The organism is Bordetella trematum, assembly GCF_900078335.1.
Taxonomy (GTDB): domain Bacteria; phylum Pseudomonadota; class Gammaproteobacteria; order Burkholderiales; family Burkholderiaceae_B; genus Bordetella; species Bordetella trematum.
Genome location: NZ_FKBR01000012.1, coordinates 112,251 through 205,607 on the forward strand (window position 1 = coordinate 112,251; position 93,357 = coordinate 205,607).

Consider the following 93,357-nt stretch of genomic DNA (forward strand, 5'->3'; position numbering starts at 1 on the left):
CCGCGGCGTGATCCGTTCCTTCCAGATCTCGGCCGTATTCCCGCACCTGTCCGTGCTCGAGAACGTACGCCTGGGTCTGCAGCGCCGTACCGGCCTGTCCTATCACTTCTGGCGCAGCGAGAAAATCCTCAGCGAACTCGACGAGCCGGCGCGCGCGCTGCTCGAAGAGGTCGACCTGGGCGACTTTGCCGACGAGATCACGGTCAATCTGCCCTATGGCCGCAAGCGCGCCCTGGAGATCGCCACCACCCTGGCCATGGAGCCCGAGCTCATGCTGCTGGATGAACCCACGCAGGGCATGGGCCACGAAGACGTGGATCGGGTCACGCAACTCATCAAGCGCGTGAGCGCCGGCCGCACCATCCTCATGGTCGAACACAACATGAAGGTGATCTCCTCGATCGCCGACACCATCACGGTTCTGGCTCGCGGGGCGGTGCTGGCCGAAGGCACGTACGCCGAAGTGTCGCGGCACCCTGCCGTCATGCAAGCCTATATGGGAACAACCGAAGGCGAACTCGAAGGAGCCCATGCATGAGCACTCCCGCACTGGAGATCCGCGACCTGCAGGCCTGGTATGGCGAGTCACATATCCTGCATGGCGTGAACCTGAACATCAATCAGGGCGAAGTCGTCACCCTGCTGGGACGCAACGGCGCCGGGCGCACCACCACCCTGCGCGCCATCCTCGGCCTGACCGGCTCGCGCACAGGCTCGGTCCGCATCCACGGCACCGAAGCCATCGATCTGGCCACGCACAAGGTGGCCCACCTCGGCGTGGGTTACTGCCCCGAAGAGCGCGGCATCTTCGCCAGCCTGTCCTGCGAAGAAAACCTGCTGCTGCCGCCGCCGGTCGGCGGAGCGCTGGGTGGCGGCATGTCGCTGGCCGAGATCTACGACATGTTCCCCAACCTGCACGAGCGTCGCCACTCGCCGGGCACCCGACTGTCGGGCGGCGAACAGCAGATGCTCGCGGTCGCCCGGATCCTGCGCACCGGCGCCAACCTGCTGCTGCTGGACGAAATCTCGGAAGGCCTCGCTCCGGTGATCGTGCAGGCCCTCGGTCGCATGATCACCGCGCTCAAGGCGCGTGGCTACACCATCGTGATGGTCGAGCAGAACTTCCGGTTTGCCGCACCGCTGGCCGATCGCTTCTACGTCATGGAGCATGGCGAGATCGTCGAACAATTCAGCGCCGAACAATTGCCCGAGAAACAGGACTCGCTCAACGAATTGCTGGGCGTATGACCCCCTTGGCCGACCGGCCGCAACTCCTCTAGGAGTCACCCCATGAAGCTGCACATCCTTCCAGCTGCACTGGCCCTGGCGGGCCTGGGAACCCTTGGGCTATCCGCCCAGGCCCAATCCATCAGCGACGACGTTCTGCGCATCGGTTTCATCACCGACATGTCCGGCGTCTATTCGGATATTGACGGACGCGGCGGCGTCGAAGCCATTCGCATGGCCATCGAAGACGCCGGCGGCAACGTCAACGGGAAAAAGATCGAACTGATCACCGCCGATCACCAGAACAAGGCCGATATCGCCTCGGCCAAGGCGCGCGAGTGGTTCGATCAGCAGCACCTGGATGTCCTGATCGGCGGCACCAACTCGGCGGCCAGCCTGGCCATGGCGCAGGTCGCCACCGAGAAGAAAAAGCCCTTCATCGCCATTGGCGCCGGGGCTTCCGATCTCACCAATTCGCAGTGTTCGCCGTACACCGTTCACTATGCCTACGACACCGTGGCGCTGGCGCGCGGCACCGGCTCGGCCGTGGTCAAGGACGGCGGCAAGACCTGGTTCTTCCTGACCGCCGACTACGCCTTCGGCCATGCGCTGGAACGCGATACCGCCGCCGTGGTCAAGGCCGCCGGCGGCGAGGTCAAGGGCCAGGTTCGCGCGCCGCTGGGCGCCTCGGACTTCTCTTCCTTCATGCTACAGGCCCAGGCTTCCAAGGCCCAGATCCTGGGGCTGGCCAACGCCGGCGGCGACACGATCAACTCGATCAAGGCGGCCAACGAATTCGGCGTGACCAACACCATGAAGATGGCCGGTCTGCTGGTGTTCATCAATGACATCCACTCCCTTGGCCTGGAAGCCACCAAGGGCATGTATCTGACCGACGGCTGGTACTGGAACCAATCGGATGCCTCGCGTGCCTGGGCTCAGCGCTTCGAAGACAAGATCAAGCGCAAGCCCTCCATGCTGCAGGCTGCCGACTACTCTGCCGTCTCCTTCTACCTGAAGGGCGTCAAGGAAACCGGCACCGACGATGGCGACGCCATCATGAAGTGGATGAAGGGCAACAAGATCAACGACTTCTTCACGCAGGGTGGCTACATCCGCGATGACGGGCGCATGGTCTACAACATGTATCTCATGCAGGTGAAGACCCCGGAGCAATCCAAGGGTCCCTGGGATTACTACAACGTCATCGCCACGCTGCCGGGTGAGGAGATCTACACCAAGCCGTCCGAGTCGACCTGCAAGCTGATCAAGAAATAACCCCGCATGACCGTGGCCGGTACTGCCCGCGGGCGGCGCCGGCCACTGATCTTCAACCCCTTTTTTGCACGCGCAGGATGTTTTTACGATGACTGAAATTTTCGGCATCCCGATACAAGCATTGCTAGGGCAACTGCTGCTCGGTCTGGTCAACGGTTCGTTCTATGCCATGCTCTCCTTGGGACTGGCAGTCATTTTCGGTCTGCTCAACGTCATCAACTTCGCGCACGGCGCGTTGTACATGGTGGGCGCCTTCCTGACCTGGATGGGTCTGGCCTATCTGGGCCTGAACTACTGGGTCATGCTGGTCGTCGCGCCGCTGGTGGTGGGGCTGTTCGGCATCGTGATCGAACGCCTGCTGTTGCGCCACCTCTACAAGCTGGACCACCTCTATGGCCTGCTGCTCACCTTCGGCCTCACCTTGCTGATCGAAGGCCTGTTCCGCAGCGTCTATGGCGTGTCGGGCCAGCCCTATCCCACGCCGGAACTGCTGCGCGGCGCCACCAACCTGGGCTTCATGATCCTGCCCATCTATCGCGGCTGGGTCGTGGTGGCTTCGCTGGTGGTGTGCCTGGCCACCTGGTACGTGATCGAACGAACCCGCCTGGGCGCCCTGCTGCGCGCCGGCACCGAGAATCCGCGCCTGGTGGAGGCGTTCGGCGTGAACGTGCCGCGCATGATCACCCTCACCTACGGCTTCGGCGTGGCGCTGGCCGGGTTTGCCGGCGTGCTGGCCGCCCCGGTGCTGCAGATTTCGCCGCTGATGGGCTCCAACCTCATCATCGTGGTGTTCGCCGTGGTCGTGATCGGCGGCATGGGCTCGATCATGGGCGCCATCGTCACCGGCCTGGGGCTGGGCGTAATCGAAGGTCTGACCAAGGTGTTCTGGCCCGAAGCCTCCAGCACCGTCGTTTTCATCATCATGGCCATCGTGCTGCTGCTGCGTCCGGCCGGACTGTTCGGGAAGGAAAAATGAACCGTCAACTACTGGGCTATGCCGCCGCCATCATTGTCGTGGCCGCGCTGCCGATGCTGGGCGTGTATCCCATCTTCGCCATGAAGGTGATGTGCTACGCCCTGTTCGCCTGCGCCTTCAACCTGCTGCTGGGATACACCGGCCTGCTTTCCTTCGGACACGCCGCGTTTCTGGGCAGCGCCGCGTACGCCACCGGGCACGCCCTCAAGGTGTGGGGCTGGCCGACCGAGTTCGGCCTGCTGTTCGGCGTGCTGGTCGCCGCCCTGCTCGGCCTGGGCATGGGAATCCTGGCCATCCGGCGTAGCGGCATCTACTTCGCCATGATCACCCTGGCGCTGTCGCAGATGGTGTTTTTCTTCTTTCTGCAGGCGCATTTCACCGGCGGCGAAGACGGCCTGCAGGGCGTGCCGCGCGGTTCGCTGCTGGGCGGCGTCCTGGATCTCTCCAATGACCTGAACCTCTACTACGTGGTGATGGGCATCTTTGCGATCGGCTACTTCATCATCTGGCGCACCGTGCACTCGCCCTTCGGCCAGGTGCTCAAAGGGCTGCGCGAGAATGAGCCGCGTGCCATTTCGCTGGGCTATGACACCGACCGCTTCAAACTGCTGGCCTTCGTGCTGTCGGCCGGCATCGCCGGGCTGGCAGGCGCGGCCAAGACCCTGGTGTTCGTCTCGGCCACCCTGTCCGACGCCACCTGGCAGATGTCAGGCCTGGTCATCCTGATGACGCTCATCGGCGGGTTGGGCACCCTGACCGGCCCCATCATCGGCGCGCTGCTGGTGGTGCTGCTGGAAAACAAGGTGGGCGACTTCGGCATGTTCATGGCCAAACTGACCGGCGTAGACTGGTTCCTGCGCCTGGGCGAGTCGGTCACCATCGTGATCGGCCTGATCTTCGTGATCTGCGTCATGGCCTTCCGCCGCGGCCTGGTTGGCGAACTCGACGCCTGGCGCCAGCGCCGCCGCGCGGCACGCGCCTGACCCCCTCTCAGCCTGTCTCAAACCCGCCCACAAGGCGGGTTTGTTTTTCCTGCGGCGTCCCTGCCCAGACCCGGTCATCGGACGCGGTATGCTCTCTTTCTTGGCGCGCACAGCGCCTGATGAACAAGGATGAATCCACGATGGATGCGCTTTTCTGGCACGACGGTCAGTGGCTGACCGACAACCCCAAGCTGCTGGGTCCGGCCGACCATGCTTTCTGGATGGCAAGCATGGTATTTGACGGCGCGCGCGCCTTCGACGGGCTGCTGCCCGACCTCGATCTGCATTGCCAGCGGGTGATCCGGTCGGCCGAGCGCATGCTGATGAAACCGGCCATCGACGCCCGCGAGATCGAACGCCTGTGCCGCGAGGCCGTGGCGCGCTTTCCGGCCGGCAGCGCGCTGTACATCAAGCCGATGTTCTACTGCGCCGACGGCTTTCTGCTGCCGGATGCCGCCCGCACGCAGTTCGTGCTGCATGTCTTCAAGGTGCCCATGCCCGGGCCGCAAGCGGGCTTTTCCGCCGGGTTCTCGAGCTTCGCTCGCTCCTGGCCGAACATGGCCCCGACGGATGCCAAGGCGTCCTGCCTCTACCCCAACGGCCAGCGCGCCATCGCCGAGGCCAACGCACGCGGTTTCGACAACGCCATCATGTGCGACGGCGACGGCCATATCGCGGAATTCGCTTCAAGCAACCTCTGGATCGCCAAGGACGGCATCGTGGCCACGCCGGTGCACAACGGCACTTTCCTGAACGGCATCACGCGCCAGCGCGTACTGGCCCTGCTGCGTGCCGACGGCGTCGATGTCCAGGAGCGCAGCCTGACGCGCGCCGACATCGAGACCGCCGACGAAGTGTTCTCTACCGGCAACTACGCCAAGGTGATGCACGTCAACCGGGTCGAACAGCGCGAGCTGGCGCAGGGCCCGATGGCGCGTCGCGCCTATTCGCTTTACATGGATTATGCCCGCCAGGGCGTACGCGCCTGAATAAAAAAGCCGGGCCTGGCCCGGCTTTTTCATTCGCCTCGGGTCAGTGCTGCTTGCCCAGGCCCAGATAGCTTTCGATGACACGCGGATTGCCGGCCAGCTCGCGCGCCGGACCATGCAGCACGATCTCACCGGTTTCCAGCACATAGCCGTAGTCGGCCACTTGCAGGGCTGCGCGGGCATTCTGCTCGACCAGCAGAATCGCCACACCGGTTTCACGCAGCCGCGCAATGATGTGGAAGATCTCGCGCACGATACGCGGCGCCAGGCCCAGACTCGGCTCATCGAGCATGAGCAGTTGCGGCTTGGCCATGAGCGCACGACCCACCGCCAGCATCTGGCGCTCGCCGCCCGACAGAGTACCGGCCTGCTGCTGACGCCGCTCGCGCAGGCGCGGGAACAGCTCGAATACTTCATCCAGCGTATCGCGCCAGCCCGCCTCGCGGGCGCGATAGCGCCTGAAGCCGCCCAGCAACAGGTTGTCTTCGACCGACATGCTGCCGAACAGCTCCCGCCGTTCGGGAACCAGCGACATGCCTGCCGAGACCCGCCGCTCGACCGCCCAGCTGCCGACTTCCTGGCCGGCATACTGCACCTGGCCATTGGCATGCCCTGACTGCGGCAGCGAGCCCATGATCGCATTGAGCATGGTCGACTTGCCGGCGCCATTGGCGCCGATCACCGTGACGATACTGCCCGCCGGCACCTGCAGGGCGGCGTCATTCAAAGCGCCGACTTTGCCATAACGGGCCGACAGCCCGCGCACATCCAGCACCGCGCTCATTGCACGCCTCCCACTGCCGCCGGTTTGGCCTGATCGGCCTCGGGCAGATCGTCGTCGATCCCGCCCAGATAGGCCTCCAGCACCGCCGGATTCTGCTGCACCTCGGCCGGCACGCCTTCGGCCAGCTTGGTACCGAAATCCATGACGACCAGGTGATTGGTCAGGCGCATCACAAAATCCATATCGTGTTCCACCAGCAGGATGCTCAGGCCCTCGGCACGCAATTGCTCCAGCACCTGGGCAAGCTCCTGCTTTTCCTTGTAACGCAGGCCTGCGGCCGGCTCGTCCAGCAACAGCAGCACCGGATCGCAGGCCAACGCCCGCGCGATCTCCAGGATGCGCTGCTGGCCCAGGGCCAGGTTTCCTGCCTGCTCATAAAGATAATCGCCCAGGCCCACGCGGCGCAGCTGCACCGCCGCTTCATGCAGCAACTGGGCCTCACGGGCGCGATCCGTGTGCAGAGCGCCGGCGAGCACGCCGACCTCGGTGCGCATGTGCGCGCCGAGCGCCACGTTCTCCAGTACGGTCATGGTCGGCAGCAACTGCACATGCTGGAAGCTGCGGCCCACGCCGCGCTGCGCGATCGCACGCGCCGACAGCCCGTCGGTGCGCTCGCCCAGGAAACGCACTTCGCCACGGGTGACCGGCAGCACGCCGCTGATCAGGTTGAAGGTGGTGCTCTTGCCCGCGCCGTTCGGGCCGATCAGGCCGACGATCTCTCCTGCCTTGACCTGGAAGCTGATGTCATTGACTGCCACCAGCCCGCCGAACTCCTTGCGTATGGCGTCGACCTCGAGGACCAGTTCGCCTGCGCTCGGACGGGCGCGTTGCGGCAGCGGCGGCGCTTGCGGCGGCGGGGCCTGCAGACGCTGCGCAGCCGCCGCGCCGGTCAGGCGGGCCCACCAGCCAGACAGAATGGGCCACAAGCCATTGCTGGCGTATTGCAGCACCAGGATCATCAACACCCCGAACGCCACCAGCTCGATGTTGGTGTCGGTGTTCAGCAGCTTGGGCAACCAGTTCTGCAACTGGTCTTTCAGGCCAAGGATCACGGCCGAGCCCAGCACCGCGCCCCAGACATGGGCCGCCCCTCCGATCACCGCCATGAACAGGTACTCGATACCGTAGTTCAGGCCGAAGGGGCTGGGGCTCACGGCACGCTGCATGTGCGCGTAGATCCACCCGGACAGGCAGGCCAGCAGGGCTGCCCACACGAAGATGATGATCTTGTAGCTCTCGGTGTTCACCCCCATGGACTCGGCCATGCCGGCGCCATTCTTGAGCGCGCGGATGGCCCGCCCGGGGCGCGAGTCCAGCAGATTGCGGGTCGCCCAGAGCGCCAGCAGCAGCAGCGCCCAGATCAGGTAATAGATCTCCCGCCCCCCGGCCAGCGAGATGCCGAACAGCGACAACGGCTCGATGCCGGCGATGCCGTCATGCTTGCCCAGAAAATCCAGGTTGCCGAACAGATAGAAGAGCGACAGCCCCCAGGCAATGGTGCCCAGCGGCAGGAAGTGCCCCGACAGGCGCAGAGTGATCAGGCCCAGAAAGAAGGCCACGCCCGCGGTCAGCAACAAGCCCACGCCCAGGCTCAGCCAGGGCGACGTGCCGTACTGCGTGGTCAGATAGGCGGTGGTGTAGGCGCCCAGGCCCACAAAGGCGGCCTGGCCAAAGGAGGTCAGGCCGCCGACGCCGGTCAGCAGCACCAGGCCAAGAGCTACCAGGCTGGCCAGCCCGATGTAGTTAAGTTGAGTGATCCAGAACTCGGGCGTGGCCGAGACGGCCGGCAACGCCGCGATGATGATGACGAATACGGCAAGAAGAATACGGTTCATGGTTTATTCCTCATCATCCACGTGGCGGCTGCCGAACGAACGCCAGACAAGAACCGGAATGATCAGGGTAAAGACGATGACTTCCTTGTAGGCGCTGGCCCAGAACGAGGAGAAAGCTTCGAGAATCCCGACCATCAGCGACCCGGCCGCGGCGATCGGATAGCTTGCCAGGCCGCCGATGATGGCGCCGACGAAGCCTTTCAGGCCGATGATGAAGCCGGTGTCGTAGTAGACCGTGGTGATGGGCGCGATCAGCATTCCCGACATGGCGCCGATGCCTACCGCCAAGGTGAAGGTCAGGCTGCCCGACATAGTGGTGCTGATGCCCATCAGGCGGGCGCCGCGCCGGTTGACTGCGGTGGCGCGCAGCGCGCGGCCGTACAGCGTCTTGCCGAAGAACAGCCACAACGCCACGATCAGCACGGCGCAGGTGAGCACCACAAACAGGCTTTGCGCCGACCAGGTGGCAAAGCCCAGATCGATCTGCCCGCTGACGAAGGCCGGCGTGCGCCAGCCTTCGGCGCCGAAGAACACCAGCGCCAGGCCGGTCAGGGCAAAGTGCACCGCCACCGATGTGATCAGCAACACCAGCACGCTGGCCTCGGCCAGCGGCTGGTACACGATACGGTAAACCATGGGTCCCATGGGCACGACCAGGATCAGCGTCAGCAGCATGTTCAGCCACAGCGAGTTGCCCGCCCCGACATACGTGGTCGTAATCCACCACAGCAGCGCCGGCAGCACGAGGTAACCAGCGATGGTTTTGGGCATGCCCGACCACAAGCCGGTGCGCAGCGCGCGCAACAGCTCCATCAGGAAGGCCAGCCCGCCCAGCAGGCAAAGCAGGTACACCGTGCCGGGCACCCGGCCGTCGACCAGCATGGCCAGCGTGAGCGCGCCGAATGCCACGAACTCGCCCTGGGGAATGAAAATAACGCGCGTGACGGCAAACACCAGCACCAGCGCCATGCCGAGCAGGGCATAGATGGCGCCGTTGACGATGCCGTCTTGCAGCAGGATCAACGCAATTGAGGAATCCATCGAACTACAACCTTATTTACGACCTTTTATTGTCTCGCCAGGCGCTGCGGATACAGCGCACCGGCCCACAGGCCGGTGCGTCTGGCGGCAGAACAGCCGGAATACTACGCCTGGACGGCGGGCGCCGGCCTTCAAGGAGCCGCCGCGCGCCGCCCTGTCGGGGCGATTTACAGGTCAGGTTGGTAGAGCCACTTGCCGTCCTTGACCTTGACCATGACGCGCGAACGCTCGTCAAAGCCGGCATGATCGGTCGGGCTCATGTTGAAGACACCTTGCGAGACGGCCAGGTTCTGGACCTTTTCGAGGGCGTCGCGCATGGCGGCGCGAAACTCCGGGGTGCCCGGCTTGGCGCCGGATTTGATCGCCTCGGGAATGGCGGCCACCACCAGTTGGCCGGCATCCCACATATGGCCACCGAAGGTGTTGGTCGAGCCTTCGCCATGGGCCTTCTCGTAGGTGTCGCGATAGGCCAGGGCCGACTGCTTGACCGGGTTGCTGTCGGGCAGCTGGGCGGCGACCAGGAGCGGGCCGGCAGGCAGCAGCATGCCTTCGCAATCCTTGCCGCAGACGCGCAGCACGTCGTTGTTGGCGGCGCCGTGGGTCTGGAAGATCAGGCCGCCATAATTGCGCGCCTTCAGTTCCTTCTGCGGCAGCGCCGAAGGGGTTCCCGCCCCGGCGATGAGGATGGCGTCCGGCTTGGCGCCCAGCAGCTTGAGCACCTGCCCGGTAACGCTGGTGTCGGTGCGGCTGTATTTCTCCACGCCGACGACCTCGATGCCCTTGGCCTTGGCGGCCTCCTGCATCACCGCCAGCCAGCCATCGCCGTAGGCGTCGGCGAAGCCGATGAAGCCCAGCGTCTTGACCTTGGACTTGGCCATGGCGTCAGCCAGAGCGCTGGCCATCAGCGCGTCGTTCTGCGGCGTCTTGAAAACCCAGCGACGCTTGTCGTCGACCGGTTCGACGATCTTGGCGCTGGCGGCCACGCTGATCATCGGCACCTTGGATTCTGCGGCCACGTCCACCATGGCCAGCGAGCCCGGCGTCACCGACGTGCCGACCAGAACGTCGACCTTGTCTTCGGAGGCGAGCTTGCGCGAATTCTTGACCGCCTGGGTGGTGTCGGTGGCATCGTCCAGGACGATCCACTCGATCTTCTGGCCGGCGACTTCCTTGGGCAGCAGGGCAACGGTATTGCGCTCGGGGATGCCCAGCGAGGCGGCCGGCCCCGTGGACGACACCGTGACGCCGACCTTGACCTGGGCGGCAGCCGCCAGAGGCAGGGCCAGGGCGAGAGCGGCGGCCAGCGCCGACAAGCCGGATTGCTTGCGCATGATTTATGTCTCCTGTGGTGGCCCGGTGTGCCGCAAAGCGGATCGCCAAACCTGTTTAAAGTTATACAGAAAAAAATATTATAGGGTTAAAAGAGTATCAAATGGAGCAAGGCCATCGACCTCGGGATCAACCCTAGGGCCATCCAAAAAAACAACAAACGCATTTGTTATTGGCGAATTCTCGCGGGAACAGGGCTCGCCGTCTTTGCGGGAAATCCCGAACATCTCAGCGCCGCAACAAGGGCCACACCCGCTCGACCCGCCAGGCCGCCCAGGAAGCGATCAGAGCCTTGATCAGATCGCCCGGCACAAACACCGCCACCGCCATCGCAGCCTTGGACAGTTCCATCTGCGTCACGGCCGCCAGCCACGGCACCCCCACGGCATAGACCGCCAGAATGCCGCCCAGCAGGCAGGCAAGAAGATACGCGCCCAGCATCCGGGCCATTGCGCCATACGCCAGCGCGCGCGCCACCAGGCCCGTCACGACAACGCCCAGCAGCATGCCGACCAGGAAGCCGCCGGTCGGGCCGGCAAACACGCCCAGGCCGCCCCGCCCGCCCGGCAGCACGGGCAGGCCGATGGCCGCCAGCGCCAGATAAAGCAGGCAGGCGGCCAGGCCGCGCCACGGTCCCAGCATCACGCCGGCCAGCATCACGCCGAGCGTCTGCAAGGTGATCGGCACCGGGATACCCGGCAGCGGTATCGGCGGCATCAGGCTGAGCACGACGATGAGCGCGGCAAACAGCGCCGCCAGTACGAGGTTCTTGTTGGTCATGGAGCCCTCCCCGGGGCCTGGTTCAGAAAAACATGGATGACAGTCCGCATCAGCTGCGGGCATCGATGGCCTGGGCCACCTCTTCTGCGCGCTTGAGCGTGCGGACGATCAGCGGCACCAGCAGGGCCAGGGGGTGGTGCCCCAGCCCGCGCGCGGCCTGGGCCTCGCGGATTTCCTCGTAATTGCGCCATATTTCGGGAATGAAACGCAAACAAAGCGCCAGCGCCAGCGTCACACGCGCCGGATCGATCCAGCGCGACAGCGGCTGCAGCACGCGCTCGATCACCGCCAGCATGGCCGGCACCGGCGTGCTCAACGTGACTGCCAGCGCCAGGCCGATCAGGGTCCCCGCACGGGCCACCACTAGCAAGGCCTGGCGCGCATCCGCCATCCAGAAGGTGAACAGCCCGACCGCAAGCAGTATCCAGACCATGCCGCGCACCTGACGCCACAATGCGCCGGCCCGCACCCCGGTGATCGCCACCAGCAGCCACGCCACCAGGCAGGCCGCCCCCATGCCGGGCAGACTCTGCCAGGCGAACAGCACTATGCCGGCCGACACCAGCGCGGCCAGCTTGAGCGCGGCCGGCAGACGATGCAGCCAGCTCCTGCCCGGGACATACAGGGGCGCCATCATCCGCAATGCTCCCGATACCAGCGCAAGGCATGGGCAGGCGTATCGTCGACTGCGATGCGGCCCTCGCACACCACCAGTACGCGATCGAAATCTGCCAGCAGCTCCAGGTCGTGACTGACCACGCAGGCTGCCGGATCGAGCGCGGCGATGGCGTCGCGCACCCGGTTCCGGTTGCGCAGATCCAGCTGGGTGGTGGGTTCGTCAAAGACCACCAGCGCCGGCTCGCGCACCAGCACGGCGGCCAGGGCCACGAGCTGACGCTCCCCGCCCGACAGGACATAGCTGTTGCGATCGGCCAGATGCCCGATGCCCAGCCGCTGCAGATGCTCCGCCACCCTAGCCTGACGTTCGGCGGCGGCCAGGCGCAGCGGTTTGAGTCCGAAATCCAGATCCTCGCGCACGATCGGGAACACGATCTGGTTGTCCGGATTCTGAAAAACGAAACCTACCTGACGGCGGATAGCCTGGGCCTCGCGACGGGTATCCAGGCCGTTGACCCGCACCACCCCGCTGTCTGGCAGCACCAGGCCGTTGATCAGCCGCGCCAGCGTACTTTTGCCAGCGCCATTGGGGCCGACGATGCCGACCCGCCGCTGCGAGAGCGTCAGGCTGGGCACGCGCAATCGCGGCCCGTCCTCGCCCTGGACGACCGCCTGTTCAAACTCGATTAACATGGTGCGGATTATGCACGAACCAATTTGCTCCGCGCCTATCCAAGCCCTTATGGAAAAAGTACGCAAAACCGACGCCGAATGGCGCGCCCAGCTCACCCCCCAGGAATTTCACGTCACCCGTGAGAAAGGAACCGAACGCGCCTTCACCGGCCGTTATTGGGACACCTTCCAATATGGAATCTACCGTTGCGTGGGTTGCGGCACGGCACTGTTCGCCTCGGACACCAAGTTCGACGCCGGCTGCGGCTGGCCCAGCTATTTCGAGCCGATCGAAGCCGACCGCGTACGCGAAGAAACCGACACCAGCCATGGCATGGTGCGCACCGAAGTGCTGTGCAATGTCTGCGATGCGCACCTGGGCCACGTCTTCCCCGACGGTCCCCCGCCCACCGGATTGCGCTATTGCATCAACTCGCTGTCGCTGACCTTCGAACCGCTGGATGCCGAATGAAGAAGTTTCTGTTCGACCTTTTCCCGCTGATCCTGTTCTTCATCGCGTATCGCTATGCAGACATCTATGCGGCCACGGCGGTGGCGATCACCGCTGCGGTCGTCCAGTTGCTGTGGTTGCGCCTGACGCGCAAACCCATCGAAGGCATGCACTGGATCAACTTCGGCGTGATCGTGCTGTTTGGCGGGGCCACGCTGTGGCTGCAGAACGATGCCTTCATCAAATGGAAACCCACGGTGCTCTACTGGCTGTTCGGTGCCGCGCTGCTGGTCGGGCGCTATCTGTTCGGCCGCAACCTGATCCGCCGCCTGCTGCAGGCGCAGGTCTCCATGCCGCCGGCCCTCTGGGACAAGCTCAACCTGAGTTGGGCGCTGTTCTTCATCGCCTCGGGCGGCTTGAACCTGTTCGTGGCCTTTTCCGGCCGCTTCACCGAATCGCAGTGGGTCAACTTCAAGGTGTTCGGCCTGATGGGCCTGCTGGTCGTTTTCGTGATCGGTCAGTCCGTCTGGCTGAGCCGCCACCTGCAAGCCCCCGACGCCGATAAAAACAAGACTTCCGAGTAAATCATGAACCAGCCTGATCAAGACCGCATCGCCCTGATCCGCGAACGCCTCGCGGCGCTGGATCCCATCCAGCTAGACATCGAAGATGAGTCCTATTTGCACGCTGGCCATGCGGGTGCCGCCGGCGGCGCAGGGCATTATCGCGTCGTTATTGTGTCGGGAGCTTTCGACGGGTTGACGCGGGTTGCCCAACATCGCCTGGTGTATGATCAATTACAAGATCTCATTCCTTTCCCCATACACGCGCTTGCCCTGGATACACAGGCGCTGTAGTCAATTTCGCTGTCGTCGATTCAATACCCCACCTTCACCCTCCTCCCTGAAAGGACATTCATGAAACGCATCCTTACGCTGGTTGCCGCCTGCGCTATCGCGCTTCCCGTCTACGCCCAGAATGCGGCCACGGTCAACGGCAAGGCCATCTCCCAGAAAAGCCTGGATGATTTCGTCAAGCTGCTGGTCAGCCAAGGGGCCACCGACACGCCCCAGCTGCGTGAGCAAGTCAAGCAGGAGATGATCAACCGCCAGGTGTTCGTGCAAGCCGCAGAGAAGCAGGGCATTGCCAAGCAGCCGGACATCCAGACCGAGATCGATCTGGCCCGCCAGGGCATCCTGGTGCGCGCACTGATGGCCGACTATCTGCAGAAGAACCCGGTTTCCGAAGCCACCATCGAGGCCGAGTACAACAAGATCAAGAAAGAGCAGGCCGGCAAGCTGGAGTACCAGGTGCGCCACATCCTGGTCAAAGATGAAAAGACCGCCAAGGACCTGGAAGCCCAGATCAAGAGCGGCAAGCTGAAGTTCGAAGACGCCGCCAAGAAGTACTCCGAGGACAAGGGCAGTGCCACCCGCGGCGGTGAGCTGGGCTGGGCGCCCCCGAGCAACTACGTGGCCCCCTTTGCCGAAGCCGTCTCCAAGCTGAAGAAGGGCCAATTGGCCGACAAGCCCGTGCAGACCCAGTTCGGCTGGCACATCATCCAGGTCGAGGACACCCGTCCGGTCGAGTTCCCGCCGCTGGCCCAGGTTCGCCCGCAACTTGAGGAAATGATGCGCCAGCAGAAGCTGACCGACTACCAGAAGCAGTTGCGCGACCAGGCCAAGGTGCAATAAGTCACACGACCTGCCCCGGGCCCGGCCGCCAGGCCGACGCCCGAGCCGCAAGGGCCGCCGCTGTCCCCGGACAGCCGCGGCCCTTTCCTTTTGGCGGCTTGGCGGGGATGATAACGGCCTCGACCCGTCAGGCGCGGCCCGCTCCCGCTCTGGCCACACCCATCCCAGCAGGAGTGCACACATGGCAGCCGCATTGGTTCCCGTAGAACAGGGCATCGAGGCCGCAGGCGTCGGCCGCTTTCAGTATCGCCTGTTCATCATCTTCGGCCTGGTATGGATGGCCGACGCCATGCAGGTGCTGTCCATCGGTTTCAGCGCCCCCTCGATCGCCCGCACTTTCGACATCCCGGTGCCGCAGGCGCTGCAAACCGGCACGCTGTTCTTCGTGGGCATGCTGGTCGGGGCATTTGCCTTTGGACGCCTGGCCGATCGCATCGGCCGCCGCCCGGTGCTGATGATGGCCATCCTGATCGACGCCTGCGCCGGCGTGGCCTCGGCGTTCGCGCCGGACATGACCTGGCTGCTGCTGTTGCGCTTCCTGACCGGCCTGGGCGTAGGTGGCACCCTGCCGGTGGACTACACCATGATGGCCGAGTTTCTGCCGCGCGACCGGCGTGGCCGCTGGCTGGTGCTGCTGGAATCATTCTGGGCCCTGGGCACTATTTTCCTGGCCCTGCTGGCGCTGGCTGCCGCCAGCCGGGGCGACGATGCCTGGCGCATGATTTTCTTCGTGACCGGGCTGCCCGCCCTGATTGGCGTCGTGCTGCGCCTGTACATCCCCGAGTCGCCGCTGTACCTGAACCGCAGCGGCCAATCCGAGGCCGCACGCCAGGTGCTCGAACGCGTAGCCCGGATCAATGGCAGCCAGGCCGCCATCCCCCCTTTGCAACCCGAAAACGGCAGGCGGGCGTCGATCCTGGCGCTGTTCTCCAGCCGCTACCGCCGTCGCAGCATCGCGCTCTTGCTGGCCTGGGCGCTGATCTCCATCGCCTACTACGGCGTCTTCGTCTATCTGCCGGTCAAGCTCAGCAGCCAGGGCTTCGCCTATATGCGCGGCCAGGAATTCCTGGTGATCCTGGCGCTGGTGCAGCTGCCCGGTTTTGCCTTGTCGGCCTACGGCGTGGAGCGCTGGGGCAGAAAGCCGACCCTGATCGGATTTCTGCTGCTCAGCGCCGCGGGTTGCCTGCTCTACAGCCTGGGGACAGCCCCGGTGGTGGTGGTGGGCTCGACCTTGTTGATGAGCTTTGCGCTGCTGGGCACCTGGGGCGCGCTCTACGCCTTCACGCCCGAGGTCTATCCGACGGACCTGCGCGCCAGCGGCATGGGGACGGCCGGCGCGGTGGCACGTTTCGGCGGCTTGTTCGCGCCTGCCCTGATCGCCCCGCTCATGAGCAGCCACTTCACGATTTCGCTTGGCGTTCTGGCCAGCCTGCTGGCCGCCGGCGCCATCGCCATCTGGGCGGTAGATGTGGAGTCGCGTAACCGCGCCCTGGATTGACTCCAGAAACAGCTCCATTAACACCCTCAATCGTCTGGTTTTTCATCGACCAACACCGTCGACCAAGCCTGTTCCGGAACGAGCAGGCTTTATTTCTTTTAGTAATGTTTTCAGGTTTTTATATTCTTTGTTAGTCTGATGAGTGTGCCGCTAGAGTATCCGGACTCAACCCAATCCGGAGCCCGATGCCATGCACGCCCTCACCCGCAAACTCCTGGCCGTGGTTACCGCCGGCCTGCTTCCCCTGGGCCTGGCGCACGCCGACGACCTGGCCGACATCCAACGCGCCGGCGTTATCAAGATCGGCACCGAAGGCACCTATGCGCCCTTCTCCTTCCATGACGGCAATCGCGGACTGACCGGCTTTGACGTCGAAATCGGCCGGGCCATCGCCGACAAGCTCGGCGTGAAAGCCGAGTTCGTGGAAGGCAAATGGGACGGCCTCATCGCCGGGCTCGACGTCAAACGTTATGACGCCGTGATCAACCAGGTCGGCATCACCGATGCCCGCCGCCAGAAATACGATTTCTCCGACCCCTACATCGCCTCCGAAGCCGTGCTGATCGTGCGCGACAACGAGCCCGAGATCCGCAGTTTCGCCGACCTGAAGGGAAAGCGCTCGGCCAATACCCTGACCAGCAACTTCGGCAAGCTGGCCCAGAACCATGGCGCGCAGGTGGTGCCGGTGCAGGGATTCAACGAGGCCATCGACCTGCTGCTGTCCGGGCGGGTGCAGGCCACGGTCAATGACAAGCTGTCGTTCCTGGACTTCAAGCAGCACAAACCCAATGCGCCGGTGCATATCGTGGCCAGCGATCGCGGCAAGGAATTCAGCGAGTCCGGCGTGCTGCTGCGCAAAGGCAACCCCGAGCTGCTGGCCGCCGTGAACAAGGCCCTGGCCGACATCAAGGCCGACGGCACCTATCGCCGTATCAGCGAAAAGTACTTCGGCACCGATCTGAGCGCCGCTCACTGAGGCCAAGATGAACGACATGGCGACAACACCCGCCTGGTGGCAGCTGATGCTGGACGCCTTCTGGCCCTTGCTGAAGGCAGGCCTGCAGTTCACTGTCCCGCTGGCGCTGCTTTCCTTTGCCGCCGGGTTGGTGCTGGCTTTCGCCGTGGCGGTGCTGCGCCTGTTTGCGCCGCGCCCCATCGCCCTGCTGATGCGCTTCTATGTGTGGCTGATCCGGGGCACGCCCTTGCTGGTGCAGCTTTTCATCATTTTCTACGGCCTGCCCAACGTCGGCATCGTGCTGGACCCGATGCCGGCGGCGTTGATCGGCTTCACGCTCAACGTCGGCGCCTACAACTCCGAAGTGATACGCGCCGCCATCGAGGCCGTGCCGCGCGGCCAATGGGAGGCCGCCTATTCGCTCAACATGACGCGCGCCCAGGCGCTCGTGCGCAGCATCCTGCCCCAGGCGGCACGCGTGGCCGTCCCCCCCTTGTCGAATTCCTTCATTTCGCTGGTCAAGGACACCTCGCTGGCGGCGGTGCTCACCGTACCAGAGATATTCCAGGCGGCCCAGCGCATCGCAGCCGTCACCTACGAACCGCTGATCCTGTACATCGAGGCCGCCCTGATCTATCTGCTGTTCAGTTCGGTGCTTTCGGCGTTGCAGACCCGCCTGGAAAGGCATTTCGGCCAGCATGCCGTGTTTACCCAGGCACAACGATGATAGAACTGCGCGATATCGACAAAGCCTTTGATGGCCACCCCGTGCTGCGGGGCCTGAACCTGCGGGTCGAAGAGGGCAGCGTCACCGCCCTCATCGGCCCGTCCGGCAGCGGCAAGAGCACCTTGCTGCGCTGCGTGAATCTGCTGGAAGTCCCGGATCGCGGCGAGTTGCGCATCGCTGCGGCAAGCCATGTCTTCGATGGCGGCCCTGTACCGCGCCAGGCGCTGCGCGCGCTGCGCGGGCAGACCGGCATGGTGTTCCAGAACTTCCAGCTGTTTGCCCATCGCACGGCGCTGCAGAACGTGATGGAAGGCCTGGTGACGGTGCTCAAATGGCCCGTGCCCCGCGCACGCGAGCGCGCCATGGACCTGCTGGAGAAAGTCGGCATGGCCGCCAAGGCCGACGCCTGGCCGGGCACGCTGTCCGGCGGACAGCAGCAGCGCGTGGCCATTGCGCGCGCGCTCGCGCCGGCGCCGCGCGTGCTGCTTTGCGATGAGCCGACCTCGGCGCTGGACCCCTCTCTGGCGGTTGAGGTGCTGGCCGTATTGCGCGAACTGGCTGCCGAGGGCATGACGATGATCATGGCCACCCACGACCTGCGCCTGGCCGCCAGCGTCGCCCAACAGGTGGTGTTTCTGCAGGACGGCAAGATCGTCGAGTCCGGAACACCGCAGGCGCTCTTTACCGCGCCGCACGACCCGCGCACGCGCGACTTCGTGGCCACCCTCAACCAGGGCCTGCCTCGCGAATGGGGCAGCCCTTCCTGAGCCGCTACTGGCCGAGCAGCGCCTTGAGCCCGTCCTCGTCGAGAATCGTCACGCCCAGCTCCTGGGCCTTGACCAGCTTGCTGCCAGCTTCCTCGCCAGCCACCACATAGGCGGTTTTCTTGGACACAGAACCACTCACCTTGCCACCCGCGGCGAGGATATAGCGCGTGGCCTCGTCCCGGCTCCAGGTAGGCATGGTGCCGGTCAGCACGAAGGTCTTGCCGGTAAGATTGCCATCCTGGGTCTGCGCCTCGGCCTGGGGCTGCACGCCGCGCTGCTGCAATTGATGCACCACGTCGCGATTGTGCGCCTCCAGGAAGAAGCGATGGATGGACCCCGCCACCACCGGCCCGACATCGGGCACTTCAAGCAAGGCCGCCTCGTCGGCCTGCATGATGGCCTCGATATTGCCAAAATGGCGCGCCACATCGCGCGCCGTGGTTTCGCCCACATGGCGGATACCCAGGGCAAACAGCAAACGCCCCAGGGATGGCCGGCGCGCCTGTTCGATGGCGGCGACCAGATTCTCGGCCGACTTCTTGCCCATGCGCTCCAGCGCTGCCAGCTCAAAGGCATCCAGCGTGAAAACATCGGCCAGCGTTTTCAGGCGACCCTGGTCGACCAGCTGGTCGATCAGCTTCTCGCCCAGCCCTTCGATATCCAGCGCCTTGCGGCCCGCCGCATGCAGCAGGGTCTGTTTGCGCTGCGCCGGGCAGAACAGGCCGCCCGTGCAACGGGCGATGGTCTCGCCTTCCGGACGCTCGATGGCCGAACCGCAGACCGGACATTCGGTCGGCATGACAAAAAGGGGAAAGTCGGCCGCGCGGCGCTCAAGCACCGGCCCCACGACTTCGGGAATGACATCGCCGGCCCGCCTCACCACGACCACATCGCCCACCCTTACATCCTTGCGGCGGATCTCGTCCTCGTTGTGCAGCGTGGCGTTGGTGACGGTCACGCCACCGACGAAGACCGGCTTCAGACGGGCCACGGGCGTGATCGCGCCGGTGCGCCCGACCTGCACCTCGATGCCAAGCAGATCGGTGACCGCCTCTTCGGCGGGGAACTTGTGCGCCAGCGCCCAGCGCGGCGCGCGCGCCACGAAACCAAGCACGCGCTGCGCGGCCAGCGCATCGACCTTGTAGACCACCCCATCGATGTCGTAGGGCAGCCCGGAGCGCTCGGCCCCGATGCGCCGGTAGAACGCCAGCAGGCCCTCGGCGCCGATCGCTTCGTGGTTGAAACGCACATTGACCGGCAGCCCCAGCCCGGCCAGCCATTGCAGCATGCCGCCATGGGTGTCGCGCGGCAGCGATGAAGCTCGGACGGCACCGCCCGTTTCATCGAAGACCACCGGCGTGCCGGCCGGCAGACCGCGCACCTCGCCCCAGCTGTAGGCGAAGAAACGCAGGGGGCGCTGGGCCGTGACGCGCGGGTCGAGCTGACGCAGGCTGCCGGCGGCAGCGTTGCGCGGGTTGACGAACACTTTTTCGTCGCGCGCCGCCTGCTTCTGATTCAGGCGTTCGAAGTCGCTGCGATTCATCAGCACTTCGCCGCGCACTTCCAGCACCTCGGGCGCCGGACCCTTCAGGCGCAGCGGAATAGCCTTGATGGTACGGATATTGGCGGTGACGTCTTCTCCGGTCTGGCCATCGCCGCGCGTGGCGGCCTGCACCAGTTCACCGTCCTCATAGCGCAGGGTAATGGCCAGGCCGTCGAGTTTGAGCTCACAGAAATAGCGCGCCGCCTCGGCCGGCCCCAGCAGACCTGCACCGCGCAGCGTATCGCCGACGCGTTTGTCAAAAGCCAGGACGTCTTCATCGTCGAAGCCATTGCCCAACGACAGCATCGGCACGGCGTGCTGGACGCTGCCGAACTCGGCCAGGGGCGCGGCGCCCACCCGCTGGGTGGGGGAATCAGGCGTCACCAGCTCCGGATGCTCGGTCTCCAGGGCCGTCAACTCGCCCATCAGGCGGTCATATTCGGCATCCGGAATGCTGGGTTCGTCGTAGACGTAGTAACGGACGTTGTGCTGTTCGATCTCATGGCGCAGCGCGGCCACGCGCTGCGCCGCCTGCTCGCGGCCTGCCATCAAGAGAACACCCGCAACGCCCGCTCGCCGCCAGCGCTCAGGCCTGCCTGATCGAGACGCTCGAACAGGGTCTGCAGCTGCCCATCGATGACCTGCTCGGCGCCTTGCGCCAGCGGCCGGCCCTGATCGTCGACCAGTTCGGCCCGCAGACGTTGCGCAAGATGCCGACCGACATCGACCATGCGCCCGAAGGCGCGCTCATCGGGCGGGCTGCAAGGCACATCGAGCAACAACGAAAGCCGTTCGATGCCACCCATGCCGGCATCGAAGGCCGCGCCATCGCCACGCGCCAGGGTGAAGCGGACCTCGCCGCCATCGGCCAGCCAGGCCAGACGCGCCCCCTCGGCAGCAAAGCCCTGCTCGCGCGCCACGCTCAGCACTTCGGCAGCGGGTTGCGCGCTGCCCAGCAGCAGCGTCAGCCCGACCTGGGCATCCAACGCGGCACAGACGCCATCCAGACTGACCGCCTGCTCCAGCACCTGTTGCTGGTCCGGACCCTCCAGGCTGCCTTCAAAGCGGTCCGCCAGATCCTGGGCACGCGCCCAGGCCTGCGACCACTCGATGGCCGTCAGGGGACCGCTGCGATTGGCCAGCAGAATCGCCAGCTGCAAGGTGCTGTATGACTCTTCGGCGCGGATGCGGCTGCGATGGCGACCGCGATCGGTGGTGGCGAAAAAGCGCAGCGGCTTCTTGCCGACCTGACGTAAGGACTGGATATAGGGCAGCAGCTCCGCCCCGGTCTGCGGCTCGGCGAAATGGATTTCCAGCACGACCTCGACAGCCGGATCCGGCTCTTCGGGGTCATCGCTTTCCGGCGCCGGACTGGCCTGCGCTGCCTGTGCCGGGACGGCGGCATCGGGCTGCCCATCATGGCCCATGCCGGGCTCGCGGCGCGCCGCCCGCGCAGCCTCGCCGGCCCCCAGCAAAGGATCCTGCTCGCTGGCCGGGAAGTGCGCCTGCATGCGGCGGCGCACGCGCCGATCCTGCCACCAGTTGAACCCAAGTACCAGCAGTATCAGCAGTACGCCAAGGGCGATGAGCCCAATCTGCAATTCACTCATGTGTCAATCCCGCGCCGGTCAGGCGCCCTTCGAATCTGGTGGTTATGCGACGTCGGCGGCCATCTGTACCGCCGAATCTATATCTACAGCAACGATACGCGAAACCCCTTGTTCCTGCATGGTCACCCCGATCAACTGCTTGGCCATCTGCATGGCGATCTTGTTGTGGGAGATGAACAGGAACTGGGTCTGGTCGCTCATACTGCTGACCAGGTTGGCGTAGCGTTCGGTGTTGGCATCGTCCAGCGGCGCATCCACCTCGTCCAGCAGGCAGAACGGCGCCGGATTGAGCTTGAACAAGGCAAACACCAAGGCCGTGGCGGTCAGGGCTTTTTCGCCCCCCGACAGGAGGTGGATGGTGCTGTTGCGCTTGCCCGGCGGCTGGGCCATGACCTGCACGCCGGCATCCAGGATCTCGTCGCCGGTCATGCTGAGCCTGGCCTCGCCGCCGCCGAACAACTTGGGAAAGAGTTCCCCGAAGTGGCCGTTGACGGTATTGAACGTCTCCTGCAGCAGCTCGCGGGTTTCGCGGTCGATCTTGCGGATCGCGTCTTCGAGCGTCTCGATGGCGGTCAGGAGATCCTGCTGCTGCGAATCCAGGAACGTTTTGCGCTCACGCGCCGTGCCCAGCTCATCGAGCGCGGCCAGGTTGACCGAACCGAGGGCGTCGATCTGGCGGGAAATGCGACCGACCTCCGACTGCAACCAACTGGCGCGGCGCCACTCTTCGGGCATGGTCGCCAATTCGGCGGCCAGCGCCTCGCGGTCGACTTCCTGGGCATTGAGCTGCTCGGTGAACTGCTCTTCGGCCAGCCGGGCTGCCTGCTCCTGCAGCTGCAGTTCCGTGATCCGGGCTCGCAGGGGCTCAAGCATGCGCTCCTGCTGCTGGCGGTCGTCATCGGCGCCGCGCAACTGGGCGGCCAGGTTGTCCATCTCCTGGCGCGCACGCGTCAGCGCCTCTTCGCGCTCGACGCGCAGTTCCAGGGCATCCTGCAAGCCCGCCTGGGTGGCCGAGGCGTCCAGTTCCGCCAGGTCGCCTTCGAGTTGCTTGAGCTCCGTGGCGGCACGCTGGCTCTGGTCGGCGGCCAGCTGACGGTTGCGCTGCAGATCCGTGATGCGCACCTGGATGCTGCGCTCGGCAAACTCGGCCTCCTGGGCGGCGCGCTCCAGTTCACGCAAGCGGCTACGCGCCGCCTCGGCCTGGGCGGCCAGCGTTTCACCATCGATCTCGGCATCGGAGAAGCGGCCCTGATGCTCGGCCAGTTCCATGTCGAGCGTCTCGAAGCGGGCTTCGGCTTCCTCACGGGTGGCCAGCAGATCTTCTTCCTGGACCGCCAGTTCCTGCAGGTCTTCGCGCAGACGCGCGGCACGCTCTCCGGACTGCTCGGCCTGCTGCTGCAGACGGCTGTGCTCCAGTTGTACATCATGCAGGCGCCGGGTGACTTCGCTGACCCGCTGACGCGCGGGCCCAAGCGCCTGCGATACCTGCTGCCAGGCCGCCTCGGCGCGCGCCACGGCGCTGCGCGCCTGGTCGGCGATCAGTTGCTGGGCCTTGATTTCACGCTGCAGGTTTTCGATTTCCTGCTGCCGCGCCAGCATGCCGGACTGCTCGGAATCAGGGGCATAGAAGCGCACCCCGTGGGCATCGATCAGATGACCGGACTTGACCACATAGAGGCAGCCTGCCGCCAGAGATTGGCGAGCCGCCAGCGCCTGAGCGAAGTCGTCGGCCACATAGACACCCTGCAGCCATGACTCCAGCAAGGCCCGCAGGTCGGCATCATCGACGCGCAACAGGCTCGCCAGCGGCGTGTGCCCCGGCAGCACGGCAGCGGCCGCCAATGCCGCAGGCTTCTGATAGAAAGCCAGCCGCGCCGGCGGCGCGTCTTCGGCAAATGCGCGAGTCCAGTCCAGGTTGCGCACCTCCAGGGCGGCCAGGCGCTCGCGCAGCACCGCCTCGAGCGCGGCTTCCCAGCCCGGCTCGATATGGAGTTTCTGCCACAGACGGCCCAGCCCGGCCAGCTCATGCTTGGCCAGCCATGGCTCCAGCGCCCCTTGTTTCTGGACGTCTTCCTGGAGTTTGACCAGGGCGGCCAGGCGGGCCTCCAGGCGCGCCAGCGCCTGCGCCTGCTGCTGAGCGGCCTGCTGGGCCTGACTGCGTTCGGCGTCGGCCTGCGGCACCCGCCCCTCGAGTTCGGCCAGCTCGGCCTGGGCGGCTTCCAGGTTTTCCTGGGCGGCGTAACGGTCGCCCGCGAGCTGTTCCAGCTGGGCGGGGTCGGGGGAATGCAATTCGCGCAGATCCTGTTGCAGGCGCTCGCGGCGCTGCTCCAGGGTCTGCATCTGACGATCCGCGTCGCGCTGGGTCTGTGCCACCAGCGCCAGGTTCTGCTCGATGCGCGCCAGCACGCTGCGCATCTCGTCGCGCCCGCTGGCCGCCTCGCGCACCCGCGCCTCGATGGCCGGCAGGCCGGCCTGGGCCTCTTCGGCCACGGCGCGCGCCTCTTCCGTGCGTGCCGCGCCGGCGGCCAGGTCATCCTCGGCCTGCGCCAGCTGCTCGGTGCAATGCTCCTGCTGGACAGTCCATTCTTCGACCTGGGCCAGCAACTGATCGCGACGGGCCTGCAGCCGGTTGCGCGAGTCAACCACGTGGCGAATCTCGGCTTCCAGGCGGCTGACCTGGGCATTGGCCTCATAGAGCTGGCCCTGCGCCTGGTGCACCGCATCGCTGGCCGCATAGTGAGCCTGTCGCCGCGCCTCGAGCTCGGCTTCGCCGGCCCGCAGGGTGGCAATGGCGGATTCCAGGGCGTTCTGGGCCTGGGCCATTTCGCGGCCCTTGCGATCGCGCTCATCACGCGCGCCGGTTTCCTTCAGGAACCACAGCGCATACTGCTTCTTTTCGCCGTCGGCCTGCAGATCCCGGTACTGGCGCGCCACCTCGGCCTGGGCCTCGAGTTTTTCCAGCTGGCTGCCCAGCTCGCGCAGGATATCCTCGACCCGGGTGAGGTTCTCACGGGTGTCGGACAGGCGGTTTTCGGTCTCGCGGCGGCGCTCTTTGTAGCGCGACACCCCTGCAGCCTCTTCCAGAAAGACGCGCAGCTCTTCGGGGCGCGCCTCGATCAGGCGGTTGATCATGCCCTGGCCGATGATGGCGTAGCCCCGCGCGCCCAGGCCGGTTCCCAGGAAAATATCGTGGATATCGCGCCGGCGAACCTGCTGATTGTTGACGTAGTAGCTGCTGGTGCCGTCGCGCGTGAGCACACGGCGCACGGCAATCTCGGCGTAGGCGCTCCATTGACCTGCCGCGCGGCCCTCGGTGTTGTCAAACACCATTTCGACCGAGGCCCGGCCGGCCGGCTTGCGGTTGCCCGAGCCGTTGAAAATCACGTCCTGCATGGACTCGCCGCGCAACTCCGAAGCCTTGGCCTCGCCCAGCACCCAGCGCACCGCATCGATGATGTTTGATTTGCCGCAACCATTGGGGCCCACCACGCCCACCAGCTGGCTGGGCACGGGGATCACGGTCGGATCGACAAAGGACTTGAAGCCGGCGAGTTTGAGTTGGGTAAGGCGCACTATCGAGGACGGACCGCAGAGGTTGAACGAGGGCGTTGAACCGACCGGAAGACCGGCCATCACAGCCAGTCTGATACCGTCCGTATGATACCGCAGCCCACTATGGAACATGCCAGCAGCGGTAAATGCCAGCGCGCGCTTTAGAGGCGCGGACGCTATACTCGCTGACACTTTTTCACGTTGGCATTCAAATTTCCATGAATCCAGGCGGCTGCGGCCGCAAGCAGCGGGGACTTTCTTGAAACGCGGGTTTTATCTAGTGATGGCCGCACAGGCCCTCTCGTCCTTGGCGGACAATGCCTTGTTCATCGCGGCGATCGCCTTGATCATGGAACTGAGCGGGCCCGACTGGATGGCGCCCATGATGAAGTGGTCCTTCGCACTGGCCTACGTGGTGCTGGCCGCCTTCGTGGGCGCCTTCGCCGACTCCTTCCCCAAGGGCCGCGTGATGTTCGTCACCAATGCGCTCAAGGTCGCCGGCTGTCTGCTGATGTTCTCCTATGCCAGCCTGGGCATCCCCGCCAGCTACCAGACCTATCTGGTCTGCGCGGCCTATGGCCTGGTGGGCGTGGGCGCGGCCGCCTATTCGCCCGCCAAGTACGGCATCGTCACTGAAATGCTGCCGCCCAAGCTGCTGGTCAAGGGCAACAGCTGGATCGAAGGCCTGACCGTGCTGTCCATCATCGTGGGCACGGTGCTGGGCGGCGCCCTGATTTCGCCGGCCGTCTCCGACCTGCTGCTGCATCACCCTCACCTGAACAAACTGGTGCACACGCCGGCCGAGGCCGCCATTCTGGTGATTTCGGTGGTGTATGTACTGGCTGCCCTGTGCAATCTGCTGATCCCCAACACCCACGTGCGCTACCCGCCGCAACAGAAGAATCCCTTCAAACTGGTGGGGGTGTTTTCCGGCTACGTCCGCGTGCTCTGGCGCGACAAGCTGGGCCAGATCTCGCTGGCCGTCACCACGTTGTTCTGGGGCGCGGGCGCCACGCTGCAACTGATCGTCATCGAGTGGGGTCGCAGCCACCTGGGCTATCGCCTGGACCAGGCCTCCATCCTCATGGGCGTGGCCGCGCTGGGCACCGTGATCGGGTCGATCGCCGCCGGCCGCATCCCGCTGCAACGCGCCCTGAGCGTGCTGCCGGTAGGCGCTGCCATGGGCCTGGTGGTCTTGCTGATGCCCCTGGTCTACTCGCCCTGGAGCGTCTATCTGCTGCTGCTTGTCACGGGAGGCCTGGCCGGTTTCTTCGTGGTACCCATGAACGCCCTGCTCCAGCATCGCGGACACGTGCTGCTGTCGGCCGGCCACTCGATCGCCGTGCAGAACTTCAACGAGCAGCTCAACATCCTGCTGATGGTGGCGATGTACACCCTGATGCTCTGGCTGGAGATGTCGATCAACACCGTAATCGTGATCTTCGGGCTGCTGGTGACCGTCCTGATGGCGATCTTCATGCGCTGGAGCCGCCACAACCTGGCCAAGCACCCCGAACTGCGCGAGCAAATCGGGCAAGAGGGCCACGGCAAGGCCCTGGACCCGCACGAGCACTGAGCCTGCGCCACGGCAGGCCCCGGAGGCCGGAGACTGCCGTGCCGGCCGGGCCTCAGCCCTTTGCAGCCAGGCGCAGATCCTGCCAGGCACGCGCCTTTTCGCCCGGGCTGCGCAGCAGATAGGCCGGGTGATAGCTCACCACCACCGGGATCTCGCGCCCATCGTCCGCCTTGAGCTGATGCAGGCGGCCACGCAGATTGGCAATGCTGGCATCCACGCCCAGCAATGTCTGGGCTGCAAAACGCCCCAGCACCAGAATCCGCTCCGGACGCAGCAGGGTGATCTGGCGCATCAGATATGGTCCGCAAGCCGCGATTTCCTCGGGCTTGGGGTTGCGATTGCCCGGCGGACGGCACTTGATCACATTGGCGATGAAGACATCGCGCTCGCGGCTCATCCCCACCGCCGCCAGCATGGCGTCCAGCAGTCGGCCCGAGCGGCCGACGAAGGGCAGCCCGCTGCGATCCTCTTCCTGGCCAGGCGCCTCGCCCACCACCATCCAGCGCGCAGTCTGCGCCCCGTCACCGAAGACGGCATGCTTGCGTCCCTGGCACAACCCGCAGGCCGTGCATGCGAGCACCTGCTCGCGCAACTGGGCCAGGTCGGCATGGGCCACCCGCCGCGCCACTTCGGTGGCCGCGCTGGGCGTGACGGCCGGCGGCGCATCCGGAGCGGACGCCTGGCGCTCGGGCGCGGCAGGGGCCGCGACAGCCGCGGCCGGCGCCACCGTTTCCGGCGGCAAGCGATGCGCTACGGGCAGGTCGGCGCGAGCCGCTGCGGGAGCCGCCTCGGGCTGGCTGACCCGGGAGGCTGGCGCCGCAGGCGCCACGGATTCCGCGCGCTGCCAGGTTTTCTCGATGCCGATCTCGCGCAGCCACAGGCGCTGCAGGGGATTCGGACGTGGCGCGGGCATCATGATGCGCCGGCTCCGGCCGCCACCGGTTTCTGCAGCACCAGAGCGTCTTCGCGCAGCCCGCCAGGCGCGGGGTAGTAAGCCTTGCGCAGCCCCACCTGCTGGAATCCCTGCCGGCCATAGAATGCCAGCGCGCTCTGATTCGAAGGGCGCACCTCCAGCAGCAGCGCCGGCACCGATTGCGCCCGGGCGCGCGCTTCGCACCAGGCCAGCAGACGCTGCCCCAGCCCCTGGCGCTGGCGGTCCGGCCTCACGGCCACCACCAGCACATGCGACACGTCGGGCGCATGCATCAAGACACAGAAACCGGCCAAGCGATCGCCGTCGCGCAGCACGCAACAGTCATAACCCGCTTTGAGCGCATCACGGAAATGCCCCTCGGTCCATGGAAAGGCCTGCACGCTGGCCTCCAGCGCGGCCACGGCCGCGACATCGTCGGAGTTCATGGCGGCCAGCTCGAGCTCGCCGCCATGCGCCGGCAGCGCACTGGCCGCACGCGGATTGCCGCCCTCGCCCCGCTCGCGCTCGGCGGTCGTGAAAGCGACTTTGTCACGCACATAAAGCGGCGCGGCCAGCTCGGGGGCCAGCGCATGGCCTTGATCCCAGTCGCGCGCGGCCAGGCGCGCAACATCGCCGGCCTGGGGCCGTTGGGCCGGGCTCGTACGCCATGCCGGCGGCACAGGCATCTGCCCGGCGTAGACCTGCCAGGCATCGCCCGCGCAGAGGATCTCCTGATCGGTCGTCCATTCGGACGCCCGATGACGCGCCCAGCCCACCACCTCGGCCGCCGCGATGAGCAACGGCGCCTGCAGCGTCGCCCAGGCCGGCCCCTCGACCGTCTGGGTACGGCGATAGGCCGCCAGGTAGACCTCCTCCATGCGCGCATCCAGGGCGACCAGGACGATCTGCCCGGCCTGCGGCAGGGCCGCTTCGGCCACGGCCAGGTGCGACACCACGGGCAACACCGGAATCTGCAGGCCCAACGCCATGCCCTGGGCCACGCCGCATGCCACCCGCAGGCCCGTGAAGCCGCCCGGCCCCTGCCCGAAGGCCACCGCCTGCAGATCCGCCGGCGTCAGACCGGCCTGCGCCAGCAGCTGGCTGGCCATCGGAAGCAGGCGTTCGGCATGCTCCTGGGTGCCTTCGTGTTCGAGGACTTCGAGGCGTTCGTCCTGCGCACGGCGTACGAGCAGCGCCACCCCGCAACGCGAGGCAGAGGTTTCAAAGGCGAGCAGATTCAGGTTCATTTGGCAATTGTACGAAATCAGCCTCACACCAACGGGTGGACACAGGATTTCAAGCGAACCTCGCAATGTGTAATATCTTGTGAACACCCACTAGCCGGTGGTTCTTGTCACTGTTACATTTCCGGCCATGAACACTCCAAACACCACCCCCACCCGCAAGATCCTGGTCGTTGATGATGATCCTCGCCTGCGTGATCTGCTCCGCCGCTATCTGTCGGAACAAGGGTTCAATGTCTTCGTCGCCGAGGATGCCAAGGAAATGGGCAAGCTCTGGCAACGCGAGCACTTTGATCTCCTGGTGCTCGACCTGATGCTGCCGGGCGAGGATGGTCTGTCGATCTGTCGCCGCCTGCGCGGCGGCCACGACAACACCCCCATCATCATGCTGACCGCCAAGGCCGAGGAAATCGACCGCATCGTCGGCCTTGAGATGGGCGCCGATGATTATCTTTCCAAGCCCTTCAACCCGCGCGAACTGCTGGCCCGCATCAACGCGATCCTGCGTCGCCGCGGCACCGAAGAGCACCCGGGCGCACCCAGCCAGGAAAACGAGTCGATCGCCTTCGGCCCCTATGTGCTGAATCTCTCGACCCGCACCCTGACGCGCAACGGCGAACAGGTCCCCATCACGACCGGCGAGTTCTCGGTGCTGAAGGTCTTCGCCCGTCATCCCAAGATCCCGCTGTCGCGCGACAAACTCATGGAACTGGCGCGCGGCCGCGAATACGAAGCCTTCGACCGCAGCCTGGACGTCCAGATCTCGCGCCTGCGCAAGCTGATCGAACCCAACCCCTCCAAGCCGGTCTTCATCCAGACCGTCTGGGGTCTGGGATATGTCTTCGTGCCGGATGGCGGCAACTGATCTGACTGCCCCATCCGGGCAGGAGCTGAGGCGTGTGCCCCGTTTGCGAAAGAACCTGAAGAATGTCATTCCAGGACTGCGGCTAGGTCTGTTCGGCCGCACCTTCCTGTTGCTCGCAGCGCTCATGCTGGTAAGCCTTGCCGCCTGGCTGCAAGTGTTTTTCAGCATGGAGCTCGGCCCGCGCGCCAACCAGATGGCGCAGCGGGTGATCACGGCCGTCAATATCACCCGCACGGCCCTGATCTACTCGCAGGCTGACGAGCGCAGCAAGCTGCTGCTGGACCTGGCCACCAATGAAGGCATTCAGGTCTACCCGCGCGAAGTCACCGATTTCACCGAGGCGCTGCCCGATGACGACTACTGGCAACGCGTGGCCCAGCACATCCGCACCCGGTTCGGACCACAGACCCAGATAGCCTGGGGCGTGAACCAGGTCCCCGGCTTCTGGGTCAGCTTCAAGATCGACAACGATCTTTACTGGCTGGTCTTCGAGCGCGAGCAGATCGGCCTGACCGGCGGCATCGAATGGCTGGGCTGGGGCGCCACGGCGCTGTTGCTCTCGCTGGTCGGCGCAGCGGTCAGCGTGGGCTTCGTCAACCGGCCGCTGTCTCGCCTGGCGCGCGCGGCCCAGGTGCTCTCGCGCGGCGAAACTCCCGCCCCCCTGCCCGAGCAGGGGCCGCTGGAAATCCGCGATCTGAACGCCTCCTTCAACCGCATGGCCAAGGACTTGCGCCAGGCCGAGGCGGATCGGGAGCTGATGCTGGCCGGCATCTCGCATGACCTGCGCACGCCGCTGGCGCGGATGCGTCTGGAAATCGAGATGAGCGGCGTGTCCGAAGATGCGCGCCAGGCGATCGACGAAGATCTCGCCCAGATCGACCACAGTATCGGACAGCTGATGGAATATGCCCGCCCGGCCGGCACCCTGCCGCAGCTGGCGACCGACATTTCCTCAGTCCTCACCGAGCTTTACGAGCGCGAACGCAGCCATACCGCCTCCGTGGGCGGCGAGCTGGAGGCCGTCATCGAGCCGGGTTTGCGGGCACGCATCACTGCGCTCGATCTCAAGCGCATCGTCGGCAACCTGATCGAAAACGCACGCCGCTACGGGCGCTCCAGTGACGGCCTGGCTCATCTCGTCATGAATGTGCAATCGGAGGGTGGCACCCTGGCCATCGAGGTATCCGACCGCGGCCCCGGTATCGCCGCCGACGAGGTCGAACGTCTGCTGCGACCCTTCTCGCGCGGCGAAGCCGCGCGCACCGGCGTGAGCGGCGCCGGGCTGGGTCTGGCCATCGTCGAACGCCTGCTCAAGCACGTCGGAGGCTCCCTGAAACTGCTGCCGCGCGAAGGGGGCGGACTGACGGCCCGGATAGAGTTACCCAAAGCCAAGTTTAGGAATTATCAATTAGACACGGCAAACCAATAGCGTAGAATATGGGGTTTAGGGCAAGCCCTAACTCCACCAACACCTTACTGGGAGTACCGCATGAAAACTGTTGGCGACAAACTCGAGCCTTTCAAGGTCACCGGCGTCAAGCCCGGCTTCAACCAGCATGAAGAAAACGGCGTTTCGGCTTTCGAAGAAATCACCGAAAGCTCGTTCCCCGGCAAGTGGAAGGTCATCTATTTCTACCCGAAGGACTTCACCTTCGTGTGCCCGACCGAAATCGTCGGCTTCAACAAGCTGGCCAAGGATTTCGAAGACCGCGACGCCGTTCTGCTGGGCGGTTCGAGCGACAACGAATTCGTCAAGCTGGCCTGGCGCCGTGAGCACCCGGACCTGAACAAGCTGGGTCACTATCAGTTCGGCGACACCACCGGCGCCCTGATCGACCAGCTGGGCATCCGCGAAAAGGGTGCTGGCGTTGCTCTGCGCGCGACCTTCATCGTCGACCCGGACAACACCATCCAGCACGTTTCGGTCAACAACCTGAACGTCGGCCGCAACCCCGAAGAAGTCCTGCGTCTGCTGGACGGTCTGCAAACGGACGAACTGTGCCCGTGCAACCGTACCGTGGGCGGCGACACGCTGTAATACCCGCAGCCCGGCCCTGCCGGGCTTTTTTCCCTCCAGACTATAGGTAAAAACTATGGAATTCCTTTCTACCATCAAGGATCAACTACCGGATTGGGCCAAGGACATTCGCCTGAATCTGGATAGCGTGATCGCACGTTCGACGCTACCCGCCGAAGACGCCGTGGGCGCCGGCCTGGCCGCCGCCTACGCGGCTGGCAGCCAGTTTCTGGTCGAGGCCTTCAAGAGCGGCCTGTCCGAAGGCGATGCGAACGCAGCGCTGACGGCCGCCGCGCTCATGGGCATGAACAACACCTGGTATCCCTATCCGGAGATGACCGGTGACGCCCAGCTCAAGAGCCTGCCGCCGCAGCTGCGCATGAATGCCTACGCCACCCACGGCGGCGTGGACAAAAAGCGCTTCGAACTGTTCTCGCTGACGGCATCGATCATCGGCAAGTGCCATTTCTGCGTGCAGTCGCACTACGAAAACCTGAAGAAGGAAGGCATGAGCGTCGAGCAACTGCGCGACGCCGGCCGGATCGCTGCCGTGGTGAACGCGGCCGCCCAGGCGCTGACCGCACAGGGCAAGTAAGCCCCGCCTCGCCCATCCCGGCCCGGGTCGTCGACCCGTACCGGGATGCGGCATCTGCCGGCGCCGGCCCTGCCTGGCCGCCGAAAGCCTGCGCCCGGGCCTATCTGACGAAGTACTTGCCGGGCGTAAAGCCAAACGTACCCTTGAAAGCGTGGATGTAGGCGCTGACGCTCTCGAAGCCCACGCTCCAGGCGACCTGCTGCACATCCTGGCCTTGCGACAGGCCATCCAGCGATTTGAGCAACCTGGCCACCTGCCGGTACTTGGCAAGACTCATCCCCACCGATGCGGCCCTATGGCGGGTCAGGCTACGGGCGCTCAGCCCCGCCCAGCGCGCCAATTGCGATGCGCTGCGGGGGTCGGCCGGCTGCTCGATGAGCACCCGCGCTATGGCCCGCAGGCGACGGTCTTCGGGCATGGGCAAAGACAGGCCCTGCACCGGAGCCTGGCGAACCTCATCCAGAAACACCTGACTCATGCGCAGATACTCGGGCGTGCGCCAGGCCTCGGGCTGCCACTGCGCCAGGCGTTCTGCCAGGGGCGCCAGCAATGGCGATCCGGCCAGCAGGGCCGGTTGCGAGGGCAAGCCTTGAACCGCCTCGGCCTTGATGAACACCGTCCAACCTTCGATGGGCCCCCGCCCGGCCACGGCATGCTCGGCCAATGGCGGAATCCAACCCACGAACCGCGGTGGACTCACAAACAGCCCGGCCTCGCACTGCACCACCATCAAGCCCTGCTTGAGGCAATACAACTGCCCCGACCGATGCTGCTGAGGATCGCCATGGTCTTCGTCGTCGCCCGACACCGACAGGGCCAGCACCTGCGGCGCCTGCGGCGAGTCGATCAAGGCGTGGTAATCCACGGCGGGAGGCAAGGGGGTGGCGTGGCCGGACGACATGGGGAACAAGGGCTCCGTACAGGATTTTTCGAGGACATCGAGTCCGGAGGCCGGGCTGCCGGCACGCCGGCATCGTTGCGAGCGCCCCCCTCGCAGGGCGCGGCCTTCCCGAGCGACGGCGCATTTGCGCGTCGCGCCGGCCAGCGCGCCCACTCATGGCAGGCCAGCCCTCTTCCGTCCGCCCCGATTCTGCCGCGCCCCCGAATGGCCAGGTTAACGAATCAAGCCAACATATAACGATGAACAGCCATTTCAGGGAGGGGCCCCGCCAGCAGGGGGATTTTCAACGCCTCGCGATCAACGCCACCACCGTAGCGGCAATCCCTTCCTTGCGCCCCAGATAGCCCAGGCCCTCGTTGGTCTTGGCCTTGATATTGACCGCGCCGGCTTCCAGCCCGAGGTCTGCGGCGATATTGGCGACCATGGCGGCTGCGTGCGGCCCGATCTTGGGGGCCTGGGCATGCACGGTGGCATCGACATTGATCACCTGCCAGCCCGTCTGGCTCACGCGCGCCATGGCTTCGCGCAACAGCACGCGGCTGTCCGCCCCCTTGAACTGCGGATCCGTATCCGGGAAGTGCCGACCGATATCGCCCAGGCCGGCGGCGCCCAGGATGGCGTCTGTGACGGCGTGCAGCAGCACATCGGCATCTGAATGGCCCAACAGGCCATGGCTGTGCTCGATGCGCACCCCGCCGATGATCAAAGGCCGACCGGGCACCAGGGCGTGGACGTCGAAGCCCTGGCCCACGCGAAAGGGAACTGTCATAACCATTTTTCCATAAGAGCGAAATCGTCAGGCCAGGTGACCTTGAAGTTGCGTACCGACCCGGGCACAAGCTGCGGCGCCAACCCCCAGGCCTCGATGGCCGAGGCCTCGTCCGTGACAGCCAGCCCCTGTGCACGGGCATGCGCCAGGGCATCGCGCAGCAGTCCGGCGCGGAACATCTGTGGCGTTTGCGCCAGCCACAGCCCATCGCGGTCCACGGTAGCACGTACGCGCGGGCCACCCGCCTTCACGGTGTCGGCCACCGGCAAGGCCAGCAGGCCGCCCACGGTATCGGCCAGGCAGGCGTCGATCAGGCGCGCCAGCGCCTCGGCCGGCAGACCCGGGCGGGCGGCGTCATGCACCAGCACCCAGGTCGCATCCGACAGCGCGGCGTCGGCCAGGGCCGCGGCCACCGTGTCGGCCCGTGTCGCTCCGCCACAAGGCCGCCAGACGGTCCGCGGCAAGCCGGCCAGGGCCTCGTCGACCCAGCCGTCGCCAGGGCTCACCGCCACCCGCACCTGTGCGATGCGCGCGTCGGCCAGCAGCGCGCGGACCGCGCGGCGCAGCATGGACTGGCCACCCAGCGGACGATACTGCTTGGGCAATGCCGCCTGGCCCGGCAGACTGGCGCGGCTGCCAACCCCGGCAGCAGGCACAATAGCAATCAAAGATTCAGACATGATCCAGTGATTTTATAATTTCTCCGTCATGCCTGACTCACCGACCTCTTTCGCAGTGGAAACGCAACTGCCTTCCTCCTCCGCCCTCCTCGCCGCGCTCAAGCCGGGCACGCGCTATGTTCAACCCTGTCCGCCGGGATCCGGCGACGGCTGGCTGCTGGCCGACCTGGCGCGCCAGGCGGCCCGACCGCTGGTTGTGCTGACGGCCGATCCCTTGCAGGCCCAGCGCCTGGCCGACGAGATCCCGCTGTTCGCGCCCGGCCTGCGGGTGCGCCAGCTGCCTGACTGGGAGACGCTGCCCTACGACGCGTTCTCACCCCATCAGGACCTGATCTCACAGCGCCTGTACACGCTGCATGCGCTGATGACCCAATCGGTCGACATCCTCACGCTGCCCGTCACCACGGCGCTGTACCGGCTGGCGCCGCCCGCTTTCCTGGCGGCCTACACCTTTGCCTTCAAGCGCGGCGACCGTCTGGACGAAGCCGCCTTGCGCGCCCAGTTGACCCTGGCCAACTACAACCACGTCACCCAGGTGACCGCGCCGGGCGAATTCTGCCTGCGCGGCGGGCTGATCGACCTGTTTCCGATGGGCTCGGCGGTCCCCTACCGGCTCGACCTGTTCGATGACGAGATCGAATCCATCCGCGCCTTCGACGTCGACACCCAGCGCAGCCTGTATCCGGTCAACGAGGTGCAATTGCTGCCCGGCCGGGAATTCCCGATGGATGAGGCGGCGCGCAACCATTTTCGCGCACGCTTTCGCGAAGTCTTCGAGGGCGACCCCTCGCGCGCGCTCCCTTACAAGGACATCGGCAACGGCATCGCCTTTGCCGGGGTGGAATACTACCTGCCGCTGTTCTTTGACCAGACCGCCACGCTTTTCGACTACCTCAGCGCCGGCACCCTGACGGTCACGCTGGGCAATATCGAAGAGGCCATCCAGCGCTTTTCGCTGGACACGGCAAGCCGCTACCACTTTCTCAAAAGCGACCGGGAACGGCCGGTGCTGCCGCCGCAGGCCCTTTTCCTGGATCGCGACGCGCTTTACGCCGGCTTCAAGGACTTCGCCCGCCTGGCCCTGAGCGGCGAAGGACCGCACCCCGATTTTTGCGCAGCGCCCGATGTCGCGGTGATGCGGCGCGCCGAAGATCCGGTGGCGCGCCTGCGCGCGCTCGTCAGCAAACCCGATGCCGAGGTGCTGCTGTGCGCCGACTCGGCCGGGCGGCGCGAGACGCTCAGCCAGATGCTGGCCGAGCAGGGCTTGGCGCCTGACTGCCAGACCGACACCATTGGCGACTTCCTGCAGACGCCGGCGCGCTTCGGGCTGGCGGTGGCGCCGCTGGCCGCGGGCTTCGGCCTGCAGGGGGGGCCCGTCTTTCTCACCGAAAATGATCTGTACCCGGGCAATGCCGGCGTGCGCCGCCGCGGCAAACGCAGCCAGGAAGGCGCCAGCAACGTCGAGGCCATGGTGCGTGACCTGGCCGAGCTGCGCGAAGGCGACCCGGTCGTACATGCCCAGCACGGCATCGGCCGCTATCACGGCCTGGTCAACATGGACATGGGCGAAGGCGAGATGGAGTTTCTGCACCTGCAGTACGCCAGCGGCGCCACGCTGTATGTTCCGGTTTCGCAGTTGCACGTCATCGCGCGCTACAGCGGCGCCGACCCGGAAGCCGCACCGCTGCACCAGCTGGGATCCGGCCAGTGGGACAAGGCGCGCCGCAAGGCGGCCAAGCAGGTACGCGATACCGCGGCCGAATTGCTGGCTTTGTACGCCCAGCGCGCAGCCCGTCAGGGCTACAGCTTCGAGCTGCCGCTGTCGGATTATGAGTCCTTCGCCGAAGGCTTCGGTTTCGAGGAAACGCCCGACCAATCGGCCGCGATCCAGGCCGTGATCATGGACATGACCTCCGGCAAGCCCATGGACCGCCTGGTTTGCGGCGATGTCGGCTTCGGCAAGACCGAAGTGGCCTTGCGGGCGGCCTTCCTGGCCGTTGCCAATGGCAAGCAGGTCGCCCTGCTCTGCCCCACCACGCTGCTTGCCGAACAACACGCCCAGACCTTCTCCGACCGCTTCGCCGACTGGCCCGTGCGGGTGGTGGAGCTGTCACGCTTTCGCTCGGCCAAGGAAATCGCGGCCGCCGTCGAGGGCATCAATGACGGACGCGTGGATATCGTCATCGGCACGCACAAGATCCTGTCCAAGGACGTGCAGTTCAAGCGCCTGGGGCTGGTGATCATCGACGAAGAACACCGTTTCGGCGTGCGCCAGAAGGAAACCCTCAAGTCGCTGCGCGCCGAGGTGGACGTGCTGACGCTCACGGCCACGCCGATTCCCCGCACCCTGGGCATGTCGCTGGAAGGCATCCGCGATTTCTCCGTGATCGCCACCGCGCCCCAGAAGCGCCTGGCCATCAAGACCTTCGTACGCCGCGAAGACGGCAGCACCATCCGCGAGGCCTTGCTGCGCGAACTCAAGCGCGGCGGCCAGGCCTACTTCCTGCACAACGAAGTCGAGACCATCCACAACCGCCGCGCCCGCCTGGAGGAGCTGGTGCCCGAGGCGCGGATCTGCGTGGCCCACGGCCAGATGCCCGAACGCGAGCTGGAACAGGTCATGAAGGACTTTTACCAGCAGCGCTACAACGTGCTGCTGTGTACCACCATTATCGAGACCGGCATCGACGTGCCCACCGCCAACACCATCGTGATCCACCGGGCCGATCGCTTCGGCCTGGCTCAGCTGCACCAGTTGCGCGGACGTGTGGGCCGCTCGCATCACCAGGCCTATGCCTATCTGCTGACGCCGGGCGAAGACGCCATCACCAGCAATGCCAAGAAGCGCCTGGAAGCCATCCAGGCCATGGAAGAGCTGGGCGCCGGTTTCTATCTGGCCATGCATGACCTCGAGATCCGAGGTACCGGCGAGATCCTCGGCGACTCGCAATCGGGCAACATCCAGGAGGTCGGCTTCTCGATGTACAACGAGATGCTCAACGAAGCCGTGCGCGCGCTCAAGGTGGGCGAGGAGCCGGATCTGGACGCGCCGTTCAACCTCGCCTGCGAGGTCAATCTGCATGCGCCCGCCCTGCTGCCGGCCGACTACTGCCCTGACGTCCATGCGCGCCTGGCCATCTACAAACGCCTGTCGCACGCCGATGGCGAGGATGACCTGATTCGCATCCAGGAAGAGCTCATCGATCGTTTCGGCAAGCTGCCCGAGCCGGCCCAGACCCTGCTCATGACGCATCGCCTGCGCCTGATCGCCGAGCCGCTGGGCATCGTCAAGATCGACGTCAGCGAGCACCAGGCATTGCTGCAGTTCGGCCCCAAGGCCAACGTGGATCCGCTGCGCATCATCGAACTGGTGCAACGCCAGCGCCACATCAAGCTCTCGGGCCAGGATCGTCTGCGCATCGAGATCACCGCGCCGCAATTGAGCGGCCGGGCCGATGCGGTGCGCGCCGTGCTGCGCTCGCTAAAATAGGCGCCATCCTCTTTCGCATCCAAGCCATGACCACCCATCTCATCATCCAAGCCCCGGGCCTGACCGCCCATCACGCCGAACAGATCGCCGCCCTGGCGAGCGCCGACGGCATCGCCCGCATCACCGCCACTGCGGCGCGGCTGCTCAACGTGCAGGACGACGAATCCACGCGCGGCGAAGTCCGCGACTGGGCCGACCGCCATGCCGTGGATGCGGCCTTCGTGCCGGCCGGGCTGGCCCTGGGTGACTGCAAGATCCTTTCCATGGACATGGACTCGACCCTGATCAACATCGAATGCATCGATGAAATCGCCGCCTGCGCCGGCGTGGGCGAGCAGGTCGCGCAGATCACCGAGGCCGCCATGCGCGGCGAAATCAAGGATTTTTCGGAAAGCCTGCGCCGCCGCGTCGCCCTGCTCAAAGGCACGCCGGCCAGCGTCCTGGAGCGTGTCTACGAAGAACGGCTGCGCCTGAATCCCGGCGCCGAAGCCCTGCTGGAGTCGGCGCGGACCGCCGGCATCAAGACGCTGCTGGTATCCGGCGGCTTCACCTTCTTCACGCAGCGCCTGCGCGAGCGCCTCAAACTCGACAGCGCCCACGCCAATACGTTGGAAATCGACGCCGATGGACGCCTGACAGGACAGGTTCTGGGCGACATCCTGGACGGCGCGGCCAAGGCGCGCCACCTGAAGGCGTTTGCCGCCGAACACGGCGCCACGCGAGAACAGATCATCGCCATCGGCGACGGCGCCAACGATCTGCCCATGTTGGCCGAGGCACGCTTTGCCGTGGCCTATCATGCCAAGCCGATCGTGCGTCAGCAGACGCCCTATTCCCTCAACGTCTGCGGCCTGGATGGCGTGCTCAACTGGTTTGCGCACTGAAACCCCGAGCCCATGCAAAAACGCCTCCGACATGTCGGAGGCGTTTTTCTTTGCACTCAGGCGGCCCGCAGGCGGCGCTTGAAAAGATAGCGGTACACGAATCCCGGAAAACCCAGCACCAGGTACATGCTGAGCGTGATGGCGTAGAACTCCCAGGTCTGGGGAAAGGGATTGCCCAGCGCGCTTTCGAAGGCGAACCCGGCCAGCCCCACCACCAGGTAGTAACCCAGCAGTTCGGCGAAACGCCACCACACCGATTTGCCGCCGGCCAGCGGCCACACGGCGAAGACCCGGTCCGTCAGGAAGGGCAGATTGGCGCTGACCAGGGCCAGCGCAATCAGCAACCAGACGGCGAGGGTCTGACTCATGCGATCAACCGCCGAAGGAGTTCTGGATGACGTGCATGCACAACGCCATCAAGCCGCCCGGCAGGATGCCCAGCACAATCATCAGCAAGCCGTTGACCGACAGCAGGCCGCGCTGCACGCAGGAAGCGTTCAGCGGCTGAGCGTCGCCCGAAGGCTCGTCGAAGTACACCACCTTGACCACGCGCAGGTAGTAGAAGGCGCCGATCAGGGAGAACAGCACCGCCACCACGGCAATCGCCACATGGCCCGCCTCGACTGCTGCCTGAAGCACGGCCAGCTTGGCGTAGAAACCCACCAGCGGCGGAATGCCGGCCAGCGAGAACATCAGCAACAGCACCATCAGGGCATGCCAGGGGCTGCGACGGTTCAGGCCCTTCAGGTCTTCGATGTTTTCGCATTCGAAGCCCTGGCGCGACAGCAGCAACACGATACCGAAGCTGGCCAGGGTGGTCAGCACATAGGTGATCATGTAGAACAGCGACGCGCCGTAGGCGGCCGTCTCGGTGCCCGTCTTGCCAGCCACCACACCCACGCCCAGGCCCAGGAGCACGAAGCCCATGTGCGAGATGGTCGAGTAGGCCAGCATGCGCTTGAAGTTGGTCTGGACGATGGCGGTCAGGTTGCCGATGGCCAGCGACAGCACGGCCAGGATCAGCAGCATGGGCTGCCAGTCGGCGGCCAGGCCATGCAGGCCATCGACCAGCAGGCGCAGCACCAGCGCGAAGGCGGCCAGCTTGGGCGCGCCGCCCATGATCAGCGTCACGGCGGTGGGCGAACCCTGATAGACGTCGGGCACCCACATGTGGAAAGGCACGGCGCCCAGCTTGAACGCCAGGCCGGCGACCAGGAACACCACGCCGAAGACCAGCGCCATCTGTTCGAACTGACCAGCGCCGATCGCGCGCGAGATCTCGACCAGATCCAGGTGGCCGGTGGCGCCATAGATCATGGACATGCCGTACAGCAGGAAGCCCGAAGCCAGCGCACCGAGCACGAAGTACTTCATGGCGGCTTCGGTGGCGATCACGCTTTCGCGGCGCAGCGCCACCAGGGCATACAGGGCCAGCGACATCAGCTCAAGGCCGAGGTAGACCGAGATCAGGTTGCCCGCCGAGATCATGACCATCTGACCCAGCAGCGCCATCAGCGTGAGCACGTAGATCTCTCCGCCGCGCAGCATGTCGCGCGACTGGATGTAGATCCGACCGTAGATCAGCGTGACCGCCACGGCGATATAGGACGCCACCTTCAGCAGATGCGAGAAGGAGTCGGTGACATACATGCCATGGAAGGTCGTGCCGGTAACGCCGTTGTTCCACTGCACCAGCGAAACGACGGTCAGCACGGCCAGCGAAGCCAGCGTCAGGACGTAAGTGGTCTTGCGATCCTGTTGGCTGCTGAACGCGTCGATCAGCAGCACGGCCAGCGCCAGCACCAGCAGCAGGATCTCTGGTGTGGCCAAAGCGAAATCGATGTGGGATTGCATCATTGTCTTGTCTTAGAGTTTCGAGACGGCAACGTGTTGCAGCAGGGCCTCGACCGACACGTGCATGACGTCGGTGAAGGGCTTGGGATAGATACCCATGTACAGCACGGCGATCGCCATCACACCAAGAATCCAGAACTCACGGCGGTTCAGGTCGGGCATCGTGCGCACGGCGTCATTGGTGATGTCGCCGAAGATCACGCGCTTGACCATCCACAGCGAGTACGCTGCGCCGAAAATCAGGGCGGTGGCGGTGAGCAGGCCCACCCAGAAATTGTGCTCGACGGCGCCCATGATGACCATGAACTCGCCCACGAAGCCGCTGGTGGCCGGCAGGCCGCTGTTGGCCATCGAGAACAGCACGAAGAACGTCGCGAAACGCGGCATGACGTTGACCACGCCGCCGTAATCGGCAATGCGGCGCGAGTGCAGACGGTCATACAGCACACCGATACACAGGAACATTGCGCCCGAGACGAAACCGTGCGAAATCATCTGCACGATCGCGCCTTCCATACCGGCGGTGTTGAAGACAAAGAAACCCAGGGTCACGAAACCCATGTGAGCGACCGACGAATAAGCCACCAGCTTCTTCATGTCGTCCTGGACCATCGCCACCAGACCGATGTAGATCACGGCAACCAGCGACAGCGCGATCATCACGCCGGCCAGGCTGTGCGCCGCATCCGGCACGATGGGCAGGGAGAAGCGCAGGAAACCGTAGGCGCCCAGCTTCAGCATGATGGCGGCCAGCACCACCGAGCCGCCGGTCGGCGCCTCAACGTGGGCGTCCGGCAGCCAGGTGTGCACCGGCCACATCGGCACCTTGACCGCAAAGGCGGCGAACAGCGCCACGAAGATCAGGATCTGCGGCGTGTAGCCCAGTTTGGTCTGCTGCCAGGTCTGGATGTCGAACGAACCACCCGAGGCGTTCCACAGGTAGATGAAGGCGACCAGCGTCAGCAAGGAGCCCAGCAGCGTGTACAGGAAGAACTTGAACGCCGCGTAGACCCGGTTGGGACCGCCCCACACCCCCACGATGATGTACATCGGAATCAGCGTGGCTTCGAAGAAGACGTAGAACAACAGCCCGTCGAGCGCCGAGAACACGCCCACCATCAGCCCCGAAAGGATGAGGAAGGCGGCCATGTACTGCGACACGCGGTTGGTGATGACCTCCCAGCCGGCCGCCACCACGATGATGGTGATGAAGGCCGTCAGCAGGACGAACCAGATCGAAATGCCGTCCACCCCGAGGTGGTAGTTGACGTTGAAGGATTCGATCCAGGAGGTCTTCTCGACGAACTGCATGGCAGCCGTCGTCTTGTCAAAGCCGGTGTAGACCGGAATGGTGACCAGGAAACCCGCGATCGCCCCGATCAGCGACAGCCCCCGCGTCAGGCAGGGACGGTCGTCTCGGCCCAGCGCAAGCACCAGCAGACCGAATACGATCGGAACGAAGATCGCAAGCGTGAGCCAGGGAAAAGTGTTGGATGCCATCTCGCTTGCCATCATTGGGGAATCAGCACAAAGAAAGTCACCAGCGCCATGATGCCGAGGATCATCGCGAACGCGTAGTGATAGATGTAACCCGACTGCAGGTGACGGCTCACCGCAGCCACCCAGCCGACCAGGCGAGCGCTGCCGTTGACCAGCACGCCGTCGATCAGGCCACGGTCACCGGTCTGCCACAGGCCACGGCCCAGGCAGCGAGCACCGCGGGCGATGATCTGCTCGTTGATCCAGTCGACGTAGTACTTGTTCTCCATGACCTTGTAGACGCCGGAGAAGGTTTGCTTGACGCGCGCCGGCACCTTGGGGTTGATGAGATAGCAGTACCAGGCCACGACCGCGCCGGCCACCATCAGCCAGAAGGCCGGGGTCTGCACGGAATGCAGGCCGTAAGCAACCCAGCCATGCCAGTCTTCACGCAGCTCGCCCATGGCCGGGTGCTGCGGCAGCACGGTGATCACGCCGTCGAAGAATTTGCCGAACAGCATGGGGCCGGCCGCCCAGGCGCCGATGACGACCGAGGGAATGGCCAGCAGCACCAGCGGCAGCGTGACAACCCAGGGCGACTCATGCGGCTTGCCGCCGTGATGATCGTCATGGCCATGGGCGTGGTCATCGCCATGCTCGGGGAAGCGCTCCTTGCCGTGGAAGACCAGGAAATACAGCCGGAACGAGTACAGCGAGGTGACGAACACGCCCGTCATCGTCGCGTAGTAGGCAAAGTGAGCGCCCCACACGTTGGCCGCGCCAGCGGCGTCGATGATCTGCTCTTTCGAGTAGAAACCCGAGAAGAACGGCGTGCCGACCAGCGCCAGCGTACCCAGCAGGAAGGTGATCCAGGTGATGGGCATGTACTTGCGCAGGCCGCCCATCTGGCGGATGTCCTGGTTGTGGTGCATGCCGATGATGACCGAGCCCGCACCCAGGAACAGCAGTGCCTTGAAGAAGGCGTGCGTCATCAGGTGGAAGATGGCGGCCGAGTAGGCCGAGGCGCCCAGCGCCACGGTCATGTAACCCAGCTGCGACAGCGTCGAGTAAGCCACCACGCGCTTGATGTCGTTCTGGATCAGGCCCAGCAGACCCAGGAACAGCGCGCCGATCGAGCCGATCACGATGATGAAGGACAGCGCCACATCCGAGAGCTCGAACAACGGCGAGAAGCGCGCGACCATGAAGATGCCGGCCGTCACCATGGTGGCGGCGTGGATCAGGGCCGAGATCGGCGTGGGGCCTTCCATCGAATCGGGCAGCCAGGCATGCAGCGGCACCTGGGCCGATTTACCCATCGCACCGATGAACAGGCAGATGCAGGCCACGGTCAGCAGGGCCCAGTCGCTGCCGGGCAGCTTCAGGGCCGACAGCTTGTCGGCCTGGGCGAAGACTTCGCCATAGTGCATGGTGCCGGCATAGGCGAACAGCAGGCCGATCCCCAGCACGAAGCCGAAGTCACCGACGCGGTTGATCAGGAAGGCCTTCATGTTGGCGAAGATCGCCGTCGGGCGGGTGTACCAGAAGCCGATCAGCAGATACGACACCAGGCCCACTGCTTCCCAGCCGAAGAACAGCTGCACCATGTTGTTCGACATCACCAGCATCAGCATGGAGAAGGTGAACAGCGAGATGTAGGCGAAGAAGCGCTGGTAGCCGGGATCATCGGCCATGTAGCCGATGGTGTAGATGTGCACCATCAGCGAGACCGAGGTCACCACGACCATCATCATGGCCGACAGCGGATCGATCAGGAAGCCGATTTCCAGCTTGGTATTGCCGATCAGGGTCCAGGTGTAGACCGCGCCGTCAAAGGTCAGGCCATCCACGACGTCCTTCAGCACCACGACCGAACCGACGGCGGAAAACGCCACCAGCAGGATGGTGATGAAATGGGCGGCGCGGCGGCCAACCGGCCGGCCGAGGAAACCCGTGCCGAACAGGCCGGTCACGATCGCGCCGGCCAGCGGGGCCAGGGCGATCAGCAAATAGAGATTGGGTGAGCTAGACATTTTCTTCCAATACCCCGTCAGCCCTTCAGGCGATCGAGTTCGTCAACGTTGATCGTGTTCAGGTTGCGGAACAGCAGCACCAGAATCGCCAGACCGATGGCAGCCTCGGCGGCCGCCACGGTCAGGATGAAGAACACGAACACCTGGCCGGCCGTATCGCCGAACCAGCTCGAAAACGCCACGAAGTTCATGTTGACCGCCAGCAGCATCAGCTCGACGGACATCAACAGAATGATCAGGTTGCGGCGATTGAGGAAAATGCCAAAGATGCCGATGGCGAACAGGATCGCCCCCAGGATCAGGTAGTGTGCCAGGGTGATGGTCATTTTTGTTCTCCTTGCTCGGCCGCAGGGGCGCGCTCGCGCTGTGCCTTCATCTTGACCATGCGGAAACGGTCCTTGGCACGCACGCGCACGGCGGCCGACGGATCGTTGTACTTGGCATCACGACGTTGACGCAGCGTCAGCGCAATGGCAGCCACCATGCCGACCAGCAGCAGCGCGCCACCGACTTCGACACCGTAGACATATTGCGTGTAGAGGGTTTCACCCAAGGCGCGCGCGTTGTTGTAGTCGCCGGCCATGACGACCTGCGGGCCGGCTTCGCCCCAGGTCGAGTACAGCACGAAGACCATTTCGACGACCATGATCAGGCCGACCGTCAGGCCCAGCGGCAGGTAGGTCTTCAGGCCACGACGCAGATTGTCGATACGGATATCGAGCATCATCACGACGAACAGGAAGAGCACCATCACCGCGCCGACGTAGACCAGCACCAGCAGCAAGGCAAGGAATTCCGCGCCCAGCAGCATCCACAGCATCGCCGCGTTGGCGAAGGCCAGGATGAGATGCAGGACGGCGGTCACGGGGCTGCGCGCGGTGATGACGCGGAATGCCGCCACCACCAGGACGAAAGCCAGTATGTAGAACAGGACAGAGATAAAAGTCATGGATCAGACCCTGGCGATCAACGGTAAGGCGCGTCTTCGGCCCGGCGACGGGCGATTTCGGCTTCGTAGCGGTCGCCGACGGCGAGCAGCATGTCTTTGGTGAAGTACAGGTCGCCGCGCTTTTCGCCGTGGTATTCGTGAATGTGCGTTTCCACGATGGAGTCCACCGGGCAGCTTTCCTCACAGAAACCACAGAAGATGCACTTGGTCAGGTCGATGTCGTAGCGCGTGGTGCGGCGGGTGCCGTCATCGCGTTGGGCCGACTCGATCGTGATGGCCAATGCCGGGCAGACCGCTTCGCACAGCTTGCAGGCGATGCAGCGCTCTTCCCCGTTGGGGTAACGGCGCAACGCGTGCAGGCCGCGGAAACGGGCCGAGGTCGGCGTCTTTTCCACGGGGTAGCGCAAGGTCATCTTGCGCTTGAAGAAGTACTTGCCCGTCAGGCGCATGCCCTTGAGCAGTTCAGTCAGCAGCAGGCTGCCGAAAAAATCCTTGATCGCTTCCATATCCAGCCTCGATCCGGCGCTCAGCGCCAAATATTCCAGGGCGTCTGCATCCAGATCGCCACGATGACCAGCCAAACACCAGTCAGCGGGATGAAGATCTTCCAGCCCAAACGCATGATCTGGTCATAGCGGTAGCGCGGGAACGATGCGCGGAACCAGATGAACATCGACACCACGCAGAAGGTCTTGATGCCCAGCCACAGCCAGCCCGGGATCCAGTTCAGCGGCGCAATATCGATCGGCGCCATCCAGCCACCCAGGAACATGATCGACGCCATCGCCGACAGGAAGATCATGTTGGCGTACTCGCCCAGGAAGAACAGGGCGAAAGCCATACCCGAGTACTCGACCATGTGGCCGGCCACGATTTCCGACTCGCCTTCGACCACGTCGAACGGGTGGCGGTTGGTTTCCGCCACGGCCGAGATCACGTAGATCACGAACAGCGGCAGCAGCGGCAGCCAGTTCCACGACAGGAAGGTCAGGCCCTTTTCGGCAAACCAGCCGCGGCCTTGGCCGAGGACGATTTCGGTCATGTTCAGGCTGCCGGAGACCAGCAGCACGGTGACCAGCACGAAACTGATGGCCAGCTCGTAGGAAAGCATCTGGGCCGAAGCACGCAGCGCACCCAGGAAGGCGTACTTGGAGTTCGACGCCCAGCCCGCCACGATCACGCCGTATACGCCCACGGAGGTGATGGCCATCACATAGAGCAGGCCGGCGTTGACGTTGGCCAGCACCGCTTCGGGGCCGAAAGGCACCACGGCCCAGGCCGCCAGGGCCGGCATCAGCGTGACCACGGGAGCCACGATGAACAGCACCTTGTTGGCCGCCGACGGCAGCACGACTTCCTTGGTCAGGAGCTTGAAGACGTCAGCGAAGGGCTGCAGCAGGCCCTTGAAGCCCACGCGGTTGGGGCCCAGGCGGACGTGCATCCAGCCGATCATCTTGCGTTCCCAATAGGTGAGATACGCCACGCAAAGAATGACCGGCACGGCGATGCCGACGATCTTCAGCAACGTCCACACCACCAGCCACGCCGTCGGACCCAGCAATGCCTGGCCCTGGCTTTCGAGAAGATTGAGCCATTCCATCTCAGGCACGCTCCACGCTAAGTTGACCATAGGCACCGCCGAGCACGGCGGTTTCGGCGAAGGCGGCGGCCACGCGCACGGCGTTGTCAGCCACGGCCTCGTCCTGCGCCACTTCCATGTCGACCGAACCCTGGCCGGACGACACACGCACCGTCTGGCCCGCGGCCAGGCCCAGCGCAGCCAGCGTGCGGCTGTTCAGGCGCGCCATCGGCGCGCGCGAGGCGACATGCGCCTGCAACGCTTCGGCACGGCGCACGATGGCGTCGCTGCGGTAGATCGGCACATCGGCCACACGCTCCAGCGCGCCGGCCGGACGGCCCAGCGCCGGGGCGGCGGTGATCTCGTTGGACAGGCGGCCTTCGACGCCACCGGCCAGCGCGGCATCGCGCACGGCTTCGGAAGTGTCGTCGTCAAAGCCGGCCAGATGCAGGACGTTGCCCAGCACACGCAGCACCTTCCAGGCCGGACGGCTCTGGCCAACCGGCGCCACCGTGCCCTTGAAGCTCTGCACGTTGCCCGCAGCGTTGACGAAGGTACCGGAGGTTTCCGTGAACGGCGCCACCGGCAGCATCACATCGGCCCAATCCTGAGCCGACGAACGATAGGAAGTCAGCGCCACGGCGAACTGGGCGCCACGCAGCGCTGCCAGGGCCTGCGGGCCATTGTCGGCATCCAGGGCCGGCTCGGCGTGCAGCACCACATAGGCCTTGAGCGGTTCAGCCAGCATCTGGGCGGCGGTCTTGCCACCACGACCCGGCACGGCGCCGGCCAGATAGCCGCCCACCGTGTTGCCACCGGCGGTCAGGAAGCCCAGGCGGCCGCCGGCCAGATTGGCCACGGCCTGGGCATTGGCTGCCAGCACCGAAGCATCCGGGGCGTTGACGGCCAGGTTGCCCAGCAGCACGGCGACCTTCTCGCCGCTGGCCAGGCTGGCCGCGATGCTCTGGGCGGCAGCGCCCGGCGTCACCGAAGCCAGTTCGGCCGGCACGGCGAGCTGCTTGATCGCAGCCAGGGCCACGGCCACCTCGGCCAGGCCACGGGCCAGTTGCGAAGGAGCCAGCGTCAGGCGGGCGGTGATCGGCATCAGGTGATCGTCGGCCGCCGAATCCAGCATCAGCACCTGGGTGCCGCGCTTGGCGGCCTGGCGCAGACGCTGCGCCATCAGGGGATGATCCTTGCGCAGGAAGGAGCCGACCACCAGCACGCGATCGAGCTGATCCAGCTCGGCCACCGGCATGCCCAGCCAGGGCGTGCCGGCCAGCGCCGCGTCAAAACCGGCGTCGGTCTGGCGCAGACGGAAGTCGATGTTCTCCGAGCCCAGGGCGCGCATCAGGCGGCCCAGCAGCGCATACTCTTCGGTGGTGGCGTATTCGGTGGCCAGGGCGCCGATTTCGCCGGCGCCGGCGCTCTCGCGCACTCGCGACAGGCCCTGCGCCACGGCTTGCAGCGCATCGGCCCAGGAGGCCTCCTGCCAGTTGCCGTTGGCGTCCTTGATCATCGGCGCGGCCAGACGGTCTTCGCTGTTGAGGCCTTCGTAGGAGAAGCGGTCGCGATCGCTGATCCAGCATTCGTTGACGGCTTCGTTCTCGAACGGCACCACGCGCATGACACGGTCGCCCTTGACCTGGATGACCAGGTTGGCGCCCAGGCTGTCATGCGGGCTGACCGAGCGGCGACGCGCCAGCTCCCAGGTGCGGGCGCTGTAGCGGAACGGCTTGGAGGTCAGCGCGCCGACCGGACAGATGTCGATCATGTTGCCCGAGAGTTCGGACTCGATCGCGCGGCCCACGAAGGACGTGATCTCGGAATGCTCGCCACGATTGAGCATGCCCAGCTCCATCATGCCGCCGATTTCCTGGCCGAAGCGCACGCAGCGCGTGCAGTGGATGCAGCGGGACATTTCTTCGGCCGAAACCAGCGGGCCGAGATCCTTGTGAAACACCACGCGCTTTTCTTCGTGATAGCGCGAAGACGAGCCGCCATAACCCACGGCCAGGTCCTGCAACTGACACTCACCGCCCTGATCGCAGATCGGGCAATCCAGCGGGTGATTGATCAGGAGGAATTCCATGACCGACTTCTGAGCGGCCTTGGCCTTCTCGGAGCAGGTATGCACCACCATGCCGTTGGTCACGGGGGTGGCGCAGGCGGGCAGCGCCTTGGGCGCCTTTTCCACTTCAACCAGGCACATGCGGCAGTTGGCCGCGATGGACAGTTTCTTGTGGTAGCAGAAATGCGGCACGTACAGCCCGATTTTCTGGGCTGCATGCATCACCATGCTGCCCTCGGGCACTTCGACCTTATTGCCGTCGACGGTTAGTTCAACCATTGCTGTTCCTGAGACCTACAGATATTGCGGGACCACACAAGACTTGTGCTCGATGTGGTGCGCGAATTCGTCGCGAAAATGCTTGATGAAGCTGCGCACCGGCATGGCGGCAGCGTCACCGAGCGCGCAGATGGTGCGGCCCATGATGTTGCCGGCCACGGTGTCGAGCATGTCGAGATCTTCCGGACGACCCTGGCCGTTCTCGATGCGATGCACCATGCGGTAGAGCCAGCCGGTGCCTTCACGGCACGGCGTGCACTGGCCGCAGCTTTCTTCGAAATAGAAGTAAGACAGGCGCAGCAGCGACTTCACCATGCAGCGCGTCTCGTCCATGACGATGACCGCGCCCGAACCCAGCATCGAGCCGGCCTTGGCGATGGAGTCATAGTCCATCGTGCATTCCATCATGAGATCTGCGGGCAGCACCGGAGCGCTGGAACCGCCGGGAATTACGGCCTTGAGCTTCTTGCCGTCGCGCATGCCGCCAGCCAGCTCCAGGAGCGTGGCAAAGGGCGTGCCCATCGGGATCTCGTAGTTGCCCGGACGCTCGACGTCGCCCGTGATGGAGAAGATCTTGGTGCCGCCGTTGTTGGGCTTGCCCACTTCAAGGTAGGCCTGGCCGCCGTTGCGGATGATCCAGGGCACCGCGGCGAACGTCTCGGTGTTGTTGATCGTGGTCGGCTTGCCATACAGGCCGAAGCTGGCCGGGAACGGCGGCTTGAAGCGCGGCTGGCCCTTCTTGCCTTCGAGGGACTCCAGCAGCGCGGTTTCTTCGCCGCAGATGTAGGCGCCGTAGCCGTGGAAGGCGTGCAGCTGGAAGCTGAAGTCCGAGCCGAACAGCTTGTCGCCCAGGAATCCGGCCGCACGAGCCTCTTCCAGGGCTTCCTCGAAGCGCTGATACACCTCGAAGATTTCACCGTGGATATAGTTGTAGCCGACGCTGATGCCCATGGCGTAGGCCGCGATGGCCATGCCTTCGATCACCACGTGCGGGTTGAAACGCAGGATGTCGCGGTCCTTGAACGTGCCCGGCTCGCCCTCGTCGGAGTTGCACACCAGGTATTTCTGACCCGGGAAGGCGCGCGGCATGAAGCTCCACTTCAGGCCGGTCGGGAAACCCGCACCGCCACGGCCGCGCAGGCCCGAAGCCTTGACCTCGGCGATCACGTCTTCCGGCTTCATGCCGGTGGTGAGGATCTTGCGCAGGGCTTCGTAGCCGCCGCGCTTGACGTAGTCGGCCAGGCGCCAGTTCTCGCCGTTCACGCCATCGAGAATCTGCGGCTGGATGTGGCGACCGTGGAAAATCATCGAGCGCGACAGATCGTCGCCCGGATTGACGGTCAGGCCGGTGCCCAGCTTTTCGAACAGTTCGGCCATGCTCATGCCGGCTCTCCTTGCGACTTCAGGCCGTCGACCAGAGCGTCCAGCTTCTGCTCCGACATGCGCACGCACATATGCTTGTTGTTGACGATCAGCACGGGCGAATCACCGCAAGCGCCCATGCACTCACCTTCGATGAGGGTGAATTTGCCGTCGGCAGTGGTTTCACGGAAGTCCACCCCCAGCTTGCGCTTGAGGTAATCGGCCGCACTCACGCCGTTGCGCAGGGCACAGGGCAGGTTGGTGCAGACAGCGATCTTGTGGGTGCCGACGGGCTTGACGTCGAACATGTTGTAGAACGTGGCGACTTCCTGAACCGCGATGGGCGGCACGCCGATATAGTTGGCCACATCTTCGATGATTTCGGCAGGCAACCAGCCCTTCTCTTCTTGCGCGATGGCAAGCGAAGCCATGATGGCCGACTGCCTCTGGTCGCCCGGGAACTTCGCAAGTTCGCGGTCGATCTTCTCGTAGGCCTGTGCGGAAAGCAGCATAGTTTGAATCCGGAATTATGCGGGCGCTCTAGACTGATGAATCAGCGGTCGATTTCGCCAAAAACGATGTCCTGGGTACCGATGATGGTGACGGCGTCGGCAATCATGTGGCCACGCGCCATTTCATCGAGCGACTGCAGGTGGGCAAAACCGGGCGCCCGAATCTTCAGGCGGTAAGGTTTGTTCGCGCCATCGGACACCATGTAGATGCCGAACTCGCCCTTCGGATGTTCCACCGCGGCATAAGCTTCACCGGGCGGCACATGGAAACCCTCGGAGAAGAGCTTGAAGTGGTGGATCAGCTCTTCCATGTTGCTCTTCATGGCCGTGCGCTTGGGCGGCGCCACCTTGTGGTTCTCGACCATGACCGGGCCCGGGTTGTTGCGCAGCCACTCGACGCACTGGCGGATGATGCGGTTGCTTTCGCGCAACTCGGCCACACGCACCAGATAGCGGTCATAGCAGTCGCCATTGACCCCGACCGGGATATCGAAATCGACCAGGTCGTAGACTTCGTAGGGCTGCGTCTTGCGCATGTCCCAGGCCACGCCCGAGCCACGCAGCATCGGGCCGGTAAAGCCCAGCGCCTTGGCGCGATCAGGGTCGACCACGCCGATGCCCACCAGACGCTGCTTCCAGATCCGGTTGTCGGTCAGGAGCGTTTCGTACTCGTCGACACAGTGCGGGAAACGGTTGGTGAAGTCTTCGATGAAGTCCAGCAACGAGCCCGAACGCGCGTCGTTCATGGCGCGCAGTTCACGCTCGCTGCGATATTTGCTGCTCTCGCCGTACATCGGCATGGTGTCCGGCAGATCGCGGTACACCCCGCCCGGGCGGTAGTAGGCCGCGTGCATGCGCGCACCCGAGACCGCCTCGTAGCAGTCCATCAGGTCTTCGCGTTCGCGGAAGGCATACAGGAACACCGCCATCGCGCCCACGTCCAGCGCGTGCGAGCCCAGCGACATCAGGTGGTTCAGGATGCGGGTGATCTCATCGAACATCACGCGGATGTACTGCGCGCGCAACGGCGCCTCGATGCCCAGCATCTTCTCGACGGCCAGCACATAGGCGTGCTCGTTGCACATCATCGAGACGTAGTCCAGGCGGTCCATGTAGGGCAGCGCCTGGAGGTAGGTGCGGTGCTCGGCCAGTTTCTCGGTGGCACGGTGCAGCAGGCCGATGTGCGGGTCGGCGCGCTGGATGACTTCGCCATCGAGCTCGAGCACCAGACGCAGCACGCCGTGCGCGGCCGGGTGCTGCGGGCCGAAGTTAAGCGTGTAGTTCTTGATTTCTGCCATGATTAACGCCCCATGCCGTAAGAGTCTTCACGCACGATGCGCGGAGTGATCTCGCGCGGGTCGATGGTGACCGGCTGGTAAATGACGCGCTTTTGCTCGGGGTCGTAGCGCATTTCGACGTGGCCCGAGATCGGGAAATCCTTGCGGAACGGATGGCCGATGAAGCCGTAATCGGTCAGGATGCGGCGCAGGTCCGGGTGACCCTCGAACACGATGCCGAACAAGTCGAAGGCTTCGCGCTCGAACCAGTTGACGGCCGGCCAGCAATCCATCAGAGAGGCCACGATGGGGAACTCTTCGTCCTGCGGACGGGTGCGCACGCGCAGGCGCCAGTTGTGTTCGACCGACAGCAGGTGGATCACGACGGCGAAGCGCCCGCGGGCCGCTTCGTTGGGCTCTTGCGACGGCTCTTCCGCGCCAGCGCCCCACGTCAGGTAATCCACGCCACAGAGGTCGATACAGATTTCAAACCGCAGACCCGCGTCGGTACGCAGCTTGTTGCACACCGTCAGCCATTGCTCGACGGGCACTTCGAGCGTCAACTCGCCGAACGCTTCGGTCAGGTCAATATCCTGGCCGAGGGTGGCCTGCAGGTTGCTTTTCAGGGTTTCGAGCCTGGTCATCATCTTGTACGCATAGGTAAACCGGGTATCGCTAGGCGGTCCTGGACTGCGCAACGCGCCGCCCAGGCCTGGCTTAGCGCGCGATCGTGTTGGTCAGGCGGATCTTGTTCTGCATTTGCAGCAGACCATAGACCAGCGCCTCGGCCGTGGGCGGGCACCCGGGGACATAGACGTCAACCGGCACAACACGGTCACAGCCACGCACTACCGAGTAGGAGTAGTGGTAGTAGCCGCCACCGTTGGCACAGGAGCCCATGGAAACAACCCAGCGCGGTTCCGGCATCTGGTCGTAGACTTTACGCAACGCCGGTGCCATCTTGTTGCACAGCGTGCCTGCCACGATCATCAGGTCGGATTGCCGCGGGCTGGGGCGGAAAATGATCCCAAACTGGTCCAGGTCATAACGGGCCGCGCCCGCATGCATCATCTCCACCGCACAACAGGCCAGACCAAAAGTCATCGGCCACATCGAACCGGTCTTAGCCCAGTTGATGAATTTATCGGCGCTGGTAGTGATAAAACCTTGCTTGAGAATGCCGTCAATAGCCATATTCGTCTCTGCTAATGTCCCGGGAGTGGATCACTCCCAGTCCAGCGCGCCCTTCTTCCATTCGTAGATGAAACCGATCGTCAGGATGGCCAGGAAGGTCATGACCGTCCAGAAGCCGACCAGGCCCACCGTTCCCTGAGCAATCGCCCACGGGAACAAAAAGGCGATCTCCAGATCAAACAGGATGAAAAGGATGGCGACCAGGTAGTAGCGCACATCGAATTTCATGCGGGCGTCTTCAAAGGCCTCGAAACCGCACTCGTAGGGAGAGAGTTTCTCGGCGTAAGGACGCCGCGGACCCAAAAGGGAGCCTGCCGTGAGCAGCGCGAAGCCAATGACCGTGGCCACCGCGATAAACAGCAGAACGGGAAAATACTGTTGCAGGTTCATTCAGAGGCGTCCATCAAATGCGCAAACCTTCAGATTGTAGCATTTACCCGGTTAAAACCGGCTGAACTCAAAGCCGAAATAGAGCATTCCAGCCAAACAAAAAGCCACCCGAGGGTGGCTTTTTTGCCAGGCGGGGCGAAGGTCCGCCTGGCTATGCCAATAATCGCGCGGGGGCAAGCCCCGCAACGCGATTAGAAGCGGTGACGCAGACCCAGGCCGACCGACGTAGCCTTCAGGCCGTCTTGGAAGGCGTAGTTCTTGGCGTACGAACCGTAGGCGTACAGGTTGGTACGCTTGGACAGGTCGTAGGTGTAGCCCAGCGAGAAGATGTTGGTGGTTTCGTCGCCACCGGTCAGCTTCTTGTTGGACGGGTCAACCATCTGCCACCAACCGAACACCTTGTTGGCGCCCATCGGGACGGTGAAACCGACCATGTACGAGTTAGCCTTGAAGCCGTCGGCGAAGGCGTTGCTCGGGAAGCCCATCGAGTTGCCGTTGTTCAGCAGACCTTCAGCGCCCTTCGGGTTCGAGGTGGCGAACCAGCCGTCGGTCGTGCGGGCGTAAGCCAGGGCGACCTTCACGACTTCAAAGTCGTACGAACCACCGATCATGTACGAACGCGGGGTGGCGTCGACTTGCTTCTGGGCTTGGTTGTTCGAAGCCTTCAGCTGGTCGTACGACAGGGCCACTTGCAGCGGGCCGTTGGCGTAACGGGCACCGGCGGTGATGGCGCGGACGTTGTCAGCGGTACGGAAACCAACGCGATCGGCACCCTTGGTGTCGTCGGTGCTGAACGAGTAGCCGGCACCAACCTGGAAGCCTTCAAACGACGGGGTTTGGTACATGATCATGTTGTCGTAGCGTTGCGTGTTCGCAGCGCTCATGCCAGTACCGATGTTGGCGACGTTGAAGCCGGCGCCAAACGGGTCGATCGAGCCGAAGTACTTCGACGCGATGTTGGTTTGACGACCGAAGTCCAGACGGCCCCAGGAATCGCTTTGCAGACCGATGGTGGCTTGGCGGCCGAACAGGCGATCGCCTTGACCCGACTTACCGTTGCCCGAATCGAAGCCCGATTCCAGTTGGAAAACGGCTTGCAGGCCGTCACCCAGATCTTCCGTACCACGCAGGCCCCAGCGCGAACCGTTCTGCACGCCGTTGATCATGCCGACGCGGCTGCCGTTGTTCTTACCAGCGCCGCTGATCTTGTTGTAACCGATACCCGTATCGATGATGCCGTACAGGGTCACCGACGTTTCTGCCTGGGCAACGCCAGCGAAGCCAGCGAGCAGGGCGGCAGCGAGCAGAGTCTTTTTCATTTAAGAAATCTCCGTAGATTTGAGTGACAAGAGCAGCAACGCAGCACGACCAGCCTGCCGCCCCCCTAACTCCGCGAAGGGAAGTTGACGCTATTGCATCAAAAATCCCTGGGACTGGCTACGACGAGGCGCACAAAACGCGGGCTTTGCCGCGCCATTGTTGGCTGGAAGCAACATCTTCTCACCATCTGACCTGCCCCTCCCCGGGCTTACCCTAGCCCCTTCCCCCGCGCCTTGCCCATCGCTAGCCAAATGCCTGAAGTTCGAATAACAATGTTATTAACGAAAAACGGTGTTCTTCGATGGAATCAATCAATCATGCCGACCGGCTGGCCGACATGCGGCGCCAGCTCATCCTCGATGCCGCCGAGCGCGTGTTCGCCCGCGATGGGCTGCAACAGACGACGGTACGCGCCATTGCGCGCGAAGCCGGCTGCACCACGGGCGCGATCTATCCGTGGTTCGAGGGCAAGGAGGCCATCTATGCGGCGCTGCTGCACGCCTCGCTGCAACGGCTGCTGGCGCACCTGGATGCGGTGCTCAGGCGGGCGCGCCCCGCCCAGGCAGCGCGCGCCGTGATCGAGGGCTTCTTTGCCTATTACGCCGAGCGCCAGACCGAGTTCTCGCTGGGGCTGTACCTCTACCGCGGGCTTGAACCCCGCGGGCTGGGCCGCGAGACGGATGAGGCGCTCAATGCGCTGCTGCGCGACTGCGTCAACCGCCTGGGCGCTGGCCTGCAGGCCAGCAAGGGCTGGGACTCCGCCCGCATCGCGATCGAAGAAATGAATGTGTTCACGTATTTGATGGGCCTGCTGGTGCTGCACCACACGCGCCGCGTCAAATCCCTCAACCAGCGCGCGCAGACGCTGCTGGACCACTATTGCACGGCTCTGGAGCACTCTTGATGGACAACGCCCGTTTCAGCGTCACCGAATTCCGCCAATTGCTGGCCGAGCAGCACCCGTTCTCAGAAATGCTGGGCATAGAGGTCGAGGCGATCGGCCACGGCACGGCGCGCCTGCGCCTGCCGCCCCGCCCGGGGCACCAGCGCCTGGGCGGCATCGTGGCCGGCCCGATGCTGATGGGCCTGGCCGACGTGGCCATGTATGCCGCCGTGGTGGGCGCTACCGGCCAGCCGCAGGCTGTGACCGCCAGCCTGACCATCAATTTCCTGCGCAAGACGCCAGCCGGTGCGGTGCTGGCCGAGGCCCGCCTGCTGAAGGTCGGGCGACTGTCCGCCGGGGAAGTGACATTGACCGGCGAGGCCGGCGGCCCGCCCCTGGCCCACATCGTCAGCACCTGGTCGGTGCCCTCGCCATGACCCGGGCCGTCAGCATTCTGGGGCTCGGGCCGCAGGGCGCACAGGCCGCCCGGCAATTGCTGCAAGGCCAGCCCGAGCTGGACCTGACCGTCTTCGATCGGGACGATCAGCGCTGCGAACCGTTTCGGGGCCTGGCCACCCTGGCCGGCAGCGCCGCCGAGGCGTTGCGGGAGTCATCCGTCATCGTGCTGGCGCTGGAAGACACGCGCGACGTCGATCGCGCCCTGAAACGCTATAGCGATGGCGCCGTGACCCTGGCCGTGCAGGACAAGACCGTGGTGGATCTGTGCCCGCGGCGTCCGACATGGCGCCTGGCGCTGGCCCAGGCGCTGGCCCAGGCCGGGGCCGTGTACCTGCCCCGCGAAGCGGCCGATCCGCCCGCCCTGCTGCGCCTCATCGACGCGGCGCCCAGCGCTCCGTCAGGCTGACGCACAAGGCCAGCCACAGCGCGCTGACCGCAAGACCGGCCAGCACATCGCTCAGGAAATGCACCTGCAGCAGGATACGGCTGACCCCGATGGCCGCCACCAGGGCCGCCGTCAAGGCCACGCAAGGGCCTTGCCAGCGCGCGGGCAACAGGCGCAACAACAGAAAGCAGGCGAACCCGTAGATAGCCAGCGCCGCCGAGGTATGCCCGCTGGGAAAGCTGAATCCGGTGGCCTGCACCACGCTCTGGCCGACATCCGGCCGCGCCCGCTGGAACAGATGCTTGAGCACCCAGTTCAGCGCCCCGCTGCCGGCCATGGTGAATCCCGCCGCAAAGGCCAGGCGCCACTGGCGCCGCAAGGCCAGCGCGGCCAGAATCACCACGGCCAGCGCCGCCAGCCAGCGACGGTCGCCCAGATGCGTGAACCAGGACAGCACCCAAAGCAGCTCGGTCGACATGGAGAGGTTGAGCGCTTGCGCCAGGGCCTGGTCGAATGCCGCCAGGCCGCCGTGGCGCCGCACGGCCATGGCCAGCCCCAGGAACACCGCCATCATCAGGGCGGCGAAAATCGCGAAGAACAGGCCGCGCCTGCGCCCGCGCGGCATGCCCTGCAGGGCACGCCAGATCACGCCGGCCAGGCCGGCCGACAGCAGCGGCAGGCCGATCAGCCAATAAAGAGGATGGGCGGCCGCCCAGGTGGCAAGGTCAGTCATGTCGGATGAGGCGCTCCGGCCTGCGAGAAAAGCAACCACGATCAGCGCGACAACGGCAGGCGATGCTCGCCGGCCGGCTGGAAACGAGCTGCGCCGGACTCGAAATCCCAGCGCTGCAGCAGGCACTCGCCCGCCGGATCGTAGTCGATGAGGTTGATGGAGTTGGAAATGCCCCCGCGCCGGCGACGCGAGAGCGCCGTGCCGGCCTGCACGGCCCAGCCTCGACGCCCCTGCAAACCCGCCAGCGGCAGCGCAAACGGCAGATGGATATGACCGGCCAGGATCAGGTCGGCGCCGGCATCCACCCAGGCTGGCACCGCCTGCTCGCGATTGACCAGCAGATTCGGCGCGTCGCTGGCCTTGGTGCCCATCACGGGATGATGCAGCATGACGATGCGTAGTTGCGCCGGACTGGCCATGCGCAGGCGCTGCGCGACGCGCTGCACCTGCGCGGGCGAGACTTCGCCGTGCTTGCGGCGCGACGGCCGGGTGCTGTTGACCCCCACGACCAGCAGGCGCTCGTCCTCGAACACCGGCTCCAGATTGACGCCCAGGGCACGGCGATAGTTGCCATAGGGATTGAAGACCCGCGCCAGCACATTGAAGAGCGGGATATCGTGATTGCCCGGCACGACCAGCACCGGGCGGTCCAGGCTCTGCACAAAAGCGCGCGCCGCGGCGAACTGACCCCGACGGGCGCGCTGGGTGATGTCGCCGCTCAACAGCACGAGGTCGGGGCGGACCTCACGCACCGTCTGGCCCAGCGCGTTGACGACGGCATCGATCTCGGTGCCGAAATGGGTGTCGGAAATATGCAGGACACGGGTCATGGCGACTCCGGGAGCGCATGCCGTGTGAGGGGGAAACACTTCATGGCGCAAAGATAGCCCAGCCGGACAAGCAGCGGCAAGGCGCGCGGCGTCAGGGCAAGCGGCAGGGCACGCTGAAATCGACTGCCTGCCGGACTCGTTCGCGCAGCGCGCCGATCAGGGCGCGAACATCGTCACGCCGGTAATGAAAGGCATATGACAGCGGAGCCGGCGCCGGATCGCTGGCCAGAATGCGAAGCTCGCCCTGCCGCGCCAGGGCCTGGGCCCAGGGCGCCGGCAGCAAGCCCAGGCCCGCGCCTTCCAGCAGCAGGCCGGCGATGGCCCCCCAGTTATTGCAACTCAGGCGCTGCAGGCCGGGGCCGGCGGCGTCCAGCCAGGGCTGCAGCAGCCGCGACGTGCCTGCGCTGTCCGGCAGGGTGACCAGAGGGGTCTGGCGCAGCAACGCCGGCGTCAGGCGCTGCGCTGCGCCCACCGCGCTGGCCGCCCCCACCCACAGGAAATGCGCCTCGCCTACCGGCACCGCCGCCATGCCGGCCCGCGTGGAACGCCCGGCAATGACGGCGAAGTCCAGTTCGCCATCGGCCACCTTGCGCTCCAGCACCTGACCCACGTCAACCTGCGGCTCCAGCACCAGGCCCGGATAGGCCTGACGCACCCGCGCGATCAGACCTGGCAGCCAGGTAAGCGCGCTCAGCTCGCCCACGCCAAAACGACAGCGTCCGGCCAGCGCCTGCCCTGCCGCCATGCCGGCCCGCAGCCGCTCGGCCGCATCCAGCAGGTCGCGTGCCTGCGGCAGCAGACGTTCGCCCGCCGGCGTGAGCACGGCGCGCAGGCCGCTGCGATCGAACAAGGCCTGGCCGAAATACGATTCCAGTTCGGCGATGCGTTTGGAGAGGGAGGAAACCGACAGATGCAGGCGTTCGGCGGCAACGGCGAAGCTGGCGCAGGTGGCCGCCCAGTAAAAAGCCTCAAGCTGCTTGAGCGTCATGACTCGACTGACTGGCCCGGCCCCGCCACTGCGGCGCCGGCAATGCCATGACGCGCGAGCGCCTCGGCCACAAAGCCGCTGGCCTTCATTTCTTCGACGAACGCTGCCAGAAAGGCGTGCGCCGCGGCGCCGCGCGACTTGGGCAAGCCCATGGCCTGGCGGATCAACATGAAGTGCCCATCCAGCAGGCGCAGGCCGCCCAGACGCGCGGCGTCCGCCTCCAATTGCTGGCGCACGCCGGCGGCCACATCGCTGCCCTGCTCCAGAAAGGTCTGCACCACGGCCGGCGAGGTAGGTGCGCGCTCGATACGGGCATGACGCAGTTCGCGCGTCAGGTAGAGATCGTAGGCGCTGCCCTTGCCCACCATCACGCTCACGCCCTCGCGATCGACCTGATCGCGATCGGTAAAGGGCGTATCCTGACGCACCAGATAGGCGCCTTCGATGATGACGTAGGGTGCCGTGAAAGCGATCTGCTCGCCCCGCTTGGGGTCGATGGCGAAAAAGCCGAAATCCGCCTGTTCGCCGGCAACCGCTTCGACCGACTCGCCCGCCGAGGGCAGCACCAGCAACTCCAGCGCCACGCCGAGACGGCGTGCCAGCTCGCGCGCCAGATCGATCGATACGCCGGCGGCGCCGGCCGGGCCGTCGCGTCGGGCAAGAATGGGGTTGCCGACATTGATGGACGCACGCAGGCGCCCGGTCGGCATGAAGGCGGCACGGATCTGTTCGGTCACGGACATGGCGGATTCTCCTTGTTGCGCACGCGCCTGCCTGGGCGCGCGGTCTGGGCGCCAAGCGTACTGCGAAAACGGCTGGCCTGTCCGCAAGGAAAATCCGGCGCGCCCGCTACGCTTCAGTTGCCGCGCTGTCGGGCGATCATCTCGCGCTGCAGGGAGTTGACGTAGGCCTGGATGCGAATGCGCGTGCTGTTGTCGACGTCGACGTAGACGCAGCCGATGCGGCGCAGCTGCTTGCCCTTGTTGGCCTCCTGATCGACGTAGTGCACCACCCGCACCGTGACGGCAAACGCCCCGATCTCCGGCAGGCTCAGCACGCCGTCGAACACCGCGCCGGCGGTGACCTCCAGCTCCTGCTCGGCGTCGCTCAGGGCCAGGCCGGTGGCGCTGATGTCCTTGAGCGGGAACGTCATGCGACGCCCGGCCATGGACCAGGTGGCCGGCTTGAGGACAGGGACTTCCATGCGGAAGGAGTCGCGCCGCTGCACGCGCGAGATGGCGGTAGGCAACACCATGCGCAGCGCTGCGCGTCCTTCGTGGTCGCAACTCTGCAGATGGCTGCCCTTGAAGGACACGCTGATGTTGTCCAGCGTGGTTTCAAAGGAAACGTTGCCCCCGGCGCCGATGCGCACGTTGACCGTCGATTCCTGGGCAGCGTCGAGCAGCACTTCGCCCCGCTCCGGATCCACGGCCAGCACCGAGGTGACGCTGTTGATGGGCCTGCCCGGCACGTGCATGAATACCAGCCCCTGCCGCTGCATGATGGAGGTAAGCAGGTGCACGATCTCCAGGCGTCCGGTGACCAGATAGTCTTCGTGGTCCATAGCTTTGAATCGAACGCAGGCCGGTTCGCTTGCGGCGCCGGCCAAGGTGTGACAAAACAATGTTCAATTTTACCAGAACTTACACCTTCTTACTGACCTGCCCACTTCATCGCGCACTTCCGCGCCCACTTCCGCGCCCGCCTCAATGGCCGGTATCGGGATAGTTGGGGCCGGGGTCGCTGAAGCCGCCACTGCTATAGGGATTGACGGCGCCGGGATGCGGCGGCCCGGGATGGGAGAACTCGCCGCCCATCGATGCGCAACCGCCCAGCGCCAGGGACAGGATCAGCGCGCAGAGACGTCCGGGCCGGCGCGTCGAAAACTTCAAAATCGGGGATTCAGACATGGCGGTAGGTGCTCAAACGGGGCGTCCCAGACGGAACACCAGGGTATCCAGGCGGGTCAGGCCACGCTCGGCGAAGCGCGGCTCCTTGTCGAGGATGCCGCGCTGGTCGATCAAGGCCGCCTCGGCGCCATACAGACGCTCCACCTCGGTCTGCTCGACCGAGAACGGCGGCCCGTCCATCAGGGCCTGGTCATAGGCCAGCGTCAGCAGCAAGCCGCGATAGCCATCGGGCAACTGGCCGTACACATGGCGCACATAGTCGGCGCGCATCGCGGGCGGCAGCGCCACCAGGGCGGCGCGGTCGTAGACGCCCACGCAATTCTGCAGCAGGGCGCGGTCGACGCCGAAGATGTCGCCGCAGATGATTTCCACGCCATGGGCGGCATAGTGCTCGCCATAGGCGCTTTGCCAGCGGCGCGGGGTCCATTGCTGCTCGTCGAAGAACTGCTCCACGGCCAGGGGCGAGAGCTCCACCCCCAGCACCTGGTGGCCGGTTTCGGCCAGCCAGCGCATATCCAGCGACTTGCCCGCCAGCGGCACCAGCACCCGGCAGCCCTCGGGCAACGCCAGCCCGGGCCAGAATTTCTGCAACAAGGGGGTGATGCGCGCCTGATGAAATCCTGTTTGGCCGGCACGCCAGCGTTCCAGCCAGAAATCCGCTTCCATGGGGTCTCCATCCTCAGATGCCGCCGTTCGCGGCGTGTTCGATTGTAGGGCGGCCTAACGCCGCCAACGTTGCTGCCCGCGCCGGGCCAGCCGGCGCACATCGTCGAGCACCGGCAACATCGCCAGCACGATCAGCAGGCAGGCCAGCGGCACGGTGGCGCTATAGCCCAGCCTGGCGAAAGCCAGCGCGCCCGAGACGCCGCCGACGAAAAAGAGCACCACCATGCAGGCCAGCACGCGCAGCTTCTGCCGATCGGCCTGCACCCGTGGCAACTCGTTGCTGACCGCGTTCCAGTAGAACAGCTTGCCCAGCTCGATGCCGATGTCGGTGACCATGCCGGTGACGTGGGTGGTGCGGATCTCGGCGCGCGAGACCTTGGTGATGATGGCGTTCTGCAGGCCCATGATGTAGCACAGCAGGGCCACGGTCAGCGGCAGATACAGCCACTGCATCTGCTCGACATGGCCGCCCAGCAGGCCGAACAACAGCAGCAGCAAGGCCTCCAGCAGGAGCGGCAACGCGTATTCGCTGGCCAGTTGCGAGCGGCGCCCGAAATTGACCAGCACGGCCGAGGTCCCTGCCCCGATCAGGAAGGCCGCCAGCGCGGCCAGCCCCTGCAGCACGACCACCACACTGCCCAGCGCGAGGTGATCGGCCATGGACGAGACGATGCCCGACATGTGCGAGGTGTATTGGGCGACGGCCAGAAAGCCCCCGGCGTTGACCGCGCCTGCGATGAACACCAGAAAGTAGGCCAACTGACGATTGGCCGCGGGCGTGCGCTCGACTGCCGTCAAGCCGCGCAGATACGGGAACCTCACTTCGAATCCTCAAGCAAGCCGCCACCGCCGGAATTGTACGCGCCCCTCATGGCGTGGCGCGCGCCGCGCCGTCCTGGCGTATGGCGCGGGAGTAGGCATCGTCCAGGGGCGTTTGCGCCAACCTGGCGGTGATGTCCGCGCGGGCGCGCCAGGCCTGCAACGGTTCGGCCGTGTCCAGCGCGCCATGTTCATAGAGATATTCGGGCAAGTACCCCGACAGCAGCAGGCGCCAGTCCAGCGGCAGGCCTGGCGCGATCGCCAGCGCCATGTCGTAGACCAGCGTGGTGCAGTTGGCCGTGACCGTATGGTAGAAACGCGGCGTTTCGCGCAAGGCCTCGGCCTGCGCCACATAGGCCAGGAACAGCTCGCGCATGGCCGGCCTGGACAAGCGTATGGGATAGCGCGACACCTGCTCGCCACGGGCCGCGGCGCGCACATTCAGGATGTCGCGCTCATCGGCGGCCACCACACTGAGCTCGAACTGCTTGAAGAACCCGCCCAGTTCGGAGAACTGCTCGCCCCGCTCCTTGCGTATCTCGACCGAGAACACCACGCGCTGCCCATCCTCGAAGCCGAAGGACACCAGCGTATGGGCGATGGCCGGCATGCCCCAGGTCGAGAGCACCATATCCACGGAGTCGAGCTGATCCAGATCGTAGGTCCGGGTATCCCAGCGAACCGTATAGTCCTCGTCGCTGCGCCAACGGAAGTCGCGCACGTTGTGCAGCGTCACGCGCGACCCCTCCTGAGTGCCGTACACCATGCGGGCCACGTCATCGGCCCAGGCCCGATCGTTGGACGGCGCCAGCGACTGCCACCAGATGAGCAGCGCGGCCGCCGCCAGGCACCAGGTCCAGGCGAGCGCGCGGCCTGCGCGCCGGCGCGCCAGCAACGCGCCGGCAGTGGCCAGGCCAAGCAGGCCCCACAGCCAGGGCAGCACGCGTTGCGGCCAGCCGGCAGTCGGATACCAGAGCGCCAGGGCGCCCCACAAGGTAAAGACGAGCAGGCCTGCCAGGCCCAGGGCGCGCCAGACCGGATGCGCCACGCGAATCGATGAGGAGGACATGACGCAATTCTATGCCCGGCTTGCGCGGGCCGGGCGCTGCGAGCCGCCCCCGGGCGGGCGGTTTTTGAGGCGCAGCGCGCCTGTTATCCTAGCGCTTCGTGTGCAGGGCCCGCTTTCTGGCGAGCCCGCACGCACGGTGGCACCCTGCCCCACACCGACCTCTTGGCTGGATGATGCGCCTTCGGGCTGCCCAGGATCACACCCCCATGCTCAACGACATTATCGACCTCTTCAAGCTGATCGGCCTGGGCCTGACGCTGATGCTGCCCCTGGCCAACCCCTTGACATCCATGACGCTGTTGCTGTCACTGGGCCAGCACATCCCCTATCGCGAACGCCAGAAGCAGATCACGCAAGCGGCCTTTTATGTGGTGGGCATCATGGTGGTGACCTATTACGCCGGCGCCTGGATCATGACCACCTTCGGAATCTCGATTCCCGGGCTGCGCATTGCCGGCGGGCTGATCGTGGCTGCCATCGGCTTCACCATGCTGTTTCCGAAAACGTCACTGGACGATATGCCGGAGGCCGACAAGGCAGCCGACAAAGCGGCCGCGGCAGTCGCCAACCGCAGCGTGCCCAACATCGCTTTCGTGCCGCTGGCGCTGCCCGGCACGGCGGGCCCTGGCACCATCGCCATGATCGTGAGCGCCACCTCGACACTGGACCCGGCCACGGCGGCCACCTATCCCGGCTGGGTGCTGTCCAGCGTGCCCATCATCGTTTTCGTGCTGCTGGGGCTGCTGTTCTGGATATGCCTGCGCTCGGCCGGCACGATCGTGAAATTCATCGGCCACGACGGCGTCGAGGCCATTTCGCGCGTGATGGGTTTTCTGCTGGTGTGCATGGGGGTGCAGTTCATCATCAACGGCGTGCTTGACGTCATCAACGGCTTTCTGGCCGGCCATCCGCATTAATTGAGGCGCGGGCGCCGCGCACCGGCGGCGCCCGCCTGCCTCAGGGCGTCTGCGGGGCGCGCTCGGCCAGCGTTTCCAGCATCGGCAGCGACGGCGCAAAGAACAGGCCGCCGGTGACCGCCTTGGAAAAATCCAGCAAGCGGTCATAGTTGCCAGCCGGCTTGCCGACGAACATGTTTTCCAGCATCTGCTCGATGGGGCTGGGCGTGCGCGCGTAGCCGATGAAATAGGTGCCGAATTCCCCCTGGCCAGGGCGGCCGAAAGGCATGTTGCCACGCAGGATCTTGACCTCGTTGCCGGCCTCGTCTTCCAGCGTGGTCAGCGCGCTGTGCGACCAGTCGGGCTTGGCATCGTCGTCCAGCTCGATATCCGAGAGTTTGCGCCGGCCGATGATGCGCTCCTGCTGCTCGACCGGCAGCGCGTTCCAGCCCTTCATGTCGTGCAGGTACTTCTGCACCAGCACATAGCTGCCGCCGGCGTAGCCGGCATCCTCATCACCCACCAGCGTGTAAGGCGGCGCGGCATCGCCTTCCGGGTTCTCGGTGCCATCGACAAAGCCGATCATGGCGCGCATGTCGAAGTTGCGAAAGCCGTGCACTTCATCGACCACCTGGATGGCGCCATCGAGGCTTTCCATGATGTGACTGAGCAGCTCGAAACACAGGTCGTGACGGTCAGCGCGCAGATGCAGCAACAGATCGCCCGGGGTCGCGACTGCGCAGCGCTCGCCGCTGCCGATCACGCGAAACGGATGCAGCTCGGCCGGCATCGGGCCGCTGAACAGGCGCGGCCAGACTTCGGCGCCCAGCCCCACCACACAGGAAAGACGCGCCTCGGGCTCACGCTTGCCGACCGCCCGCACCAAACCGGCGATCTCGCCGCACCATTCACGCACCTTGCGACAGCTTTCGGCATCGGGATTGACGGTGGCCACGACGAAAAAGGCGCTGCGGGTCATGGCCGCGCAGATCGCCTGGGGTTGAAGCGAATGGGACATAGCGTATTCCAACAGGACGAGAAAAAAGTGTGCGCGTCGCCTGAGGGCGCGCGAAAGAAACCGAAGTCTACTGCCTTGCCGGGACAGGCGCTTCAGGCGGCCGCCAAGGTAAAGCCCTGTGGCCCGGCGCAGTCCGCCATGGCCTGCACGATTCTGCGCGCGAGCTCGGGCACCAGCGCATGCGGCGCCTGGGCGGCCAGCACGGCCAGCCCAAGGCGATAACCAATGCGGGGCGCGAACGGAAGACAGCCGATCCCCGGCTCCTGGCAGAGCCGCGCGAACAGGCCGTTGACCACGGCCAGCCCGACCCCTTGCGCCACCAGCCGGCACGCCATCTCGACCGAATGCACTTCAGCCCGGATCTGGGGCGTGAGACGCCCCTGACGAAAGGCCTGGTCTATCTGCTGACGCATAAGCCGGTGACGGCCCAGCAGAACGAGGTCCTGACCTATCAGGTCTGCCGGCTCGACGCGCCCGCGGCCTTCGAGGGCATGGCCTCGCGGCATGATGCAGACCGCCTCGGTGTCGATGCGCAGCAGCATCTGCAGCCCGGCATTCAGGGCCGGGTCGCGCACCATGGCGAGATCGGCCTCGCGCCCGAGCACGGCCACTTCGTTGGCTTCGTAGCTGCCGACCAGCACCTCTACCGCAACATCGGGGTGGTCGTTCAGAAAGGCATCGATGACGGGGGGCATGACCGACTGCGCCACCGAACTGGGCAGCTGCACGCGGATAAGCGTGCGGCGCATGCCGCCCAGCCGCAATTGATTGACATGGCGCTGCAACGACTCGGCCGCCTGGATGATGCCCTGGACATCCGGCAGCAACGCATCCGCCTCCGCACAGGGGTGCAGCCGCCCCTTGCGCCGCTGGAACAGCGGCAAGCCCAGGTCAGCCTCGAACTGGCTGAGCAGCCGGCTGACCGCCGACTGCGACAGCCCCAGGCGCTGGGCGGCCGCGATGGTCGAGCCCGTGGTCATAAAGGCCAGGAAGGCCTCCAGCTGTTTGAAATTCATTTCATCCCCGCATGCGCAAAGGGCACGCCCCTGCCTAGGGTTAACACCAAATTTGTCGTTTTCCACATAGGTTGATGCGCGCCACGCATACCGTTGCCAACGTTTTGCAATGGCTCGAACATGCGGCCAACAGCGGATTCTGCGTCAGCCGCAGTCCACAAGCAACACGAGACACCCCTGCCTTAACGAGTCCCCATGCGCCTGTCTTTCTCCTGTCCTTCTTCCGGACACGCCACACCATGATCGCTCTCATCATCCGCCGGCTGTGTCAGAGCATCCTGATTCTGGCCATCACATCCGTGATCGTATTCGCCGGCGTTTACGCCATCGGCGACCCCATCGAAATTCTGGTGCCCGCCGATGCGTCCCAGGCCGAGATCGAGCAGGCCGTGCGCTCGCTGGGGCTGGACCGTCCGCTGTACGAGCAGTACTTCATGTTCGTGGACCGCGCGCTGCATGGCGACCTGGGCAACTCCTTCGTCTTCAACCAGCCGGCGATACAGCTGATTCTGCAGCGGCTGCCTGCCACCCTCGAACTGGCCTTCGTGGCCTTGATGCTGGCGCTGATCGTCGGCCTTCCGCTAGGGCTGGTTGCCGGTTTGAAGCCGGAGTCGGCGCTGGATCGCGGCATCATGGCCGGCTCCATCCTGGGCTTCAGCCTGCCCAATTTCTGGCAAGGCATCATGCTGGTGCTGATCTTCTCCGTCACGCTGGGCTGGCTGCCCTCCACCGGACGCGGGCCGGAAGGAGAGATCTTCGGGATACGCACCACCCTGGCCTCCTGGGACGGCATCCGCCACCTCATCCTGCCAGCGCTGAACCTGGCGCTCTTCAAGATTGCCCTGATCGTGCGTCTGACCCGCAGCGGGGTGCGCGAAACCATGCCGCTGGATTTCGTGAAGTTCGCGCGCGCCAAGGGCCTGAAAGAATCCCGCGTGATCTATGTGCATGTACTCAAGAACATCATGATTCCCATCGTAACGGTGGTCGGCATGGAGTTCGGATCCATGATCGCCTTCGCCACCGTGACCGAAACCATTTTTGCCTGGCCCGGCGTGGGCAAGCTCATCATCGACAGCATCATGAAACTGGACCGCCCGGTGATCGTGGCCTACCTGCTGGTGGTGGTCACCATGTTCATCCTGCTCAATCTGCTGGTGGACATCATCTATTCCCTGCTGGACCCCCGTGTCCGCGTCGGAGGCGCAGAATGAGCCCCGCCCTGTTGCGCATCAATCGCGAAACCACTTTCGGCCAGGCGCTGCACGGCGTGCTGGATAGCCGTGCCGCCACCCTGTCGGGCGTCATCCTGCTGCTGCTGGTGCTGGCAGCCGTGCTGGCCCCCTGGCTGGCGCCGCAGAACCCCTATGACCTGGCCAGCATCACCATCCTGGACGGAAGGCTGCCGCCCGGCAGCGTCGGCGTCTACAACGACACCTACTGGCTGGGCACCGACGCTCAGGGCCGCGACATGCTCTCGGCCATGATGTACGGTCTGCGCACCAGCCTGAGCGTAGGCGTGCTCAGCGGGCTGTTCGCCATGATCGTGGGCACCGTGATGGGGCTGGTGGCGGCCTACTTCGGCGGCCGTATCGACACCCTCATCATGCGCCTGGTGGATTTGATGCTGGGTTTCCCGACCATCCTCGTGGCCCTGATGATGCTGGCAATCCTGGGACAAGGCGTCGACAAGGTCATCCTCGCACTGGTGGTGGTTCAGTGGGCCTATTTCGCACGCGCAGTGCGCGCCACCGCCGTCGTAGAACGCCGCAAGGAGTACATGGAGGCCGCGCTCTGCCTGGGGCTGAGCCACCGCCGCGCGCTGTTCAGCCAGCTGCTGCCCAACTGCATTCCGCCGGTCATCGTGATCGCCATGATCCAGACGGCCAACGCCATCGCCGCAGAAGCCACCCTGAGCTTTCTGGGCATCGGCCTGCCGGTCACGGAACCGTCGCTGGGCCTGTTGATCGCCAACGGCTACCAGCAAATGCTGGCCGGCCTGTACTGGATCAGCGTATTCCCGGGCGTGCTGCTGCTGAGCGTGGTCTTCACCCTGAATATCGTCGGCGACCGGGTGCGCGAAGCGCTCAACCCGCGCCTGCAGAAATAGGAAATCCCCCATGAGTCAGCCTACTCCCACGCTCTCGCTGCGACAGTTGCGCACCTGGTTCCACACCCGGGCGGGCATCGTGCGCGCAGTCGATGACGTCAGTTTCGATGTCTATCCGGGCGAAATTCTTGGCCTGGTCGGCGAATCCGGATCGGGCAAGTCGATCACAGGCTTCTCGGTGCTGGGGCTGCTGGACCCGCCGGGGCGCATCGAAAGCGGCCAGATTCTCTTCAAGGGCACCGATCTGGCCACCCTGGCGCCGCAGGAGCTGCGGCAGTTGCGCGGCAACCGAATCGCCATGGTGTTTCAGGACCCCATGATGACGCTGGACCCGGTGTTTCGCATCGAGACCCAGATGGTCGAGACCGTGCTGGCACACGAACGCTGCAGCCGCAAAGCGGCCTGGGCGCGTGCCTGCGACATGCTGGCCGCCGTGGGTATTCCCGCCCCCCGGCAGCGCATGAAAGCCTATCCGCATCAACTCTCCGGAGGCATGCGCCAGCGCGTCGCCATTGCCATCGCGATGCTGCACCAGCCCGATCTGATCATCGCCGACGAACCCACCACCGCACTGGACGTCACCATCCAGGCGCAGATTCTGGCCGAGATGCAGGACCTTTGCGCCAGGACCGGCACCGCCATGGTGTGGGTCAGCCATGATCTGGCGGTCGTGGCCGGACTGGCCGATCGTATTTGCGTCATGTATGCCGGACGGGTCGTCGAGGCCGGCCCGACCGGCGACGTCCTGGATGCGCCGCGCCATCCCTACACCCACGGCCTGATCGGCGCCGTGCCCAGCAACACGCAGGCCGGCGACCGCCTGTTCCAGATCCCCGGCATGGCGCCCTCGGCGCTGGCCCTGCCGCCCGGCTGCGCCTTTGCGCCGCGCTGCAGCAAGGCTGATGCACGCTGCCGGACCGAAGCCCCCGGCATCACGGCCGACGGCGCGCGCAGCCTGCGCTGTTTCCACCCCCTGACCGGAGCCTGTTCGTGAGCCCGCCCATTCTGATGCAAGCCAGGCAAGTATCGCGCCTGTTCGTCAAACGCCCCGATTACGCCGAGCGTATTGCCGGCCTGCTGGGCGCCAGGGTATCCACCCAGACCGTGCATGCCGTCGATGAGGTGGACCTTCGCATCCATGAAGGCGAAGTCGTGGGCCTGGTGGGCGAATCGGGTTGCGGAAAATCGACCCTGGGCCGCATGCTGGCCGGCATCCTGCCGACGTCCTCGGGCCACATCGAGACCCCGGATGGCGTGCTGGGCACGCTCGGCGGACGCGCCGCCCAGGCACAAAGACTGGCCACGCAGATGATTTTTCAGGATCCGATGTCCTCGCTCAATCCGCGCAAGCGGGTGCGCGACATCATCGGCGAGGCGCCGCTGGCGCATGGCCTGATCGCACGACGCGACTACGAAGACTACGTCGTCGACATCATGCGCCAGGTCGGGCTCAATCCTGACTACCGCAACCGCTTTCCTCACCAGTTTTCGGGCGGCCAGCGCCAGCGGGTGGGTATCGGCCGGGCCCTGGCGGTCAAACCCCGCTTTCTCATCTGCGACGAGTCGATCGCCGCGCTGGATGTCTCCATCCAGGCCCAGATCCTCAACCTGTTCATGGATCTGCGCGAGACCCTGGGGCTGACTTATCTGTTCATCAGCCACGACCTGGGCGTCGTGCAGCGCATCAGCGACCGCTGCGTGATCATGTATCTGGGACGCATCGTCGAATCCGGCCCCACCGATCTCATCTTCCAGGAACCGCGCCATCCCTATACCCGGGCGCTGCTGGACGAAGTCCCGCGCCTGTCCAACCGCAAGCGCCGCTTCCATGCCATCAAAGGCGAGATCCCTTCCCCGTTGCAACCGCCGCCGGGCTGCCATTTCCACCCGCGGTGCCCGCAGGCCATGCCGCGCTGTGCGACAGAGCAACCGCTGCTGCGCACCCTGCAACCCGGCCATGAGGCCGCCTGCCATCTGCTGGACGACGCGCCAGCCCATCCGAACGCTACGCCATGATCCGTCCACTTCCTGCTTTCGCGCGCAGCGCCCAGCGCATCATTCTGGCGCTGACGCTGGCCTCTGCCTGCCTGAACGTTGCCGCACGCCCGTTGTTGACCATAGGCCACTCCAGCGAGCCCTCGTCGATGGACCCCCTGTTCTCACGCACCGGAAACAATCAGGCTGCCGCCGAGAACATATTCGAACGTCTCGTCTCGACCGACGAAAACCTGCAGATCCAACCCGGCCTGGCGCAATCCTGGGAGGTCATCTCGCCAACGCTCTGGGAGATACGGCTGCGCCCGGACGTACGTTTCCACGACGGCTCACCGCTAAGCGCGGACGACGTGGTGTTCTCCCTCGAACGGGCCTCCAGGGTCCCCAACAGCCCCGCCCCTTTCTCAGGCGCGGTGCGCTCGATCGAAAGCCTGCAGGTCGTCGATCCGCTGACGCTGCGCGTCCATACCAGGAAGCCAACCCCCGACCTGATGGAGCAGATCGGGCTGGTGTATATCCTGTCGCGCCAGGCGGCCGATGGCAAAACCTCGCAGGACTTCAACTCCGGTCTCGCCACGATCGGCACCGGGCCTTACAAGTATCAGCGCTGGCAACCCGGAGACAGTCTGGAGCTGCGCCGCAACGATGACTACTGGGGCCGCCACGGCGATTTCGAACGGGTGACGATCCGCTACATCGCCAACGATGCCGCCCGCATCGCCGCCCTGCTGTCCGGATCCGTGGATCTGATCGACAGCGTGGCGCCCACCGACGTCAAGGAAATGAAGAAGTACCCCAATGTCAGTCTCTATCACTCCGAGTCTGCCCGCCTGATCTATCTGGCCCTGGACTCTGCCCGCAGCCACAGCCCTTTCGTCACTGACGCCCAAGGCAGGCCCATGGATCGCAACCCGCTGCAGGATCCTCGCGTGCGCCGGGCGATTTCCAAGATGATCATGCGCGAACCGATCACCACGCGCCTGCTCAACGGCGCCGGCGTCCCCGCGGGCCAAATGGTGCCCAAGGGTCTGGGCGGCTATTCCGACGCCTTGCCGCCCCCCGCCTACGACCCCGCGGGCGCCCGGCAACTGCTGCAGGATGCCGGCTATCCGGAGGGGTTCGGCCTGACCATCCACTCTTCGAACGACAGATTCGCCAGCGACAGCGACCTGGCCCAGGCGCTGGCGCAGATGATGGCGCGCGGCGGCCTGCGCATCAACGGCGTGGTCACCCAGCCCTACAACGTCTATGCCAGCGCCAGCAGCAAACAGCTGTACAGCGCATTCATCTTCTCTTACGGCAATACCACCTCTGACGCCGCCAACGGCCTGACCAACGTGCTGGCGACCTACAACAAGGCGGCGGGCACCGGCGCCTTCAATCGATCCCGCTACAGCAACCCCGAGGTCGATGCCTTGCTGGCGCAGGCGGCAGTCGCCTTCGATCCTGCCAAGCGCAACGATCTGCTGCGTCAGGCCAACGAGGCGGCCTTTCGGGATGTCGGCATCGTGCCGTTGTATTTCCCCGTGGTCTTCTGGGCGGCGCGCAACGGCGTCGCCATCAAGCCCAACAAACTGGAGCGCACGTCGCTGGTCTATATCCGGGAAACGCAATGAACGGCCCCCTACCCTTGCTCCACCCCCTGCCCGACCTGCCCAACCAACGGGTGCCCATGCGGGACGGCGTGCACCTGGCTACCGATGTCTACTTTCCGCCGGGCTACCGGGCAGGACGGGACGCCCCATTGCCGGTCATCCTGGAGCGCACCCCCTATGGCAAGCTGGCCGTGTCGCGCGCCGAACAGATCGGATCGCGCCTGGGAGTGCCCCGGCCGGAAATCGCCGCCTATTTCACCGCTCAAGGCTTCGCCGTAGTGCTGCAGGACTGCCGGGGACGCTATGACTCAGAGGGGCACTTCACCAAATACCTGGCAGAAGGTCCCGATGGCTATGACACCCTGTGCTGGATCACGGCTCAGCCATGGTGCTCAGGGCGTGTCGGCACCATGGGCCTGTCGTATGCCGCGCATACCCAATTGGCGCTGGCCTGCCATCACCCTCCCGGGCTGGCCTGCATGGTGCTCGATTCGGGCGGATTCGCCAATGGTTATCAGTGCGGCATCCGCCAATCTGGCGCCTTCGAGCTGAAGCAGGCCACCTGGGCGTTCAGACAGGCAAAGCTCAGCCCGGCCGCACGGCGCGATCCGGTGCTGCGCGCCGCCCTGGAAGCCCAGGATATTCGTCAATGGTTCGAGGCCATGCCATGGCGCCCCGGGCACTCTCCGCTGGCTGCCGTACCGGAATATGAGGACTACCTCTTCGAGCAGTGGCGGGCTGAGCGCTTCGACGCCAGCTGGCGCGATGCGGCGATCTTTGCCCAGGGCTACTACGATGCCATCCCCGACATCCCGGTCGTGTTGATGTCCAGCTGGTATGACGTCTATGTGCGCAGCACGTTTGAAAACTACGCCGGGCTGCAGGGGCATGGCCGGCAGGCGCCGCTGCGCCTGGTCATGGGCCCGTGGCTGCACGGCGACCGCAACACGACCCATAGCGGAGACGCCGAGTTCGGACCACAAGCCGCCTTCGACGGCAACGTGGCGCCCGACTGGCTGTCCTTCCGACTGCAATGGTTCCGCCGCTGGCTGCAACCGGCGGGCGGCAGCGCGCCCGCCGACCCCGTCGATCCGCCCTTGCGTCTCTTCCTGATGGGCGGCGGGAGCGGCAAACGCAACGACCAGGATCGCATCGAACACGGCGGACGCTGGATCCAGGCCGACCAGTGGCCGCCCTCGCAAACCCGTGTGGCGGAGTTCTATCTGCATGCCGACGGCAGTCTGCGCGAGGCCCCCGCAACGCCCGCTGCAACGGTGCACTACCAGGCCGACCCGCGCCGCCCGGTGCCGACGATAGGCGGGGCGCTCACCTCAGGCCAGCCGGTCTTCGTGGGCGGCGCCTTCGATCAGCGCGAAGACGCCCGCTTCTTCGGCGTGCGCCAGGCGGGGCTGCCCCTGTCGGCGCGCGATGACGTGGTGGTGTTCGAGACCGGGCCGCTGTCGCACGACGTCGCACTGGCCGGCCCGGTGCGCGTCACGCTCTTCATCAGCTCCGACTGCCCCGACACGGACTTCACGGCCAAGCTCATCGACGTCTATCCGCCCAGCGCGGACTTCCCGCAGGGCTACGCCATGAACCTGACCGACGGCATTTTCCGATGCCGTTTCCACGCGTCCTGGGAGGAACCCCGCCCCCTGGTGGCGGGCAAGGTCTACGAGATCACCATCGAACCGTTCGCCAGCTGCAATCTATTCAAGCGCGGCCATCGAATCCGCCTGGATATCTCCAGCAGCAATTTTCCCAAGTACGACGTCAACCCCAATACCGGCGAGTCTCCCGCCGATGGGCGAGAGAAGCGCATCGCACGCAACACCCTGCATCTTTCGACAGCTTGTCCCTCCCGGCTGACGCTGCATCTGGCCGATCCCGCCAGCCTCGCCAGCTTGCCCTCTGCGCCCGCCTCCCGCATCCACTCCATGCTGCCGCGCGCTCGCGCCGGCGGCAGGGCCTGCTGTTTCCTTTCCACATTAAAAAGGGGATTTCCATGAAGCGTCCGCCCATACTCTCCCTGCGCCTGGCAAGCGCGATATGTCTGGCCGCCGGCAGCCTGTCGGCGCCCGGCTCAGCTGCGGCGGCAGCCGCCAACAGCTCGGTGAGGCTGTATGGCCTGGTCGATCTGGGCCTGGTCTATGAGCGCAAGAACGGCGAATCCAGCCTGCGCCAGAAGAGCGGGAACCAATCCGGCTCGCGCTGGGGGCTGCGCGGCAGCGAAGACCTGGGCGGCGGCTACCGCGCGGTGTTCCGCCTGGAAAGCGGCTTCAGCGCCAACAACGGCAAGCAGGCGCAAGGCCGCATGTTCGGACGCTGGGCCTATGTGGGCCTGGCCGGCGATTTCGGCGAGCTGCGCCTGGGACGCCAATGGGTCTACGGCTTCGAATGGGCCTCGGTAGGCAACCCGTTTGGCAGCGGCTGGAGCCAGGGCTCCAATAACGCGACGCTGGGCTACAACGACGGCGATTTCGGTAGTGGCGGGCGGGTCAACAACGGCGTGTTCTACACCACACCGCGCTGGCAAGGCTGGCAGCTGGGCGTGGGTTACAGCTTTGAAAGCGGCGACGACGACGCCTTCGCCACCGCCGCGCATGACCGGGTGCTGACGGCCGGCCTGCGCTACAACCGGGGGCCGCTGGCTGCCGCGCTCACCTACGAACGCCTCAATCCCAAGGCGGGCCTGCCCGACAAACGCGCCGCCACCAACCTGCAGCTGGCCGGCTCCTACGATCTGGAGTGGATCAAGCTTTACGGCACCTACGGCAATCTGCGCCACCCGAATGCCGGCCCCTCACGCGGCGTGGAGCGCGTCAACAGCTTCATCGCCGGCGTCAGCGTGCCGGTCAGCGGCAGCGGCGAAGTGCTGGCCAACTACCAGCGCGCCACCAATTCGGACATCACCGGAGTGGCGTTGGGCTACCAGCACCGCCTGTCCAAGCGCAGCAATCTGTACGCCTACATCAATCGCCTGGACATTCAGCAGAGCCACACTCTGCAAGCCTCTCTGGGCATCAGGCATCAGTTCTGAGGCATGCCGAAAGCCGGCTTGTCGTCGTCGGTCAGCGGGGCCTGCAGGTCGCGCTCGTCGATTTCCCAGATGACCAGCCGCGGCGGCGTCTGTTTCCAGGCCGGGCTCTTGAAGTAGGCTTGGGCCGCGGCGCCGAACTTGGCGCCGTCGCGGGCGAAGTTGCCGATTTCGACGCCGAGCTCGCGCGCCAGTTGCGGCGCAAACTCGGAGGTACGCGAAAAAGAGGTCCCGACCAGCGCCAGCGTGGGAGCGCCAGCGTCGCCGAATAGGGCATCGGCGTCATCGGCGGCGGCGGCACGCGGCACATAGCGCTGCAGCGCCACCACATCGGTCTCGGGCTGCCAGCGCTGCGGCAGGCCGTCGATGCCCGCCAGACGCACCAGATCGCCCGGGCGCAGCGCCGGGGGCCCGGTGCTGACGTCGTACTCGCGCTCGGGCAGCAACGGCACGCCGGCGGCGCGCACCTGTTCGGCCACGGCGCGGGCCGCCGCCCCGGCTCCCGCCTGGCTCCAGTGCGAGTCGGCACGCAGGAACGCCTCCTGCTCACCGGCCTGCAGCGCGGGGGTCAGGTCCAGCACTTTGACGCCTTCGGCGCGCAGCATATCGGCCCAGGCCTGCAGGCGCTGCTCGAAGGCTGCCGGACGATGCAGGCCGCAGAGCCGGTCCGCTTCGACCCGGCTTTTATCGGGCACCACCGCCACCAGCAGGTCCACGCCTTGCGTGGCCAGCGCCTGACGGGTCTGCAGCACGGTCTGCGCCCGGGCGCGCGCATTGGCCTCGGCCTGCGGGTAGACCTGCAATTCATCGGCCAGAAACAGCCAGCCCGGGCAACCGGGGCGCACGCGCTCGCCCAGATCGCCCAGCGTCAGCCAGCCCAGCCCGCGCTGCAGCGTTGCGGCCTGGTTGCTGAAGGGCATGTCGCCCAGGCGTTGGGCGATGTCGTGGGTGACGCCGCCATCGAGCAGGCGCTGCATGGACAGGTTGTCGGGCAGCAGGCGATGCTCGCGCGACCACCAGGCATTGCTCAGGATGGCTGCCAGCATGAACAGCAGCAGCACCACGCCGGCCAGACGGCTGGCGCGCCGCGCGCGCTCGCCGGCATGGGCGGTAGGCGGCTTGGGGGGCATATCGGGCGGCATATCGCGTGGGATCGTCATGACATCCGGCCTCAGAACTGAAAGTAAAGGAAAGGCGCCGCGCCGCGCGAGGCGATCAAGGCATACGCCAGCAGGAAACCGGCCACCGGCCAGACGGCGCTGCACAGCACCACCAGGCGGCCCGGCGCGCGCTGCGACCAGGCCGGCAGCACCGCCGGCAGCACCACGCACACCATCGCCAGCACGAAAGCCAGGCCATGCACCGGGCGCAGCACGTAGTGCATGGTGTCGCTCAGGCCCCAGCCGTTGAGCCCGAACTGGCCGGCATACATGGTCAGCGCGGCATCGAAGTTGGCTGCCCGGAACAGGGTCCAGGCCAGCATCACAAACAGCAGAGTCAGTACCCGCGAAAACCAGCCCGGCAGCTCCGGCAGCCTGCAGCGCCCCCACAGCCGCCCGGCCGCCAGGGCCAGGCCGTGCGCCAGTCCCCAGAGCAGGAAGTTCCAGCTGTCGCCGCCATGCCACAGGCCGGCGATGCCCATCGTCAGCAGCAGGTTGCGATAGGTCTTCCAGGCGCCCAGGCGATTGCCGCCCATGGGAATGTAGAGATAGTCCCGGATCCAGCTGGACAGCGACATATGCCAGCGGCGCCAGAAATCCTGGATGCTGTGGGCCAGATAGGGATTGTTGAAGTTCTCGGGCAGGTGAAAGCCGATCATCAGGCCCAGCCCGATCGCCATGGCGCTATAGCCGGCGAAGTCGAAAAACAGCTGCAGCGAGTAGGCCAGACAACCCAGCCAGGCATCGGCCAGCGTGGGCTGGGACATGGCGAAGGCCGCGTCGGCCACCGGCGCCAGGGTGTCGGCCAGCAGCACCTTCATGCTCATGCCCACCATGAAGCGGCGTGCGCCCAGGCAGAAGTTCTGCCAGTCCATCACGCGGTTGACCATTTCCTTGTCGACCCAGGCCCAGCGGATGATGGGGCCGGCGATCAACTGGCCGAACATGGCCTTGTAGGCGGCGAAGTCGATGAAGTTGCGCTCGGCGCGCACCTCCCGACGATAAACGTCGACCACATAGGAGATGGCCTGCAGCACGAAAAAGGACAGGCCGGCCGGCAGGGCGATACGCTCCCAGGCCAGCGGGATGGCGCCAGCCATGCCCGCGATATCGTTGTACGTGGCAACCAGGATGTTGGCGTACTTGTACCAGCACAGGATGCCCACGTTGGCCACCATGAGCAGCACCAGCAGCAGCTTGCGGCGCCGGCCGCAGCGCCATTGCTCGATCAGCAGCGCACCGCCCCAGGCCGCAATCGTCACCGCCACCAGCAGCAGCAGATAGATGGGCTTGAGCCAGCTGTAGAACGCCCAGCTGCCCAGCAGCAAGGTGAAGTTCCGGCCGCGCTTGGGCGTCAGGACATAGACCGCGAGAAACAGCGGCAGAAACAGCGTCAGGAACTCTAGGGACGCGAAGACCATGGCGACAGGCTCAGGAGCGGCGTGGGCCGGAAACAATCAAAGAGGGAAACCACGGCCTACCCGCAGGGCCGGCCGTGGCGGCGTGCATCAGCGCCCGACGCGATCCTCGGCGTGCAGCAGCCGCGGCCCCTGGGCCGACGGCAGCAGGAACACCGTATGGCGGTCGCCGGCCTGCAAGGTGCCCAGTTCCAGCACCTTGGGCAGCACCTGGCCGCCACAGGAGGCGCTCACGTTCAAGGCCACCGGATTGACCAGGCGACGCGCGGCCTGGCCCTGGGGGACGCGCTCGAACAGGGCCAGATTGCGGGGAGCGGCCACCAGGCCCGCATCGGCGCAGCCGGCGTCCAGGTTGTAGAAGGCGATCGACACCTTGGCGGCATTGAAGTCATCCGGCTGCTCACGCACCACCACCGTCTGCAGGCCGTCTTTGCCGGGCAGCCCGATCACCGAGGCGAACTCGCCGGGCTGCACCGTCACGTCGAGGTCCTGCCCCTGCCGGGCGCTTTCCAGGCGGCCCTGCATGCGGGCGCCACCGCGCACCGGCATGAACGCCGAGACCGGCTCGGCGGCGTCAAGATCGATGCGGCCTTGCGAGCCCTTGGCGCTCACGCCCATCGGCTGCTCGCCGCCGTTGACGAAACGCACGAAGGCGGCGTCCTCGGCCGGGCCGGTTTCATACAGCTGGATCGTGGCCGACATCGCCACGGGAGCAAGCAGCGCCAGGGTCAGGCCGAGCGCACCGCGCAGGGTCTTCAGGGAGAGAGTATTCATCGTCTGGTTTCCGGAAACGCTCATGGCTTGCGCAGGGCCTGGACCACCGGCAGCCCGGCCATCTGCTTGGCGATGGCCTCGCCCCAGCTCTTGTAGCCGGCATTGGTGTAGTGCTGGCCATCCGTCGTGGCCCATTGCCCGGGCTTGGAAAACACCGTCGAATCAATGTAGGTGCAGGGCGCGACGTTGTTCGACAGGAAGGCCGACACCTGTTTGACGCGGGCAAAGTTCTTCTTGTACTTGCCGCCCTCGGTGCCCCAGCCCGGACCGATCCAGACGCAGGCCGTGCCGGTGGCGGCGATGGCCTTGGTCAGGGCGGTGGTCTGCTGCCAGGCCCAGGTCTTGGGGAAGGCGGGATTGGTGTAGCCGGCCATGGTATCGCCCAGCACGATCACCACCAGATTCGGCTTGTCGGCGGCGATCAGCTCGGTGATGGGCCGGGTGGCGGCCTTGCTGCCGGTGAGTTCCAGCTTGCCATCGTTGCGGCGTTCGGCGCCCCCGCAGTTGCCGGGCACCGATTGGGTCCAGTCGCCGGCATGGCTGCCGCACACGCCGATGGTGTGGACCTGGGCGCCCTGTTTGACCAGATCGTCCTGCAGGGTGGTGACGAGGTAGCCGGGCGCAGCCAGGTGGCTGTCGCCCACCAGCAGGATGCTCAGACCGGCAAAAAGAGAAGTCAGCATATCGATACTCCAGTTTCTAGCGCCCCATCAGCGCATATAGGGCGATTGATAGGGATTCAGCGGCATTTCCATCGGGCGGGTCATCGGATAGAAGGCATAGCGCAGATACAGGCCGCCCACGTATTGACGGTAATCCGAAGCGTTGTCCATCCCCAGCGAGCCGCCCAGGAACCAGTGGTTGTTCAGTTGGTACTCGCCGGCGGCCGACAGGTTGTAGCCGATGCCGGTGCGCGACTGGCCGTCATAGACGGCCGAGCCACCCATGCGGCGTGCCGCGCTGGCCGCGCGCGCCTGCATCCCCGAGTTGTTGGTGAAGTAGTTGGCGTCGTCTTCCTTGAAATGGCGCAGCCCGACCGAGCCCTGCAGCTTGTAGCTGAAACGACCCGAGCGCTGAGCCCAGGTGATGGGCAGGCTCAGGGCATAGAACTGCTGCGGGCTGAAGTAGCCGCCATGCCCGTAGGTGTAGAAGCGCTGGTTGTTGTCGTAGAAGATGGCGCCCAGGTTCAGGCCGGCCGTCAATTGACGATCAGATTCGCGCACCAGGTTCCAGTAAATGCCGGCGCCGGCTTCGGTGCGCGTGTTCGAGCGCACGTTATGGCCCACCAGCTTGTGCCAGGAGCCATAGGCATACACGCCGTAATCGCCGTTGTCCGCGCCGATCTGCCCGGCCAGGCCATTGGAGGTCACGGCGCCCCAGCGCTGGTCCGTACGGTTGTCGCGCGCGCCGGCAAAGGACAGCAGGCTGTCGGTCACGGCACGGCGAGACAGGTCCAGGCTGTACCAGGTGCCGGCGCTGCGGTTGATGGCACCATTCAGGCGCAGCCCGCCTACCAGATTGGAATACTCGAAGCCCAGCGGCGTGACGCCGATGTCGGCGCTCAAGCCCTGCATTTCATAGCCGGCCGACAGCCCCACGCCACGATCACGCTGACGGCCGGGCCCGCCGGTCAGCCCCTGCTCCTGGCGCAGCGCGGCCACCGGACCGCCGCCGAAGCGGCTGGTGCGCCAATAGTTGTCGCCGATGCTGCCGGCATTGATCGTCACCGGCGTGACGCGCAGCGCGACCTTGCCGTCGCCGGCAGGGATCAAGGCCTCCATCGGCGTATCGACCTGGGTGACCTTGCTCAGGCCCGACTCGCCATTGTTCGATCGCACGAAGACGCCTGCGCGGACTTCGGCGCTGCGATCCTGCATCACTTCGTCGAGTTCCTGGCGCAGGGTCCGCTGCGTCTGGCCCGGCGTGGTGGCGGCTTCCGGCAACGCCCCTACCTGGGGCGCGGCCAGCGACGCGGCCGGCGCGACGCTGGCGGTGCCCGGCCCGGCGCGCAGGGCAATGGCCGCAGGAGCCGCGGGCGCGGGTGCCGCCAGCGGCGCTTCAGCCACCGGGGCCTGGCCCGCTTCGGCCGAAGCACCCGAGCGCGTCACCGGCGCCACGATGGGATAGCGATCCGCTTCGGCAGGCACCGACGCCAGCGCCGTAGCCGGCGCCACGGGTTCGCCCAGCACCTCGTCCAGCATATCGCCCAGCTCCGGCGCCGATTGCGCCGACGACAGGCGCTGCCCCGGCAGGCCGACGAAAGGATTGTCGTTGTCCGAAGCGCCGCCGCCCGGACGGGCGCGCGCCACCAGATCCATCGCGCCCTGGCGGTCCTGCTGCACGGCGATGGCCTGTTGATACAGTTCGGCCGCACGGCCCGTACGGCCGCGCGCCCGGTAGATGCGGGCCGCGCCGGCAAGAATTTCGGGATCGCGCGGCGCCAGCCTGAGCGCCTGGTTCAGGGCCGCCTCGGCCGAGCGCCAGTCATCGGCCTCGTAGGCGATGCCTGCCACGGCGAGCTGCAACTGGGCATTGTCGGGATCGCGAGTCTGCAGGCTGCGATAGATCTCCATCGCCTTGTCGCGATCGCCGGCGCTGGCGTACATGCGCGCCAGCGCGCCCTGGGCCTGGGTGTCATCCGGGCGGCGCTTGAGCACCGGTTGCAGGATGTCGTAGGCCGCCACCAGATCGCCGCGTTGACGCGTGGCCTCGGCCTGGCGCACCGTATAAAGGCTCACCAGATCCTGGAAGCCCCGATGCTGATCGGCGCTCAGGGGCATTTTCTGCAGTTGCCGCAAGACCTCCGCGGCCTGGGCGTCTTCGCCGCTCTTGAGCAGCACGGCCGCATACGGCAGCAAGGTGTCGGCGCTGGCGGTCTGGCTGTTGCCCACGGCCGGGCGCATCAGCGCCAGGGCCTCGGCCTTGTCGCCGGCATCCACGTAGGCCTGGGCGATCGCGCCCAGCAACTGCGGGTCGCCGCCGGCATGGGCCTTGAGGGTGGCCAACTGACGGCGCGCCGGTTCGACATCGCCGATCTGCGCCATGCGGCTGGCCTGGGCCACCTGCTCATGCAGCCAGACACGGCGCTGGAACTGGTCGATCCCGGCGTTGCGACGATTGGCCGGCACGCGCGCCAGCAGATCGTAGGCCTTGCCCCAGTCGCCCTGTTCCGAGGCCAGCAACGCAGCGGCGTGATAGGCGTCGGGGTCATCGGGACGGGCGCGCAGCACGCCATCCATCAGGCTGTGGGCGCGGGCGCGCTCGCCGTTGCGCAACATCAGGCGGGCCAGCTCGTAGGTCAGCCAGGGGTTGTCGGGATCGGCGGCATTGGCTCGCTCCAGCAGCGCGCGTGCGCCGGCAGCGTCACCGCGCTGCTCGGCATTGCGCGCGTCGCTGGCCAGCGCCGAGGCGCGCAGACGCGACAGGTCGCCCAGTTCGGCGCGCTGGGCCGGCGTCAGGTCGGCGATCAGCTTCTGGGCCTGGTCGAGCCGGTTGGTTTGGGCCAGGATGTCGACCAGGCCGCGCAGGGCTTCCGGGTCATTCTTGTGACGTGCCAGCACGTAGCGGTAGCTCTTTTCCGCGTTGGCCATATCGCCTTCGCTGGCAAAGACGCGCGCCATCGCGTTGTAGGCGGCGGCCGGCTTGCCGTCGGCGCGAATGGCCTGCTCAACCAGGCCCCGCGCCGCCTGGGTGTCGCCACGCAACCGGGCGTGCTCGGCTTGCTCGAGCAGATTCCAATAGCGCGCCGAGCCCAGCGCGCGACGCCAGTCACGCCCGGCGCCGGGGCGCGTGGCCGCGCGGTTGAGCAGCTCCTGGGCCTCGCCGGGCTTGTTCTGCTGCAGCCGCACCAGCCCCAAGCCACCCAGCGCATCGGCGTCGTTGGGCGTGGCGCGCAGCTTTTCCTGGAAGGCGGTCTCGGCCGCCGCCAGATCGCCGCGCTTGAGTGCGGCGAATCCGCGCGCCAGGCGCGGATCCTGGCGCCAGACGGGCGCTGACGCCGAACTGCGCGCACTGGCGGCCGCGCCAGTCTTGAGCGCGGTGCGAATTTCTTCATCGTCGGGGTGCTGCTTGAGATAGGCCTCGAACAGCGGCTTGCTCCCGGGCCGGGCCGCTCCCATCCACAACAGGCCGGCGCGCCAGTTGTCGGTGGCATCGGCGCCGACATCCTTGCGCTGGGCGAGCTGCGACAGCAGACGCACGCCTTCCGCACGCCGTCCCTCGTCGCGGATCAGGTGCTTGGCCAAGGCCAATTGCACGGCGCCATTGCCGGGGTTGTCGCGCGACAGACGCTCCAGGCCCTGGATCGCCCGCGGCATGCCGGCACGGGTGTAACCCAGCAAAGCGTAGTACTCCAGTGCCAGATCGCCTTGCGGCTCGCGGCCCTGCAGGGCCTGGTCATAGGCCTGGATCGCCTTGTCGGTCTCGCCGGCGGCGGCCAGCTGACGAGCGCGGTCGATGTCGCTGGCGCCCGGGCCGCTGGCCAGGGCGATATCCTGTTGCAGGCGCTGGGCATAGCGGCCGCCCGCCTCGAGCCGATTCAGGCGGCCCAGATAGTTCTGCGCATCGCCCAGACGCTTTTCACGCACCGCCGCCAGCCCCAGGCCGTAAAGCGCCTCCTGCTGGCTGGGATCGGACAGCAACAACTTCTCCCAGGCCTGGGCGGCGCGCTTGGCGTCTCCCTGGGCTTGCCAGTAGCGGCCCTGCTCCAACAGCGAGGCCGTGGCGCCGGGTTGCGCCCAGCCGGCCTGATGGATCAGGGCGGCCAGCAAACCGACGGCCAGTTTGTGGCGATTCAAGGACATTTTTTCTCCCACTCCAATGTCACGCGGCCGGATGCGGCGAAGCGATATCGCTGCTCGAACCAGCCCAGGCCAAACAGGCTGAGCACATAGTCGTAATAACGGGGTTGCGCATCCTGCGGCTGGCCGGGAGCCAGGGCGGCGCGCACTCTCTGCAACTGCGCCTGCAGCAGCGCGTTCTGGCCGCGCGCCTGCAGATACGGCAGCAGCGCGGCCGAGAAACCAAAGGGCCCCTCGCCTTGCAGCTCGCCGCTATCGACCTGCACCGCTTCGGGGGGCATGCCCCGGGCGGCCAGGGCCTCTTCCATTCCATACAGCGCCGCCAGCAGAGGCTGGGCGGCGGGATCGGTCGGCGGCGTCATGCCTGCCCACAGATAGTTACGGATCGCATCATAGCTGCCGCGCGCGCCATACAGGGGGTCGACCTCGAAGCGCCCCTGCGGCGGTGACGTTTCCTCGCCACGGTAGGCGATCCAGTCGGCGATATAGCCGCGCGGCGCATTGGCCTGAACCATCTGCACGGTATGGCCGGCCAGCACCTCCCAGGGACCCTGGGCGTCGGCCTGGGCCAGGCGACGCAGCAGCGGCACCGGCAGATAGCTCGGGTTCAGCCGCCAGAGCGGCCCGGGCTGGACAAAGCCGGCCGGCCCCGGCAGCAGCATGGCGCCAAAGCCAGGCAGCGCGGTGATTTCGCGCTTGCGGATCTGCGCCAGCAGGGCCTGCGCGTCGCGGGTGTAGTCCGGGCGACGCCACAGCCTTGCCGCTTCAAGCAGGCCATAGGCAAACCACAGATCGGCATCGGAGGCCGCATTGCGATCCAGCACGCCCCAGCTGCCGTCCTCGCGCCGGCCCCAGGACCAGGCCGGCAGGCCAGGCTCCTCGGCCTGGGCGCCGCCCAGGTTGGCCTGGCTCCAGCGCCACAACCTCTCGAAACTGTCGGGGTCGTTGGCGACCAGGGCGAAGAACATCCCATAGGACTGCCCCTCCGAGGTCGTCATGCTCTGCGGCGTACTGGTATCGACCACCCTGCCGTCAGGCTGCACGAAACGCACCAGGAAATCCTCCCAGTGCGGCCAGGCATAGGCGCTGCAGGCCGCCGGGCGCGGCTGGGCCTGCGCCCCGGCCGCCAAGGCGAAGGCGCACAGCACGGCACCTGCGTGCCGTACCCCGATACGCCATCCCCGGCCCCAGACTTGCCGCATTATTCCGCCTTGCGACGACGCAGCAAGGCCCTGAGCAGCGCGATCAGCACGATCAGCGCCATCAGGCCGACCAGGCCGATGATGATCAGGCGCTTGAGGGTGTATCCCGGCAGCACCGAGGAAATCCACCAATCGATGCGCTTGAGCAGCGGTAGCTCGCCAACGTAGTACTGGTGGTCGCCCACCAGCGCATCGACCTGCTTGCCGCGAATGACCGACAGGCTGCCCTGTACCGGCTTTTCGTAGCCCTCGCCGCCTTCGATGGCCGCGACCGCGTCTTTCAGCCCCTCGGGCTGCTTGCTGGCCACCACCACCACGCTGCGCTTGGGCGCCAGGGGCGACTCGAAGCCGGCCACCAGCGCACTGGCGCCGGCGCTGTCGTAGGCCACGCCGGTGCGCGCAGCGCGCGTGTCCAGGCGCGGATCGCTGTGCGTCCAGTCAGCGGCGCGGTAGATCAGGTCGGACACGCCAAAGCGGGCCTGTTTGTCGTAGTTGCCCGGCAGGTGCGCGGCCCATTCTTTCAGCAGGCCTTCGTCCTCACCGGTGGCGATGATCAACAGATCTTTGCCGGCGGCCTGATCGCCCAGCGGCTTGCCCTGCAGCACGCTCACGCCAACGGCGGGATAGCCGGTGGACTCGCCCATGCGGCCCATCAGGTCGAGGTAGGCGGTATAGGCCTGCGGGCCGCCTTGCTTGCCCATGACCACGGCGGTTTCAGACAGGTCGGCCATGCGCGTGAACGGGAAGCCCGCCTCGCTGAAGGCGCGCAGATCCGGCATGGCCTTGAAGTGCGGATAGGCCGTCAGATCGATGGTCGACTCCGGTTCGATCATGCCGCGCACGTTGTCCACGATGATGTCGCGGCACTCGCCCTGCTTGATGTAGTCGTACATGTAGCGGAACTGCAGCTGACCGCGCGACTTCAAGCTGTCCAGGGGTACGTCCAGCTGTGCGCGCATGGGCAGGCTTTCGTCGGGCAGCACCTGGCCGCGCAGCTTCTCGCCATCTTCGATGCGTTCCAGCGCGAACAGCGGCATCGACTTGACGAACTCGTCATTGACGCCGAACAGCAGCGCCGAATTGGTCGAGGTCGGCTGCGGCGTGTAGCGGTAGCGCAGGTCGATGGGGACCTTTTTTTCCTGCCAGCCGAACAGGTCGGGCGCCACGCGCACGTCCATGCGGATCACATCCGGGCTGAAGCCGGAGACGTTCAGGCGCTTGGCGTCGATCAGTTCGCCGAAGCTCACCGGACGGTCGCTGCGCAGCCACTTGGGCGCATCGTAGGGCTTGCGCGGCGCGATGTCGGCCAGGCGCGTGATCGTGGCCTGCTGGCCGCTGAGCGTCTGGCTGCCCAGCGCCAGGGCGGCGGCGGCCTGCTTGAGCTCCTTGCCGTCGCGCCCCATCACCAGCAGCAGTTTGCCGTTGGCGTCGTTGGGATTGGTAATCACGGCCAGCGTCGGTCCATTGACCGGCGCTGTCTGCAGCCCGGTGATGGCCGCGCCGCTGGCGAACACCACGCCATTGCCCTTGGCAGGCAGTTCGGACACCGCGGCCGGGAAGCTCGCGCCCCGGTAGCCCGCCAGAGCCCCGAACCAGGAAGACAGCGTGCCGGCCGCTTCCAGCGCAGCGTCATCCGGCGCGCCCTGGAACACAAAGGGCAGCGTCAGGCGACGCATGTCGCGCGGATCGAAAAAGGGCAGCGGCAGGTTGGCCAGGTCATTGGGCAAGGCCAGCGGCGCGGTGGCCAGCTCCAGCGCGCTGTGATTGCTGATGTTGGCCCACAGACTGGAGTGCAGCGGATCTTCGCAGTCGAGCGTGTAATGCCCGACAAGCTGCAGACGCAGATCGTTGTAGGGCGTGATCAGGTAAGGCGGGATCTCGACCGTGTGCTGCAGATTCTTGCCCGCGGTTTCGCGCGGCACCTCCAGGGTCGCGGCGACCTCGTCATTGACCAGCACATTGATGTGCGACAGATCGCTCAACAGAGCCGGCGAATAGGCGTAGCGCAGATCCACGCGCGCGCCGGTGACGACTTCGTCGTTGCGCACGCTGAAGTTGAGCGTGTTGCTGCCGTCCACGCCGCGCAGATTGAGCGGATACTGCGCTCCCAGCTGCTTGAAGGAATAGCGCTGATCGGCCTTCCACGGCTCGACCGGCGGCTGACCCTCGGCGGGCAGCGCGCCGGCGACATCGGCGGCATCGGCCAGCGTCACCGGCGGCGGCGGCAAAGCCGTTTCGTCGGCATGCGCCAACACGGAAAAGCTGGCCAGCAGCAGCAACGGCAGGCGCGCCAGGGCATGCCGCGGACGGCGAGCTTGCGCAGAGAGTTCAGGCATCGTCATGGTCGGCTTGGAAATAGAGCGGAAGGTCTTGGTCATGTTCACGATCCCAGGCGGCGTTGCGCACGGGCGCGCAGAGACAGATAAAGCAGCACGGCAATGACCAGTGCGCTGAGCAGCAAGGCCCCCACCAGAATGAGCGGGTGGCGGGCAAAGAACCATTGCAGATTGAGCCAGGCGGGCAGCGACCCGACGTAGTAACTCTGTTCGTCGAGCACGCTGCGGACCTGCTCGCCCTGGATCAGGGTCAGGTTGCCGGCGATGCGTTCCTGGCTGCCCGCCGCCGCCCCGACCTCGACCGGGTTGGCCTGCACGGCGGCCACGGCCGCCGCCAGGCCCTGGTTGTCGCTGCCGGACACCACGACCACGCTACGCCCGCTCTTGAGGGGCGATTCGAGGCCGGCCAGCGTGCCCAGCGCGCCGCTGCCGGCGTAAGCCAGCGTGGCGGCGGCCGGCCGTTGACGCTCGCGCGGATCCGGACTGACCCAGGCCGCAACGCCGGAGAACCACCCCGACAGGCTGAACTTGCGCGCCTTGTCGCCCGCGCCATCCGGCACCACGTCGCGCCAGGTCTTGAGCAGGGGCTGGTTGTCGCCCGAGGCCAATACCAGCAGATCCTTGTCGGCCAGCGAAGCCGCCTGAGCGGCCTGCGCCACCACCACGCCGGTGGCCGGATAACCGGTGGACTGGCCCATGACGCCCAGCAGATTGAGATAGGCCGTCATGTCGGCCGTGCCGGCGTCATCGGGCATGATGACGGCCGTCTGCGACAGGTCCGCCATGCGGGTGAACGGGAAACCCGCCTCGGCAAACAGCGACAGATCCGGCATGGCCGCATACTTGGGCAGGCCCGAGATGTCGATGGTCGAGGCCGGATCGATGGCGCTGAAGGCGTTATCGACGATGCTGTTCTGACATTCGCCCAGCTTGGCGTACTCGTAGCGATACTGGAACTGCAGATCGGCCAGCGGCGGCAGCAGATAGGTCGGCACCATCACGCGCGCCGAGCCCTGGGCGGCGGGCACGCCGCGCAGGCTGGTGAACATGCGATCGCGCGGATCATCGAGCGAAAAGCTGCGAACCAGCTGTCCGCCGGCCGACATTTCCAGCACCGACTGCTGCGCGCCGGGACGCGGCGTATAGCGGTAGGTGAGGTCCACCGGCACGCCGTCGCTGTGCCAGCCGAACAGGCCCGGCGGCATGCGCAGGTTCAGGCGGATGGGAGGCGGCTCGTGGCCGGCCACGTTGAGCTCGCGCGCCGGCACCAGCTCGCCAAAGCGCACCGCCCGGTCGCTGCGCAGCCAGTTGGGTGCGTCAAAGGGCTGGCGCGGCTGCGGCGTCACGATCTGGGTGATGTCGGCAAGCGGACCGCTGAGCGCTTCCCGGCCCAGGGTGAGCGCCATGGCGGCCTGTTTCAGCTCCTTGGCATCGCGTCCCATCACCAGCAACAGCTTGCCGTAACGATCCTGCGGATGGTTCACCATGGCCAGCGCCGGGCCCTTGATCGGCGGCAACGTCACGCCGGCGATCGAGTCTCCCGGCAGAGCGAACACCACGGCATTGCCCTTGGCCGGCAGGGATTGCTCCAGGCCGGCGAAATGCGCGCCCCGGTAGCCCGCGAGCGCGCCGAACCACGAGGCCACCATGCCGGCGCTTTCCAGGCGCGCCGCATCGGGGCGACTGCCCAGCACGAAAGGCAGCTCCAGCCGGCGCACGTCATGGCTGTCAAAGAACGGCGCCGGCAGCAGCGCGAGGTCATTCGGCAGCTCCACCGGCACCACGGTCAGCTCCAGCGTGCTGCGCCCGGCGACCGTCGCCCACAGGCTGGAGTGCAGCGGATCCTCGCAACCGAGGGTGTAGTGCCCGATCAGTTGCACGTCGAGCCGGTTGTAATCCTGCAGCGCCTGCACCGGCAGTTCGACGGTAGCCTCGACCGCTTGCGCCGAGGCCTGCCTGGGCAGCGCGATGCTGCCTGCGACTTCGCCATTGAGCAGGATCTTCAGGTGCGACAGATCCGGCAGCAAGGCCGGCGAATAGGCATAGTCCAGATGGACACGCGCCCCCAGCACGCTCTGGTCGCGCCGCGGGCTGAAGCCCAGGCCGTTCAGGCCGCTGACGCCACGCAAGGCCAGCGCCTGCTGGCCGCTCAGGCGCGACAGGGGGATACGGTAGGTGATCGCATCCTGAGGCAAGGCCTCCCCCTGAACAGACGGCGTCATGGGCGCCTGCGCAGGCGGAGTCTGCGCGGCAGCGCCACCCGCGCCCAGCGCCAGCAGCGTGCTCACCAGGACGGGCAACAGTCGGAGTCGGCGTGGCGGGCGCGCGGGCGCGTCGGGCCTGGAGATCATCGTTGTATCGTCCTTCATTGCTTGGAAGAAGCGGCGGCGGGGCGTCGCAGCGCGGCTCGCCCGCGGTCGCGCAGCTGGCGCAGCAGCAGCGAGAAGCCGCGCCCACCCACGGAGGAAATCTGCTGCAAAGCAGCCAGCGGAGAATCGGGGCGGTTGCGGCCCCAGGTCGTGGCCCAGGCATCGGCGCGCCCGAAGGTCATCTGCGCCAGCTCGGCTTCCTGGGCCAGCGTCAGCTCATGGAAGCGAACCCCCAGCCGGCCATCGCGGCTGAAGGTCACCCGCGTCGGGAAGACGGCCTCATCCTCGTTGCGGAACAGCGACACCAGCACGTCGCTGCCGGTCGGCACCGTCGCGCCGGACGGCAGTTTCAGGCCCAGACCGCCTTGCGAGAAATCGGTCGTCTGACAGGCCACCGTACGGCCATCGGGCAGCGTCAGCATGGCGGGCAGCTCGATCGCCACGCGCGGGGTGGTGCGCAACTGGCGCGCCTCGCCGGCCACCGCAACGCTGGCGCTGGTCATCACGATGTTGTAGAGGGTCCAGCCCAGGTTCAGCAGGATGGTCATGCGCGCATCGCCGCCGAAACCCACGGCCAGGCCGATGACACCGATGATCAGGCCCAGCACGTTCAGGCAAAGCAGCACCACGTAAGGACGCGCCAGCCCCCAGTCGAAGTACGACTCCTCGATCACGCCCCCCTTGGCGGTCACGTTGAAGCTCGCGCTCTTGGGGCTGATCAGGGTCTGCAGGGCCGGGCGCATGATGTACCAGGCCAGCACCGACTCGTACACTTCGTTCCAGAAGGAATGGCGAAAGCGTCCCTGGATGCGCGAGCCTGTCATGCTGGCCACGATGATGTGGGGCAGCGCATAGGCGGCCACCATGACGGCCGAGGCCTGGAACACGCTGGCATGAAAGAACAGGTAGGCCAGGGGCGCGGTCAGGAACACCACCCGCGGCAGGCCGAAGAAAAAGTGCAGCATCGCGCTCAGGTAGCACAGACGCTGCCCCAGTTGCAGCCCGCGACCCAGCAGCGGATTGTTGACCCGGATGATCTGGGCCATGCCGCGCGCCCAGCGGGTGCGCTGGCCGATGTGGCGCGAGAGGTTCTCCGTGGCCAGGCCGGCCGCCTGCGGCACCGCCAGATAGGCGGTGTTGTAGCCCTTGCGGTTCATCTTCAGCGCCGTCAGGGCATCCTCGGTCACGCTCTCGGTGGCCACGCCGCCCACGTCCAGCAGCGCCGAACGCCGCATGACGGCGCAGGAACCGCAGAAAAAGGTGGCGTTCCAGAGATCGTTGCCATCCTGGACCACCCCGTAGAACAGCTCGCCTTCGTTGGGAACGTTGCGAAACGTGCCCAGGTTGCGCTCGAAAGGATCGGGCGAGAAGAAGACGTGCGGCGTCTGCAGGAGCGCCAGGCGCGGATCCTTCAGGAACCAGCCCATGCAGACCTGCAGGAAGGACCGCACCGTGACGTGGTCGCAGTCGAACACCACGATGTACTCGCCGTCGGTCTTCTCCAGCGCGGCATTGATATTGCCGGCCTTGGCATGACGGTTGTTGTCGCGGATCAGATAGTGGGCGCCGGCCTCTTCGCAGAACGCGCGGAACTCCGGCCGCCGGCCGTCATCGAGCACATAGACCTTCAGGCGATCAGCCGGCCAGTCCAGCGCCAGCGCGGCCAGCACCGACTGGCGCACCATGTCCAGCGGCTCGTTATAGGTCGGGATGTAGACATCCACCGTCGGCCATTGCGCCGTGTCCTGCGGCAAAGGCACCGGCCGGCGATGCAGGGGCCAGGCCGTCTGGAAATAGCTCAGCAACATCACCGTGAGCGCATACAGCTCGGCCAGCAGCAGGCCATAGCCGAAAAAGGCGTCCAGCAGGGTTTCAAAGCCCAGTGTCTCGGTGATGCGCCAATACATATAGCGCAGCGAGGTCGTGACCGACAGCACCACCATGGTGAGGATGGCCAGCCGGCCGGCCACGCGGCGCAGCACCAGCGCAGCCACCATGCAGGTCACCGCAAAGACCAATTGCTGATAAAGGCCCATCTCGACCGCGACCGCCAGCACGAACAGCACCATGGCCAGCAGAAAGGCCAGAAAGCGCACCAGGCCCGAGCGCCACAGCCGCCAGCCCAGCAGTTGGTCGCCCCAGCGCGACAGACGCCCCTGAGACGGCGTGAAGGAATCCTGGCGGGTGCTCATGAGCGGCTCTCGGCGTCGCGCAATTGCTGCAACAACCATTGGCCGGCCGCCAGCAGCTCATTGCTGGACTGGCTGTACGGCGTGTTGTCGATCACCGTCTTGCCGAAGGCCAGCGCTTCGGCCACCGCCAGGTCACGATGGACCGAGGCTACGGCGCGGTCGCCCAACATGCTGCGAATGACCCGCAGAGCATCCTTGGACAAGGGCGAACTGCCATCGGCCTGATTGATCAGGTAGGCGTGGCCCAGAAACTCGGGGCGGCTTTCGCAGTACTGCGCAATCAAGCCTTCCATGAGCGGCAGCGTGGCAAACGAGGCAGCGTCGGCCAGCGTGACCACCAGCACGATATCGGCGCAGGACAGCGCCTGACGCAGATAGACCGACGGCCCCGGCGGGGTATCCATCAACACCACCGTCGAGGGCCCGAGGTCCAGCGCGCGCAGATGGCGCGCGAGCCAGTGAGGATCATCCTGCATCTGGCGCTCCAGGGTCTGACGGTCGTCTTCGTTGACCTGACCGAAAGGCAGCAGGTGCACGCCGCCCTCCCCCAACACGCTGATGTCGCGCCAGCGCGTGCCTGCCACGCTGGCGCGCGCCAGTCCGCTGATGCCCGACTGGCGCTCGGCGCCCAGATGCAGCCGCAAGGCGTTCTGCGGATCCAGATCCACCAGCAGCGCAGGCTGGCCCGCCTGCCGCAAGGCCACGCCGAGATTGGCCGTGACCGTGGTTTTACCGACTCCGCCTTTGGCGGACACAATGGCTACCGTTTTCATTTTCTTGCCAACTGAGACTAGGCGCCGGAGCCGCTGGGCGGCTGCGCGTCTGAACGATGGGCCTGGGCCAGGCGGGCGAATACACCCTTGAGGGACGCCCCCCCGGCCACGGCGGAAGGCTTGGCGGATTGCGCCGGCGGTACCGCAGCGACGGCAGGGGCCGCCGCTTCAGGAACAGGCGCGGCCGTTGCGGACACTGCGGCTTCGGCGACCGGCGCGGGCGTCGCAACGACGGCCGGCTCGAGCGCCACAGGCGCTTCGGGCACGGCAATCTCGGCCACCGGCGCGGCTGCGGGCGTCGCAACCACGGCCGGCTCGACCGACACAGGCGCTTCGGGCACGGCAATCTCGGCCACCGGCGCGGCTGCGGGCGTCGCAACCAC

83 protein-coding genes and 2 pseudogenes (1 of these 85 cut by a window edge) are annotated in these 93,357 nt (G+C 65.7%); 32 read left to right on the plus strand and 53 right to left on the minus strand.

The window, feature by feature from the left end; translation table 11 throughout:
• From A7V84_RS06555 to A7V84_RS06580, 6 genes are all read left to right on the plus strand, one after another.
• Nucleotides 1–538, plus strand: the 3' portion of a protein-coding gene (locus A7V84_RS06555) for an ABC transporter ATP-binding protein (protein ID WP_025517961.1). It extends 236 nt beyond the left edge of the window; the window shows 538 of its 774 coding nt (coding positions 237–774); its start codon lies off the left edge, out of view; the stop codon is at nt 536–538.
• Nucleotides 535–1,248, plus strand: a complete 714-nt coding sequence (locus A7V84_RS06560) for an ABC transporter ATP-binding protein (RefSeq protein WP_025517962.1) — start codon at nt 535–537, stop codon at nt 1,246–1,248. The genes A7V84_RS06555 and A7V84_RS06560 overlap by 4 nt, the downstream gene beginning before the upstream one ends.
• Nucleotides 1,249–1,290: 42 nt before the next feature.
• Nucleotides 1,291–2,505 carry an ABC transporter substrate-binding protein gene (locus A7V84_RS06565; protein ID WP_025517963.1) on the plus strand — a complete coding sequence of 405 codons (1,215 nt, stop codon included), beginning with the start codon at nt 1,291–1,293 and terminating at the stop codon, nt 2,503–2,505.
• 88 nt (nt 2,506–2,593) lie between these two features.
• Nucleotides 2,594–3,481, plus strand: coding sequence for a branched-chain amino acid ABC transporter permease (locus A7V84_RS06570; RefSeq protein ID WP_025517965.1), 888 nt, complete (start codon nt 2,594–2,596; stop codon nt 3,479–3,481).
• Nucleotides 3,478–4,464, plus strand: a complete 987-nt coding sequence (locus A7V84_RS06575; RefSeq protein WP_025517967.1) for a branched-chain amino acid ABC transporter permease — start codon at nt 3,478–3,480, stop codon at nt 4,462–4,464. Before A7V84_RS06570 ends, A7V84_RS06575 begins: the two co-directional genes overlap by 4 nt.
• A 140-nt stretch (nt 4,465–4,604) precedes the next feature.
• Entirely contained in the window at nt 4,605–5,453 is an 849-nt protein-coding gene (locus tag A7V84_RS06580) for a branched-chain amino acid aminotransferase (protein WP_025517968.1), read from the plus strand.
• A 43-nt stretch (nt 5,454–5,496) separates the two neighbouring features.
• Here the strand turns inward: A7V84_RS06580 and A7V84_RS06585 are convergent, their stop codons facing one another.
• The 7 genes from A7V84_RS06585 to A7V84_RS06615 all read right to left on the minus strand — a co-directional run bounded on the left by A7V84_RS06585 (nt 5,497) and on the right by A7V84_RS06615 (nt 12,533).
• The gene (locus tag A7V84_RS06585; RefSeq protein ID WP_025517970.1) at nt 5,497–6,237 is read right to left on the minus strand and encodes an ABC transporter ATP-binding protein; all 741 of its coding nucleotides are present in this window, start codon (nt 6,235–6,237) and stop codon (nt 5,497–5,499) included.
• Nucleotides 6,234–8,072, minus strand: a complete 1,839-nt coding sequence (locus A7V84_RS06590) for a branched-chain amino acid ABC transporter ATP-binding protein/permease (protein ID WP_063492038.1) — start codon at nt 8,070–8,072, stop codon at nt 6,234–6,236. Before A7V84_RS06590 ends, A7V84_RS06585 begins: the two co-directional genes overlap by 4 nt.
• A 3-nt stretch (nt 8,073–8,075) precedes the next feature.
• Nucleotides 8,076–9,113: a branched-chain amino acid ABC transporter permease gene (locus A7V84_RS06595; RefSeq protein WP_063492037.1), complete on the minus strand. Its 1,038-nt coding sequence runs from the start codon at nt 9,111–9,113 to the stop codon at nt 8,076–8,078.
• Nucleotides 9,114–9,280: 167 nt separating this feature from the next.
• Nucleotides 9,281–10,444 (minus strand): ABC transporter substrate-binding protein, encoded by a 1,164-nt coding sequence (locus A7V84_RS06600; protein WP_025517974.1) that lies wholly within the window; start codon nt 10,442–10,444, stop codon nt 9,281–9,283.
• 226 nt (nt 10,445–10,670) lie between these two features.
• Nucleotides 10,671–11,222 carry a biotin transporter BioY gene (locus tag A7V84_RS06605; RefSeq protein ID WP_025517975.1) on the minus strand — a complete coding sequence of 184 codons (552 nt, stop codon included), beginning with the start codon at nt 11,220–11,222 and terminating at the stop codon, nt 10,671–10,673.
• 49 nt (nt 11,223–11,271) lie between these two features.
• Complete coding sequence (locus A7V84_RS06610; protein WP_025517976.1) at nt 11,272–11,859, minus strand: energy-coupling factor transporter transmembrane component T family protein; 588 nt, start codon at nt 11,857–11,859, stop codon at nt 11,272–11,274.
• Nucleotides 11,856–12,533, minus strand: a complete 678-nt coding sequence (locus A7V84_RS06615) for an energy-coupling factor ABC transporter ATP-binding protein (protein ID WP_025517978.1) — start codon at nt 12,531–12,533, stop codon at nt 11,856–11,858. Before A7V84_RS06615 ends, A7V84_RS06610 begins: the two co-directional genes overlap by 4 nt.
• 49 nt (nt 12,534–12,582) lie before the next feature.
• Between A7V84_RS06615 and msrB the strand changes: the two genes are divergently transcribed.
• The 8 genes from msrB to A7V84_RS06655 all read left to right on the plus strand — a co-directional run bounded on the left by msrB (nt 12,583) and on the right by A7V84_RS06655 (nt 18,604).
• On the plus strand, nt 12,583–12,984 hold the full coding sequence (msrB, locus tag A7V84_RS06620) for a peptide-methionine (R)-S-oxide reductase MsrB (protein ID WP_025517979.1): 402 nt from the start codon (nt 12,583–12,585) through the stop codon (nt 12,982–12,984).
• Entirely contained in the window at nt 12,981–13,547 is a 567-nt protein-coding gene (locus A7V84_RS06625) for a septation protein A (RefSeq protein WP_025517981.1), read from the plus strand. Before msrB ends, A7V84_RS06625 begins: the two co-directional genes overlap by 4 nt.
• A 3-nt stretch (nt 13,548–13,550) precedes the next feature.
• Nucleotides 13,551–13,820: a BolA family protein gene (locus A7V84_RS06630; protein WP_063492036.1), complete on the plus strand. Its 270-nt coding sequence runs from the start codon at nt 13,551–13,553 to the stop codon at nt 13,818–13,820.
• A 60-nt stretch (nt 13,821–13,880) separates the two neighbouring features.
• Nucleotides 13,881–14,657 (plus strand): foldase protein PrsA, encoded by a 777-nt coding sequence (locus A7V84_RS06635; protein ID WP_025517985.1) that lies wholly within the window; start codon nt 13,881–13,883, stop codon nt 14,655–14,657.
• Nucleotides 14,658–14,838: 181 nt separating this feature from the next.
• Entirely contained in the window at nt 14,839–16,155 is a 1,317-nt protein-coding gene (locus tag A7V84_RS06640; RefSeq protein ID WP_033534199.1) for an MFS transporter, read from the plus strand.
• 190 nt (nt 16,156–16,345) lie between these two features.
• On the plus strand, nt 16,346–17,131 hold the full coding sequence (locus tag A7V84_RS06645) for an amino acid ABC transporter substrate-binding protein (RefSeq protein ID WP_025517988.1): 786 nt from the start codon (nt 16,346–16,348) through the stop codon (nt 17,129–17,131).
• A gap of 16 nt (nt 17,132–17,147) precedes the next feature.
• On the plus strand, nt 17,148–17,837 hold the full coding sequence (locus tag A7V84_RS06650) for an amino acid ABC transporter permease (protein WP_033534278.1): 690 nt from the start codon (nt 17,148–17,150) through the stop codon (nt 17,835–17,837).
• Complete coding sequence (locus A7V84_RS06655) at nt 17,834–18,604, plus strand: amino acid ABC transporter ATP-binding protein (protein WP_025517991.1); 771 nt, start codon at nt 17,834–17,836, stop codon at nt 18,602–18,604. Before A7V84_RS06650 ends, A7V84_RS06655 begins: the two co-directional genes overlap by 4 nt.
• Nucleotides 18,605–18,608: 4 nt before the next feature.
• On the opposite strand, the gene ligA is transcribed toward A7V84_RS06655, so the two are convergent.
• Genes ligA through smc form a run of 3 tightly spaced genes read right to left on the minus strand, consistent with a single transcriptional unit; the run spans nt 18,609 to nt 25,330 of the window.
• Nucleotides 18,609–20,696: an NAD-dependent DNA ligase LigA gene (ligA, locus tag A7V84_RS06660; RefSeq protein ID WP_115638898.1), complete on the minus strand. Its 2,088-nt coding sequence runs from the start codon at nt 20,694–20,696 to the stop codon at nt 18,609–18,611.
• On the minus strand, nt 20,696–21,757 hold the full coding sequence (locus tag A7V84_RS06665) for a cell division protein ZipA C-terminal FtsZ-binding domain-containing protein (RefSeq protein WP_025517995.1): 1,062 nt from the start codon (nt 21,755–21,757) through the stop codon (nt 20,696–20,698). Before A7V84_RS06665 ends, ligA begins: the two co-directional genes overlap by 1 nt.
• A gap of 42 nt (nt 21,758–21,799) precedes the next feature.
• Complete coding sequence (gene smc / locus A7V84_RS06670) at nt 21,800–25,330, minus strand: chromosome segregation protein SMC (protein ID WP_025517996.1); 3,531 nt, start codon at nt 25,328–25,330, stop codon at nt 21,800–21,802.
• Between the two features lie 238 nt (nt 25,331–25,568).
• On the opposite strand from smc, the gene lplT reads away from it, so the two are divergent.
• Nucleotides 25,569–26,885, plus strand: a complete 1,317-nt coding sequence (gene lplT, locus A7V84_RS06675) for a lysophospholipid transporter LplT (RefSeq protein ID WP_025517998.1) — start codon at nt 25,569–25,571, stop codon at nt 26,883–26,885.
• 52 nt (nt 26,886–26,937) lie between these two features.
• Here the strand turns inward: lplT and A7V84_RS06680 are convergent, their stop codons facing one another.
• Nucleotides 26,938–27,798, minus strand: a complete 861-nt coding sequence (locus A7V84_RS06680; protein ID WP_063492587.1) for a uracil-DNA glycosylase — start codon at nt 27,796–27,798, stop codon at nt 26,938–26,940.
• A complete protein-coding gene (locus A7V84_RS06685; protein WP_033534196.1) occupies nt 27,798–29,045 on the minus strand; it encodes a bifunctional tRNA (adenosine(37)-N6)-threonylcarbamoyltransferase complex dimerization subunit type 1 TsaB/ribosomal protein alanine acetyltransferase RimI in 1,248 nt (415 codons plus the stop codon). Before A7V84_RS06685 ends, A7V84_RS06680 begins: the two co-directional genes overlap by 1 nt.
• Nucleotides 29,046–29,172: 127 nt before the next feature.
• Between A7V84_RS06685 and risA the strand changes: the two genes are divergently transcribed.
• From risA to A7V84_RS06705, 4 genes are read left to right on the plus strand one after another with little or no spacing between them, the layout of a single operon-like run.
• Nucleotides 29,173–29,907: a response regulator transcription factor RisA gene (gene risA, locus A7V84_RS06690; RefSeq protein ID WP_025518003.1), complete on the plus strand. Its 735-nt coding sequence runs from the start codon at nt 29,173–29,175 to the stop codon at nt 29,905–29,907.
• Nucleotides 29,908–29,941: 34 nt separating this feature from the next.
• Nucleotides 29,942–31,336, plus strand: coding sequence for a sensor histidine kinase RisS (gene risS, locus A7V84_RS06695; protein WP_025518005.1), 1,395 nt, complete (start codon nt 29,942–29,944; stop codon nt 31,334–31,336).
• 60 nt (nt 31,337–31,396) lie between these two features.
• The gene (locus A7V84_RS06700) at nt 31,397–31,945 is read left to right on the plus strand and encodes a peroxiredoxin (protein WP_025518006.1); all 549 of its coding nucleotides are present in this window, start codon (nt 31,397–31,399) and stop codon (nt 31,943–31,945) included.
• 55 nt (nt 31,946–32,000) lie between these two features.
• Nucleotides 32,001–32,519 carry a carboxymuconolactone decarboxylase family protein gene (locus tag A7V84_RS06705; protein ID WP_025518007.1) on the plus strand — a complete coding sequence of 173 codons (519 nt, stop codon included), beginning with the start codon at nt 32,001–32,003 and terminating at the stop codon, nt 32,517–32,519.
• Between the two features lie 100 nt (nt 32,520–32,619).
• Here A7V84_RS06705 and A7V84_RS06710 read toward each other — a convergent pair whose 3' ends face one another.
• From A7V84_RS06710 to ispD, 3 genes are all read right to left on the minus strand, one after another.
• Nucleotides 32,620–33,420, minus strand: a complete 801-nt coding sequence (locus tag A7V84_RS06710; RefSeq protein ID WP_063492035.1) for an AraC family transcriptional regulator — start codon at nt 33,418–33,420, stop codon at nt 32,620–32,622.
• Between the two features lie 283 nt (nt 33,421–33,703).
• Nucleotides 33,704–34,189, minus strand: a complete 486-nt coding sequence (gene ispF / locus A7V84_RS06715; RefSeq protein WP_063492034.1) for a 2-C-methyl-D-erythritol 2,4-cyclodiphosphate synthase — start codon at nt 34,187–34,189, stop codon at nt 33,704–33,706.
• Complete coding sequence (gene ispD / locus A7V84_RS06720) at nt 34,186–34,869, minus strand: 2-C-methyl-D-erythritol 4-phosphate cytidylyltransferase (RefSeq protein ID WP_033534194.1); 684 nt, start codon at nt 34,867–34,869, stop codon at nt 34,186–34,188. The genes ispF and ispD overlap by 4 nt, the downstream gene beginning before the upstream one ends.
• 28 nt (nt 34,870–34,897) lie before the next feature.
• Between ispD and mfd the strand changes: the two genes are divergently transcribed.
• Both mfd and serB read left to right on the plus strand, forming a co-directional pair.
• A complete protein-coding gene (mfd, locus tag A7V84_RS06725; RefSeq protein ID WP_063492033.1) occupies nt 34,898–38,359 on the plus strand; it encodes a transcription-repair coupling factor in 3,462 nt (1,153 codons plus the stop codon).
• 26 nt (nt 38,360–38,385) lie between these two features.
• Nucleotides 38,386–39,243, plus strand: a complete 858-nt coding sequence (gene serB, locus A7V84_RS06730; RefSeq protein ID WP_025518015.1) for a phosphoserine phosphatase SerB — start codon at nt 38,386–38,388, stop codon at nt 39,241–39,243.
• Nucleotides 39,244–39,299: 56 nt separating this feature from the next.
• Here serB and A7V84_RS06735 read toward each other — a convergent pair whose 3' ends face one another.
• The 16 genes from A7V84_RS06735 to A7V84_RS06810 form a co-directional block, all read right to left on the minus strand.
• Nucleotides 39,300–39,611, minus strand: coding sequence for a DUF2818 family protein (locus A7V84_RS06735; protein ID WP_025518017.1), 312 nt, complete (start codon nt 39,609–39,611; stop codon nt 39,300–39,302).
• A 4-nt stretch (nt 39,612–39,615) separates the two neighbouring features.
• Nucleotides 39,616–41,100 carry an NADH-quinone oxidoreductase subunit NuoN gene (gene nuoN, locus A7V84_RS06740; RefSeq protein WP_025518019.1) on the minus strand — a complete coding sequence of 495 codons (1,485 nt, stop codon included), beginning with the start codon at nt 41,098–41,100 and terminating at the stop codon, nt 39,616–39,618.
• 9 nt (nt 41,101–41,109) lie between these two features.
• A complete protein-coding gene (locus A7V84_RS06745; protein WP_025518021.1) occupies nt 41,110–42,612 on the minus strand; it encodes an NADH-quinone oxidoreductase subunit M in 1,503 nt (500 codons plus the stop codon).
• Nucleotides 42,609–44,609, minus strand: coding sequence for an NADH-quinone oxidoreductase subunit L (gene nuoL, locus A7V84_RS06750; RefSeq protein WP_025518023.1), 2,001 nt, complete (start codon nt 44,607–44,609; stop codon nt 42,609–42,611). Before nuoL ends, A7V84_RS06745 begins: the two co-directional genes overlap by 4 nt.
• 17 nt (nt 44,610–44,626) lie before the next feature.
• Complete coding sequence (gene nuoK, locus A7V84_RS06755) at nt 44,627–44,935, minus strand: NADH-quinone oxidoreductase subunit NuoK (protein WP_025518025.1); 309 nt, start codon at nt 44,933–44,935, stop codon at nt 44,627–44,629.
• On the minus strand, nt 44,932–45,558 hold the full coding sequence (locus A7V84_RS06760; RefSeq protein WP_063492032.1) for an NADH-quinone oxidoreductase subunit J: 627 nt from the start codon (nt 45,556–45,558) through the stop codon (nt 44,932–44,934). Before A7V84_RS06760 ends, nuoK begins: the two co-directional genes overlap by 4 nt.
• 17 nt (nt 45,559–45,575) lie before the next feature.
• Nucleotides 45,576–46,064, minus strand: a complete 489-nt coding sequence (nuoI, locus tag A7V84_RS06765) for an NADH-quinone oxidoreductase subunit NuoI (RefSeq protein WP_025518028.1) — start codon at nt 46,062–46,064, stop codon at nt 45,576–45,578.
• A 20-nt stretch (nt 46,065–46,084) separates the two neighbouring features.
• On the minus strand, nt 46,085–47,158 hold the full coding sequence (nuoH, locus tag A7V84_RS06770) for an NADH-quinone oxidoreductase subunit NuoH (protein ID WP_025518030.1): 1,074 nt from the start codon (nt 47,156–47,158) through the stop codon (nt 46,085–46,087).
• Between the two features lies 1 nt (nt 47,159).
• Nucleotides 47,160–49,487: an NADH-quinone oxidoreductase subunit NuoG gene (gene nuoG, locus A7V84_RS06775; RefSeq protein ID WP_025518031.1), complete on the minus strand. Its 2,328-nt coding sequence runs from the start codon at nt 49,485–49,487 to the stop codon at nt 47,160–47,162.
• Between the two features lie 15 nt (nt 49,488–49,502).
• Nucleotides 49,503–50,870 (minus strand): NADH-quinone oxidoreductase subunit NuoF, encoded by a 1,368-nt coding sequence (nuoF, locus tag A7V84_RS06780; protein ID WP_025518033.1) that lies wholly within the window; start codon nt 50,868–50,870, stop codon nt 49,503–49,505.
• Complete coding sequence (nuoE, locus tag A7V84_RS06785; protein WP_025518034.1) at nt 50,867–51,361, minus strand: NADH-quinone oxidoreductase subunit NuoE; 495 nt, start codon at nt 51,359–51,361, stop codon at nt 50,867–50,869. The genes nuoF and nuoE overlap by 4 nt, the downstream gene beginning before the upstream one ends.
• Before the next feature lie 41 nt (nt 51,362–51,402).
• Complete coding sequence (locus A7V84_RS06790; protein ID WP_025518036.1) at nt 51,403–52,659, minus strand: NADH-quinone oxidoreductase subunit D; 1,257 nt, start codon at nt 52,657–52,659, stop codon at nt 51,403–51,405.
• A 2-nt stretch (nt 52,660–52,661) separates the two neighbouring features.
• Nucleotides 52,662–53,285, minus strand: a complete 624-nt coding sequence (locus tag A7V84_RS06795; RefSeq protein WP_025518037.1) for an NADH-quinone oxidoreductase subunit C — start codon at nt 53,283–53,285, stop codon at nt 52,662–52,664.
• 70 nt (nt 53,286–53,355) lie between these two features.
• Nucleotides 53,356–53,832 (minus strand): NuoB/complex I 20 kDa subunit family protein, encoded by a 477-nt coding sequence (locus tag A7V84_RS06800; protein ID WP_025518039.1) that lies wholly within the window; start codon nt 53,830–53,832, stop codon nt 53,356–53,358.
• A gap of 30 nt (nt 53,833–53,862) precedes the next feature.
• A complete protein-coding gene (locus A7V84_RS06805; protein ID WP_025518041.1) occupies nt 53,863–54,222 on the minus strand; it encodes an NADH-quinone oxidoreductase subunit A in 360 nt (119 codons plus the stop codon).
• Between the two features lie 191 nt (nt 54,223–54,413).
• On the minus strand, nt 54,414–55,541 hold the full coding sequence (locus A7V84_RS06810; protein ID WP_063492031.1) for a porin: 1,128 nt from the start codon (nt 55,539–55,541) through the stop codon (nt 54,414–54,416).
• Nucleotides 55,542–55,843: 302 nt separating this feature from the next.
• Between A7V84_RS06810 and A7V84_RS06815 the strand changes: the two genes are divergently transcribed.
• From A7V84_RS06815 to A7V84_RS06825, 3 genes are read left to right on the plus strand one after another with little or no spacing between them, the layout of a single operon-like run.
• On the plus strand, nt 55,844–56,446 hold the full coding sequence (locus A7V84_RS06815) for a TetR/AcrR family transcriptional regulator (RefSeq protein ID WP_025518044.1): 603 nt from the start codon (nt 55,844–55,846) through the stop codon (nt 56,444–56,446).
• Nucleotides 56,446–56,862, plus strand: coding sequence for a PaaI family thioesterase (locus A7V84_RS06820; RefSeq protein ID WP_025518045.1), 417 nt, complete (start codon nt 56,446–56,448; stop codon nt 56,860–56,862). Before A7V84_RS06815 ends, A7V84_RS06820 begins: the two co-directional genes overlap by 1 nt.
• A complete protein-coding gene (locus A7V84_RS06825; protein ID WP_025518046.1) occupies nt 56,859–57,290 on the plus strand; it encodes an NAD(P)-binding domain-containing protein in 432 nt (143 codons plus the stop codon). Before A7V84_RS06820 ends, A7V84_RS06825 begins: the two co-directional genes overlap by 4 nt.
• Here A7V84_RS06825 and A7V84_RS06830 read toward each other — a convergent pair.
• The 9 genes and pseudogenes from A7V84_RS06830 to A7V84_RS06870 all read right to left on the minus strand — a co-directional run bounded on the left by A7V84_RS06830 (nt 57,256) and on the right by A7V84_RS06870 (nt 64,284).
• Entirely contained in the window at nt 57,256–58,002 is a 747-nt protein-coding gene (locus A7V84_RS06830; protein ID WP_025518047.1) for a phosphatase PAP2 family protein, read from the minus strand. The two genes, A7V84_RS06825 and A7V84_RS06830, sit on opposite strands and share 35 nt — an antisense overlap.
• A 41-nt stretch (nt 58,003–58,043) precedes the next feature.
• Nucleotides 58,044–58,832, minus strand: coding sequence for a metallophosphoesterase family protein (locus A7V84_RS06835; RefSeq protein ID WP_033534191.1), 789 nt, complete (start codon nt 58,830–58,832; stop codon nt 58,044–58,046).
• Between the two features lie 91 nt (nt 58,833–58,923).
• Complete coding sequence (locus A7V84_RS06840; RefSeq protein ID WP_025518050.1) at nt 58,924–59,820, minus strand: LysR family transcriptional regulator; 897 nt, start codon at nt 59,818–59,820, stop codon at nt 58,924–58,926.
• Nucleotides 59,817–60,563 (minus strand): ABC transporter substrate-binding protein, encoded by a 747-nt coding sequence (locus A7V84_RS06845; RefSeq protein ID WP_063492030.1) that lies wholly within the window; start codon nt 60,561–60,563, stop codon nt 59,817–59,819. The genes A7V84_RS06840 and A7V84_RS06845 overlap by 4 nt, the downstream gene beginning before the upstream one ends.
• A 113-nt stretch (nt 60,564–60,676) precedes the next feature.
• Nucleotides 60,677–61,384, minus strand: a complete 708-nt coding sequence (locus A7V84_RS06850) for a flagellar brake protein (protein ID WP_033534189.1) — start codon at nt 61,382–61,384, stop codon at nt 60,677–60,679.
• 142 nt (nt 61,385–61,526) lie between these two features.
• A complete protein-coding gene (locus A7V84_RS06855; protein WP_063492029.1) occupies nt 61,527–61,730 on the minus strand; it encodes a hypothetical protein in 204 nt (67 codons plus the stop codon).
• A gap of 12 nt (nt 61,731–61,742) precedes the next feature.
• Nucleotides 61,743–62,396 carry a thiopurine S-methyltransferase gene (locus A7V84_RS06860; protein ID WP_063492028.1) on the minus strand — a complete coding sequence of 218 codons (654 nt, stop codon included), beginning with the start codon at nt 62,394–62,396 and terminating at the stop codon, nt 61,743–61,745.
• A gap of 57 nt (nt 62,397–62,453) precedes the next feature.
• Nucleotides 62,454–63,218, minus strand: a pseudogene (locus tag A7V84_RS06865) (YoaK family protein); the annotation flags it as partial.
• Nucleotides 63,219–63,264: 46 nt separating this feature from the next.
• Nucleotides 63,265–64,284: an Lnb N-terminal periplasmic domain-containing protein gene (locus tag A7V84_RS06870; protein WP_025518060.1), complete on the minus strand. Its 1,020-nt coding sequence runs from the start codon at nt 64,282–64,284 to the stop codon at nt 63,265–63,267.
• A gap of 206 nt (nt 64,285–64,490) precedes the next feature.
• Between A7V84_RS06870 and A7V84_RS06875 the strand changes: the two genes are divergently transcribed.
• Entirely contained in the window at nt 64,491–65,201 is a 711-nt protein-coding gene (locus A7V84_RS06875; protein ID WP_025518062.1) for a MarC family NAAT transporter, read from the plus strand.
• Nucleotides 65,202–65,241: 40 nt separating this feature from the next.
• Here the strand turns inward: A7V84_RS06875 and A7V84_RS06880 are convergent, their stop codons facing one another.
• Nucleotides 65,242–66,198: a Dyp-type peroxidase gene (locus tag A7V84_RS06880; protein WP_025518064.1), complete on the minus strand. Its 957-nt coding sequence runs from the start codon at nt 66,196–66,198 to the stop codon at nt 65,242–65,244.
• A 92-nt stretch (nt 66,199–66,290) separates the two neighbouring features.
• Entirely contained in the window at nt 66,291–67,214 is a 924-nt protein-coding gene (locus tag A7V84_RS06885; protein ID WP_063492027.1) for a LysR family transcriptional regulator, read from the minus strand.
• Nucleotides 67,215–67,453: 239 nt separating this feature from the next.
• On the opposite strand from A7V84_RS06885, the gene A7V84_RS06890 reads away from it, so the two are divergent.
• The 7 genes from A7V84_RS06890 to A7V84_RS06920 are packed head-to-tail and all read left to right on the plus strand — an operon-like array spanning nt 67,454 to nt 75,954.
• A complete protein-coding gene (locus A7V84_RS06890; RefSeq protein ID WP_025518066.1) occupies nt 67,454–68,428 on the plus strand; it encodes an ABC transporter permease in 975 nt (324 codons plus the stop codon).
• A complete protein-coding gene (locus A7V84_RS06895) occupies nt 68,425–69,324 on the plus strand; it encodes an ABC transporter permease (RefSeq protein WP_025518067.1) in 900 nt (299 codons plus the stop codon). The genes A7V84_RS06890 and A7V84_RS06895 overlap by 4 nt, the downstream gene beginning before the upstream one ends.
• 10 nt (nt 69,325–69,334) lie before the next feature.
• Nucleotides 69,335–70,318, plus strand: coding sequence for an ABC transporter ATP-binding protein (locus tag A7V84_RS06900; protein WP_025518069.1), 984 nt, complete (start codon nt 69,335–69,337; stop codon nt 70,316–70,318).
• A 14-nt stretch (nt 70,319–70,332) separates the two neighbouring features.
• Nucleotides 70,333–71,340, plus strand: coding sequence for an ABC transporter ATP-binding protein (locus A7V84_RS06905; protein WP_115638942.1), 1,008 nt, complete (start codon nt 70,333–70,335; stop codon nt 71,338–71,340).
• Nucleotides 71,337–72,935 (plus strand): ABC transporter substrate-binding protein, encoded by a 1,599-nt coding sequence (locus A7V84_RS06910; protein WP_063492025.1) that lies wholly within the window; start codon nt 71,337–71,339, stop codon nt 72,933–72,935. The genes A7V84_RS06905 and A7V84_RS06910 overlap by 4 nt, the downstream gene beginning before the upstream one ends.
• Nucleotides 72,932–74,923, plus strand: a complete 1,992-nt coding sequence (locus A7V84_RS06915) for a CocE/NonD family hydrolase (RefSeq protein WP_082832987.1) — start codon at nt 72,932–72,934, stop codon at nt 74,921–74,923. The genes A7V84_RS06910 and A7V84_RS06915 overlap by 4 nt, the downstream gene beginning before the upstream one ends.
• Complete coding sequence (locus A7V84_RS06920; protein ID WP_063492024.1) at nt 74,920–75,954, plus strand: porin; 1,035 nt, start codon at nt 74,920–74,922, stop codon at nt 75,952–75,954. Before A7V84_RS06915 ends, A7V84_RS06920 begins: the two co-directional genes overlap by 4 nt.
• Here A7V84_RS06920 and A7V84_RS06925 read toward each other — a convergent pair.
• The 11 genes and pseudogenes from A7V84_RS06925 to A7V84_RS06975 form a co-directional block, all read right to left on the minus strand.
• Complete coding sequence (locus A7V84_RS06925; RefSeq protein ID WP_082871948.1) at nt 75,945–77,111, minus strand: alginate O-acetyltransferase AlgX-related protein; 1,167 nt, start codon at nt 77,109–77,111, stop codon at nt 75,945–75,947. The two genes, A7V84_RS06920 and A7V84_RS06925, sit on opposite strands and share 10 nt — an antisense overlap.
• Before the next feature lie 11 nt (nt 77,112–77,122).
• The gene (locus A7V84_RS06930) at nt 77,123–78,532 is read right to left on the minus strand and encodes an MBOAT family O-acyltransferase (protein WP_025518078.1); all 1,410 of its coding nucleotides are present in this window, start codon (nt 78,530–78,532) and stop codon (nt 77,123–77,125) included.
• An 87-nt stretch (nt 78,533–78,619) separates the two neighbouring features.
• Entirely contained in the window at nt 78,620–79,303 is a 684-nt protein-coding gene (locus A7V84_RS06935) for a hypothetical protein (RefSeq protein ID WP_063492023.1), read from the minus strand.
• A 20-nt stretch (nt 79,304–79,323) separates the two neighbouring features.
• Complete coding sequence (locus tag A7V84_RS06940) at nt 79,324–79,986, minus strand: SGNH/GDSL hydrolase family protein (RefSeq protein ID WP_081695141.1); 663 nt, start codon at nt 79,984–79,986, stop codon at nt 79,324–79,326.
• Nucleotides 79,987–80,013: 27 nt separating this feature from the next.
• Nucleotides 80,014–84,105, minus strand: coding sequence for a cellulose biosynthesis protein BcsC (locus A7V84_RS06945; protein ID WP_063492022.1), 4,092 nt, complete (start codon nt 84,103–84,105; stop codon nt 80,014–80,016).
• On the minus strand, nt 84,096–85,304 hold the full coding sequence (gene bcsZ, locus A7V84_RS06950) for a cellulose synthase complex periplasmic endoglucanase BcsZ (protein ID WP_051348333.1): 1,209 nt from the start codon (nt 85,302–85,304) through the stop codon (nt 84,096–84,098). Before bcsZ ends, A7V84_RS06945 begins: the two co-directional genes overlap by 10 nt.
• Nucleotides 85,304–87,682 carry a cellulose biosynthesis cyclic di-GMP-binding regulatory protein BcsB gene (gene bcsB, locus A7V84_RS06955; RefSeq protein WP_082832986.1) on the minus strand — a complete coding sequence of 793 codons (2,379 nt, stop codon included), beginning with the start codon at nt 87,680–87,682 and terminating at the stop codon, nt 85,304–85,306. Before bcsB (A7V84_RS06955) ends, bcsZ begins: the two co-directional genes overlap by 1 nt.
• A 2-nt stretch (nt 87,683–87,684) precedes the next feature.
• The gene (bcsB, locus tag A7V84_RS06960; RefSeq protein ID WP_231939998.1) at nt 87,685–89,991 is read right to left on the minus strand and encodes a cellulose biosynthesis cyclic di-GMP-binding regulatory protein BcsB; all 2,307 of its coding nucleotides are present in this window, start codon (nt 89,989–89,991) and stop codon (nt 87,685–87,687) included.
• Nucleotides 89,992–90,005: 14 nt separating this feature from the next.
• Nucleotides 90,006–92,201, minus strand: a complete 2,196-nt coding sequence (gene bcsA / locus A7V84_RS06965) for a UDP-forming cellulose synthase catalytic subunit (protein WP_025518087.1) — start codon at nt 92,199–92,201, stop codon at nt 90,006–90,008.
• Nucleotides 92,198–92,974 (minus strand): cellulose biosynthesis protein BcsQ, encoded by a 777-nt coding sequence (gene bcsQ, locus A7V84_RS06970; protein WP_025518088.1) that lies wholly within the window; start codon nt 92,972–92,974, stop codon nt 92,198–92,200. The genes bcsA and bcsQ overlap by 4 nt, the downstream gene beginning before the upstream one ends.
• 17 nt (nt 92,975–92,991) lie before the next feature.
• A pseudogene (locus A7V84_RS06975) lies at nt 92,992–93,357 on the minus strand (FimV/HubP family polar landmark protein); the annotation flags it as partial.

Bases quoted from the DNA above. Each gene is read 5' to 3' on its own strand.
- A7V84_RS06810 (WP_063492031.1), bottom strand. From the start codon at position 55,541: ATGAAAAAGACTCTGCTCGCTGCCGCCCTGCTCGCTGGCTTCGCTGGC.
- A7V84_RS06760 (WP_063492032.1), bottom strand. From the start codon at position 45,558: ATGACTTTTATCTCTGTCCTGTTCTACATACTGGCTTTCGTCCTGGTG.
- A7V84_RS06610 (WP_025517976.1), bottom strand. From the start codon at position 11,859: ATGATGGCGCCCCTGTATGTCCCGGGCAGGAGCTGGCTGCATCGTCTG.
- bcsA (WP_025518087.1), bottom strand. From the start codon at position 92,201: ATGAGCACCCGCCAGGATTCCTTCACGCCGTCTCAGGGGCGTCTGTCG.
- A7V84_RS06615 (WP_025517978.1), bottom strand. From the start codon at position 12,533: ATGTTAATCGAGTTTGAACAGGCGGTCGTCCAGGGCGAGGACGGGCCG.
- A7V84_RS06595 (WP_063492037.1), bottom strand. From the start codon at position 9,113: ATGGATTCCTCAATTGCGTTGATCCTGCTGCAAGACGGCATCGTCAAC.
- A7V84_RS06665 (WP_025517995.1), bottom strand. From the start codon at position 21,757: ATGAGTGAATTGCAGATTGGGCTCATCGCCCTTGGCGTACTGCTGATA.
- A7V84_RS06880 (WP_025518064.1), bottom strand. From the start codon at position 66,198: ATGTCCCATTCGCTTCAACCCCAGGCGATCTGCGCGGCCATGACCCGC.
- bcsQ (WP_025518088.1), bottom strand. From the start codon at position 92,974: ATGAAAACGGTAGCCATTGTGTCCGCCAAAGGCGGAGTCGGTAAAACC.
- A7V84_RS06920 (WP_063492024.1), top strand. From the start codon at position 74,920: ATGAAGCGTCCGCCCATACTCTCCCTGCGCCTGGCAAGCGCGATATGT.
- A7V84_RS06590 (WP_063492038.1), bottom strand. From the start codon at position 8,072: ATGAACCGTATTCTTCTTGCCGTATTCGTCATCATCATCGCGGCGTTG.
- nuoG (WP_025518031.1), bottom strand. From the start codon at position 49,487: ATGGTTGAACTAACCGTCGACGGCAATAAGGTCGAAGTGCCCGAGGGC.
- A7V84_RS06655 (WP_025517991.1), top strand. From the start codon at position 17,834: ATGATAGAACTGCGCGATATCGACAAAGCCTTTGATGGCCACCCCGTG.
- A7V84_RS06640 (WP_033534199.1), top strand. From the start codon at position 14,839: ATGGCAGCCGCATTGGTTCCCGTAGAACAGGGCATCGAGGCCGCAGGC.
- A7V84_RS06890 (WP_025518066.1), top strand. From the start codon at position 67,454: ATGATCGCTCTCATCATCCGCCGGCTGTGTCAGAGCATCCTGATTCTG.
- A7V84_RS06940 (WP_081695141.1), bottom strand. From the start codon at position 79,986: ATGCTGACTTCTCTTTTTGCCGGTCTGAGCATCCTGCTGGTGGGCGAC.
- A7V84_RS06625 (WP_025517981.1), top strand. From the start codon at position 12,981: ATGAAGAAGTTTCTGTTCGACCTTTTCCCGCTGATCCTGTTCTTCATC.
- A7V84_RS06710 (WP_063492035.1), bottom strand. From the start codon at position 33,420: ATGTCGTCCGGCCACGCCACCCCCTTGCCTCCCGCCGTGGATTACCAC.
- bcsB (WP_231939998.1), bottom strand. From the start codon at position 89,991: ATGATCTCCAGGCCCGACGCGCCCGCGCGCCCGCCACGCCGACTCCGA.
- A7V84_RS06910 (WP_063492025.1), top strand. From the start codon at position 71,337: ATGATCCGTCCACTTCCTGCTTTCGCGCGCAGCGCCCAGCGCATCATT.
- serB (WP_025518015.1), top strand. From the start codon at position 38,386: ATGACCACCCATCTCATCATCCAAGCCCCGGGCCTGACCGCCCATCAC.
- A7V84_RS06805 (WP_025518041.1), bottom strand. From the start codon at position 54,222: ATGAACCTGCAACAGTATTTTCCCGTTCTGCTGTTTATCGCGGTGGCC.
- nuoI (WP_025518028.1), bottom strand. From the start codon at position 46,064: ATGGAAGCGATCAAGGATTTTTTCGGCAGCCTGCTGCTGACTGAACTG.
- A7V84_RS06565 (WP_025517963.1), top strand. From the start codon at position 1,291: ATGAAGCTGCACATCCTTCCAGCTGCACTGGCCCTGGCGGGCCTGGGA.
- A7V84_RS06925 (WP_082871948.1), bottom strand. From the start codon at position 77,111: ATGACGATCCCACGCGATATGCCGCCCGATATGCCCCCCAAGCCGCCT.
- A7V84_RS06850 (WP_033534189.1), bottom strand. From the start codon at position 61,384: ATGGACCACGAAGACTATCTGGTCACCGGACGCCTGGAGATCGTGCAC.
- A7V84_RS06935 (WP_063492023.1), bottom strand. From the start codon at position 79,303: ATGAATACTCTCTCCCTGAAGACCCTGCGCGGTGCGCTCGGCCTGACC.
- A7V84_RS06945 (WP_063492022.1), bottom strand. From the start codon at position 84,105: ATGTCCTTGAATCGCCACAAACTGGCCGTCGGTTTGCTGGCCGCCCTG.
- ligA (WP_115638898.1), bottom strand. From the start codon at position 20,696: ATGGCAGGCCGCGAGCAGGCGGCGCAGCGCGTGGCCGCGCTGCGCCAT.
- A7V84_RS06915 (WP_082832987.1), top strand. From the start codon at position 72,932: ATGAACGGCCCCCTACCCTTGCTCCACCCCCTGCCCGACCTGCCCAAC.
- nuoF (WP_025518033.1), bottom strand. From the start codon at position 50,870: ATGAGCATGGCCGAACTGTTCGAAAAGCTGGGCACCGGCCTGACCGTC.
- A7V84_RS06705 (WP_025518007.1), top strand. From the start codon at position 32,001: ATGGAATTCCTTTCTACCATCAAGGATCAACTACCGGATTGGGCCAAG.
- A7V84_RS06930 (WP_025518078.1), bottom strand. From the start codon at position 78,532: ATGGTCTTCGCGTCCCTAGAGTTCCTGACGCTGTTTCTGCCGCTGTTT.
- nuoK (WP_025518025.1), bottom strand. From the start codon at position 44,935: ATGACCATCACCCTGGCACACTACCTGATCCTGGGGGCGATCCTGTTC.
- A7V84_RS06835 (WP_033534191.1), bottom strand. From the start codon at position 58,832: ATGACCCGTGTCCTGCATATTTCCGACACCCATTTCGGCACCGAGATC.
- nuoH (WP_025518030.1), bottom strand. From the start codon at position 47,158: ATGGAATGGCTCAATCTTCTCGAAAGCCAGGGCCAGGCATTGCTGGGT.
- A7V84_RS06580 (WP_025517968.1), top strand. From the start codon at position 4,605: ATGGATGCGCTTTTCTGGCACGACGGTCAGTGGCTGACCGACAACCCC.
- A7V84_RS06840 (WP_025518050.1), bottom strand. From the start codon at position 59,820: ATGACGCTCAAGCAGCTTGAGGCTTTTTACTGGGCGGCCACCTGCGCC.
- A7V84_RS06680 (WP_063492587.1), bottom strand. From the start codon at position 27,798: ATGCCCGCGCCACGTCCGAATCCCCTGCAGCGCCTGTGGCTGCGCGAG.
- A7V84_RS06575 (WP_025517967.1), top strand. From the start codon at position 3,478: ATGAACCGTCAACTACTGGGCTATGCCGCCGCCATCATTGTCGTGGCC.
- A7V84_RS06585 (WP_025517970.1), bottom strand. From the start codon at position 6,237: ATGAGCGCGGTGCTGGATGTGCGCGGGCTGTCGGCCCGTTATGGCAAA.
- A7V84_RS06795 (WP_025518037.1), bottom strand. From the start codon at position 53,285: ATGATGACCAGGCTCGAAACCCTGAAAAGCAACCTGCAGGCCACCCTC.
- ispD (WP_033534194.1), bottom strand. From the start codon at position 34,869: ATGTCTGAATCTTTGATTGCTATTGTGCCTGCTGCCGGGGTTGGCAGC.
- A7V84_RS06605 (WP_025517975.1), bottom strand. From the start codon at position 11,222: ATGACCAACAAGAACCTCGTACTGGCGGCGCTGTTTGCCGCGCTCATC.
- A7V84_RS06735 (WP_025518017.1), bottom strand. From the start codon at position 39,611: ATGAGTCAGACCCTCGCCGTCTGGTTGCTGATTGCGCTGGCCCTGGTC.
- A7V84_RS06630 (WP_063492036.1), top strand. From the start codon at position 13,551: ATGAACCAGCCTGATCAAGACCGCATCGCCCTGATCCGCGAACGCCTC.
- risA (WP_025518003.1), top strand. From the start codon at position 29,173: ATGAACACTCCAAACACCACCCCCACCCGCAAGATCCTGGTCGTTGAT.
- A7V84_RS06860 (WP_063492028.1), bottom strand. From the start codon at position 62,396: ATGGAAGCGGATTTCTGGCTGGAACGCTGGCGTGCCGGCCAAACAGGA.
- mfd (WP_063492033.1), top strand. From the start codon at position 34,898: ATGCCTGACTCACCGACCTCTTTCGCAGTGGAAACGCAACTGCCTTCC.
- A7V84_RS06825 (WP_025518046.1), top strand. From the start codon at position 56,859: ATGACCCGGGCCGTCAGCATTCTGGGGCTCGGGCCGCAGGGCGCACAG.
- A7V84_RS06745 (WP_025518021.1), bottom strand. From the start codon at position 42,612: ATGATGGCAAGCGAGATGGCATCCAACACTTTTCCCTGGCTCACGCTT.
- A7V84_RS06800 (WP_025518039.1), bottom strand. From the start codon at position 53,832: ATGGCTATTGACGGCATTCTCAAGCAAGGTTTTATCACTACCAGCGCC.
- A7V84_RS06820 (WP_025518045.1), top strand. From the start codon at position 56,446: ATGGACAACGCCCGTTTCAGCGTCACCGAATTCCGCCAATTGCTGGCC.
- A7V84_RS06885 (WP_063492027.1), bottom strand. From the start codon at position 67,214: ATGAATTTCAAACAGCTGGAGGCCTTCCTGGCCTTTATGACCACGGGC.
- A7V84_RS06645 (WP_025517988.1), top strand. From the start codon at position 16,346: ATGCACGCCCTCACCCGCAAACTCCTGGCCGTGGTTACCGCCGGCCTG.
- ispF (WP_063492034.1), bottom strand. From the start codon at position 34,189: ATGACAGTTCCCTTTCGCGTGGGCCAGGGCTTCGACGTCCACGCCCTG.
- A7V84_RS06650 (WP_033534278.1), top strand. From the start codon at position 17,148: ATGGCGACAACACCCGCCTGGTGGCAGCTGATGCTGGACGCCTTCTGG.
- A7V84_RS06845 (WP_063492030.1), bottom strand. From the start codon at position 60,563: ATGTCCGTGACCGAACAGATCCGTGCCGCCTTCATGCCGACCGGGCGC.
- A7V84_RS06685 (WP_033534196.1), bottom strand. From the start codon at position 29,045: ATGAACCTGAATCTGCTCGCCTTTGAAACCTCTGCCTCGCGTTGCGGG.
- A7V84_RS06700 (WP_025518006.1), top strand. From the start codon at position 31,397: ATGAAAACTGTTGGCGACAAACTCGAGCCTTTCAAGGTCACCGGCGTC.
- A7V84_RS06875 (WP_025518062.1), top strand. From the start codon at position 64,491: ATGCTCAACGACATTATCGACCTCTTCAAGCTGATCGGCCTGGGCCTG.
- A7V84_RS06900 (WP_025518069.1), top strand. From the start codon at position 69,335: ATGAGTCAGCCTACTCCCACGCTCTCGCTGCGACAGTTGCGCACCTGG.
- A7V84_RS06790 (WP_025518036.1), bottom strand. From the start codon at position 52,659: ATGGCAGAAATCAAGAACTACACGCTTAACTTCGGCCCGCAGCACCCG.
- A7V84_RS06560 (WP_025517962.1), top strand. From the start codon at position 535: ATGAGCACTCCCGCACTGGAGATCCGCGACCTGCAGGCCTGGTATGGC.
- A7V84_RS06570 (WP_025517965.1), top strand. From the start codon at position 2,594: ATGACTGAAATTTTCGGCATCCCGATACAAGCATTGCTAGGGCAACTG.
- A7V84_RS06600 (WP_025517974.1), bottom strand. From the start codon at position 10,444: ATGCGCAAGCAATCCGGCTTGTCGGCGCTGGCCGCCGCTCTCGCCCTG.
- nuoE (WP_025518034.1), bottom strand. From the start codon at position 51,361: ATGCTGCTTTCCGCACAGGCCTACGAGAAGATCGACCGCGAACTTGCG.
- A7V84_RS06635 (WP_025517985.1), top strand. From the start codon at position 13,881: ATGAAACGCATCCTTACGCTGGTTGCCGCCTGCGCTATCGCGCTTCCC.
- msrB (WP_025517979.1), top strand. From the start codon at position 12,583: ATGGAAAAAGTACGCAAAACCGACGCCGAATGGCGCGCCCAGCTCACC.
- bcsB (WP_082832986.1), bottom strand. From the start codon at position 87,682: ATGACCAAGACCTTCCGCTCTATTTCCAAGCCGACCATGACGATGCCT.
- bcsZ (WP_051348333.1), bottom strand. From the start codon at position 85,304: ATGCGGCAAGTCTGGGGCCGGGGATGGCGTATCGGGGTACGGCACGCA.
- A7V84_RS06815 (WP_025518044.1), top strand. From the start codon at position 55,844: ATGGAATCAATCAATCATGCCGACCGGCTGGCCGACATGCGGCGCCAG.
- nuoN (WP_025518019.1), bottom strand. From the start codon at position 41,100: ATGATGCAATCCCACATCGATTTCGCTTTGGCCACACCAGAGATCCTG.
- A7V84_RS06895 (WP_025518067.1), top strand. From the start codon at position 68,425: ATGAGCCCCGCCCTGTTGCGCATCAATCGCGAAACCACTTTCGGCCAG.
- nuoL (WP_025518023.1), bottom strand. From the start codon at position 44,609: ATGTCTAGCTCACCCAATCTCTATTTGCTGATCGCCCTGGCCCCGCTG.
- A7V84_RS06855 (WP_063492029.1), bottom strand. From the start codon at position 61,730: ATGTCTGAATCCCCGATTTTGAAGTTTTCGACGCGCCGGCCCGGACGT.
- A7V84_RS06870 (WP_025518060.1), bottom strand. From the start codon at position 64,284: ATGTCCTCCTCATCGATTCGCGTGGCGCATCCGGTCTGGCGCGCCCTG.
- A7V84_RS06830 (WP_025518047.1), bottom strand. From the start codon at position 58,002: ATGACTGACCTTGCCACCTGGGCGGCCGCCCATCCTCTTTATTGGCTG.
- A7V84_RS06905 (WP_115638942.1), top strand. From the start codon at position 70,333: ATGCAAGCCAGGCAAGTATCGCGCCTGTTCGTCAAACGCCCCGATTAC.